This window comes from Pseudomonas sp. S1(2024) (genome assembly GCF_046557535.1).
Map to the genome: position 1 here is coordinate 55,365 of NZ_JBKGFP010000061.1, position 85,972 is coordinate 141,336.

The window sequence follows — 85,972 nt, forward strand, 5'->3', positions numbered from 1 at the left end:
CCAACCCACTGGTCAACGAAGCGATTACCGTGACCTTGCTGGCCGGCATCACCGGCTCTGCCTCGGGCGGCATGAGCATCGCCCTGGCGGCCATGGGCGACACCTTCATCGCCGCCGCCAATGCCGCCAACATCCCGCTCGAAGTACTGCACCGCGTGGCCGCCATGGCCAGCGGTGGCATGGACACCCTGCCGCACAACGGTGCGGTCATCACCCTGCTGGCCGTGACCGGGCTGACCCACCGCGAGGCCTACAAGGACATTTTCGGTATTACCCTGATCAAGACCCTGGCGGTGTTCGTGGTCATCGCCACGTTCTACGCCACCGGCATCGTCTAAGGAGCTTTGCATGACCCTCAAAGGCAAGACCGCTCTCGTCACCGGTTCCACCAGCGGCATCGGCCTGGGCATTGCCCAGGTACTGGCTCGCGCAGGCGCCAACATCGTGCTCAACGGCTTCGGCGACCCTGCACCGGCGCTGGCGGAGATCGCCCGGCACGGGGTGAAGGTAGTCCATCACCCGGCCGACCTCTCGGACGTGGCCCAGATCGAAGCGCTGTTCGCCGTGGCCGCGCGCGAGTTCGGCGACGTCGACATCCTGGTCAACAACGCCGGTATCCAGCACGTGGCGCCAGTGGAACAGTTCCCGCTGGAAAGCTGGGACAAGATCATCGCCCTCAACCTGTCGGCCGTGTTCCACGCTACGCGACTGGCCCTGCCTGGCATGCGCACGCGCAATTGGGGGCGCATCATCAACATCGCTTCCGTGCACGGCCTGGTCGGCTCTACCGGCAAGGCGGCCTATGTGGCGGCCAAGCACGGCGTGGTCGGCCTGACCAAGGTGGTGGGCCTGGAAACCGCCACCAGCAACGTCACCTGCAACGCCATTTGCCCTGGCTGGGTGTTGACCCCGCTGGTGCAGAAGCAGATCGACGATCGTGCCGCCAACGGTGGCGATCCGCTGCAAGCGCAGCACGATCTGCTGGCAGAAAAACAACCATCGCTGGCCTTCGTCACCCCCGAGCACCTGGGTGAGCTGGTACTATTCCTGTGCAGCGAGGCCGGTAGCCAGGTTCGCGGTGCCGCCTGGAACGTCGATGGTGGCTGGTTGGCCCAGTGACGGGCGGCCTGGGCCTGGCGGCGGTCTTGCATTCGTTTATCTGCAAGGAGGCCCTATGCGCCCAACCCCGATGACCGCGATTCTGGCCCTGACCCTGGCTGCCGCCGCACCCGCGATGGCAGCCAGCCTGAAGGACGTCGCGCCCTACCCCGAGGCGGAAAAAGGCTTCACCCGGCAGGTCATCCACCTGCCGGCCCAGGCTGATGAGTCGGCCTATCAACTGGAAATCCTCGCTGGCAAGACCCTGAAGGTGGACTGCAATCGCCAGCGCCTGGGCGGCAGCCTGGAGGAACGTACCCTGGAAGGCTGGGGCTACAGCTACTACCGCCTGGACAAGGTCAGCGGCCCGGCCAGCACACTGATGGCCTGCCCCGATGGCAAGAAGATCGAGACCTTCGTGCCAGTGGTCGGTGAAGGCTTCATGCTGCGCTACAACAGCAAGCTGCCGGTGGTGGTGTATGTGCCCAAGGACGTCGAAGTGCGCTACCGCGTCTGGACCGCGTCGCAGGACGTGCAAAAGGCTAAAGTAGAGTAACGCGCAAGCCCCTGCTGCCAGGGGGCTTCTTCGCGGGCACGCCCGCTCCCACAGGCTATCACCAGGCTGGACATCTACGCTGTACCTGTGGGAGCGGGCGAGCCCGCGAAGGCGCCCTCGAATCCAAATGATCATCTGGAGGTTCGGCATGAACGATGTGCTCTGGCGCCCCTCCACGGCGCAGATCGAGGCCAGCCGGATGGATGCCTTCCGCCGCCGGGTCAACCTGCGTTACAACTTGCAACTCGACGACTACCACGCGCTGCACCGCTGGAGCATCGAGCAGCGCCCTGCCTTCTGGCAAACCGTTGCCGACTACTTCCACGTTCACTGGCATAACCCGCCAAGCCAGGTGCTCAGCGAAGGGCCGCAGATGCCCGATGCCCAGTGGTTCGCCAACGCCACCCTCAACTTCGCCGAACACCTGCTGCGCCGCCGTGACGACCGCCCGGCCCTGGTCGCCGTGCGCGAAGACGGCCAGCGTCAGCTGTTCACCCATGCCCAGCTGGCCGCCCAGGTGGCCGGCCTGCAAACAGCCTTGAAGGCCACCGGCATCGCCCCCGGCGACCGGGTAGCGGCGGTCATGCCCAATACCTGGCAGACACTGGTCGCCATGCTTGCCTGCACCAGCCTCGGTGCGGTGTGGTCCAGCTCCTCGCCCGAGTTTGGCGTACACGGCATCATCGACCGCTTCGGCCAGATCGAGCCCAAGCTGCTGATCGCCTGCGCCGGGTACCAGTACTCCGGCAAGGCCATCGACCAGGTGGACAAGGTCAACCAGGTGTGCGCGCAGCTGCCCGGGCTGGAACAGTTGATCGTGGTACCCCACACCCGCAGCGGAACGCGTGTCGACGAATTCCAGGCCGCCAATGTCAGCCTGTGGGACGAGTTCTATCAGCCCGGCGGCGAGCCCCGCTTCACCCCGCTGCCCTTCGATCACCCGCTTTACATCCTGTATTCCAGCGGCACCACCGGCGTGCCCAAGTGCATCGTCCACCGCGCTGGCGGCGTGTTGTTGCAGCACCTGAAGGAACATGGCCTGCACAATGACCTGAAAGCCGATGACGTACTGTTCTACTACACCACCTGCGGCTGGATGATGTGGAACTGGCTGGTCAGCGGCCTGGCGGTGGGCGCCACGCTGGTGCTGTATGACGGCTCGCCCTTCCATCCCGGCCCCGAGCGGCTGCTGGACCTGATCGACGCCGAGGATATCCAGGCCTTCGGTACCAGCGCCAAGTACCTGGCGGCACTGGAGCAGGCGGGCCTGGAGCCTGCGGCAAGCCACCGCCTGGCGCGCTTGCGCCTGCTACTGTCCACCGGCTCGCCACTGTCGCCACACAGCTACGACTACGTGTACCGCAAGATCAAGGCCGACCTGTGCCTGGCGTCGATGTCCGGCGGTACCGATATCGTCTCTTGCTTCGTGCTGGGCAACCCGACCCTTCCAGTGCGCCGTGGCGAGATCCAGTGCAAGGGCCTGGGCATGGCGGTGGAGGTGTGGAACGAGCATGGCCAGCCGGTGCTGGGCGAAAAAGGCGAGCTGGTGTGCACGCGCAACTTCCCGTCCATGCCGCTGGGGTTCTGGAAGGACACGGACGGCAGCCGCTATCACGACGCCTACTTCAGCCAGTTCCCGGGGGTGTGGGCCCAGGGCGACTACGCCGAACAGCGTGCCGACGGCGGGCTGGTGATTCATGGCCGCTCCGATGCCGTGCTCAACCCCGGTGGCGTGCGCATTGGCACGGCGGAGATCTACCGCCAGGTGGAAAAGGTCGAGCAGGTGCTGGAAAGCGTGGCCATCGGCCAGAACTGGCAAGGCGATGTGCGGGTGGTGCTGTTCGTTCGCCTGCGGGACGGCCTGCAGCTGGATGAGGCCCTGCGCCAGCACATCCGCCAGGTGATCCGCCAGTACACCACGCCCCGTCATGTACCGGCGGTGATCGCCCAGGTCAATGACATCCCGCGTACCATCAGCGGCAAGCTGGTGGAGTTGGCGATACGCAATGTGGTGCATGGCTTGCCGGTGAAGAACACCGACGCCCTGGCCAACCCCGAGGCACTGGAGCAGTTCCGGGATCGCGAGGAGTTGCAAACCTGACCCTTGTCACCGTCCCTGTAGGAGCGGCCTTGTGTCGCGATGGGGCGCGAAGCGGCCCCAGGTTTTCAGCTTCGCAGCACAGGTTGCCGGGGCCGCTTCGCGCCCCATCGCGACACAAGGCCGCTCCTACAAGGGACGCGTAATCGCCTCAGCACAAAACTATGAGGCATAATGCCCACTTTTTCCGCCCCAGAAGCACAGGTACCCCATGAAAGCCCAAGCCCGCCACATCCTGGTCAAGACCGCTGACGAAGCCGAAAAGCTCAAGCAGCGCATCGCCAATGGCGAGGCTTTCGACGTGCTCGCAAAAAAGTTCTCCACCTGCCCTTCGGGCAAGCGTGGCGGCGACCTGGGTGAAATCCGCCCCGGGCAGATGGTCGGCGCCATCGACCAGGTGATTTTCAAGAAGCCCCTGCGCGTGGTACACGGGCCGATCAAGAGCAAGTTCGGCTATCACCTGGTGCAGACGTTCTACCGCGATTAAGCGCGCCGCGCAGCCAGCAGCCCGAGACCCGCGCAGCCCAGCAATGAGGCGCTGACCCGGTTGAACAACCGGCGTGGGCCGGGCTGGTTGAACCAGCGTTGCATGTACGCCCCCAGGCCGGCGTAGATGGCGATGGCGGCCCATTCCAGCAACAGGAACAACGCACCCAACCAAAGGAACTGCTCGCTCACCGGAGTGGTACTGCCGACCGAAACGAACTGCGGCAGGAACGCGGTGAAGATCAGGATAGCCTTCGGATTACCTAACGAATGGCAAAATATATTCCACATAACCACTCCCGCATAACCACTCCGCCCCTCTCGGAAACCGGCTTACAACCGCGTCCATTGCTCTAACTGGCTTTCCCGCTATACTGTATGGACATACAGAATAGCGAGTAGTGACCATGACGGCCGACATCATTAGCTTCCCGATACAGAACAAAGAAGAAGGAATCCCGAAAGAGATGGAAGAATTTTTCGCCGACCTTCCCTTAGGTTTCCGTCCAGAGCATTGCGAGCCTTCACGCCTAGCCCTTGAGTGGAGTGTAGAAGCACTGGCATTTCGTTCGGGCGTTTCACCAGAAGCGATCCGTAGAGTTGAGCTCGGAAATGAGCTCCGGCGCGTTACAATGCAGGCACTCGCTTTTGCGCTTGAAGCGGAAGGGCTCATTTTCTTCCCAGGGCACCCTCCCCTGCGTTCTGATGACTGCCGAGGCGCTACAGCTGATCCCAGAACCAGAGGCGACTATCATTTGATTGAATAAAGGAGCGATCGAGGGTTAGGCGGGCCAACCAGATTTTAGCTGGAGCGACCCGGCTCCCTTTTTCAGCGCTACAAACTTCCACGACAGCCGAATCGCAGCGGAACGGAGCCTAATAAGCGGGATAGGGATTTGAACCCGCCCGTCGCTCTCAATAGCCCGCCATAGGCCAAAAAAGACGACTACTCTGGGGTCACCTGCTGGCCCATTTAGGCCTCAGGCGCCCTAGAATCTGCCCTAAATTTGCCCTAAAAATTGCTGGACTTGGAGCATATGCATGGATGACCAAGCCTCAACCACCGCCGACATCCTTGAGCTGCTGCATCTGAACCAGATCGCCATCAGAGCAGCTTTAGAGGAGATCTCACTATGGGTGAGCCATCGCGGCTCAGTCCACATACATGAAAACGTCATGGCTGCGTTGGCGACTCTCGATGTCCATGCTCAGGCGATCTCATCAGGGGTAGAGCGCCTGCGGAAATGAGCGATCTCTCAGCTAGCGGCGGTATCAAGCCCACCGCTGACAGAACCCAACCGGATCAGCGCCGATGATGGATTGGGGCACCACTTCTTAGAAGTCCATGAGTGCAAGGCTTACAGCTAAGCTTGGCTGCGCATGTACCAATTTTTTACCAACCATCCCTATGCCTAGCTCACTTACGGCCAGACCCGTTCGGCCAGCTCACCCACAATCGCCGGTGCAACACCGTTTTTAGTAAGAGGCCGTTTTCGCCCCATAGCGGACGGTGAAAACTACTATTCGCAAAGGCCATCGATTCATAAACAGGTTGCTTGCAGCTGGAACCCTGCAGGAACGGAGCCTAAGCCCTACCCACTCACAGCATTTAGTTGTTAAAGTGAAGCTTGCGGGGTTTTCCAGACTTTCAAATAGGCATTCCGGGCAGATCTCCACGTGCTTCGTATGCAGCCACTGTTAGGTGGACCAGTGCCCAGAATATCCCGCAGCATGGTCGCCGAATTATACTAATCAATAGGAGTTGACATGGACCTTCCCGGCGAGAAGCTTGTGATAAAACTATGGGAAACTTTAGCAGACAAAGGCATCGGCTCGCTGCTTGCACCATGGCAGGTCGGGCGCGAGGGACGGGCAAGAAACGAAATTCGTCGACATGAAATTCTGATGCTAGCACAAGCAGAAGCGGATGCTGCTGATATCCGGTCCGGCAAGAAACAACTTCGCTCAGACGGAGCTTTGCTACCAACGAACTCTGCAGATATTCGGTCTGACATGGATGAGCGCATTGAGCCAACACTCGGGTTGTCCAAAGCCGTAGAGTATGGCAGCAGAGCTTCCGCAGCAGCAGCGGCTCGCTCAGAAATAAACGCAACGAAAGCTATACTATTTGCTGAGGAGCAACTTTCAATTGACCAGGAAGTTCCGTCAGACCGTCCTGTTGATGACGATTGGCTCTTCACCTGGCGTGAGCATGCAGGCAAGGTTTCTACCGAGGATCTACAGCGGCTCTGGGGTAGCGTTTTGGCTGGTGAAGTGAAAGCTCCTGGTAGGTACTCGATTCGGACGTTGGAGTTTTTGAAAACGCTCTCAAAATCAGAAGCCGAGACGATTAGTAAACTGGCAGGCTATGTCATCAACGGTTGCATTGCTCGAAGCCAGAATGCGTACTTGGAGTCTAAGGGGATTTCCTTTGGCACGCTTCTAGAAATGCAAGACTTGGGAGTGATTTCAGGTGTTGAAGCTCTTGGGCTCGCACAAAATTACCCGTCAACTGCACCAGATAGATTCATTCGCGCCTTGGTCTGTCATAACAAGGCCCTCATTCTTGAGCATAGTGACGCTTCTAAAATCGTCGAGATCGAGGTTTACATGCTTACCGCTGTAGGCCGACAGGTACTCGGACTAGGTTCATTCGAAGCTGACACAGATTACTTGCGCCTAGTCGGAAAGAAACTCTTAAATGATGGATTCACCGTAAAGCTTGGCGATTGGCAGAACGTATCTGATACGCAGGGGCGCTTTTACAATGCGCAAGAAATTAAAGATGACGGCACTCCAGCGGGTGATTAACTTGTCACTAAATTTTGAATTTTCTGATACGAAGTGCTCGCCGTTAGGTTCAGGTTGAGTGTTCACTTAAATTTTTAAGCATCGACTGCTTCTGATTCATTTCTGCCGACTGTCTAAAGGTCGCCGAGGGTCGGAAGCGGACCCTCCTCCTGAAACCGAAGCACATCCCGATTGTGCTGGATTAGGAATAGAAAAAGGCGCCCAAACCCCAATAAATAGGGATTTTGGCGCCTTTCTTGTATCTGAGAACCTATGGCTAGGTGGGCATGATTTGACATGGAATGGCGCATAGCTTGCCCCATTTTTGCCCCACGGTTTCCATCCCTAAGGACACCGAGCTAGCCACTGATCATGATTCAGAGACGGGGGGCTGCCCAGGCTATAATTCTTGAGTTGGCAAAAGGAGTTTGTCTATGAAACGCGACCGCGCAATGGAAGAACTACGTGCCCTGGTACTGGCAAGTAGCTGATCAAAAAAGCCGCGCATATCGAATCAGACTGTCTACGGCATTCGCGAGATACTCATCGCTTATATTCAAAATATCGCCAATCGACTTACCACCAAAAATGGAAGCCACTGTCGGATTATTCGCCGCCTGCAAATATCTAGGACTAACGGTGCCGTGATTGTGTATCAAAGAATTGCGCCGCTCACGAATCTCCGCAACGAAAGCTACATCTTTGTCTAAAATAGTGAGACCACGATACTGCTCTGCTCGCGTTGTGAGCTGCCCAAGCGTGCCGCTAGAATCCTTTTGATTAGCCTGCAAGACCGTGGAAATAAATCTCTCAAAATGCGCTATCACTGCTAGGAAGTAATCCTGAGAAGCGCGTCCATTATTGAAATAATCGCCAATCTCAGCGCGCAACACCTCAAACGAAACTTGCTGCGGTGCTGGAACCTCAGAAGACGAGGGAACATTCGCAAACTCAACTTCGAGCCTCGTCCAGTATTCTGTACCCGAAAAAACACTCATTGCTGCATTGGCTGCCTTAACTCGCCAATATGAATGAAGGGTTTCCGCCAGAGCTTTCTCAAGCAAATTAAGCGCCGTTTTTACTGGCATTTATAACTCTCAAACGAACGAAACCACGCATTAGCGGATGATTAAACGAATAGAAGGTTTTTTTCGGCCCCATCACCCGCTTGGCGACGATTCCGCCCCGAACATCCAACGCAAGTTTATTCAGAGCAGCACCAACCACCTGTGGGCTTAAAGCTAGTGACGCATACCTACTAGCGACTTCTGCGATCTGGCCCACAGACCCCTCGACTCGATTATCCAGATTCGCCAGCCCCCACAACACAAAACGATAAACGTCGCTTCTTGATGACAAAATCGCGGCTTCATATGCATCGCGAAGACTTTCATCAGCATCCTGCGCGGCACTTTCTGCCCCACTTGTAACGTGCTGCTGCGTAACAGCTGTAGCGCCATCGATCATAGCTAAACGTGCGGAGGTGATTCCTAGTAACTGTACATAATACGGGTAGCGATCCGACGCAGAAACAATACTCGACACACTCTCCGCACTAAACTCCAACCCTAAAGTCTTCCCACCTTTATCCAGAATCGCCTGTATAGTCGCGTCTTGGTCAAATTTCCCGAGACCTACTGAACGAATATTACGGAAGACAGATTCGTGACCACGTAACAACTCGCTAACAGTAGCACCGACACCGACAAAAATTAGTGTGACCTGTGGTAGGTCGGTAGCGACATTTTTAGTAAACTCCCCTAGATCTGCAATAGTTGAAGCCGGAAGCCTATCGACCTCATCAAAAACCAATACTAGACGCTTCGCAGGAAGGAGAGCTTTCAGGCTGTTACCGTCAAGCTCATCAAGAGATCGCATTACACCATTGATAGAAACCTTGTTTGTCGCAGCGTCATATACAATTTTCGAAGAAGCGTCAGCCTGACATTTCAGGACGACATCCCTCGCAATTTTGGAAAAAGAAGATTCACTCTCGCAAAAAACATCGATTCGCGCATGCCCAATCGTACTTACGCGAGCCAAAGAGGTCTTGCCTGCTCCACGCTCCCCATAAATCACCACGTGCTGTCCCGGGCTGTGAAGAGCTTGTACCACTCTCGCAGCTTCCATCTCGCGACCGAAGAAACTATCCGGATCCTCGATAGGATAATGCGGACGGAATGCGAGATTTAAGAGTTCCTCACGTTGTGCGACTGTCATACCTGCCCTTTGCTATTAAGTGGTTTCATCCATGCCAAGCAGGCGCAAGCATAAATTCATCGTTTGAAAAAGTTCAACTTTTTTTTGCCCCCCCCTACAGTCAACGTACCCGCCATAGCTGATCCAGTCGCGTTGTGTACGACTGGCTCATCATTTTACGACGCATCCCCCAGTCACGGGTGTCGGGAACGCTTGCCGTACGCAATCGTGCCCCGTCCGTACTTGACATTGATCTCGTCCAACATTGACATAAGCCGATCACAAACTGCGGGCTGCGTCACCGCGAACAGATCATCGTTGAACTCGCCCGGTCGTCAATGTGGACCTGCCGGCTAACCGACAGGCGCTTAGGGATACAGTATCAGAACAGCTGCCCCAAGCCAGCCGGCTGCCAGTTCATGATCACCAGTTCGCCGGTTACCTCCGCCTTGCGCTGCCGCTGGTTTGTGTTGCTGTAGCGAATATCCAGGCATTCGAAATAGAAGCCATCGAAGGCGCGCCGGATGTCCGGGTGGTCGTTGATACTGACCATTACCTTGCCCTTGCACCGGCGCATAAACTCGGCCATGCGCTCGTATTCCTCGAAGGGGAAGTCCACGCCGTAGCCTGCCGTCTGCCAGTACGGCGGATCCATGTAGAAGAACGTGTGCGACCGATCGTAGCGCTCGGCACAGTCGAGCCAGGACAAATTCTCGACGTAGGTACCGGCAAGGCGCTGCCACGCGGCCGACAAGTTCTCCTCGATGCGTAACAAGTTGATGGCCGGCCCAGTGGTCGCGGTACCGAACGTCTGCCCAGTGACCTTGCCGCCGAACGCGTGCTGCTGCAGGTAGAAGAACCGTGCCGCTCGCTGGATGTCGGTCAAGGTTTCAGGGCGCGTCATCTTCTGCCACTCAAAGATCTGTCTGGAGCTAAGCGCCCATTTGAATTGGCGCACGAACTCCTCTAAGTGGTTCTGTACAACGCGGTAGAGGGTGACCAGGTCACCGTTGAGATCGTTCAGCACCTCCACGGGGGCGGGCTGGGGACGCATGAAGAACAACGCGGCACCGCCGGCGAAGACTTCAACGTAGCACTCATGAGGGGGAAAGAGGGGGATCAAGCGGTCGGCCAGGCGGCGTTTGCCACCCATCCAGGGAATAATTGGAGAGGTCATAGATATGCAAGTCTTTACTGTATGGATAAACAGGTGTTAGGCTCGCCGCGCTTTGTGCACAAGGCAGAGGCCACGGCTGGACTTGCAGGAAGGGTCTGCGGGTTCGGTGGGCCGGGCTGGATGTTGACGCATCCTCCCGGCTCGCCTCTTTACTACTTGTTGACTTCGCGGACGTAGGCCTGACAGGCCTTCAGTGCGATCAGTCCTCGGTCACCGTCGTCGGTGATGGCGATAATTCGTTGAGCATGCGCTGGGTCAAGTCGGGCGCGAACAGTTCCATGAACCACGCCTCCGGTGCCGGCGGCTTCTCGCACCCCACCGTCACAACCCGGGGCGGCAAAGGCTCCGGCGTCGACAAGGACTGACAGCCGCAAATCAGCAGTAGCCAGCCTGTCACGCAGACGAGCTTGAATCTGTTGTGCATCATTCATCTCCTTCCAATGTGTTTTGCCCTGCTCCTGCAGGCGATCCTCCAGGTCTTTGCGCTGACTTTTCTGTTCAGCCAACTGCTCCAGGGCTGCAGCTGCAGCTTCCTCACGCTCACGACCATGAACCCGATCTCTGTCCGCCAACTGCTGGACATAACCTGCGGCCTGCTCCGCCAGTTGCTTTCCGTAATCGCTGGCCTGCCAGACCCAGGCCCCACGCCCGCCGGCGTAGAGCCCGACCGCAGCGGCCAGAAGCGCGATACGCCAATTCATCGGCATTACTGCAGCACCTCAAGCGCACGCTTGTAGAGCGCCTGGCGATCTTTCAACCCATTCAGGCCACCATTGATACGGCGGGTGATCAGCTCGAACACCGAGTCATCGGCCCGCAGCACCTTGTCCGCGAGGCTATTGAGTCCTGCCCGCTGCCAGTACCAGCCGGCCGACAGCGACGCATAGACGGGCTGCTCAAGCAGGTCAGGGGTATTGAGCAAGCGGCTGTCACCGAACAGCGCTTCGCTGCAGGCCTCGTAGTTGTCGCGGCCAGTTATCTGAATAAGCCCACGGCCACGGTACCGCTGACCATCGCCGTCAGCCGCCGGGGTGTTGCCGAGGCGCTCCGCCAGGCGCCCGGTGTCATACTTGGCCAGGTAGGCATCGTTACCGAGCTCGCGCACATACAGCAGCTGGCCAGACTCATGGCCGACTTGTGCAAGGAACGCAGCCATACGCCGAGGGGTGATGATCGAGTACTTGCCCATGGTTGCGTTGAGGCCGGGAACAAAAACGCCGGCTTTTCGGCCGGCGTTGGGGAGGATCTGCTGCAACTGTTGAACTGAGATAGCCATTGGTCTCTCCAGTGATGGCCATATCCGGCCATAGGGGTTAGAGCTGCTCAACCTTGAGCGGCTTGTCGTCTTTCTTTTTCTTGCCCGAGGCCTTGGCCTTGCCCTTCTTCCCGCCGTTGCACTCCACGGTCGTGGTCCACCCGCTGGCCGTGAACACTTGCTCCACGCTTTCCACCAGGTACTCGCCATCGAGCCCGACCTTGAAGCCTTGGGCATTCACCGAGCACTCCGCGAACAGGTCATGCCGGCCCGCCATCTCCAGGCGCACACCGGCGGTGCTGCGGTTGAACGCGGCCAGACGTGCCTTGGCGGCCTGTCTGGCAGCGGTCTCGTTGGGGTAGATATGGCGGTCGGTGTGAACTGGGGGCAGGCCGTCCGGCGATTCTTCGTTGTCCAGCTGGACCACCTTCAAAGCGCCGGTCTTCTGATCCTGGTGCTGGGTTTTCACTGCCTTCTGCGTGCTGCGGTCGCTTAGCCGGAACTGATAGCGGGAGACGTCCGTCTTGTTGACGGTGACGACCTGCAGTGCCTTGCCCGAAATGCTCTTCCCGCCGTGCCGGGGCATAACCAGCAGTTTGCCTTGGGCAACCTTGGCGGTGCTGTCGTATTGCCGCGCCAAGCGCGTGACAAAATTGAAGTCCGACTCGTTACGCTGATCGATCCGCTCGACCTTCGTCGTGGTCGGGCAAACCACCTCCCAGCCGTTGCGCTCAGCGATCTCAGTGACGATCTCGGACAGCGGCACATTCTCCCAACTGCCGCTACGGATGGTCTTACCGCTGCCGCGCATATCGCTGGCCTTACCGCGAATGGTCAGCTCATCGGGCGGGCCGGATAACTGCACCTCGTCGACCGTGTACGCACCCATGCGTTTGAGCGGCTGGCCCTCGTAACCCAGTAAGACCTCCACCAGCCCTCCTCGCCCAGGCAGCGCGACAGCCTGGGCGCGGTCATCAATGCGCAGCTCAAACTCGTCCGACTCCATGCCTGGCTTGTCCGAGATCCGCAGTAACAACAGCCGATCATTGATCAGTGCGGTGATGTCCTTGCGGTCCGCGATGATTCGATAGGTTGGTTTCATGTGTACTCCAGAAAAAAGAAACCCCGCACGGGGCGGGGCGTCGTTATGCGTAGTGCGGAGTCAGTCGAACAGTTGCAGCAACTCAAATGCCGGCACCGACAGATCGGGCAGTTGGATCAGTAGGCCCGCGCGGTACGGCTGCGCCTCCCTGGCTAAATCCGGGTTGGCCTCGAGCACAGCCTCAACCGTGCCGTTGAGGTTGCCGTAGTGGTGCTGACAAATCACATCGAGCAGGTCCCCGTCAGACGTTCTGCAGGTCGTTGCCATAGCTCACAAACTCCAGGTTGAAACCCTGCTTGCGGGGAATGCCGCCCGCGAGCAGGTGGCTTTGTTCCTCGTCGAGGCTGACCAGGCACCAATCGCCCAGCACCTCACCATAGCCAGTGACCAGTTTTAGCGGCTGCAGGTGGCGGCCGATGCTGCGCAGCACGTTTAGCTGCTTAATGCCGCCCTTGTGGTGGGGGAAAATCGCGCCCTTGAGCGTGATCTTTTCCTCACCCAGGCCCACCGCCTGCTGCGCCACGCTTCGACGCAAGCGCTCTTGGCCAGCCCAGCGGAACGACGTTTGCCGGCGCAGCTCGTCAAAAGCAGCCGTGTCCAGGTTGAAGTAATACGGCTGCTCTTTCGGGTCATGCGGCTGGATGATCAGCAGGTGCAGGAACGGCGCGACCGCCTCGGGCTTCGGCGTAGCCTCTGGCAACAAGCCGCCGGAGGGCAGCACGTTGGACAGTGACGGGCTGATCATCCCAGCCACACGCCGGGCCTCGGCCGTGGCCTTGGCCGCCATTGTCTTGAACGTGCCGAGCCGTTCCTGCACCTGGGCGGCGCCTGTGATGGCTCGGCTATACATCGACGCCACTTGCCCCACCTGCGACTGCGCCACGTTAATGCTGCGCATGATCCGCCCCAGCTTGGCTCCGACCTCGGGCCCCACGAACGGGATGTTTTCCAGCTCCGACGCGGCGCCCGTGATGCTGCCAATGGCGCCATTGAGCGGGACCAGCATCCCGTCCATGCTCTTGCGCCCAGCCTCCCCAGCTGAAACCAACCCAGACAGGGATGATTCCAGCTGCTCCATGTAGGCCATAGGCCCTCCTTAAACGTGCGGTTGGTCGTACAGTTGGGCCGAGGACATGCGCGCCGATACTTCGCGCTGCCACGTATCGAACAGCTGCCGCAGGGGGGACTCGATTTCGCGAACGACCTGGGAAGGGTCTTTCACATCGCCCTGCACATCGATCTTGATGCTGGGGGCGAACGAAAACGATTGATCCACCTTCGGCGCCTGTGCTGGGGTAGGCGTGGCCGCCTTGACTGGCTGGGCCAGCTCCGGCATCCGTGGCGCTGCTGGCACCGACTTGGCCACGATGTCGCGCACCACTGCGCCCAAGCCGGCCTTGTCCAAAGGGCCGCCCTGCTCACCTTTCAGCAGCTCGGGCTGGCTGCGATCCACGACCTTGGTAATGGCCGGCGCGATGCCAGCCGGTACTTGCGGCACCTTCTCCAGCTCACGCATGACCATGCCAAGTGCCTGCCCAGTATCAACCGGCACAGGCGCAAGGCGAGGCGGCGCAGCGGGTGGATCCAGCGACAGAGTCGGCGAAAAGTCTTCCCCCAACCCTGCCCCGGTACCCGAAAAGCCCCCACCACCTTCGAACAAGTCCCGCTTGGCAAAGGCCGGCAGCTGGTCATAGCGCCGCTCGATTTCCTCGTCGCTGACCTCCCCCACGGGGAGGTCAGCTTTAGGCGCCGGATGCGCCGGGGCCTCCACCTGCCGCACGGCGTCACCCAGGCCGGGAGCGGCCGCCTTAGCTGGCTGGGCCAACTCGGGCATCCGTGGTGCCGCCGGCACCGGCCTGGCCACCAGGTCACGCATGACCATGCCAAGTGCCTGCCCAGTATCAACCGGCACAGGCGCAGGGCGAGGCGGCGCAGCGGGTGGATCCAGCGACAGGGTCGGCGAAAAGTCTTCCCCCAACCCTGCCCCGGTACCCGAAAAGCCCCCAACACCCTCGAACAAGTCGCGCTTGGCAAAGGCCGGCAGCTGGTCATAACGCCGCTCGATTTCCTCGTCGCTCATCTCTCCCACAGGGAGACCAGCTTTAGGTGCCGGACGCACCGGGGCCTCCACCTGACGCACGGCGTCACCCAAGCCGGGAGCGGCCGCCTTGGCTGGCTGGATCAGCTCGGGTACCCGAGGCGCCCCCGGCACCGGCTTGGCCGCCAGGTCGCGCACCACACCGCCCACACCAGGCGACGGGGTTGCCGACTCGGGAGTGGCTTTTGGTGGCACAGCGTCAGCGGACGGCTTGCGCTCGCGGTTGTCGATCACCACAGGAACCTGCGTCGACTTGCCGGGAACCTCGCGCACCGTCTCGCTCAGCTTCGCCGGCAGCGTTGCCGGCGCCGGTTGCGGTTGGGCTTGCGGCGGGACCAGGTTGCCCCCCAATGACTCGGGATCGCGCGGCTCATACAACACGTTAGACCCGGCCGGGGCCGAGGTGGCCATGTTGCGCACCGCATCACCTAGGGCCGGTCTCGGCGGCGTCGGCACTGCCTTGGCGGCCGTCACGCGGTTATCGACCACCACCGGCGGCATAGGGGCAGGCTTCGGCGCAGCCGGCAGAGGCGACTCCGGCTTATCCTCGGCCTCGGGCTGCTCGTCGCCAAACCAGCGCTTACCCAGCCAGCCACCTAACGATTCGCCACCTAGACCGCCCAGCACGGCACCCACTGCTCCACCCACTGCAGTACCGATTACCGGTACCACCGAACCGATAGCAGCACCTGCAGCAGCACCCGCGAGAGTACCCGCCAGGCTGCCAGCAGCGCCGCCGTAACCCTCGGCCTTTTCATCCTGGGTCTTGGCATTCAGCGCGACATCGAGCGCGGTTGCGCCGGCGTCTATGAGATTGCCGCCCGGTAGGCGCTTGGCCAGGCGCGTGACGCCACGCACCGAGCGCGCGACCTTGCCCAGTTCGTCGGCGCCGGTCAGCGCCGCCGAGGCTGCTGGAAGCGACGGCCGAGGCCTGGCCACCGGTGCTTGGGGCGCTTCTACCTTCGCTGGAAGCCGCCCCGCAGTGCCCTGCCGCGCCGCACGCCGGCGCTCCCGGCGGCGACTTCTGCGACTACCCTTCGCAGACGCTGCAGGAGCGCTTTTTGCAACGCTACCGCCAACCCCGCCAATGGCATCGGCATTGACCACGAACACCCGCTGCGGGTCGTTTCCTCCCGTTACGGATTCATTGGCCGGCGCTGCCTCGGTCGAGCGGGAAGAAAACACCTTGCCCAACACGCCCAAGCCGGTGTCGACCACCTTGTTGCCCGTCTTAGGCAGTTCGATAGGCGCACGCTCGCCACGCCCCACCCGGCCGGTCACCCCTTCCAAGCCTCGGCCGCGCGCAATGTTGAATACACCCCGCCCGATCTTGAACGCACTGGATGCAGTGTTAAGCGCAAGGATGGCCGCCACGGTGCCGACAATGCCCGTCACGACAGCCGGGAACCTGTCCGACAGCGTGGTGATACCTCGGGCAACAGCGGTCAGCCCTTGAGCCGCCAGGTCGGTGGCCGGGCGGATCGCATCGCCAATGCTGCGCATTGCGTCGTCAGCCGCCTGGACCGTCTCGGCCCACTGCTGCGCCGAGGTTTCGCGGCGCTCCGCCAGGTTCTTGTCGAGGATGCCCGAGGCCTTTCGGGAGTCGGCTTTCAGTTCCTCATACAGGCCACGGTTTTGCCCGTAAGCCGTGAGCGCGGCCTTGACCTGCATGTCGGCGAAGATATCGCCGGTGCGCAGTGTCTTCTCCAGGGCCTCCAGCGCCGCCCTGGCCTTCTCCGGGTCGGCCTCCTTGTCGATATTGGCCTTGGCCGCCTCGATCTGCTTGGCCTTCGCCGGATCGGTCGCCTCGACGTACTTCATGGCCAGGGCCATGGACGCCTCAATGACGTTCATACCCTTCTGCAGGCCGGTGTTGAGCGAGCCCTGATAATCAATGCCAGCGTCCTTGTAGGCCTTGACCACGTCGCTGGAACCGATCTTCTCCATCCAGTTCTTGAAGTTGTTCGCCGCTTCGTCCGAACTGCCGGCGGTCTTCATCTGCACTTGCAGCATGGAGCCCAGCGAAGTCACCGCATCTAAACCGGTGATCCCATTTTTCTCCATGCCGGCCAGCAGCTGCGGAAACCACTTGGCCATGTCGCTGGCCTCGAAGCTGCCCGCCTGGCCTTGATAGGCGATTGCCTCCAGCGCCTGCTGCATGACCTTCGGATCGCTGATCTTGGCGTTTTGCTCCAGCGCCTGGATCATCGACGCCGTGTCGACGCCCGAGGCGCCTTGACCAATGGCGAACTTGGCCGCGACCGGCGCATACGACAGCGCCTTGTCCAGCTCCATGCCGGCGCCGACCAGCTGGTTGACCAGGTCGGCCACGTCATTGCGCGCCATACCGGTGTCGGCGGCCGTGTCGATCACCGTCCGGGTCAGCTGCTGCTCTTGCGGCTTGTTGACGATATCGGCCTTGATCGCTATGTCACGGATGATCGCCTGATAGTTCGCGCTGATCATCGTCGGCACGGCGGCGGCGCCTGTAGCGACCACAGCCTGGCCAATGTTCGACTTCAGCGAAGACTTGCCCGCCTGCAGCTGTTGGTGACCCTTTAGCTGCAGGTCGGCGGCCTTGGCCTCGCGCCCCAGGCGCTGATACTCACGACTGAGGCGGCCAACCTCGACACCTTGCTTGCGCAAGGTATCCAGATTGCTGTCCAGCTTACGTTGGAGTTTGTCGGCAGCGGCAGCACCGCTGTCATGTGCACGCTTCCACTCATCGCGTAGCTTGATGGTTTCGCCAATGGTGCTTTTCAGCACCTTGGCCTTGTTGCCTTTGGCTTCCAGCTTCTGGATGCCGTCCTCGACCGTCTTGAATGCAGCGCCTACCGATGAGGCGACAGCACCCCCGATCACCAGCGATAACGCTAGCCTGCTTGCCATCGGTGCCCCCTATGCAAGCTCAATCCGAGAGCCACCACACCATGTCCGCGTAGGACATGGTCAGGATCTCTGCGGCGGAAAAATTCAACTCTGCCGCAAGTCGCTTGGCAGCTTGCTTCTGCGTGGCCGGATTAAAGCTCGTCGTCGCGCACCAAAAAGTTGTAACCGGTGGCCAGGCGGTTGTAGTCCTTGTAGGTGAGGCCCTCCAGATCTTTAACATGCACGTCAGCCAGAGAGGCGAACAGGTTCAGCTCGCGCTGTTCGTCGTCGCCGTCGGAGGTCTTGGTGGAGTTGCGGATATCGCGCACCGTCGGCGCGCGCAGGGTGATGGTGTCCTGCTGGACACCGTTGAGCTCGGCCGGGCTGGTCAGCGTTACGGTGACCCGGTCAGCATCAAGCTTGATGAACTTCGGCAGTGGCTTGGCCATGGTTGGGTTTCCTTGAATCGAAAAAAGGAGGTGAAAGGATTGGAAGGGGTTACAGGCCGAGGTCGCGGCGCTGGCCCGCCAGCTGGTCGACGCCGTTGATGACGCGCTTCATGCCGACCGGGTCGATCTCGTAAATCACCTCGCCGCCGACTTCCAGCTTGTAATAGGTCGCGGCAATGGCGTGCTTGAGCTCTGCCTTGTCGCCAGCCTTCCAGTCGCCCATGTCGATCTCTTTCAGAGTGCCGCGCAGGGTGACGATCACCGCCTTGGTTTCGCCCTTCTGGCCCTTGTAGGAGCCACGGAACGTGCCGTTGAAGGCGTTACCGTCGGCCAGGCCGAAGAACTTCAGCGACTCTTTGCGCACGCCGGTGGTGGTGAAGTTGGACTCCATCTTCTCCATGCCCATGTCCAGTTCGATAGCCATGTCCATGCCGCCGGCGCGGTGCTCCTCGGTTTTGAGGGTGAGCTTGGGCAGGGTCAGGCTCGGTACATCACCCTGGAAGCTGACGCCGTCCACGAACAGGTTCAGGTTGGCCAGGGTTTCGGGAATCATTGCCATGTGATGCGCTCCTTACGCGACTTGATCGAGGACTTCGGTCAGCCATTGATTGGTGACTTCAATACGGAAATTCGGGTTTTCGGCCGGCGGAACGTCGGTGAAACGGATGTTCCAGTACACCTTGCCCTGCTCCAGCTGGCTGGCCGTGTTTAGCACTGGGTCGGCGTAGACCTCGAAGTTGATGATTGCGCCCTGGGCTTTCAGGTCGCGCATGAAGGCCTGCAGGCCCTCGGTTACATCGCGGATGTAGGTCGAGGTAATGCCACGGTCGACCGCCCACTTGTGGCCGTACAGGATCGCGTCCATGACCATGTCCATGGTCCGCACGCGGGTGACAAAGGCCCATTTCGGATCGCTCGACAGCGTGCGGTTGCCCCACAGGCGGAAACCGTCGTCACGGATGATGGTCGCGATATTGGCGTTGTTGAGCAGGTTGGCCCGGCAGGTCTCGTCGCCATCCAGGTATTCAATCGCGCGAGTGGTGCCGGTGATGCCGACAAATTCCTTGTTCGACGGCGAAGCCCAGAAACCGTATTCACTGTCGGTGTAGGCAAACACACCGGCAGCCCAGGCCGAGGCCGGCGCGTCGATGGTCGCGCTGGTGCCGGTGTCCCACAGCTGCACACCGGGATCGACCATGTACAGGCGCTTGGAGCCGAACAACTTGGCGTAGGTGGTGGCCGCCTCGTCGGTGGTGCCGGGGCCGTCGATGATGCCGATGGCGCGCAGCTTGGCGGCAATCGAGTCCATGGCGGTGGCCACCGCTTGGATGGCGCTGTGCTTGGGCGCGACGATCAAGCGCGGCTGCGCGTTGAAACGGCTCTTGCCGTCGAGCAGCGCCTGCAGGCCGGTACGCTTGCCGTTGGCCTGAACGCCGCCAATGATAGCGGAAGTCTGCGCCGCAGCATCGGCCACCTTGGCCACGCCGGTGGCGACAATCACCGCCTTGGAGCGGGCATAGATGGCCTGGCAGGCCTTGGTAAGGGCCGAGGCCGCGCCGAACGCGGCGACCGCCTCGCGCTCGTTGGTGATCAGCACCAGGTCGCCAACCTTGGCCGTGGCGCCGGCGCCCTCGGTGAAGGTATCGACCAGACCAATGATCGAGGAAGACGGCAGCGAGACGTTGCGCGCGCCGCTGTCGACGTTCGTTACGGTAACGCCGTGAAAGAATCCAGCCATTTGAGACTCCAGAAAGCACTGGACCGCGTCATGCGCGGCCCAAGGGGTGGGATAAAGGAAATCAGTCAGCGCTGCAGGATCTGCAGCACCTGGACCAGCAGCGCCACGGTCAGACAGGCCACCAGGGGACAGAAGAAGTCGAGGCGACCGTCTACAGTCCAGCGCCAGATGCGCAGGCCGTCATACCAGCGCAGGTTGGCCAAGTGCACCGACTCGATGTGCGCCAGGTTGCGCTCGCCGTGGGTGTACTCGCGGCCGGCGAAAAAGAAGATGCCTGCAGCGGCGCCGGCCCAGTGGCCAGCGGGAACGCCAAGCCAGGCCAAGACGCCCCACAGGGCGCCCATGATCAACAACGCCGCCAGGACGTGCTCGAGGTGGGTTCGGCTCATGCGTGCCCTCCAGGCACAAAAAAAGCCGCATGGCGGCCTTGGGTGGTCAGTTGGTTGCGGTGGTGTCAGACGGGACCGTCGACGCCCTCGATACCGGCCTGAATGGCGACAATCGCCTGGTCGGCCATGTACTCCATGGCGGCGTGGGTAGCCGCCTTGAGCACGCCCTGCTTGCCATTGAGGCGCGCCGCTCGGATGGCGTAGAGCGCCGTTTGCCACGCCTGCGCCTTGGCCAGAATGCTCTCGGTTGCGGCTTGGGCATCCAGCTCGGCGGCGTCCATCCAGGCCTGTACGCTGGGCGGTGCCTCGCCGTTGTAGCCGGCCTGGGCAAACGCCTTGGCCTCTTCGGCGGCGGTCTGGTGCTCCAGGGCGCGCAAGGTATCGCCAGCAAGGGTACGGCGCGCCGTATCGGCCGCCAGGTCAATTTGCTCGCAGGCAGCTACCAGTGCAGCGCCGAGGGGCAAAGCAGCGAAATCCCAGCCAGCGTACTGCTGGCCGTTGAAAATGACGTTGAGATCGGTGGTTTTCATGGTGGTCCTTACAAGGTGGCGAGGTTGGTCAGCACGCGGCTGAGGGTCTTGGTATCCGTGCCGGCGGCGATGCCGTCGATATAGCGCCCACCGAAGTCAGTCGGGAAGGTCACGCTACCGCAGCCCAGGGCCACACAGGAGGCCGAGGCGCTGATTAGGAAGCCCATCCAGTCGGCGGCTTTCGTCACGGTCACGGTGTTCATCTGAACCCCCATCACTGGCGGCACCGAGTAGCTACCGAAGGTGCGGAACAGGCTGTTGGCCCGGTTGTTCAGCGGCGTGATACCAGCCGGCGACGGCAGCTCAATGGTCAGCTCGCGCACTTCAATGTTTGCGCCTTGACGCTGGAAGGCAAAGCCACCCATACGCGTGTCGGAAACGCCGGCATTGACGTTGGTGTAGTACTTGACCCGCAGCTTCTCCACGCCCGTGGCACCCTTGATGATCATCAGGCTGCACGAAATATCAACCTGGGACGCCAGGTCGTAGTCCTTGAGCAGGTACACCCCGCAAACACCCGAGTTCGGCGTGGACGCCAAGCACTTTTCAATGGTGCGGAACGGCAACGCGGCGGTGCCGGGGTTGGTGTCCAGGCCGATGACTGGGTCGACATACCAGTTGCGGGTGGTTTCGGGCACCGCAGCGATAGCCGCGTTAACCGCCGCGTCGATGGCGGCCTTTTTGGTGTTGTAGTAGTTCAGCAGCGACCGCGCTTCACTGGTTAGGGCGGCTACTTCGGATTCGAGACTCATGGATTAGGCTCCGTGTATTTGTTTAACGACAAGGGTGTGCAGCGCCAGGTTGGCCGCCGCATTGGAAATGATTGCGCTGAGCAGGCCGTCGTGATCAGCGTCTTGGCGCTGCTCGGCGGCCTTCATGCGCGTTAACAGGTTAGCGATTTGCTCGCCGGCAATACGCTGCAGCTCGGCCTCGGCATCGGCCGCGTCTTGCTGCTTCAAGCCACGCAACTGCTCGGCCAGCAGCGAAGCGGTCTGCGCCGCATGCACCTCGGCGAACATTGCGCGGTCGGCGTCTTGGCGCTTCTCGGCGGCCTTCATACGCGGGACCAGGTCGTTGACTTGCTCGCCGACAATGCGCAGCTTCTCGCCGGCCTGCTCGGCTGCATCGGCGTGCTTCAGGCTGCGCAACTGCTCGGCAATCAACGCTGCCGCCTGGGCGGCCAGCGGCTCAGCAAGGCTCAGGCTCAAGCCCGCCTCGCCGCTGACGATGGTCACGCTATTGGCCGGCAGCGCGGCCAGCGACAGGTCGTAGGCCAGCAACAGGTCGGTGTTGGCCGACTTATAGGTCAAAGCCTCGGACGAATGCGACCAGACGGCCAACAGGGTGCCATCGCTCAGCAGAAAGCCGACCTCCCGCACCCAGTACGCGGCCGCCCCATCCGCCAAGGCGGTCAGGTGCAACAGCGTGCTGCTCAGCCGCTCGCCCCCGCTGATAGGGAACTTGGCCACCTGATTGACCAGGCTTTTCTGGTCATTGCTGGGCGTATAGCCACTGGTGCCCAGGGCGATATGGGTGATCTGCGCCGCAATACCGGTGTTGTCGGCGCGCAGGATCGCCGCAAGTCCGACCTTGGTGATCACTGGTTGTAACGGTGTACTCATTGAACAGCCTCCATCGACACCCGCAGCACCGCCAGCGCCCGGGTGGCACAGGCGACCTGCAGGCCCGAATCAGCGTTGATGGGGATGCCCTGCGCCTCGGCAGACTGCCGAAACAGGCACCGCGTGTTGGCGGCGTTGGCCAGCACCAGGCCTTGCTCGGAGACCGGCATGGGCACGGGCTGGGCCTCGACCAGACGGCGCTGCAGCGCCCTGCCGCGCGTGGCATTGGCTAGCAACAGCCCGCCATCGAAGCGCGCCCCCAGGCGGAAGTCGTAGTGGCTGCGCTCGTTCTTCGCCGCATCAATCAGGGCGCGCAAGCGCTCCCCCAACTGCGGCGAAATGATCGAGCCTTCACCCTCGCGGTTCTCGTTCGCCCAGGCGGTGACCTGAAACGTGTACGGGGCCGCGTTCGGGATGTGGTGCCATTCCTTGAAATCCGCGTTGACCCGCACCGCTTTGAGCACCCGCCGGATCGCGCCGACGGTGCCCTTGGTCTTGTGCACCGGAATCGCCTCGCGGATCAGCTCGCGGCGCTGGGCGTTGGTGTTGGCCGCCTCCCAACCTTCGACCTTCCAGGCCCAGCCGAGCCACGGGAGGAAGTCGGGCGGACAGCGCGTCGAGTCGGCAATGCCCCGGATGATTTCCGGGTCAATGCCCTGCTCGCTGGCCGCCTCCAGCGAGAGCTCCAGCAGCGTGGCGTTATGCGGCAACAGGCTCACGTCGCCACCTGCGTGGTCAGGGCGATCGACGTGCAGTTGGGGTAATGCCGCTTGTCACACGCAATGCCTGCGGTTGGGTACGCCAGGTCAACCTGGCTAATGCCCGTTACGTGTAACGCTGCGTAGATGGCCGACAGCGGCAACTGCCCTTCCAGGCGCCGCGCCTCCGCAATGGCCGTATCCAGTCCTTTCCGCGCGGTCGCCTTGACCACCGCCGGGTCGGGACCCGCCTCAACATGCAGGACAGCCTGCACCTTGAAGTCGGTTGGCGCGCCCACCTGCACGCGCGGGCGGTCAGTGATCGGCCGCACACTCTCGGCCGACAACGCCGTCTGCACCGTGGCCACCAGATCCGCCGGCAGCGCGGTACTGGCCAGCCTTGGCAGGATGGCCAGCGACACGTCGCCGGGCAGCGGGTTGGCCAGGCCGGCGTCGTAGTCACAGACCACCACAAGGGCCCCATCCGGTAGCTGCGCTTTAACCGCGGCTGGCACCGGCACCCCGGAAAACCGGGGCGAATCGACCGACACGTTGACCAGTTCGGCCGAGGCGGTCAGGCCGTGGTACTCATACGCCCCACTGCTGCCGGCGACGGAAAGCGCCTCCAGCGACAGCCGCGTGCGATAGCGCAGCGCCTCGTCGTCTTCCATCACCGCCTCCACTGGCGGCACCGCGTCAGGATCAGCGGCGCGGATGGTCAGCCGCTGCACGCCGTAGTCAGCCGCGCGGTTGTCCAGGTCGGCACGCTTGGCATAAGCCAGCAAGCTGGCCTTGGCCGCCGCGTTGACCCGTGCACGCATCAGCAGCTCACGGTAGGCCATGACCTCCATCAGCTTGACGACCGGGTCGGACTCCAACAGCGCCGTCCACTGGTCATCCATGTGGCTGCGGAAGATGCCCAACACTTCCTGATACAGCGTTTCAAACTCCAGGGTTTCCACCACGTCGGGCGGCGGGAGCAAAGAAAGGTCAATCATGCGCTTACCTCCACGACGGCCGAGTTGCCCAGGTACTGGCCAGTCAGCTCCAGACCAATCTGCCCATCGAGCACGGAAACCACCTTGACGCGCTCCAGCTGCACACGCGGTTCCCATCGACCCAAGGCTCGGGCCACTTCGGCCTGTACGGCGCTTTTCCAGCCCTCGTTAACCGGCAGGTCGACAAAGCGGCGCAAGTTGCTGCCGTACTCCGGGCGCATGCGCCGACTACCCAAGGGGGTGGTCAGAATGTCCTCAATCGACTGTTTCAGGTGATCGAGGCCCGTAAGTGGCTGGCCGGTTCGCCGGTCCAGGCCAATCATGGCTAGCCGTCCAGGCGCTGCAGGTCGGCGTGGCCACCCAGGAACGCCAGCGCCTCACTGTCGTCGGCCTGGACGGTCACACGGCCGGCCAGCACCTTGAACTCGCGCAGGTCGTCAGCGGCCTGCAGGAACAACGAGCGCGAGGTGTAGGCGCTGTCGGTGAAGGTCACACCGGCCGGCGTGACAGGTACCGTCGCGGAGGCGGCCGCATCCGTTGCCGCGTCATCCGCAGCGGTTTTCTTAACTGCCATAAGGCGATTCTCCAGAAAAGACAAAGCCCGCAAGGCGCGCTGTCAGTGTTTGTGGTTGGCCGTGTTGCCGGTGGTGTCGATGATGCTGCCACCCCCAAGGATGTTGCCTGCGACCGTCAACTGACCACTGATCATGACGTTGCCCTGCAGGGTGATCATGGTTGCCTTCGCCGTGATGGTCTGGGCCTCGGCGCTGATCGCAGTCGACTTGGCGGTGATCGCGTCGTCGGTCACTACCGCCTTGCTGCTGCCGACCTCGATGTTGACCGTGCCGCTGGGCAGCTTGATGGTGTAGCTCTTGGCCGACCAGTCATAGACGATTGACCCGCCATCATCGAAACGCCACGTCTCGACATGGTCGCGGTTGTCCGGGCGCTCGCCGGCATTGCCGTACAGGCCGGGAATGAAGGTGCCTTGAGCCGGGTCGCCGCTAGGACTGATCAGCGCTCCCTGCTCCCCCAGGCTCGGTGCACGCCAGTGTCGCGCCTTGCCGGCAGCCAACGAGTGCCAGCGCACCCAGGCACTGCTCCAGCCTGTACCGTCCGACATGCGCAGCTTGCCAGCGTCTAGGTCGACCGCCACCACATAGCCCTTGATTACGACGCAAGCCAGCATCCGGTCGTGCTCGGCGCTCGCGTAACTCACTCCAGGGCCTCAGGCGATTGGTAGCGATGCTCGTTGCCTGGACCACTGTCAGGATCGAAGGCAACCACCAGCGGGCCGGGCTGTCGGGGCCACGGCCACTCCTCCTCTCCGAGATAAATCACCTGGGTCCACTCAACTACCCATACCGCGTAACTATCCAGCTCGGGGCGGCTCCAGTCCCGCTCTGCCCGCACAAACTGGGCGAACCCGATGGCCAAGCCCCAAGACTGCATTCGAAGCAACACCGCCAACTGAGCCGCCACGAATGCAGCGATGTGCAAGCAGTTGTCTTCTTCCCCCGGGACAAGCACACGTGCCTCAAAACGGGCATCAACAGCAGTTTGACCTGTGCCCGGGTCCTCTTCAGCACTTTCAAACCCTGCCAGTTCAAGCACCACCGCAGGCGGCGGTACCACCTCGATGCCGATCGGCATGGTCCCGACGTACTGCAAGCCAGGAATGGCCTGCCTGATGTGCTCTTCAATGGCCGCGTACACCCGGCCGAGCGGGATAGGATCATCATCCATTGCCGGTTCTCCGAAGGTATTTCTGCAGTTCAAAGTTCAACTCTTGCTCCATGACGACTACCAGGCGCTCATGTGCACGCTTGGTCCACTCTTCGAAATAAGGCCGGACGTCCTCCAGCGAGATCTTCGCCTTGGCCAAGGGGAAGCGGCTGTCATTCTCAGAAATCCAACCTGAGCGCCGGCCACCGTGCCCCGACACATCGCTGTCGGGGTAGTCATCAGCGTCGAAGTGCTTGCTCGCCGTGCGGATCCAGATGTCAGGCTTGCCACCGTAAACACGCTTGAAGAAAGCACCTTGGTAACGCCGGCCAGCGACTGACACACCAGTGCGGGTCTGCCTAGGGCGCCCTGCGCGGCTGGCCTCAATGGGGTTGATGCCGAACCAGAGCTTGCCCTGGCCATTGCTAGATACTGGGAACGCCTTCAGGCGTTGCCTAACCGCAGCGATGGCGATGCGCTCTTGCCGGCCAACATCGCGAGCGATATGAGTTCGCAGCCAGCGAAGCGTCTTGTTGACAGCCCGCCGCTGCGCCGCAAGAACAGCCTTGGGAACGAGTTTGGTGAACGCTTCAAAACCGTTGACGCCCTGAGGATCCAGCCGCAGCGAGATCAAACCGCTACTGGCAGACTGCTTGTGATAGCTACCAACACTCATAGCGCTTTCCTCAACACCAGCGTTACAAGACCATCACCACCGGGCTCGATGGCAGTGATGGTGTAGTTGCCGCCACCGTCCTCTGGCGGCAGATCGATCACGACGCGCTGCTTGACCTCGACGCCCCCGTTATCACCAACCCGGATGACCAAGTGCGGTTCGCGAAGTGCAGTCCTGATTTGGCCGAGCTTGGGTTGCAACCAGGGCGCCGAGAACATGCCGAGCACCTCTCGGCCTTCGATCTGTGCCGGGTCACCTAGGGCACTGAATACCGCATCGTCGATGTCCTCGATCAGATCGCGGAAAGCCATCGTCAACGCTTCAGGCGGATGATTGCGCGAGGACGAGTGACCAGGTGCAGCGGATTCGACTGCGCCTCACCGTCTACGCCCTTCTTGAAAGGCATCATTTCCAGCTGGCTGTAGTAAGGCAGCCCCTCGGTATTGACCGTATCCATGTAGTCGGCCGGCGCGAAGCGGGTGATGCACAGACCGGGAACACCCTCAGGCACCAGGCGAGCCTCGTCATCCGGCACGAAGGAAATGCCGCCCACCTTGCCGCGATAGCGTTCCCAGGTGATGCCGCCGAACTCGAATGCTTCGCGACCATCAGCACGCAGCGCAGCAGCGTATTGAGTACCTTCATAGGTTTTCTTAACGCTCTGATGCGAGATCAGCGCCCGCCAGAAGTTCTTACCGCAGAACGCTCGTGCACCGTTGCTGGTCGTCGCCCCCAGCGCCTCCTCCTGAGCATCTAGTGCGTCGACACACTTCACTCGGACATCGGTGCCTGCAGTAGCCAACTCCATCTCGATCTCGATCGGTTCGAGTCCGAAACGATCATAGATATTGAGCAGAACCGAACTGCCGTCCGCATCCAGAACGACGCCGTTCAGAGCGCCCATACGATGAAACTCATGCGTTGCGTCCAGCTGGCGACGGGCCTTCGCCAAACGCTTGTTGACGACGTCCTGCACTGCCTGCAGTTCGGTTTGCTCACCGAAAGCACGAATGCCCTGAATCTCATCCGCCTTGATGGCGAAGCGTTCGGGGAGGTGTACGGTGTTGAAGGGCAGCAGGATCCGCTTGCTGCCGTTGACCACCAGCCCCGAGGAACCACGCTCACCGGATGGCACCAATGCCAAGGTCTCGCCGTCCTTTTCTACCTGGACAGTCACCGTGGTGACGCCCTCCTCCTCGAACAACCCCAGCTCGGCCAAGCGCCCTGGCACGAAGGGTTGCTCGTTGATCGCAGCGGTCAGCGCTGGGACGGTGAATGCGTTGTCTTCAAAAATGTCAATTTCGGCCATGAGCCACTCCAAAAATGCAAAACCCCGCACAAGGCGGGGCTGAGGTGAAAAAGGGTCGCTATTAGCGAACGATGATGAACTGAGCCGCCAGGGCCTTCTCTCCGTCAGGATCCAGGCCGGTCAGCAGTGCCTCGCTCACTTCTGCCAGGCGTACGACAGCACGCCCACGGCGCACCACATCCGAGGACGCGACAGAAGCAAACAGGATGCACTTGGCCGTTTCGCTGCCGTCCTCGGCTTCAGGGCTGTACGGGGTGAACTGCCCGCTGGCAGTGAGCTGCCCGAGCACCTGGCCGGCCACTAGGGCATCGCCAGGAGCCAGCTCGATCACTTCGCGGGAGATCTTGCCTGCGCCCTCGGACAACAGGAATTCACCGGCATGGACCGGCTCTACATAGGTTTTGCTCATGTTCAGGCTCCTTGGCCGGGACGGGATTGTGTGGCCTGCCGACGGGCAGCCCAGATGCTGCTGGGATTGGGTGCTTTCGCCTGGACCTTCTCAGGCAGGTCATCAGCTGGCGGCAGGCTGTTGTCGATCTCGAACCCCTTGCCGCCACCGACCAATTTGTCGAACAAACGCGCACGAACGGCCGTTGCGTCCAGGCCGGCCTGGACGAACTCAGCGGTCATCTCGGGCAAGCGGGCTGCGACGCAGAGATCCCGTACCGACTTGGCACGGGTCAGTGCTGCCTGCACGGTGGTTTCGTCCGCGAGCTTGGTCGATGCAATCAGCGGCTCGACCAGGTTGCTGATCCCCGCCTTGCTGCAGGCTTGAGTGATCATCAAAGCCAAGGCTGCTGAGTCGCTTGCGTTCGGCGCCGGGGGCGCAGGCTCGCTCTCGGGTTCGGGATCAACCGGCTCGGTCACCCCATCCTTACTGGCCTTAAGCTGATCCAACAGCGCTTGCGGGGTGTTGCGGTAACGCGCCATAGCCGCGCCCTGCCCAAGGCAAGCCTGAACCTTGACACCATTCCCGACCTCATCAGCCAGACCCAACGCCACGGCCTCCGAGGCCGTGAGCCAGCTTTCGTCATTGACCAGACGTCTCAGCTCCGCGTCATCGATATTCGGAGCCTTGGCCTTATAGGCTGCGATCATTGCCTCGAAGGCCTGATCGAGCACGTCCGCCACCCGACGAAGATCCTCGGCATCACCACTAACCCATGTGTAAGGGTTGTGGATCATCAGCATGGCATTCGATGCCATGACCACGCGGTGAGCGCCGCAGACAGCCACGCTGCCTGCACTAGCAGCCAAGGCATCGACTCGGCCGGTGCAACGTTCACCCAAGCGGCTCAGCGCGTTGTGAATGGCAAGGCCCTCGAACAGGTCGCCGCCGTTGGTGTTGAAGGCCACTACAATCGGCGAGGTGCCATCGTCAATCGCCTTGAGGTCCTGGATGAACTGGTTGGCAGTAATGCCCCAGGCACCAATCTCGCCGTAGACATAGACCTCGATGACCTTCGAGTCGGCATCACCCTCAGCCGCTGCTGTGATCGAATACCAATGCCCATCCTCGACCTGCGGGAGGGCCTTAGCCTTGTTGAAGATGCGAAACGGCATCAACGGTTTCATGTTTTCCCCTTCTCGTCGGAATCATCCGACTCGTCATCGATTGCCGACAAGCCGTTGTATTTGAGGCTCAGGCCATGCGCCCGAGCGATGTCGGCAGCGTTCTCCTCGTCCACGATCTCAGCGTCGGTACCCGAGCGCAGACACATCTCGCTGCGCGAGGTGAACCCTGCCGCAACTTCGAGCATGCGCGCCTGCACGTCCTGCACTGGCTGGATGTAGGCCCAGCCCTGCGGCACCCACCGCGTCCGCAGGTACTGGCGGCGGTTCAGAGTGTAGTCCGCCAGGTCCAGCGCCCCGGCCAGCACCGCCATGTCCATCCAGGCCGCCCGCACCGGGCGGCAGAGCTGGTGGACGTAGACCGAGAACTGCAGCTGCTCCAGGCGGCGGCGAAACTCGTTCAGCACCACACGGATGACACGATCGTTAACGCCGCGCATATCGCCGGTCATCAGCTCGTAAGGCAGACCCGCGCCAGCGGAGGCAGCCATCAACTGCTGCCGCATAAAGTCGGGGTAGTTGTTGCCGCCGTCGGGCGGGTCGGAGAACTCGACCTGCTCGCCCGGCCCCAGCTCCTGCATCGTGCCGGGCTCCAGTGCCACCATTGGAGTGAAGGCATCACGGTCATGAACAACCGCTCCGCCGGTGATCATGTCCATTGGCGGGCCACCCAGCCCATCCGGCGCCGGTTTGCGAACAAAGCCGGCGAACAAGTTGGCCACTTCTTGCCGGAAGAGCACCGCGTCGTCGTAGTTGTCCAGGCTGCGCAGGCGCTTGAGGATGGGCGCCAGCCGGGGGACACCCCGCAGTTGGCCAGGCTCCAACGGCTCGAAGATATGCAGCATCTGATCAGCCGGGACACGCACAAGCGGGTTGTAACCGGCGTTGAGCGAAGCCTTGTCGCTGGGGTGGTTGCGGTAGCACCAGTAAGCCACCCTGCGGCCAATACCATTGAACTCGATACCAGCACGGATTGTGTTGCCGGTACGCGTCACCTCGAATTTATCGTGTGGCACGAACTCCGGCGCGAGACATTGAACCTGCAGTGGCACCGCCAGGCCATCCTCCAGCCGGCGTGGCCGCAAGCGCACGAAACATTCGCCAGACTGCTCAACGGTGCGCGCCACCAGGGCCTGCTGCCCGTAGAAGTCGGTGCGCTCGTCGGCGTCCGACTCGTCCACCCAGTCCTCCCACAGCTCCTGCATGGCTTTGCGCAGGGCCTTGTCGAGCAACCGTGGCTGCGGCGTGATGCCAGTGCCAATCAGATTGCTGACGCGTTTATCAATGACGTTGGCCGCATACGGGTCATTGCGTACCGCAGCCCGCGAACGTGACCGCAGGTTGCGAAGGGCCGGCATAATCAGGCTGTTGGGGCCAGTATCCGGGGCGTCCCAGCCAGAGGAGCGCCGACCTTCGGCGGCCCCCTCATAGCTGGCCTTGATCCGCTCGGGCACCAGAAGCCCCGAACGTGTGGAGATGTAGCGGCCGCTCATAGCCCCTTACCCCCATGGTAAAGCCGAACCACGCGGGAGCGCGGGCCAGCGGACTGGGACAGTTCGGTGCGGATCAGGTCGCGGGCCTTGATCAGTTCGTCTACCGTCCGATACTCCACGGTGCGGTCGCTGTAACGAACTACCCGTTCGCCACGCGCAATCGCACGCTCGACGGCCGCGAGGTGTGCCTGGGTATATGCCATGTCAGCGTCTCTTCAGATAGCCGCTGCTGGAGCTGCGGCGTTGCATTGGTTGAGGTGCCGGGCGAGGCGGCGGTGGAGTGGAGCGCGGAGCGGGCCGAGCTGGGGGCGATGTCGCTGAAACAGGCTCGTTGTCAGGCTCATCGTCGTTTTCCTGTTGGTGCTCAATGACCGGTGGCTTCGCAGGTGACGGCTCATCAAAAAGACTCGCCTGGGCCAGCGCCTGGCGCAGCTTGTCCCAGTCCTGCTCGCCATAGCGATGCAGCCCGAGGTAATAGGCCATGGCCAAGTTGTACACCTGGAGGTCCAGCGCTTCGTTGCGGTCGGCCTTGCCCTTGACCCACTCGATTCGTTTGTACCCTTTCACATAGCGGGCGATCTTTCGTTCCGCCACGCACTGCTGGAAGAACTCGTCGGGGAGATCCTTTGCGAAGTGCACCGCGCCGGGACCCGACTCGAAGCCGTAGCGGTTGTAGATCCAGTCCTTGGCGGTGTCGGTACCAATCATCCACAGCTCGGCGCCGTTGCGTTCGGTTTGGCCCTTCCAGGTGACATCCACCAGCGAGGGCCGCTGGGCGATTACCGGCTTACCCGGTTTGCTCGCCCCTTTGAGGGCAAAGACGTTGCGCCAGCGGCGCACTCGGCAGAACTGATACACCTCATGAGTGTGATGACCACCGGAGTCAATGCCCGTGGCCAGAATGCCCAGGGCAACACCACAAGGATGGCGATATCGAGCCTTCAGCAGCTCATCGAGCAAATCCCATGTCCGTTGGTCTGCTGGGTCACCAGGTATCACCCGGAAGTCAACAACCCAGCGTTCCATCCCGACGCCCCAGCCGATGACCATCACCTCCAGGCGATTGGCCTGGACGTCAACAGAACAGGTCAGAACCAACACGCCAACGGTAAGGGTGCCGAGCACATAGTTTTCTTGCAGCGCTCTCGCTTGCAGAACCTCGGCCTTGGTCTGCTCGACCGCGCTGTCCCAGACCTTGGCCAAGCGGGTGTTGTAAAACACCTGCATGGGCTCAAGGTCGCCTCGATCCTGGGCACGTTTGGCCTTCTCGAATTGCTTGGCCAGATCAGCCCATGAGGTCCAACCAAGCGGGGCATACAGAGCGTTGAGGTGGAAACCAACCGTTTCCCCATCACCCTTGGCGTGCGAACGCCATTCCCCCTGGGCGAGCATCTCACCCTTGTGATGCTCTTCGATCAGCACATCGCAATCGGGCGAAGAGCACTTGTAGTGGACGGTCTGGAAATCAGCCGAGTACAGCAGACGCTCCCACTCCAGCACCTGCATGTGACCGCAAGTTGGACAGGGCACATAGAAATATCGCTGGTCGCTCGTTTCGAACAGATCGGCGATGCGTGAAGCACCCTTGATGGTCGGCGAGCTGGAGAAGTAAAACTTGGCATTGCGCCCAAAGGTACTGCCCCGCGTCTCCGCAAGATCGACAGGGTCACCCTCTTCATCGACATCCACGTCCCAGCGGTCAATCTCATCACCATAGATGTATCGAGCAGCCAGCTCAGCCAAGTTGGCGGCCGAGCCTGCCGTGGTTGCATACAGCGTGCCGCCCTCGAACTCTTTGGTATCCATGGTGTTGCGGGCATCCCGTGATCGGGAGGCTGCCACTCGCTCTTTCAACTCAGGGGTCGCTGCGATGGTCTTCCCGATCCGCGCCGACACCCGCTTGGCAAGGGCCAAGCTAGGCAGCAACGTCAGGATGTTGGACGGTGCCATATGGATCAGCGCCCCAATCCAGTTGAGGGCGATCTGCGTTTTCATCAGCTGCGAAGCGACCATGGTAATGACGCGCTTGCAGGGGTGCGCTGGCGAGAGGCAGCGCATGGGTTCACGGGCATAAGGCGTCCGTGCTGTGCGGTATTTGCCGGGCTCGGCTGCGCCGGTATCACGCGGGATCCGCATGTACTCGTCAGACCATTCGTCCACCCACAATTGAGGGTCAGGCTTTAGCCCACGGCCATACGCTTTGCGGTACACCTTCGCACCGTCCGCGTATCCGGAGGGCATAGGCTCAGCTCTGTGTTATGGCTTGCTTAAGATCGGCGCCGCTCATCTTCGCCGCATCTTCGAAGACTTGGCGGAACGCGCCCGTAAGACGTTTTTCGATTTCCCAGGAATCGCTCATACCCGCCAGTTCAGCAGCGAGCTGCGGAGCAAGGCCGAACACCAGGTCCCGAAGTGTGCGGCCAGCAGCGAAGGCGGCATCCTCTACAGACTTGCGCTCGACCAAGTTGCCCTGGACCTTGTTGAACTCAGCCTCGGCAAGCTGGGCAAGGTAGTACTCGCGATGCGCCCTCGCCTTCTGGAAGTCCAGCCCCTTACCTGGCTGCTGAACCAGTGGCTGCACCGCAGGTGTGTCGCCGCCTGGTTGAAGGTGGCTGCGCACATCACGCTCGACCCGGCTTTCTTCATGCCGGGCCGTGACGGCAGCCTTGCTTGGGTCGGCGGACTCCGCCAGCAGCGCCTCGGTGGCTTCGACATCGACCTTGCCGTCGGCGGAAAGCACCAAGCGGTCCTGGCTGGCCAGTTTGGAAACGTAGGATTTCGACCACCCGCGTCGGGCAGCAAACTCCGATTTGGTCAGATGCTGCATGCTGAAATATCCAGTTCACCCAATAAACTCAAGGGGTTAACCAGTTCACCGCAGTTCACTAAGCTGGTGAACCACCCGCTAACGAAGAAGCGCGGGTTTCCTGCCCCGTACCCCAGCCATATCACCAGGGTCCCCGGCCCCGCCGGGGCTGGCGGGGCTGGCGGTCGGATCACTGACCAGGTTCGCCGCTTCGGGGCGGAACATCGCAAACGCCCAGGCGTTTGGCGACCCAGCGCTTGTACAACCCGATGGCGACATCTGCACCGGCAGTGGCCGTGAGGCAACCAATGGCGCTGGCCGACCACATGGACATGCCGGCCGAGTACAGCAGCATGATGGTCGACAGCCCGCACACGACGCAGGCGCCAGAGCGCAGCAGCACCTGGCGGAAGATGAACCAGCCGCTAACGCCCGCCATGTCGGCCCGCCACATCTCGCCTGACACCCCGCCGATCAGGGACAGGAAGATCACCAACCAGATTGGCATCTCAACTAACGCTTGCTGCTCGCTGTTCATCGAATCCCCCAAATGCAAAAACCCCGGCGCCAGGGCCGGGGTTTTCAGTGTCTGGCGGGCCGCTTTGTGCGCCCGCACGTCTCGAAGATGGGTACATTTTGCAGGTCGAGTTTCCTGGCAGCAAGCTAGTTTTAATGCCACCCGGCAATAAGGGGTAAACGCATGGGTAATGTCTGGAGAATGTCGGGAGAATACACCACACCGGCTTAACTTTACTTTGGTGCTGCCCCAAAGGTCCCAAGTGGTATGGCGATGGTGGGACATGCGCAACCCTTGAAATTCAAGGGCTGTCCCACCGTCTAACTATTTAATCCCTTTCCCCGTGTAAAGAGAGGTATTTAAAGCACGCTGCGCGCAACGCGCGCGTAATGCGTTGTACGCGCCTTACGTGCGCCCGCCTGGGTGTGTGGTGGGACAGTGGGACAACCCGCAAGCTGCGCGGGCTTGGCGTGGGCTGACCTGCAAAAAACACGGCAGGACTACAGCGGGACGGTAGGACCAGAAGTGGCGGATCATGCAGCCTTCTTCCCTTTCAGCAAACCTTGAATGGCCACATGGGCCTGATGCAGGCGCTCATAGTACGTCTTTCTACTGCACCTGCAATAAGCTATTTTCTGTTCAAGAAGGCTGTCTTGATTGCAGTAGTGTTCTTTGACAATGACATACAGCTGGGGCTCTAGGTGCTTGTTCACAATAATCTCGATATCCGCAGATTCATCAAGAAGCACACGACTTCCCCTGGTGCCTCGGATCAGATCACCACGGCAGTCCATGAGGAGCCCGAGCATGCTACCACCACCCGAACCACCACCGTGAACCTCTGGGGTATGGAGTTCTTGCGCCCAAAGCTTGAGCATCTCATCTATGTGCTTGATCAAAAGCACTCCTCCTTCGGCTGCGTGGACTGCTCCAAAGCGCTGCGCCCCCAGCCATCAGGCTTCTGATATGCCCAAGGCCGCTTACCGCTCTTTGGCAGCGCTGCCAGCCGACGACGCCGCCAACCCAGGCGGTGCATGATCGATCCCACCCGCATCTGCTCAGGCTTACCCCAGTGGCCAGGGTCCAGGTTCAGCGCCTGCCCCAATACTTCGCTTCCGGTGACCGTCTCGCCGGCCTGAGATTCCTCCAGCCATTTGAGGATCGGTCCCTCCCATTCATCCACCACGAAGCGTTCTTCCTGCTCTGCAGTGAACAGTTCTTCCTCCTCGCGAGTGACCCACCAGATATCACCGGCCTGGTAGCAGAACATGGCCTCAGCCCACAGCTGGTCTCGAACACGACGCAATGCTTCCAGATCAACCTTGACGCAAGCGACCGGCCAATAACGCCGGTTACCAGTGGCGTCCTTGAGGTATTCATCCTGGTTGGTGGTCCCCGCGAAAACACACTGGCGTGGCACGTCGCTCGTTCTTCGCCCATAGCTTTCGCGGTAGGTGTCGATTGATGCCGAGAAGAATTGCTTGGCCTTGGTGCTCTCTGCCTTGTTGAAGCTGTCCAATTCGCCCAGCTCGACGATCCACTTACCACGGATGGCTTGGAACGCGTCCTTGTCCCCCAGGGTGAACGGTGTATCCATGAACCAGTCGCCACCAAGCACGCCCAAGGCCGAGGACTTACCCGCGCCTTGCGCACCTTCGAGGATCAGCACCGCGTCCGCTTTACAGCCGGGCTTCATCACCCGTGCCACCGCCGATATCATCCAGCGCTTGCCCACCTTGGAGCTGTATTCATTCCGGGGGACACCGAAGATCTCATGCAGCCAGCGCTCCAGGCGCGGCACACGATCCCATTCGAGCTTGGCCAAGTAGGTGCATACCGGATGGAAGGCGTTGTCGTGCGCGACGACACTGACCGCTTCGACCACATGAGAGGCCTTCACGCGCAGGCCCTGCTGAGCCAACCACTTCATCACGCGCATGTCGTCGATGTCGCTCCACTCCCCCGGCACACCGCCATAAGGCGCCGCACGAAGGCGCATGATCTTGGAGCTGAAGGCGTTGTAACCGATCACCCCGCTCCAGCGCTCATCATTGGCTAGGATCAGCTCGACGTTCTGCATATGGGCGATCAGGGCACCACTCTCTGTCCTGGCCAGCATGTCCTTCCAGCCACCGGTAGCCGGTGGCTTGATCACTGCCGTGACTTGCCGGCGAACGGCCTCAAGGCCTTCAGCGCAATGCAGGTCATTGAAGTCGGTCCACTTAACCTCACGCTCAGCCGAGAAGATCGGGCCGACCACCTGGCCACCCACAACCACCGCAGCGTTGTTGGCCTTTTCCTCACCAGGGTTCCAAGGTTCGCCCGTCGGCCGCTTGGTCTTCCAGTCGTCATCGCGGCAGATGATGATGGACCGACCAGGGAAGCGTTCGCGCATGTGCTTGGCGACCGCCATCAGGTTGCCCGCATCGAAGGCGATGGCCACCGCCTGGGAAGTCGCCATGTGCAGGCTAGCGCCGGTAGCGTAGCCCTCACACACCAGCACAGGCTCACCGGGCTCAGGATGGCCACCAATCATGTGGAAAGCACCATCCTTGGCCATGCCATGCGGCCAGTAGGTCTTGTCGCGCCCCGTATCCTCTTGGACAGCCGGGAAAATCACCTGCAGGCCGACAATGGCGTCCTGAGCATTCTGCATCGGAACGAGCACTGCGCCCGACTTCGGCGCATAACGAACGCCGAAACCCACCACCTGCTTTCGATCCAGGTAGGCACTACGCCCCTTTTCGGGCATACGCTTGAACAGCGCTTCCGCCCGCTTTGCTGCACGGCGTGCAGCGTTCGCGGCGATCTCGGCAGCACGCCGCTTGGCGTCTGCCTGCCGAGCGCGCATCACTTCGCGCTCGTCCGGGGTCAGCCCTCGGCCGTCAGTTTTCACCTTCTGCGTTTCGCCCAGGCGCCAATCGCCAAAGCTGCCGAAAATCAGGGTTTGCCCCTTCTCGGCCAGATGCTCATGCAAGACATACCAACCGTTCTTTTCCTTGCCCTTGTCATCCTTGGTGCGGCAGCGGGTCAGCTTGCCAAAGATCAAAGGCATGTCAGGCTGCAGGCCATAGTCATGTAATTGATCAAGAACCTTATCCAGCATAGCGAGCCCCTTTCCTCTCGAAATATCCTTGGCACTCGATGCACCGCTGACAACCTGCTACAGCTAACCGACGTAGTTCGGGGATCGGGCCACCACAGCTGCGACAGTCTTCGAGCGATTCACAAACAGGCGCCGGCACGTGCGCAGACAAAACCAGATCGAGGTGCCATTGGGCGCGATCATTCGCCAGATCTGCGATATCAGCCACGGTGAGCCCCCCGAGTGGTCTGGTTGACGTACTCGGCACGGCGATACATGCCGAGCAGCCCCTGGATGCCTCGGAACACCTGATTCTGGATTTCAGCCAGTTCCTGATCGTCAACTTTTCCATCACCGATGCTACGGGCCCAGGTTTCGGCCAGATTGGCGACCTGCCGGAAGAACTCGGCAAGGCCCATCGTCAATGTTTCAGGAATGTCATGGGTATAGGCATCAGACAGCTCTTGCCAGATGGTGTCGCCAACAAGGGCGTGGATCGAGTCAAGAATGCGTGGGTCTTTGGTCAGCTCCAGGATCTCACTGAATTCTTGAACGTTGACGATATGAGTGGGATGGGTAGGAGACAGCTTGTGCTGGAGGGTAGTGGCATTACGGCCGGTGGTGGCGGCAATGGCGGCAGCACCGCCTGTGTAGTCCCGCACAGCGTGGTACAGCGCGAGTTCGAGCGGTAGCACTTCGCGCTTGGCGCGCTCAATGCAACTCATTGCAATTCGGCTCATGGCGTTGGTCCTTGTCGGTAGCCAGTGCCTGCGGCGTGTTGTGGTGAAACCAGCACCGCATAGCGTTGTAGGTGTGCAATAGCCGGCCCATCAAGGGCAGAAACGGCCTCAGGCCGGGGCGGCGCTCCATCGACCAGCCCCGGCGAAACAACCACCTCCCGTGGTGAAGGAGGTGTCACCCAAGCTCCCTGCCTGGGCGTTACGATCAAGGTGAGTGGACCTATGTGGTGTGCCCGACTACCTATCACGCGAACCGGCAGCATCGTGGTGCTACTGCCGGGTTTGGAAGACGATCACTCGCCTTCCCTTCTGGCACATGGCATTACGCTACTAAAGCTGCCAGTGCCAGCGACGAGCGGTGGTGTTACACTCGCCGCGTGGCTCGCTAAGAGCCATTGCCAGTGATGTCGCCCGACTATCACTGGCACCCCGCCGCCCTATCTGTGGTGGAGAAAGGCGGCACCCCAGGCACTTGTGCCTGGACCCCCGGGTTCAAGGACAGTAGTTTCGTGGTGTGCACCACATCCTTGAACGCGGCCCGGTAGCACTGTGGTGGTGCTACTGGGGGAAACCAGGCGACCTTCGGGTCGCCTTTTTTCTTTGTATGCTGCCTATGCCGCTCGCGGCTCATCCAGTTCGGGCGGAAAAACATCATCCAGCCCACATTCCGCCCCCAAGTCGTTAAGAGCCGCGGTAATGGCGCGACACTCACTCAGCCCCGGCATTCGAAGCCCAGACTCATAGTTACTCAATCGGGCTTGAGTCCATCCCAACCGAGCAACCAGGTCCCTTTGCTTGATGCCAGCGCTTTTTCTGATCTCAGCGATACGATTCATAACGAAGACTCCGGTTGACTCGCTGACAAAGATAACACGGAGCGTGGATTAATCAACACGGTTAGTGCAAAAAAAACATTTCGGTACGTGATAAAAAACAGGGATGAAGACACTCGCACAACGCATCAAGCACTTCCGCAAGGCCAAGGGCCTAAGCCAGCAACAACTGGCCCACGCCTGCGGCTGGGAATCTCAATCTCGCATAGGCAACTATGAACGAGGCATCCGAGAGCCCAATCTCGCAGACATTGAAAAGATGGCGAGCGCGCTGAAAATAACCATGGGAGAACTGCTGCCTGGCTCTAGCTCGGCCGAAGCGCCGCCCAGCGTCAACATTACATTCGCAAGACGGGCCTTGGAGGGCGCGGTGCCGGTAGTAGGCTATGCACAACTAGGGACTGACGGATACTTTGAGGCCCTAGATTTTCCAACCGGGCATGGGGATGGATACCTCAACATTCATAGCGATGACCCTGACGCCTATGGTTTGAAGGTAACCGGCGACAGCATGCACCCGAGGATCAAGAATGGGGAATACGTGCTGGTGGAGCCCAGCAAAAGCTACTACAGCGGCGACGAGGTGCTGGTCAGAACAACGCACGGCAGGACCATGATCAAGGAGTTCATATACCTGCGCGACGGCATGTATCGATTCGACAGCGTCAACGCTGACCACGCCCCAATCCATGTCGATGAGGACGAAATTGAACACATCCACCTGGTTGGCGGCATCCTAAAATCATCACGATTCATGCACAGCCCCAAAAAATAAAACAGTTCGTGTTGACATCGTGCAGCACGGTGCGTGATATTTGCCTCACTCTTCCACCACAGAGTGAGGCAATACCATGCACGCCACTGCATCACTACATGTCCATCCAGCAGCTGCAACCATCGACCTGACCTTCAAAGTCCGACGACTGGCCAAGCAACACGGCTGCGCATTCGTCACTACCAAACGCCCTGCGTCATCCCCCGCTTCAAACTGCACGCCTCCAAACGATGGAGGGCACGCGGCATGAGCTACGCACTGAGCCACAACGCCTTTGCCTGCCTGAAGGCGCAGACCAACCTGACAGGGCAATTCACCCACATCCTTCGCGACGAATCGAACGGCGCGCGCGCCAAGGCAACGCTGCAGACTGAGGTTTATCTCGACCAGGTCAACGTCGTAATCCGCATGGGCTCGACGGTGAACAGCTTGACGCTGCCAGCGAACAATCTCGCCAGTGCGCGAAAGGTTGCAGCGCACCTCGAAGCTATCGCCAACGGCAAGCTGGACACAGCCGACATGCCACATGTCGAGCCTGTACTCGCAGACGTGGCTTAGGAGGTGGACTTGGAACGCACACTTGCACAGACCGCCAAGCACTTCGGTATCAGCCGTAACGAGCTGATCCGCCGCATGCGTGAGAAAGAACTGCTGACCGAGCGCAATCTACCCCGCTACCCCACTCGCGACCGCGAATACTTGCGGATCAAAGAGGGCAGCTGGTTTCATCCCGAAGCCGGGATGCAGTACAGCGAATCGACACGCGTGAAGCAGGCCGGGATCCCCTGGCTTGCAGAACGTCTCGACCTGCAACTTCCGACACCACCGGAAGACAAGCGCTATGCGGCCTAGGCAGTACGCGGCCCAGATCCTCCAGTTCAAGACCCGTGAGGAGCGCAACGCTGCGCTCCAGGAGGTTCCTGAACAATGGCGCGACCTGGTACGCAAGCACTGCGAGATCACTTGGCACCACCCGTCACGCCACAAGCTCAGGGAGAGCCCGAAGCCTGATGAGCAATACCAACCAAATCGCGCTGCGCCTGCCGCACGCGCCTGATGCAACCACCGTTGAACTGCTGTACCGAACCTTTGGAGATGTGCTCATCCCACTCGACAAGGTGCGCGTGCAGTACTTCCGCAATCTCAACGAAGACACCTTTGCCGAACAACTGAAGGTCGGTCGGATCTGCTTGCCCATCACGACACTGGACAACAGCCAGAAAGCCCTGAAGTTCGCCCACATCCGCCATGTGGCCGCCCTGATAGATAGCAGGGCCTACCTGGCAGATGAAAAGCAGTCTCGGCAGCCAGATCAAGAAAAGCAGTAACACCCAGCAAGGGCCGCCACCACCGGCCCGCACACCACAAGGAGTAAGACCCATGACCACCCAACAGGTCATCGCGCTCATCGTCATCAGCGCGTTCATAATCGGGCTGTATGCCTACGCCTACCTTCTTGGCAGAAAAGCAGGCCGAGCCCACCACCTTCACGGCTTGCTTCTTGATCTTCCGTCGAGTGCTGCCAGTCGCCCCCCCATCATGGGAATACCACCACAAACCCTGACCCCGGAGGGAAGCGGGCACGCGACAGCACAGGACTCCGCTGGAGCCACGCCCGCTTCGCTCTGCGAAGTCCGTGTTGTCGACACGCAAAAAACAAAAAGTCTCTGCTGCGAAGCAGCAGGCATTATTCCCCCCATCAGCAGCCCCGCCGAGGCACTGATACCCCACGACAAGCTGCGCGAGGCACCGCCCGCTGATGCAACGCTAATCGCTAAAAATCGCCCGCACGCGCAGCCTGCCGTGGGGTATAAGCACCCATCCGCCACCAGCTGTATTGAGGCCGCGATAGACGCAACACTGGCCGAGCAGAACGGTACGTACGCCACCTCCGGGCAGATGGCACAGGCAATTGAGGCCGCCCTGCAGCAAGCCGGGTTCCTACCGCTTGCTGGCCAGTCCTACCAAGGCATGCCGGTGACCAGATCGGACTATGACCTGCTAATCAGTGCGGCCGAGACATTGCGCTTGGCCGAAAAGACTTGGAAAGCCCTTCCAGGCACCGAGCCAGGCTGCAAACGGGCCACGCTGCAACAGCAGGACATCCAGGCGCTTGCGATGCGCATTCACTCCCAGCTGCGCACTACTCCTACCGGCACCGCAATCACAGGAGAAGCAGCATGACCGCAGTCCAGCAGATTCGTTTGACGGGCGCGCAGCAGCATGCCCTACCCTTTTCGCGTGAGTTGTACGTAGATCTGTTCGCCGGCGCCGGCGGTGCCAGCAGCGGTGGCGCACGCGCATACCGCGACCCTGACATCGCGATCAACCACAACCCCATCGCGATCGCGGTGCACCGTGCGAACCACCGCAAGACCAGGCACTACATCTGCGACATCTACGAAGTTGATCCGCTGGAAGCTACCGGCGGTCAACCCGTGGGGATTCTGTGGGCCTCGCCGGACTGCCGCCATTTCTCCAAGGCGAAAGGCGGAGCACCACGCAGCAAAAGCGTGCGCTCACTTCCTTGGGTGGTCGTTCGCTGGGTATTTGCTACCCGTCCCCGCTTGTTCCTGATGGAGAACGTGGAAGAGTTCCAGGCCTGGGGGCCTTTGGACGATCAGGGCAAGCCAATCAAAGAGCACACCGGCCGCACCTTCCGCGCCTTCGTTTCTTGTCTCACCACAGGCTTGCCTGCAAACCATCCCGACATGGAAGAGATCATGGCGTGCATCGGTCAATGGGTACCAATGGAAGCGCTCATCCGCGGCCTTGGCTGCGACGTTCAATGGCGCGAACGACGAGCCTCTAACGCTGGGTCGCCGACCATCCGCAAGCGTCTTTTCCTGATCGGCCGCACCGATGGCCGCCCAATTGTCTGGACGAAACCCAAGCGACACGAAAACCCAAAGGCAGGGCAATTGCCATGGCGAACCGCTGCCGAGTGCATTGACTTTAATGACCTGGGCAAGAGCCTGTTCGGCCGCAAGCGTCCACTGGTGGACAACACCTGCCGCCGCGTTGCCAAGGGCTTCTGGCGTCACACCGTCATGGCCGAGCAGCCTTTCGTAATTCCAATGAACGAACAGCAGCTCGCCGCCGCAAGCCTGACCGAGTTTGCCAACGCAAGCACCCAAAGGACGTTCAGCGCGGTCGAGCCTCTGCGCACCCAGGTAGCGCAAGTGAAAGGCGGACACTTCGCGCTGGCAGCTGCCCACCTTACACACCTGACGCACCACGGCGACCGATCGGGATATCCCCTGACCGAGTCAACACGCACCATAACCGGTGCCAACCGAGGCGAGCAGGCCATGGCCACCGCTACGATGGTTACCCTGCGCAAAGGAAGCACCGGCACGAGCATGACCAAACCAGTCAACGCGCTGACCACTGGCAGCGGGCATCATGCGATCGCAGCGTGCCACTTTGAACAGGCAAACGGCGGGTTCTACACCGGCGATGGTCGAGCGGCATGCTCTCCCCTGAGCACTATCCTCGGACGCGGCACCAACCAGAGGCTGGCCAGCGCCTACCTGGTGAAGTACTACGGCACCGGCGGCCAGTGGCAAGGCATGCGCGAACCGATGCACACGCTACCCACAAAGGAACGCATGGCCCTGGTCAGCATCGTCCAAGTGCCTGCCGCAGTCCTGCCACCGGAACTGATGAATAAAGCGCGCCAGTGCGCCCGTTTCCTGCACACCTATCTGCCCGAGCACTTCCCTGAGCCGGCCGACCTGGTGCTGCTAGGCGACTACGCGCTGGTCGATTTCACCCTGCGCATGCTGAAGGCGCCAGAGTTGAAGCTCGCTCAGGGCTTCAGCCCTGACTACATCCTCGATCGCGGGCTATTCGAGAACCAGCGCACCGGCGAGCTGGAGTGGCGCGCCATCAGCAACACCAACCAGATCCGGCTGATTGGAAACAGCGTATGCCCTGACGAGGCGGAAGACCTGATCGCCGCAAACGCCAAAGATCTGATCGACCTGTACCAGCGGGAGGCCGCATGAGCACGCACCACCATGATTGGTACATGAGCGAGGCCGACGACGGCGGCCTGTATCACTGCCGGAAGTGCAGGCGCACCCATGATGGCTCAGTCCCACAAGCTCACGGCTGCCCGGTGTCAAACGCCGAGCACAATGCAGCCGCTTGGCTCGGCCAGGCCGGGCTGTACCGCACTCGACTGGAAGCCGTGAGCAACTGCGAACAGTCGGTCACGCCTGTATCCGCGAACGAGCTGTTCGAACTTGCTCATAAGCAGGTGCAAAGCACGCTCACTGCACCACCCGAGACCAGCATGACCCCGAAGTTTCTCAGCGTACCATCCGAGCTTCTGGAGCAAGCCCTCGATGCGGCAGCGGCTGTTGGCATGCAAGATGTAGCTGACGAGCTGGATCGCATCCTGACGCCAACAAATGCGCAAGCATCCAAGCTAATCGACGCACTGCCATCGGTGGCTATCGAAGGCGACCAACTGGTTATCCGCATCACTACCGAGTGCCTCTTGCATGCCGTCACTTGCTCACCTGAATGGCCGGTCGACTACAAGGGCGCTCCGATCAGCATCCAGAACGGTACGCTACTGATACAGGAAATCATCCACGAACTGCAGCGTGAGGACGAGCAAGGCACCAACCAGATGCACCGTATGCTCGACCAAGCCGCCCAGGACGCTATCAACAACGGCAGCGAGGCAGTGAGTTATGACTGAGCGCATCCGTCCAACCATGGCCTCCCACAGCCTCGACTTGCCCGCCATCTGCGATGTTTGCGGCAAAGGCCGGTCAACCCGTCGACACATGAAATGCAGCCAGATCCGCCAACGCCGGGAGGGTGATAAGTGGGAAGCCTACATGGCCAACGTGGCCGCAAAACGAGCACTGAGTAAACGGACCATAGCCCGCCGGGGAGATAGCGAATGAAAACTGCAGTGCCCAATCCCACCCTCGCCGGCGCGAAACTATCAGCGACGGTCAGCACCGGATTCACAGCCCGGAGCGAGTCAGGCGCCCCTGCTCAGATGGCGATCATTGACGAGCAAGGCAACATTCTCGCAGTCGGAAAAGATGTCGCATGGGCCGCCTGGCGTGTATGCGTCGAGGTACAGGAAAATTTCTGGGAGGGACAAGGCCACCTGGTGGTACACACTAGCCCGCCCGGCCTCCCAATAGACGACAAGAAGTCAGCTTAACCATCAGTCTGGGCGGTCGACGCCGGCCGCCCACTTTCCAGACTTCCTCTCTACCCTGAGCCATCGCCGCTGTCCTGCTTTGGAAATCAGCAAGACATCGATGTACCAAGCCCTGCGCCCCTCTGGCACTACACCACGCATATAAATCACGATGCGGTCGAAAGTATCGATCATCAATTGGCGAACCTTATCCCGCGCCTCGACCTCTTGCGCCTCGACACCAGCAGCCAGATCCAACCATACCCTCGCATCTGCTGGCCTTTGCCTGGAGGCGATGCCGGCTAATTCTCGCTCCTCCTGATGCAGCTTTGCTTTGGCCGCAGTCAGCTGCTCTTCGAGGTCGCGGGCTTTTCGCAGGAACGTAATCGGCAGCACCCCATCGCCCTCCCCCAATGCCAAAGCCTCAGTAATCCGGCCAAGCTGCGCTTCGAGATCAACTACGTGTTTACGCGAGATCATTACCCCTTGCTGCAGATCACCGCTCGGTCCAACGGGCTGCTGTAAGCGCAGCAAGTTCATCTGATCGGAGCAAAATGACATGACAGCCCGCTCGACAGGAGCAACGCTGCAGCTTCCGCCAACATCACACCCCCCTTTGTTCATGTAAGACATGCACATGATACGCCGATGCCCGTCCATCAAGGTTCCATCGGAGCGAACCTTATGCATCACATTTTGCGCAGTCATTGACGTGCCGCAGTAGCCACAGTAGGTAATACCGATTCCAGTCACGACTCCAGGAATGGCGCCCTTTCCTCGTCGACGGCTTCGTTGACCTCGCAGTAGTTGCAATTCGTCGAATTCAACATCAGTAAGTAGCCGTGGATAATAATCTTTCAGAAGAAAGTCTTCACCGTCGACGGAAATCTGCTTTGCACCTTTTAAAGCTACCAACTTGATCAAACGATAGATTTGCTGGGGAGAGATTCCGAGATAGGAGGTATCGAAGCCCCGTTCTTGCATCATCGCATGCGCTCGATCAGCACCATGTCCTTCGCGATACTTGTCTATGGCAAACAGCACAACTTCCACCCGCTCGGGAATCAGCTCCCATTGACCGTCGACGAGACGCACCCAGCGAGGATCGCTGCCATTGCGGATCAAGCCACGGTAATGGCCAGCAACCCATCCGTCACACAAGCGCTTGATCGAGGCCTTCACACGCTTGCTTTTTGTATCGCTCTCTTCGTGAGCCCGAATCATGACCAGAAGGCTATAAACCAGGTCCATTGGCTGCGCTTTCAGCCTTTCCCTGTTGTACTCACGGCCGTCACTCGCAGTAACCACGGTAATCCCTGCGTTGATGATCTGGGCCAGCTGCGCTTGCGCCTGTATGGGTTCTGCCCGGCTTAGGCGATCCAAGCCTTCGACCACCAAGACGGAGCCGGCCGGGATGCGCCCCTCGTCAACAGCCTGAAGGAAAACGCCTAAGGCACCTTGTTTAATGTGCCGCTGGTGGAATGCAGACAGGCCCTCATCCCTCAAAGAAAGCGACTCATCTAGCGTAAGCCCCCTTGCTGCAGCCCAGGACTTCGCATACTCCGCCTGCCTGTCCGCACTATTCCCAGCCGCTTGGCGCGGGTCTGAGAACCGAAGATAGCTGTAGACCAATCCCTGAGACGTTTGCATGCCCTGATTCCACTCCAACCGGGAAAGCCAGAGTATATATTACCCTTCATCGGACACGCCAAAAAACACATGAGCGCACCAACAGCCTAGCTGCCTGGGGATTGAAAATCCAAACGACATCATCAATGATGCCTGGATCAACCTTCACAAAAATAATGTGCACCCTATGAACATTTCGACACTTCTCATATTCATACCAGCCTGCTTTGCGCTCAACATGGCCCCAGGCCCAAACAATTTACTTTCAATAAATAACGCCACGCAATATGGCTTCTGGGCTTCATGCATGGCGGGCACAGGAAGACTAATAGCGTTCGCCGCCATGATAGCACTCGCCGCAGCAGGCCTCGCTGTCGTACTTGAAACTTCCGAACTAGTATTCTATGCAATAAAAATCCTTGGTGCTGCCTACCTTTTTTATCTAGCCTTCAAGCTATGGACGGCAAAGGCACAGCAGCAAGAGGCAAGTCAAACCAAAACAAAAAACATAGCAGGCTTAGCGAAACAAGAGTTTCTTATTGCAGCTGGAAATCCAAAGGCAATATTGATATTTACAGCATTCCTGCCACAGTTCATAAACCCGGCTCATGATGTTGCGTCGCAGTTTGCAGTGCTTGGCGCTCTATTTTTGATTCTGGAAATGATCGCGCTGGCAGGCTATGCATTGATCGGGCTGCACCTGCGCCGCTGGTTCAGTGAACCCAAAGGCAAACGTCTCTTCAACCGCATCTGCGCGGTGCTGCTGTCGGGCGCCGCCTCGATATTGCTGGCTACACGACGTGCTTGAGGGCGCTCAGCAAATCGGTTTGGCAAATCTATATTGTGCATCGCTAGGGTTACCAGCAGCCATCCAGAACTCCTGGCGTATCAGACGCCAAGTGCCGTGCGGCTGATCACCTGCAACCGCGGCCTCGCCCACCGGTGCCCGCCACAGTTGCCAGGCGATATAGAACAAGTAGGCCGCCCCCGCCAACTTGATGGCCAGGAACAGGTACTCGCTGGTGTGCAGCACCACTGCCAGGCCCATCGCCGCCAGGGCGATCATGCCGCTGAAGGCGACGATGCGCCCGCCACCGGCCACGCAGGCCGTACGCAGGCCGTAACGGCTGGCATTATGCAGCGACAGCAGGTTGTTCGGCCCCGGCGCCATGTTCAGGGCGAAACAGGCGGGGATGAAAAGCAGCAGGCTTGAAAGGTCCATTATCGTTTTCCTTTGGCAACAGGCGCCTATTTCGGCGCGTAGCTGGCCTGGTGGTCAAGTTACAGCCAGTGGAAAAAACTGTATGGGTGCGCGGCGCCTGATAAGCTGCCGGGCATATCGAGGACCCTGTGATGCCCCGTTCCCATGCCGCGCTGTGGCGCGACCCGGCCCTGCCGCATGTCGAAAGCCGCCGCGCCTGCCATAGCCGCGCCTGCTACAAGGCCCACAGCCACCCAACGTTTTCCATCGGTGTGGTGGATGCCGGCCACAGTCATTTCACCGGTGCCGGCAACGGCCAGCAACGCCTGACGCCTGGCACTCTGGTGCTGGTCCCGGCCCGCCGGGTACATGCCTGCAACCCCGAACCCGGGCAAGCGTGGAGCTACCAGATGCTGCATGTGGATGCCGACTGGCTGGCACAGCTGCACCTGGAGTCCGGGCTGGATGGTGCCGGGCCCGGCGAGCCGGCACGTATCTGCCAGGAGCCGGAGGTATATCGGCAGTTCTGCGAACTGAACAGTTTGCTGTTTTCCAGCGCCAGCAATGGTGAGAAGGATGCCGCGCTGATTGCCTTTCTGGGTGACCTGGATTTTGCCAGGCACGCGCCGCTGGCACCGGCACCGGCCCTGGGGGCGACCGCGTTGAGTGGGCTGATTGCGCATATCGAAGGCCAGGACCCGGCACAGTTGAGCCTGGCGGTACTCGCGCGGGAGGCCGGGCTTGGGCGCTACCAGTTGATTCGCGCATTTCGCGCGGCCACCGGGTTTACGCCGCATGCCTACCTGCTCAATGCCCGGGTCAACCGTGGGCGCGAATTGTTGGGTGAAGGGCAGGCCCTGGCGGAGGTAGCCTATCGGCTCGGGTTTGCCGACCAAAGCCATTTCCAGCGGGTGTTCAAGGCCCATGTGGGGGTAACACCGGGGCAGTATCGGGGAGACTGAAGGCCCGCGCGGTCTCTGTAGGAGCGGCCTTGTGTCGCGATGGGGCGCGAAGCGGCCCCAGGTTTTCAGCTCCGCCGCACAGATTGCCGGGGCTGCTGCGCAGCCCTTTCGCGACACAAGGCCGCTCCTACAGGGGCCTGCAATATTGTTCAATACGGCATTTGCGCTGAGGGGCAGAGTCAGGCTTTTCCGCCAGAGCAGCCACACCCCAATGCAACAGTTCCTGATCATCGCCCTTGCCCACTTCCTCGCCCTGCTCTCTCCCGGCCCGGACTTCTTCCTGGTCGCACGCACTTCGGTCAACGCCGGCTGGCGCGTCGCGAGCGGCGCCTGCCTGGGTATCGCCCTGGCCAATGGCGTGTTCATCGCCATGGCTTTCACCGGCTTGTCGGTGCTGCAAGAAGGCAGCCTGCTGTTCACCGCCCTGCAACTGGCCGGCGCCGGCTACCTGCTGTACATCGGCACCCTGTTCCTGCGCCATGCCGGGCAAACCAGCCTGGGCACAGTCGCTGGCAAGCAGACCGCCCAAGGGTGGTGGCGTGGATTGGGCATGGGGTTCCTGTCCGGCATCCTCAACCCCAAGAATGCGCTGTTCTATGCCAGCCTGGTCAGCTTGGTCGCCAACGCCAGCATTGCCTGGAAGGCAACCTGTGCCCTGTGGATGTTCAGCATCGTGCTGCTGTGGGACTTGCTGGTTGCCGTGGCCATCGGCAACCCGCTGGTGCTGCGGCGCTTCGCCCGCAGCCTGCCCTGGCTGGAACGGGCCTCCGGGGCCATGCTGGTGCTATTGGCTATGGCACTGTTGTTTCACCTGGCCTGGGGCTGACCAGTTGCAGGGTCCGCATGTCCATCAAGGTGAAATGGCCACTGGCCCAGCCGCCAGTGTCCAGGTGCCAGACGTTGCCAAGCAGCTTGGCCTCCAGCACCGGTGTGTGGCCCACCAACAAGGCACGCAGGCCCTGCACGGGCGCGGTATCGCCTACCTTCAGGCGCCGCCGCGACCATTGGCACACCTCCCGTACCTGTGGGTCGTCATCCAGTTCCAGCCAGGTCTTCAACACCGTCCAGTCGGCGTACGGGCTGTCGGCATGCAGCAGGCCTACCAGGCCGGCCGCACTTTCAACCTCTATCGCGATCGGCAGTTGCTCGAAGCGCTCGACGAAACGTAACTGCAGAGCCTTCGGCAGGTCCAGAAACCAGCCACCCCCGGCGGCGCGGTACATGTCCAGATCGAGCCGCCCGCCGCGTACGCGGGTGATTGCCAGGGCCTCGTGATTACCCTGCACGGCATGGAACCAGGGCTGCGCCAGCCAATCCAGCGCCGCCTCGCTGTCCGGGCCACGGTCGACCAGGTCCCCCACGCTGAACAGGCGGTCCACGGCCGGATCGAACCCCACCCCATCCAGGCATTGCTGCAGGCGCTGGAAGTGACCATGGATATCGCCCACGGCCAGGTCACGCCCCCGTAGGTTGGCAATCAGACGCCGAAACCGTGCCATTACAATCTTCCTCTGCTGGCGCCGCCATGCCAGGGGTAAAATGGACGCACACGCAGTCTGCCCCGGAGGTGCATCATGCGTACCGCCCTCGTGTGTGCCGTGCTCATGGCGCTGTCACTGGACAGCATGGCACAAGGTGCCCCGGCCGCGCAGGTCGAGGTACGTTTCGACCATCCGGAAAAATTCCGCGATGCCAGCCTCGACAGCCACGGGTACGAGCGTGGTGCCGACGCCTATGTGATGAAAACCCTGACCCAGTACCTTCAGAAGCTTGGCCAACGCTACCTGCAACCTGGCCAGCAACTGGTCATCGACATCCGCGACATCGACCTGGCCGGGCGTTTCGAGCCCTGGCACAGCCAGGCCTACGATGTACGCTTCATGCGCGAAATCACCTGGCCGACCATCGACCTCAGCTACACCCTCAGCCAACCGGGCAAACCCGACCAGCAGGCGCAGGAACGGGTCAGCGACAAGATGTACCTCAGCCGCCCGGGCCGGGTCACGAGCAGCAGCGACCGCCTGTATGCCGAAAAGGCCATGCTCGACGACTGGTTCCGCCAGCGTTTCGCCGTCCACCCGGCATCCTGAAAATCCCTTCACTGGTACAGGCGTTGGTGCCGGTAGTATGCTCGGCCCTTCAACCTGTACCAGGGAAGGGTTTTCCATGAAGTTGTGCGCCGTGCAACTGGCATCGCTCAAGGGCGATGTGCAAGCCAACCTCGAACGCCACCTGGCCTGCATCGAACAGGCCGCGGCCCTTGGTGCCGAACTGGTGGTATTTCCCGAGCTGTCGCTGACCGGCTATGAGCCAACCCTCGCGCGCCAGGCCGCCCTGCCAGTCAGTTCGGCACGGCTGGACCCGCTGCAGGCAGCCTGCGACCGGTTTGGTATCACTGTCGCAGCGGGCCTGCCACTGCCGACCCCTGATGGCATTCGTATCGGCATGCCAATCCTCAGCCCCGGTGTACCGCGCCAGGCCTATGCCAAGCGGCGCCTGCATGATGATGAACTGCCCTGGTTCACCCCAGGCGATCAAGCCTTGCTGCTGCAGGTGGGCGCGCACCGGGTAGCGCCTGCGATCTGCTACGAATCGATGTTCATGGCGCATGCGGCAGCCGCGCGGGAACACGGCGCCGACCTGTACCTGGTCAGTGTGGCGAAAACTGCCAACGGCATTCGCGAGGGTTACCTGCACTACTCCGAGGTGGCTCGAGAGCTGGGCATGCCAGTGTTGCTGGCCAACTGCGTGGGGCCGGCCGACACCTTCATCGGCGCTGGCGGCTCGGCGGCGTGGGACAGCCAGGGGCGCTTGCTGGCCAGCCTGGACGACCACAGCGAAGGGCTGATCGTGCTGGACACCGCCAGCGCCAGTGCCATGGCAGTGCCCCTGAACCCACACCCGGCATGATCTATCTGTTTCTGGCGTTGCTGAGCTATGCCTGTACCTACTACCTGACGGGTCTGCTCATCCAGGGGCAACTGGCCGATGTGGCCGAGGGTTTGCGCCACCGGCCCGACGCGCCGACACCTGGCGAGTACCTGCGCGCAGTCAAGCCCCATGCGCGCCGGGCCCATCGGCAGTACACCCTGATGGCCGGCTCGGCGTTGGCCGTGCTGGTCTGCCTGGTCGCCAGCTGGTTCTACTGACGCCTTACAGGTCCAGTGCCAGGCTTTGCCGGCCCTCCAGCGCCAGCAGGTACTGCTTGGCCGCCAGGCCACCGGCAAAGCCGGTGAGGCTGCCCGAAGCACCGATCACCCGATGGCACGGGGCGATGATCGAGATCGGGTTGCGGCCATTGGCGGCGCCTACCGCACGCACCGCGCTGGGGTTGCCGATCTGCCGGGCGATGTCGCTGTAGCTGCGGGTTTCACCGAACGGTATCGCCAACAGCGCGGCCCACACCTGTCGCTGGAATTCGGTGCCGACAAAATCCAGCGCCAGTTCGAAGCGCTGGCGTTTGCCGGCAAAGTACTCGCCGAGCTGGCGGGCGGTTTCCAGCAGTACCGGGCACTGGTCATCGCGGTGCAGGGCGCCAAGGCGCACGCGGTTTTCCCGCTCCTCTTCCCAGAGTACGGCTGCCAGGCACTCGCCACGGGCTACCAGGGTCAAGGTGCCGACGGGCGACTGCATGAAGGTGAATGCGCTGGACATAAGCAGGCTCCTGCCAGGTTGCGATCAACCTACTGTACGCATCCCCAGTTCTGCCTGCATCCGCTTTCTTGCTCAGGCAATCACGCAAGCGGAACATCGGCGTCGGCATATTGCCCGGACCAGAGTGCCCTCCACCGCGTCGCCTGCTTCGCGGGTGAACCCGCTCCCACAGGGGCCCCACCAGCTGAAGGAATACGCCATACCTGTAGGAGCGGGTTTACCCGCGAACACCGGCGCAGCCGGTGCCATCCACCGCGTCGCCTGCTTCGCGGGCATGCCCGCTCCCACAGGGCCCCCACCAGCTGAAGGAATGCGCCGTACCTGTAGGAGCGGGCGCGCCCGCGAACACCGGCGTAGCCGGTGCCATCCTCCGCGTCGCCTGCTTCGCGGGCATGCCCGCTCCCACAGGGACCCCACCAGCTGAAGGAATGCGCCGTACCTGTAGGAGCGGGTTTACCCGCGAACACCGGCGCAGCCGGTGCCATCCACCGCGTCGCCTGCTTCGCGGGCATGCCCGCTCCCTCAGGGCCCCCATCAGCCGGGCCCTGCCTGCATTCAGAGAAATACCTGGCGAATCCGCTTCTTGTCGATTTTGCCAACGCTGGTCTTGGGGATCTCCTCCACGCAACGCAACTGCCGCGGTATCGCCCATTTGTTCAGGTGCCCGCTGTCGACAAACGGCTGCAGATGCCCTGCCAATGCCGCCTGGTCGAATTGCATGCCGTCACAACGGACCACCAAGGCCAAGGGTTGCTCACCCCACTGCGGGTCCGGGATGCCGATCACTGCCACCGATGCGACAGCCGGGTGCTGGCTGATCAGGTTTTCCAGCGCCACCGAGCTGACCCACTCGCCTCCGGTCTTGATCACATCCTTGATCCGGTCACGAATGCGCACCACACCCGCAGGGTCGATGCAGGCCAGGTCGCCAGTATGCATCCAGCCCCCCAGCCACAACGCGGCACCCTGCTCCGGTTCGTGCAGATAGCCCTGGGTCAGCCACGGTGCACGCACCACGATTTCACCCAGGCTTTCTCCGTCGCGGGGCACATCAATGCCTTCAGCGTCGACGATGCGCAGGTCCACCAGGGCAATCGGCACGCCGGCATCGATACGCAGCGGCAACTGTTGCGCCATGGGCAGTGCCAGCAGCTCGGCGCTCAGGTGGGTGATGCTGAGCAGCGGGCAGCTTTCCGACATGCCGTAGCCACAATGCACGCTGATGCCGCGCTCGCTGGCACGCTGCGCCAGGCCCAGGGTCAGGGCGCTGCCGCCCAGCAGCATCTTCCAACCGGTCAGGTCGGCGCGGCGCCCTTCCTCGCTGTCGAGCATCATCTGCAGCACCGTGGGCACGCAATGGGAGAACGTCACGCCCTCGTCACGGTACAAGCGCACCAGGCGGTTGGGCTCGTAGCGCCCCGGGTAGACCTGCTTGATGCCCAGTGCCGTGGCCACATAGGGCACGCCCCAGGCATGCACATGGAACATCGGCGTAATGGGCATGTACACGTCGCCGCTGCGCAGCAGCGGCACCTCGCCGCAGGCAGCCAGGGTGCCCTGCTCGACCAGGGTATGCAGCACCAGTTGCCGGTGGCTGAAGTACACGCCCTTGGGGTTGCCGGTGGTACCGCTGGTGTAGAACAGCGTGGCCAGCGAGTGCTCGTCGAAATCGGCGAAGTCGAACTGTGGCTCGGCAGCCGCCAGCAGCGCTTCGTACTCACCCAGCAACGGCACATCTTGCGTTGCCGGGCCGCCTTCGCCGAGGCGAATGAAACCCTCGACCGTCGGCAAGTCATCGCGCAGTTGCGCCATCAACGGCAGGAAGTCGTCATGCACCAGTACCAGGCGGTCCTCGGCATGGTTCATGGTGTAGCGCACCTGCTCGGTGGACAGCCGTACGTTTACCGTGTGCAGCACCGCACCCAGCATCGGTACGGCGAAGAAGCATTCAAGGGCCCGATGGCTGTCCCAGTCGAGCAAGGCCACGGTGTCGCCAGGCTTGACCCCGGCGGCGGTCAGCACATTGGCCAGCCGCTGGATGCGTTCGAGCAGCGTGGTGTAGGTGTAGCGCAGCTTGTCGGCGTATACGATTTCCTGGTTGGGCTGGTAGCGCACGCCCGACAGTAGCAGGCGCTTGATCAGCAGCGGATAGGCGTAGGCCTGCTCTGCCGCAGGCATGATGCGAGTGGTGATCATGTCGGCGGCCTTCACAGTTGCCCGGCCTCGAGCAGGTACAGGCTGTCGCTACCGGCCCTTACACTGGCGGTCAGCGAATGAATGCGTGGCAGCAGGCGGGCAAAGTAGAAACGCGCGGTGCCCAGCTTGCTCAGGTGGAACGGCTCGGGAGCCGCGTGACACTGGCAAACCACGGCCATGCGTGCCCACAGGTAGGCGTAGAAGGTGTAGCCAAACACCTGCAGGTACTCCACCGCCGCGGCGCCCAGCTCACGCGGGTTGCCCTGTGCCCGATCGAGCAACCAGGCGGTCAGCTCGTCGAGGTTGCGCACGGCAGCCAGCAGCGGCGCGCCGAGTTCCGCGCACGCCGCGGGCAGCGTCTCGACAAAGGCAGTAATTTCGTCGGACACGCATCGATAGGCCTGGCCGCCATCGGCAAACAGTTTACGCCCCACCAGGTCGAGGGCCTGGATGCCATTGGTGCCTTCGTAGATCTGGGTGATGCGGCAGTCGCGGATCAACTGCTCCTGGCCCCATTCGCGGATATAGCCATGACCGCCCAGCACCTGCTGACCGTGCACGGTGGTTTCCAGTCCCATGTCGGTGAGGAAGGCCTTGGCCACTGGCGTGAGCAATGCCACCTTGGCCTCGGCCTGGGCGCGTGCGACCGGGGCCTCGCTGTATTTGGCCAGGTCCAGCTGCAGTGCCACATAGGTAGAGAAGGCCCGCCCGCCTTCGTTCAGCGCTTTCATGGTCAGCAGCATGCGCCGCACATCCGGGTGGACGACGATCGGGTCAGCGGCTTGCCCCGGCGCTTCGGCACCCGTCGGCGCACGGCCCTGCTGGCGATCACGGGCATAGGCAATGGCGCCCTGGTAGGAGCGTTCGCCCAGGGCCAGGCCCTGGATTCCTACACCAAGGCGCTCGTAGTTCATCATGGTGAACATCGCGTTGAGGCCCTTGTTCGGTTCGCCGACCAGATAGCCGATTGCACCGTCGAAGTTCATCACGCAGGTGGCCGAGGCCTTGATGCCCATCTTGTGCTCGATCGACCCGCAACTCACCGCATTGGCCTCGCCCAGCACGCCGTCGGCGTCAACCAGCACCTTGGGCACCAGGAACAGCGAGATGCCCTTGGGCCCGGCGGGCGCATCCGGCAGCCGCGCCAGCACCAGGTGGATGATGTTCTCGGTCAGGTCCTGCTCACCGCCAGTGATGAAGATCTTGGTCCCGCTGATGCGGTAGCGGCCATCGGCAACCGGCTCGGCGCGGGTGCGAATCAGGCCCAGGTCGGTGCCAGCGTGCGGCTCGGTCAGGCACATCGAACCGGTCCAGCGCCCTTGGTACATGGGCGGCAGGTACAGCGCCTTCAACGGTTCGCTGGCATGGTTGAGCAGCGCCAGGCAGGCCCCGGCGGTCAGCATCGGGTACAGGCCGAACGACAGGTTGGCGGCATTGAGCATTTCTTCGAGCTGGGCACCGATCACTTTCGGCATGCCCATGCCCCCATATTCCGGGGCACCGGCCACACCCACCCAGCCATCCGCGGCAAATGCCCGGTAGGCATCTGCGAAGCCATCGGGGGTGTGTACCTGGCCCGCCTCCCAGCGGCAACCCTGCTCGTCGCCACTGCGGTTGAGCGGCGCCACCACCTCGGCAATCAGCCGGCCGGCCTGTTCGAGCACGGCCCGGGCTGTGTCGCCATCGACCTGCTCGGCCAGCGCGGGCGTTTGCGCCCACCAGGCCGGGATGTCGAACACTTCGTTGAACAGAAAATCCATGTCGCGCAGTGGCGGAAGGTAATCAGACATGAGGCGAACACTCGGTTTCTTGGGTTTGCGGAAGCGACGTGGCCGGGGCCTCGGCAGGCGCCGGGGCGGCCTGGCCACGCAGGAGGAAATGCGACAACGCGGGGATCAACACCAGCGCACCGAGCATGTTCCACAGGAACATGAAGGTCAGCAGCAGGCCCATGTCGGCCTGGAACTTGATCGGCGACCAGGCCCAGCCGACCACACCGGCCGCCAGGGTAATGCCGACCAGCCCGACCACCCGGCCGGTGAAGGCCACGGCTTTCTGGTAGGCCTGGGCCAGGCTCAACCCGGCGCGCTGGTAGTGCAGTTGCACGCTGAGCAGGTACAGCGCGTAGTCCACGCCAATACCTACGCCCAGGGCGATCACCGGCAAGGTGGCGACCTTGACGCCAATGCCCATGGCTACCATCAGCGCTTCGCACAGCACCGAGGTGAGCATCAGCGGCAGGATCGCCACCAGCGTCGCGCGCCAGCTACGGAATGTGAACAGGCAGAACAGCGTGACCGCCAGGTACACCAGCAACAGCATGCGGTGGTTGGCCTCGCGGACCACCACGTTGGTGGCAGCCTCGATGCCGGCGCTGCCGGCGGCCAGCAGGAACTGCTGTTCGGCGCTGCTGTTGGCCTGGGCAAAACGCTCGGCCACGGCGGCCACCTGGGCCAGGGTATCGGCACGGTGGTCCTTGAGGTAGGCGATTACCGGCATCAGCGAGCAGTCGTTGTTGAACAACTCGGGGGCGTTGACCGAGGCCTGCTGGGCGGCGTAGTTGAGCACGTCCTGGTTGCGCTGCAGGCTGTTCAGGCGCGGGTTGCCTTCATAGGTGCCGGCGGTGATCTGGCGCACGGCATTGGCCAGCGACACGGTGGTCTGCACACCCGGCAATTGCTGTAGCTCCCAGGCCAGGCGGTCGGCAAGCACCAGCGTCTGGTATTGCAGGCAGCCTTCTGGCGCGGTCTTGACCATGACCGCGAAGGTGTCGCTGGACAGCGCATAGTGCTGGGTGATGTAGGCGTTGTCGAGGTTGTAGCGGGAGTCGGCGCGCAGTTCGGGGGCACCGCTGTCGAGGTCGCCGATTTTCAGTTGCAGGCTGCCCCAGATGCCAAGGGCGCCCAGGGCCAGCGCCACCAGCACTGCGACGCTGGCCCATTTGCGTTCGGTAAAGCGGTCGAGCAGGTCCCACAGCCGGCCGAAACCTCGGTGCTGGGCTGCGCGGGCGTCGATATGCAGGGCCCGCTCGGCAGCCTTGCGGCCAACACCAACATAAGACAGCGCCACCGGCATCAGCAGCAGCGAGGTGAAGATAAGCACCGCCACGCCGATGCTGGCGGTGATCGCCAGGTCCTGGATCACCGGGATGTCGATCAGCATCAGCACGGCAAAGCCCACCGCATCGGCCAGCAATGCAGTCACCCCGGCCACGAACAGGCGGCGGAAGGTATAGCGCGCTGCCACCTGACGGTGGGTGCCACGGCCGATGTCCTGAAGGATGCCGTTCATCTTCTGCGCCGCGTGGGATACGCCGATGGCAAAGATCAGGAATGGCACCAGGATCGAATACGGATCGATGGCGTAGCCCAGCCAGGCGACGATGCCCAGCTGCCACACCACCGCAGTCAGCGAACACAGCACCACCAGCAGGGTGCTGCGCACGCAACGGGTGTAGCAGTAGATGATCAGCAGGCTGGTCAGCACCGCCAGGGCGAAGAACGCCATCACCTGGATCAGCCCGTCGATCAGGTCGCCCATCAGCTTGGCGAAGCCGATCACATGGATGCGGTACTGGCCGCTGGCCTGGTACTGGCTGCGCAGTTGTTCGAGCTTCTGCGAGAAGGCGTGGTAGTCGAGGCCTTTGCCGGTAGCCGAATCCTGGTCGAGCAGCGGCACGACCAGCATGCTCGATTTGAAGTCGCGCGCCACCAGGCTGCCGACAATGTTGGCGCGCTCGATGTTCTGCCGCAGCTGCTCGATGTCACCCGCAGCGCCCTGGTAGCCGTCGGGCATCACCGGGCCACCCTGGAAGCCCTCCTCGGTCACCTCGGTCCAGCGCACTGCCGGGCTCCACAGCGATTTCACCCAGGCCCGGTCCACGCCCTGGCTGAGGAACAGCTCGTCGTTGATGTGGCGCAGGGTCTGCAGGTAGCCCGGGTCGAAGATGTCGCCCTGGGTGTTCTCCACCACCACCCGCACCGCGTTGCCCAGGCCACGCAGTGATGGGCGGTTTTCCAGGTAGTTCTGGATGTAGGGGTGGCTCTGCGGCAGCATCTTGTCGAAACTGGGGCGCAGCTCCAGGCGGGTCAGCGCCATGTAGCCCAGCACCAGGGTCGCCAATAGCATGCACAGCAGGAACGGCAGGCGATGGTTGAACACCAGGCGCTCCAGGCAATTGCCCGAGCGTGGGTCGAAATCGTCGAGGTTGCGGATTACCGGCAGGGTGTCTTGGCGGGTAGCGGCCATCAGGGTCTTCTCTTGTTATGGGTGCAGCGTGGGGTTACCGGGCTGGTTGCGCACGCCCCGCTCGCCGACCAGTACCAGGCCGTTGCCGGTATCGGTGGCGAGCGCGGTCACCGGGCCACGGGCGCTTTGCGGCACCGGGCTGAAGCTGGCGCCATCATCCCGGCTGAGCAGCAGGTCGCCAGCCTGGCTGGCCAGCCACAGCTGGCCGTCACGGTCGACACCGGCGGCGGTGAGGCTGGTGTTCACACCCGTGCTGACCGGTTGCCACTGCCGGCCGCCATCGGTGCTGCGGTAGGCATGCCCACGCAGGCCGTAGACCAGCAGTACGCCAGGCTTGCCGACAGCACCGAACAGTGTGCCGGCGTAGGGTGTCTCGACACGGCTGAAGCGCTCACCGTCCTGCTTCAGCAGCAGGCCTTGCTCGCCGGTGATGTACAGCTCGTCACCCACCGCGGCCAGGCTGGTCAGGTGCAGGCCTTGCGGGTTGTCGCTGTGGTCGAGCCAGGGCTGCCAGTGCTCGCCGCCATCAACGGTGCGCAACAGCAGGTTGAACACGCCGACCGCATAGCCATTGCGGGCATCGCTGAACCACACGTCGAGCAAGGCATTGTCGCTACCCGTGCCGGGCAGTTGTTCGGCCAGTGCCCGGCCATCCAGCTGCTTCTGCCAGTGCACGCCGCCATCGCGGCTGTGCAGCACCACGCCATCGTGGCCAACCGCCCAGCCCAGTTCGGGCGTGGCGAAGCTCACGGCATTCAGGTCGGCGCTGACCGGCACCTGGGCCTGCTGCCAGTGCGCGCCGTGATCGTCGGAGTACAGGATGTGCCCTCGCGGGCCCACCGCGACCAGGCGCTGGCCGGCCAGGGTGACATCGCGCAAGGCGCTGCTGGCGACCAGGGCGCTGGGCCTGGCGGGCAGGTCCAGCACATCGGTGAAGTGCGCAGCCTGGGCCGCGCCCTGCAGCGCGGCCAAAGCCAGAACTACCACGCTGCATCGTTTGAAGACAGACATTGCCACCTCTGCTCCGTGCGTTCAGCGAATGCCGTTGCCGGCCAGCGACTCGGGCGACCACTGGGTTTTCGACAGTGGGTCGATATAGCGGATGCCGCCGTAGGCACCGACCACGCCATTGAGGTTATAGGTGCCGCCGATCAGGTCGTAGATCATGAACGGCGTGGCGTCCGGGGTCTGCTTGTCATAGCTCTGGGTGAGGAAGGCGAACGAGCCGCGGTACAGCTGGCCACGGGCGTCGTACTGGTCCGAGGCCAGGGCGATCCAGCTGTCTTCGTCGAGGTAGAAGCGGCGCTTGTGATAGATATGGCGCGCACCGTCCTTGAGCTTGCCTTCCACCACCCACACCCGGTGCTTCTCCCAACGCACGAACTGTGGCGCCAGGTGATTGGGGGTGATCACCTGCTTGACGTCGGTGTTGTAGGTCAGCTGGTAGGTGTTGTACGGCACGTACATTTCCTGCTTGCCGACCAGGGTCCAGTCGTAGCGGTCCAGCGCACCGTTGAAGACGAACACGTCATCGTAGGTACCCGAACCCGAAGTGCCCGGGTTGGGCGTGTCGTAGGCGAGGTTCGGTGCCAGCTTGACCCGGCGCTGGCCCGGCAGGTACTGCCAGGCGCTGCGTGGCTGCACCAGCGGGTTGGCGGCATCACGCAGCATCATCGCTTCGCCGGCACGGCGTGCGGGCCCGGTGTACACCAGTTTCATCTGGTAGTAGGTGTCCTTGGCACCGATCGGCTTGGTCATGTCCTCGTAGATCGGGTAGCTGATATTGGCCTGGCCGGTGGTCGACAGCGATGGCTTGCCGGCAGCGTCGACGTTCCAAGAGTCGTACTTGGCAGTCATGCTCACGCCCTGATAGCGCAGCAGGAAGTTCCACATGGCCTCGGCGCCGTTCTGCGGAATGGGGAACGGGATACCCGGCAGCACGTTGTCCACCGCCGTACCGCCCTCCTTGCTGTTGGCGGCAGTGGCGTTCTTGCGGGTGTTGTCCAGTACCGCTTGCGGCAGCGCCACGCTACGGTGGGTCGGGTATACATCGACGCGGTAGCTGGGGTAGCGCTTGAGCAGTTCCAGGGTGGTGGCAGTCAGCTGGCCCTTGTACTGCTCGGCGTTCTTGCCATCGATGACCAGCAGCGGCTTGTCGCTGGCGAACGGGTCGGGGCGCATGCTGGCGCCGCTCTGGTAGCTGGCTGGCGGCGTCAGCAGGCCGCCCTGGTAGGCCGGGATGGAGCCATCGGCATTGCCGGCCTTTTCCGCGCCGATGGCGGTCAGGCTGGTGCCCAGGCGCGCGGCCTGGTCAGTGGAAACGGCGGCCTGGGCAGCATTCAGGGCGGCCAGCGACAGGCACGAGGCCAGCAGGGTACGTACGAAATTCATGATGGTTGTCTTCCTGTGTAGGCTGTAGGAAACATGACTCAGAAGGTCGTCTTGACGGTCAGGTAAAGGGCGCCACGGTCCTCGGTGGTGGCACCACCGCCGGAGAAGGAGGCGTAGCCGCCGCCGTAGCAGGTGTAATCCTGTTCGCCGTCCAGGGCGTTGGGGGTGCTGCCGTCGGTCTGGCCGTCCTTGCAGGCCTTGGTCTCACCGAAACTGTCGACGTACTTGAGGTCGACGAAGTACTGGTTGTAGATCGCGGCGCTCACGCCCACCGCATAGTTGCCGGTGTTCTCGGCGCCACCACCCTGCACCGGCGACACGCCGTCGAGGCCGACGTTGACCGACAGCGGCATGCTCAGGTCCATGCCCGGCAGCACCTGGTACCAGGTGGGGGTGAAGTTGACCGCGATGCCCCAGTTGTCGCGGGTGGCCTTGTCGATGCCGCGGTAGCTGCTCTTGCCCTTGTACAAGGCCTCGTTGTGGCTATCGAGCTTGAGCAGGTTGCTGTAGAACAGCTCGCCAAGCAGGGTTGCCGAATCGAACAGCGGCGTATCGCCAATGGTCATCAGGCCGTTCAAGGTCCAGTGCAGGGTGTCGCCGGTGGCGCTCAGGCCGTCGCCATCCTTGGGTACGTCGTAGATCACCCCGCTGCTGGGCAGGCGTGCCGGAAGCAGGCCGAAGCCGCCGCCTAGGCCACCCTGCCCGGGGGCGCTGACGATTGCCGGGATGCTCGCCAGCGGCATGTTGTGGCGAATGTTGAGGTCACTGCCGACACTGATGCCGCCCACATCCTTGGACAGGCTCAGGCCATAGATGTCGATGTCGTCGGAATAGGCGAACTGGTAGGTAGTGCTTTGCAGCGAGTTGTACAGGTTGCCGACTGCACCTTGGCGGCTGCCCGGCGGGTTGCCGAACGGGCCGTTGGCGACGGTCATGCCGCGCGCGTCGAGCCAGGCCTGCGGGAGGATCTCGGAGGTCTTGCGGTAGTAGAAACCGAGAGTGCCGCCCAGCCACTCCGGCGACCACTTGGCCATGATGCCCCAGTCGCCGCTCTTGCCCGGTTTGAGGTCGTGGCCACGGCGGATGGTGGTCAGCGCGCCGCGCACCGGGATCAGCCCCGGGGTGCCGGTGTGGCCGAGCAGGAAGCTTTGGGCGCCCTCGCCTACCACATCCGAGCCGCCATAGTAGGTACCGGCTTCGGGCAGGCGGGCGGCGTCCCAGTCGAAGAAGTACTGGGCGCCCAGGGTCAGTTCGGAGTTGACCAGGAACGAGGTCGACAGCTGGTTGCGCGGCACGAACAGCTCCTTGGCCTCGGTGCCCGGCGAGGCGGCCAGCTTGGCCAGGTCGAGGCCAGACTGGCCGTAGCTCAACGAGTGCACCGGGTTGAGCAGGGTTTCACCCCAGAACAGGTTGTGCTGGCCCAACTTGGCGCTGACCTGCGAGGCCTCGCCGACTTCACGGCTGAAGAACACGAAGGCATCCAGCACTTCACCGGACGGGCCGCTGTAGTAACGCTGGGCGTAGTTGCTCAGGTGCGGGCTGCCCAGCGGCACACCAGTGCCAGGCAGGCCATTGAGGCTGGGGTTGATGCCGGACTGGTCACCGTTGCCGTTGACGAACGGGTTGCTGTTGGAGCCGGTGTTGTCATAGGCCTTGTCGTACCAGCTGGCGGTGCTGACGCGGAAGCCGGTGTTGCCTTGGTAGACCACATCCAGTTCGGTCAGCAGGTCGACCCGGTTGGTGATGTTGGTGCCGGCCTTGCGGAAGTTGTAGTCACCGTCGTTGCTGTTGGGCGTGCCCAGCATGCGCTTGTCGGCGCTTTCGGTGCGTACGCCGTAGTTGTACTTGACGGTGTTGTCGAAGCGCACGGCCCAGTTTTCATTACCGGTATCGACTTCGAACGCCTGGGCGGCGGGCAGCGTGAGCAGGCCGATGGCGCAGGCAAGCAGGCAGCGCTGTGGTTTCACAGCACGGTAAATGCGGTGTTCTGGCATTACGATGGCTCCACGTATTGTTATTGTTTTTTTCGCCGCCCGTCTTTTGCGAGCGTGGCTGGGGCGTCCATGCGCTATTGCAGGTTGGGCTGGTCCAGTCGCTGGATGAAGGCCTCGGCCTGCGGCCAGGGGCCGAAGCCGGAGGCCGGGTTGAGGTGGCCGACGGCCCCCAGTGCGACCAGTTCGCTACCCCAGCCATGGGCCAGGGCGCTGGCTGCGGCAAAGCTGGCCAGGTGGTCGTTGCTGCTGGCCGCGACAATGCTGGGGAACGGCAGCGGCGCCTGGGGCAATGGCGACCAGCCGTGCTCGGCCAGGCTGGCCGGGCTTGGGTAGTGGGCCGGCCATGGCGCGGTCAGGTCGGGCGGCGCCGCCAGCAATGCACCCTTGATCGGCCGCCGGTAGCGCGCCGCCCAGTGGGCGACCATCAGCACGCCAGCGCTGTGCGCCACCAGAATCACGTCACCCTCGATCTGGTCCAGCTCGCGCTGGATCGCCTCGACCCGGGCTGTGCAGCTCAGGCCGTCGACCTGCAGCGGCGGTACGCTGCGCACCTTGGCCAGGCGGCCTGCGAGCAGGGTCTGCCAGTGTTCGGCGACATGGTCGCGCAGGCCGGGGACGATCAGCACGGTGGCAGTGGTTTGCAGTTTTTCCACGGTGAACCTCGTGTGCGGTGTAGCTCTTGAGGTTCACAGTAAACAGCCCACCCACCGGGTGCTTCACATTGGGCGTCAGGGGCTTTTCATTTGATGACAATGGCCAAGACAGGGCTTTGCTTTTCAATTCATGACACGCAGGCTATAAAACACAAAACGCATGTCGGCATACCCAACAACAAGAAACCGCATGGAAAACAACCAAAGATGCCTGCCCTAGTCCGTGCCGCCAGCTTGACCAATTACCTTGAGGTGTCCCGCCACCTGGGCCTCAATCCCCATGCGCTGTTGGCACAGGTTGGCCTCAGCGCCGCGTTGCTCGAAGACCCCAATCGGCGTATTCCGGTTGCCAGCGTCATCGCTTTGCTGGAAGCCTCCGCCAGCGCCACCCGCTGCGAAAGCTTCGGCCTGCGCATGGCCGAGTTGCGGCAACTGTCGGACTTCGGCGAAATAAGCCTGTTGCTCAGCCACCAACGCACCCTGCGTGATGCACTGCAGGTGATCGTGCAGTACCGTCACTTGCTCAATGACGCCCTGGCCATTCATATCGAGGAAGCCGGCAAGACCGTGGTCATCCGTGAGGAGGTGATCAACGAACGCGCGCCCTGCAGCCGCCAGGCCACCGAGCTGGCCATCGGCGTGATGATGCGCCTGTGCGCGGCGCTGCTAGGTGCGCATTGGCACCCGATCAGCGCCAACTTCACCCACGCGCCTCCCGCCGACCTGGCCACCCACCGGCGCATTTTCGGCTGCACGCTGGTGTTCGGCAGCGAGTTCAACGGTATTGTCTGCCCGGCCGCCGACCTCGACAGCGCCAGCCCGCAGGCCAACGAGGCCATGGCGCGCCTGGCGCAGCGCTATCTGGACAGCCTGCCGGCGGGCGGCACGCCGTCCCTGGAGCTGGAGTTGCGCAAGACCATCTACCTGCTGCTGCCCATGGGCCGCGCCACCATCGAACAGGTGGCACAGACCCAGGGCATGAACGTGCGCACCCTGCAGCGGCGCCTGGAAGAAAGCGGGTTGACCTTCAAGGACCTGATCAACAGCGTGCGCCGTGACCTGGTGATGCGCTACCTGGAAAACCCCGGCTATTCGCTGGGGCGTATCGCCGACATGCTGGGTTATTCGATGCCCAGTTCGTTCACCCGCTGGTTTATCGCCCAGTTCGGCATGCCGCCGGCCAGTTGGCGGGCACAGCGGGCTGACCCATTGGGGCTGCCATGCAGCCCATCGCCGGCAAGCCAGCTCCCACCTCGACCGTATTGACCTCAAGCCATGCGCTATCCCTGTGGGAGCTGGCTTGCCGGCGATGAGGCCAGAACAGGTATGTCACAAACCCTCGACCCAGCGCGAGCCCTGTGGGAGCGGGCATGCCCGCGAAGCAGGCGCCGCGGAGTGTTGTCACCTACGGTCACTTTCTAGAGGCCCCAGTGCATCAACGCCAGCACCAAAAGCACAAGAAACACGCTCTCCCCCACCATCAGCGCAATGGGTTTCACCCCGACCGAGGCCAGCGCCTTGAGTTGGGTTTTCATGCCCAGGGCACTGATCGCCACCACCAGGCAGCCGCGCGACAGGTCGTTGATACCGCCTTGCACCGCGGCGGGTACCCAGCCTGTGCTGTTGACGCACGCCAGCAGCAGGAAGCCGACCGCGAACCATGGCAACAAGGGCGGCCGCTGCCCGCCTGCTTCGAGGCCCTGGCGCCGGGTGATCATGGCCGCGCAGACAATGACCGGCAACAGCATGGCCACCCGCATCAGCTTGACCACGGTGGCGATGTCGCCGGTCTCGGTAGACATGCTGTAGCCCGCGCCCACCACCTGCGCCACGTCGTGGATGGTCGCACCGAGGAACACCCCGGCCTGGGCTGGGGACAGGTGCAGCCACTGGGCAATCATCGGGTACAGGATCATCGCCAGGGTCGACAGCGCCGACACGCCGATCACGGTAAACAGCGTTGCATGCTCCTTGCGCGGGTGCTGGGGCAAGGCAGCTGCCAGCGCCAGCGCCGCCGAGGCACCGCAAATGGCCGTGGCACCGCCGGTGAGCATGCCAAACAGCCGTGAAAAACCCAGCGCCTTGGCCACCACCACCGAAACCAGGATGGTCACCACCACCAGGGTCACGACCAGGGCCACGGGCTTCCAGCCCAGGCTGGCGATCTGGTCCAGGGTGATGCGCATGCCAAGTAACGCCACGCCCAGGCGCAGTACCGTGCGGGCGGTAAATTCGATACCGGCTTTGCAGGGGCCATCGACCGCGAGAAAGTTCAGCGCCATCCCCAGTAACAAGGCAAACAGCATGACCGGCGCCGCGTAATGCTCACTGAGGAAACTGGCGGCCGCACCGACGATAAGGCTGACCACCACCCCCGGGGCGAGGGTGCGGATACGCTGATGGGTAGCGCCAAGTGCCAGTGTATTCATTGCCCCGCTTCCTCACAGTCAAACACGATGTAAACCTGCCCGCCCTGCTGCTCGACCGGGTAGCTGGCAACCTTCAAGGCCCTGGAATTGACCAGGTAGCCGCTGGCCAGGTCAAAGCGCAGGCCATGCGCGCAGCACTGGATGACACGGCCTTCCAGCCGGCCGCCACACAACGACGCGCCCTGGTGCGGGCAGCTGTCGTCAATGGCATAGAGCGAGTCGGCAACGTTGAACAGCGCCACGCTGCGCCCTTCGCAGGCCAACAGCACACGGCCGTCACGTTCCGGCACCTGATGGGGGGCCAATGCAATGCGCCGGGTCATGCCCTCTCGACCTCTTGCAGCGCTTCGGTCATGGCCGCATACAGCACCTCGGCAGGCTGCGCACCTGCAATGAGCGGCCCTTGATTGAAACGAAAACGAGGCACTGCACTGCCGGCGCGCCCTGCCCCATCGAGGAACGGGCTGCCGTCGTCACGCAGGCAGTCGACAACCTGCACGGTTTCCAGCCCGCAACATTGGGCGATGTCGAGCAAGGTGCGGCTATCCCCCAGGTCGCGGCCCTGGTGGAAATAGGCGATGAACAGCTGTGCCAGCAAGGCTTCCAGTTGCCCTGCTTGGAGCAACTGAGCAGCACGTTGCAGCAGCCGATGGGCATTGCCGGTGTTGGGCATGCGGCGAATACGCGAGAAGTCGATGTCCTCGCCCACCACGCGGGCAGCGGCGCGCACCTGGGCCTGGCGCTCACGTACCGCTTCCTCGCTGCCCAGGCGTTGCAGATAGAAGGCATGGAACGGCACGCCACTGGCTGGCAAGCCAGGCAACAACTGCACACCTCGCCATTGCAGTTGTACCTGCACTTGCGGCTGTTCGCGCTGCAAGTGCAAGAGCGCGGCCTGCAGGTGTCGCTGGCCAATCAGGCACCAGGGGCAGACGAAATCGAAGAACACTTCGACGGACAACAGCTGTTTCACGGTTTCAACTCCCGGGGTGCGGCAGCGTCGCCTGCCGGTGCATGCAGACGCTCCATGTCGCGGTGGTAATGACGTTTGGCAAGGAAAAACACTGCCGCCGCGCCGATGCTCATCAGCGGTACCAGCTGGAAGGCGGCATGCAAGCCGATCAGGTCGGAAACGCGCCCGGTGATCAGCGGCCCGGTCGCCAGGCCCAACAGGTTGTTGGCCAGGGTCAGGGTGGCAAACGCGGTGCCGTGCACCGAGGCGTGGGTGAGGTTGGCGACCATGGCACTGGACGGGCCGTTGGTGCCGGCGGCGATCATCATGCCCAGGCAGATCAGTACCAGTTGGGCGGTGCCGGCCGGTAGTGCGAAGGCGATGGACAACAGCGCGCAACTGCCCAGGCAGTAGGCGATGGCAAGGCTGATCTTGCGGTCCGGGCGCTGCCGCCCGAGGCGGTCGCAGAGCATGGCGCAGAGGATCATGCCGATGCCGCTGCACAGCACGATGACTGCGGCAATCGCCCCGGCGCGGTCGGTGCCCATGGCGTAATAGCGGTTCAGGTAGCTTGGCATCCACACGATCACGGTGCCGCCGACGAACAGCTGCAGCCCGCTGCCGACGTATGCCGCTATGACCGAACGGCTGCTGTACAGGGTGCGCAGCGGGCGGCTGGCCTTGCCTTGCGACTGCTGCGCGCATCGAGGCGCAATACGCGCCTCCTTGACGATAATCGGGTACAGCATCGCCAGCACCAGGCCGAACAGCGCCATGCCGGCGAATGCCCAGCGCCAGCCCAGGTGCTGGGCCAGTACACCGCCCAGGGCCATGCCCAGCACCGAGCCGAACATGCCACCGGCCATGAACGCGCCGGCCAGGGTCGAGCGCATATCGCGGGGGAACACGGCGACCACCACGGCGATGCCGACACTGCCGTAGGCAGCCTCGCCCACCCCCACCAGAAACCGCGCGACGAACATTTGCGGGTAGTTTTCCGCCAGGGCGCAGCCGAGGGTGGCCAGGCTCCACAGTACTGCCATCAGCACCAGGCTGCGCACCCGGCCGAAGCGGTCGGCCAGCAGCGACAGCGGGAAGGTCAGCAGGCCGACCATCAGCGCGACGATACCGCTGAGCAGGCCGAGCTGGCTGTCGCTCAATGCCCATTCGCCCTTGAGCAGCGGGAAAACCGCATTGAGCACCTGGCGCGACATGTAGTCGGAGATCAACAGGCCAAAGGTCAGGGCGAAGACCACCCAGGCATAACGCCGAGGGACGCTGTGGGCGGTGTCGGTGCCGGAATCTTCGGCACTGGCGAGATAGGTGGCCATGTTGCCTCCTTGGGTGCGGGGCGTGAGGTTGTTCTTGTTGTTATGGACTACAGCCAACATTCATGTTGCTTTTGCGGGCCTCTTCGCGGGCTCGCCCGCTCCCACAGGGACTGCGTCGACCTTTGGGCCAATGCCGCACCTGTGGGAGCGGGCATGCCCGCGAAGAGGCCAGGCCTGCCGTACCAGCATCAGCCGCGCTGCGGCACGCCCTTCACACCCGGCTGGCGATTCGGCGCCATGCCGTTGGCCTCGAGGGTCTGCTCGATGCTGTCGTACTGCTGCCCGATGCGGTAGATGGCGCGTGCTTCCTTGCCGCTGGCAATCTCGCGGCCCAGCTCATGGGCCACACGCACGGTCTGCTGGATCTGCTGCACCGAGGTGAAGCGCTTGCCATGCTGGTCGATGATGGTGTCTTCGTTACCGCAGCGTGGGTGCAAGCCCATGGCCAGGGCCATGGTGTTGAACGGCAGCACGTTCTTCAGCAACGATTCGGCGGTCAGGGTGCAGCCGTCCGGCGCGCGGTGGATGAAGTTGAAGAAGTTGAACGGGTTGGGGCCGTCGAAACCGCCGCCGATGCCGATCCAGGTCAGGTTCAGCGGGCCCATGTAGTCACCGCGACGCACGATGCGCTCGAGCGTCTCCAGGGCATGCATGCCGGTCAGCTGGAAATGCGGCTGGATGTTGCTGGCCTGCAGGCGGCGCAGGTGCTCGCGGACCCAGGCCGGGCCGGCCGGCACGGTCATTTCGCTGTAGGCGGCATGAATCGCCGGGCTGGCCAGCGAGGTGCCTTCCAGGTACTCGGGGTACAGCAACTCCATGATGTTCATCTGCGTGGTGTTGATGGCCACGGTCACCTGGTCGGGGCGCGGCGTCAGCTCGGCGAGCATGTGCCGGGTGTCGTCCGACAGCCACTTGGCCGCCTCGCCCTCGCTTTCCGGGGCGAAGGAAATCGATCCGCCAACCTGGATGATCATGTCCGGCACCGCTTCGCGCACCCCGGCGATCAGCTCGTTGAACTTGGACAGGCGCTTGGAGCCCTTGCCGTCCAGTTCGCGCACGTGCAGGTGCAGTACGGTGGCACCTGCCTCGTAGCAGTCGACAGCCTTCTGCACCTGCTCGTCCATGGTCAGGGGAATGTCTTCAGGGAAGTCTTCGGGCATCCACTCCGGGCCATAGGGGGCCACGGTGATCACCACCTTTTCCATGTTTTCCGGGTGCAACGAATCGTCGAAGAATTGCATGCTGTAGTCCTCGCTGTTGTTATTGTGCGGTTGCCGCCAGCGACGGCGACGAACTCAGAACGTGGGGCTGCCCTTGATCCCGGCGCGCTCCATCTTGCGATGGCACGGCGGGTAGTCCATGACGGCGTAATGCTGTGTGCTGCGGTTGTCCCAGATCGCCACGCTGTTGGGCTTCCAGCGCCAGCGCACCTGGTACTCCGGCAGGTAGGCCTGGCTGATGAGGTAGCGCAGCAGGTCGCTGGCGCCAGGGTTGGCGTCCTGGCCGAAGCGCACCCGCTGCGGGGTGTGGTAGTTGCTGAAATGGGTGGTGAAGGCGTTGACGAACAGCACCTGCTCGCCGGTTTCCGGGTGGGTGCGCACCACCGGGTGCTCGGCATCGGGGAACTGCGCCTTAAGCGCCAGGCGCTTTTCCAGCGGCATGGCGGCGCCAAAGCTCGCCTCGATGCTGTGGCGGGCGCGCAGGCCTTCGATCTTGGCCTTCACATCGCCTGGCAGGTTTTCATAGGCCAGCACCATGTTCGCCCACATCGTGTCGCCGCCCACCGGCGGGCATTCGATGCAGCGCAGCACACAGCCCATCGGCGGGGCCTCGCGCCAGGTGGCGTCGGTGTGCCAGGCATTTTCATAGCGGTCGTTGGGCTGGTCCGGGCGCTTGTAGATCTGTACCAGGCCCGGATGCTCCGGGTCGCTGCCGGCCACCGGGTGGTCCTCCAGGTCGCCGAAGCGGCGGGCGAACGCTACATGTTCGGCGCGGCTGAAGTGCTGGTCGCGCAGGAACAGCACACGGTGCCGGAGCAACTGCGCGCGAAGCTGGGCGAACAGGTCGTCGTCGTGGATCGCGTCGGCCAGGTTGACCCCACTTACCTCGGCACCGATCGCGCAGGTCAGTTGTTCGATGTGCATGCTGTTGCCCTCTTCAGATGACGAAGATCGACGAGCCGGTGGTCTTGCGCGCTTCCAGGTCACGGTGGGCCTGGACGGCATCCTGCAGTGCGTAGTGCTGGTTGATCTCGATACGGATGCGCCCGCTGCCGACGTGATCGAACAGCTCACCGGCCAGGTCGGCCTTTTCCGCCGGGTCGGCGATGAAGTCGGCCAGTGCCGGGCGGGTGAGCTGCAGCGAGCCCTTGATCGCCAGCAACTGCGGGTCGAACGGCGGGATGGTGCCTGACGCCGTGCCGACGCAAACCATCAGGCCGCGGCGCTTGAGCGAATCGAGCGAGCCCATGAAGGTGTTCTTGCCAACGCTGTCGAACACCACGTTCACCCCCACCCCGTCGGTCAGCTCACGCACGCGCGTGGCAACGTCCTCGACGCTGTAGTTGATGACGTGGTTGCAGCCATGGGCGCGAGCCACTTCGGCCTTGGCCTCGGTGGACACCGTGCCGATCACGTTAAGCCCCAGCAGCTGCGCCCACTGCGCGACGATCAGGCCGACCCCGCCAGCAGCGGCATGCAGCAGCACGCTGTCGCCGGGTTTGAAGTCATGCAGCCGACGCAGCAGATAGGCCGAGGTCAGGCCGCGCATGGTCATGGCGGCGGCGGTTTCGAAGGCGATGGTATCCGGCAGCTTGATCAGCGCGGCAGCAGGGATCAGGCGCTCGGTGCAATAGGCGCCCAGGGTGTTGAGGAAGCCGGTGTAGGTGACCCGGTCACCGACTGCCACCTGGTTCACACCCTCGCCCAGCGCCTCGACCACCCCGGCCGCTTCCACGCCGATGCCGTTGGGCAGCGGGATCGGGTAGGTGCCGTTGCGGAAATAGGTATCGGCGTAGTTCAGGCCCACAGCCACCTGGCGCAAGCGCACCTGCCCCGGGCCGGGCTCGCCGACCTCGGCGTCCTCGTAGCGCAGCACCTCGGGGCCACCGGTCTGATGGAAACGTACGACTTTGGACATGCTTGTCTCTCCAATCATCGATCTGGACGCATGGCGTCAGTTCTGGGTAATTGGACTGTATGCCCTTGGTGTGCGGGGTGCTTCGCATCGGACGACAGCGGGTTTTCATTTGATGACAGGACGGGCGTCGACCTGCCGTTCAACAAAACGAGGTTTTATTCATGAGTATCCTTGATGGTTATCCATGGCCAGACTAATACTTAAGTCTCTGCCTGGGGAGGCACGAAAAATGCAACCAAGATTCGTTATCGTTCCCGCTGTGCCGATCGAAAAGGAGTCGTTCCGCGTGGGTAGCCGCTATTACGCCGCTACCGTTTGTGGGGGGTTCGACATTTACGACAACCAAGCGAAGGAGCGGCTCAAGCCCAGCTATCCAAGCAGGTCGGATGCGCAGGTGCGGTGCGAGCAGATGAACAAGCGCGGTGATGCAGGCTGACTGCGCAAGCAATAGCCTTGCTCGATCCCTGTGGGAGCGGCCTTGTGTCGCGAAAGGGGTGCGTAGCGCCCCCGAGATTTCAGCGTCAACACTCAAATTGCCGGGGCCGCTTTGCGGCCCTTTCGCGACACAAGGCCGCTCCTACAGGGGGTTACGTGTTCGTGGCCTCGCCCTGCTGCCAACCGGCAATCAGGCGCTGGGCATTCTCCTCGCAATCCATCCCCTGCGGCTTGTCTTCCATGCCTGCAATAACCGCCAGCAACTGCGCGCGGTTGTGCGCCAGCCGCTGCTGCATCGCTTCGATCTCCGCCACCTTGCGCTTGAGGCTGCCCAGCAATAGATCATGCCCACCCGCCGCAGCCCCGGAGGCATCGGTGAGTTTGCGCATTTCTTCCAGGCTGAACCCGGCCTGCTGGCCGCAGGTGATGATCTCCAGCGCCCGCACCACCTGCTCTGGGTAATCCCGATAACCATTTCCCAGGCGCCGCGCAGTAATCAGTCCGCTGGCTTCGTAAAAGCGGATACGCGATGCACTAAGCCCCGTGCGTCGCGCCAGTTCACCAATTTTCATTGCGGCAGCATTCCCCTCTTGACCTTAAAGCTGACTTTAACCTTAGCCTTCTCCCGAACCTAGCCCACGCGCGCAAAAACCGATGCGTGGCAACCCTTTGCGGAGATCGCCATGACGCCGTTCCAGCCCCTGCACCTGCCCAATGGCAGTGTCATCCCCAACCGCATCGCCAAGGCGGCGATGGAGGAAAACCTGGCCAACCCGGACCAGACCCCTTCCGACCAGCTGCTGCGCCTTTACCAGGCTTGGGCCGAGGGCGGTGCCGGGCTGTTGCTGACCGGTAACGTGATGGTCGACCCTGGCGCCATGACCGGCCCGGGTGGCGTGATGCTCGATGCCAGCCAGCCACTGCAACGTTTTCGCGACTGGGCGCGCATCGGCCGCGCCCACGGCGCGCAGTTCTGGATGCAGATCAACCACCCGGGCCGGCAGATGCAGGCCAACCTCGGCCAGCCCACCGTGGCGCCTTCGGCCATTGCTCTGGACATGGGCGGTTTGTCCAAGCTGTTCCCCTTGCCCAAGGCACTGGACGAAGCCGAGATCGGCGCGTTGATCCAGCGCTTCGCCCGCACTGCGGCGCTGGCTGAAGAAGCTGGTTTCAGTGGCGTACAGATCCACGCTGCCCACGGTTACCTGCTCAGCCAGTTTCTTTCGCCACTGAGCAACCAGCGCCAGGATCGCTGGGGTGGCAGCCTGGAAAATCGCGCGCGGTTGCTGCTGGAGGTGGTCAAGGCCGTGCGCGAAGTGGTTTCGCCCGGTTTCGCCGTGGCAGTGAAACTGAATTCGGCGGATTTCCAGCGCGGCGGTTTCGAACCGGCGGATGCGCGCCAGGTAGTGCTGTGGCTGAATGAATTGCCGGTGGACCTGGTGGAGCTGTCGGGCGGCAGCTATGAGGCACCGGCGATGCAGGGTGATGCCCGCGATGGGCGCACCCTGGCTCGCGAGGCCTACTTCCTGGAGTTTGCCCGGGAAATCGCCGCCATCGCGAAGATGCCGGTGATGGTCACCGGCGGTATCCGGCGGTTGCCGGTAGTCGAGCAGGTGCTGGCCAGCGGTGTGGCCATGGCGGGGATTGCCACGGCGTTGGCAGTCGAGCCTGCCCTGCCCCGGCGCTGGCAGAACGGCGAGCCGACGGCAACCGCCGAACTGCAGCCCATTCGCTGGAAGCGCAAGGCCTTTGCCGCGCTGGCCTACATGGCCCTGGTGAAATTGCAGATGCGCCGCCTGGCGGCCGGCAGCCGGCCCAAGGCGCATGCGTCGCCCTTGCGCGCCTTGTTGCTGGAGCAAGGCTGCACGCTACTGCGGGTGCGGCAGTACAGGCGTATGATGAAAAGCCGAGCGGATTGATGGTGTGATCGCAGAGCCAGGGGTCGCACATTCGCGCTGGGAGCACCTGCCTTCATCGGCGTCCTCTACCGGAGCACTGCCATGAACAAACCCTTTCAAGCGCTGATCCTTGCACTGGCAGCGCTTTCTGCTTGCTCGTCCAACTCCGCGCTGTACCACGACCAGCCGCTGGTGGCGAAAGTCACCAACGGCATGAGCAGAGACCAAGTCATGCAGGTAGGCGGCAAGCCCGATGCCGAGACCGAACGCACCGTGGTGCCCGGCACCTGTTTCGACTACATGCTGACCAAGGCCGACAACCGGCAGCCCTACAGCGTAAGTTTCGACGGCACAGGCAAAGTGGACAATACCGCGTTCATGACCTGCGCCGAGTGGAGCAATGCTCAGCGCAGGGCCCGCCTGCCCAGCATGGGCGGCTCTAGCGGATCGGGTTACTGAGTCAGTCCAGGCATTCCCTGGCTGCCTGGCGCAATTTGTCGCCAGACAGGAAGCTGCCCTTGTAGAAAGTCGCACGGCTGCCCTCGTGGGAATCGACTACGTCCAGCACATCATCGGATGCCACGGGGCTGGGTGCCGTCAGCCGATAGCCGTGGGCGATCGATTTCTGCGTGGCTTGAGGCGCCAGTGCTTGCCATTTGGGTAGCACGCAAGCGGCGTATTGCTGGGGCGATTTTTGAGTCAGTTTGCTGGCAGTGGGTTTGCCTGGGGTTGCGCAGCCGGCAACACTGGTGACCAGCACGGCGAAGAGAAAGATACGAAACATAGACATTTGCGATTAGCCATCAAGGATACGCTGCATTCTATCGGGGGTTGTAATGGCTTACCAATCAACCAAAGTCTCGCACAGGCCGCAACTGATATTTCTGCCAGTGGCCTGGGTGAGTGAAGGCTGGGAAAGTGCATCTGCCAATAGCCTTCGGAGCACTAACCATGCAAAAGAACACCAACAGAATGCAATTCTTCTATCAGAATGGAAAACTGATCTCTCTGAAGGTTGGTGAACAAGGTCGCAGTATTTTCCGTACTACAGATGTGCCACTCGCCGAACTGCAAACTGAAGGCACCCACTCCAGCGGCTTGCTGGCGACGGACGATAAGGGTTCAGTACTGAACGTGCAGGAAAACTCCTGATTTTGGAGGAACGGGCGCTATCGAGAACACTGGCGTAGCCGGTATCAGCCACCGCGTCGCCTGCTTCGCGGGTGAACCCGCTCCCACAGGGACCCCATCAGCCGAAAGAATGCGCCATACCTGTGGGAGCGGGCGCGCCCGCGAACACCGGCGTAGCCGGTGCCAGCCACCGCGTCGCCTGCTTCGCGGGCATGCCCGCTCCCACAAGGACCCCACCTGCCGAAAGCATGCGCTGTAACTGTGGGAGCGGGTTTACCCGCGAACACCGGCGCAGCCGGTGCCAACCACCGCGTCGCCTGCCGGGGGCTGCTTTGCAGCCCATCGCGACACAATGCCGCTCCTACAATTGACGGCGCTCGCTGACACCTGCGCCTGACGTCAATCCAGTGCGCCGTTCAACACCTCGTAGATGATCCCCGTAGCAACTGCCACCAGGATCAGGTCCGCACCCGCCTGCATCCATTCATAGCCATCGTAATGAGGCAACTGCCCCAGCAGCCTGCCATCCAGCTTCTTGGCGATACCCGGCGGCAGTGGTTTGCCACGGGCCAGGTTCTTCTGAATGCCCGGGGGCAGCGCCGGCCCTGCGCTCCAGTAGCTGCGGTGCCCGTCAAGAATGCCAAGCACATCGCCACGGTTTATCGACGGCCCACCATACGAGCCCCCGTGACCTTGACCATGCTGCCCCTTGTCCTTGCCGTGGCCCTGCCCTTTACCATTACCCGGGTCGGCATAAGTGAGCGCCGGCCCCACTGCCAGCGCAATCGAGGTAGCGATAACTGCCCATCGACGCTTTGCCATAGCTGTTTCCTTACACGGAAGACGTCCCAGCACTGTAGACCAAAACCCGGTTCAGGGTGGAAGTCCCCAAACCCGGGTCAGGGCTTGGCACTCCGATAGAGCATGATGGCTGCCACATCGAGAGCCAACACGGCAACGGCGTAGAGAAACATGAAGTACAGATCTTCTGGAAACATGGCCGTATCCCCAAATGAGCAGGTTTTCAGGGATGCAGCAATTCCCGTTCCAAACGCCTGGCTGAACGAGCCTGCCCATCTGCTATCGAGATGATTGCTCCATAACCACGACATCAGCCGGTAATGTTCCAGCGCGGCTTTCCCATTTTGCGACCACGATCGGCGCCAGCGCATTGCCGAGTACGTTCAGTGCCGTAACGGGCATGTCCATCAATCGATACACCCCTGCAATCAAGGCCACGCCTTCCAAAGGCAAACCTGCCGCCGTCAGGGTTGCGGTGAGAATGACAAACATGAACCCGGGCACTCCGGCAGCGCCTTTGGACGTCAATACCATGATGAATACCAGCATGACCTGGTCTGCCAAGGCCAGTTCAATATTGTAGGCCTGCGCGATAAACAGCGTACCCAGGCCCGCAAACAGCGACGCGCCATCCAGGTTGAATGAATAGCCCAACGGGATCACCAGCGAAGTGATCGTACGCGGTACACCCCGTGCTTCGGTCTTGGCCATCAATTGCGGCATGACGGTGGCAGAACTCGCGCTGCTGAACGCCAGTATCAGTTCACCCTTGAAGGCCTTGATGATCTCGAAGATATTCTCGCCAACAGCCCTGGCAACAAGGCCCAGCACGACAATTGCAAAGAACAGTACCGCAACATAAGTAATGGCTATCAGTTTTGCCAACGGCAGCAGTGAATCAATCCCGAAGGTCGACACCGTGACAGCTATCAGGGCAAAGATGCCGATCGGTGAGTAGGCCATGACCATATGAGTGACCTTGAACATGGTATCCACTACCGTCTGCAGCACTGCAACCAACGGCTGTTTCCTGGGTTCATCCAGCGTAGACAGTGCCACCCCGAACAAGATTGCGAAGAACAGTACCGATAACAGCTTAGCCTCCGCCATTGCCGCCACTACATTATCAGGAATGATGCCCAAGAGTACCTTGCCGAGCCCTGCCGAAGCATTTTGCACAGGAGGCACTGCCCCACTCGCCGGTGTAACGGCGAACCCCGCACCGGCGCCTGGCTGGAGCACGTTACCGACCAACAAGCCGAAAATGATTGCGACCCCGGTCACGGCAAAGAAATAGACAAGGCTCTTTGTTCCCACCCGCCCCAGGGCGCGCTTGCCGGAGCCGGCTATGCCTACCACCATGCAGGAAAACACCAGCGGCACGATGATCATTTTCATCAGTTTTATGAACGCATCACCCGCCGGTTGCAGCACTTGCTCGATCCACCAGCCCTTGTAATCTGGAAAATGATTCAATAGCAGGCCAACGCATATACCGACAGCCAGACCAATTGCAATTTGCGTGATTAGATTTATTTTTATTCTCACGGGATTGATCTCTGTTTTTATAAAACACTAGGAAGCAAAGATTGCACGAAAGTTCTTGAACCCCTTGATCTCGATCGGGTTACCACTGGGATCCAGGAAAAACATTGTCCTTTGTTCGCCAGGCTCACCCTCAAAACGAACAACCGGCGGGATTTCGAACTGCACGCCCAGAATTTCAAGGCGCTTAGCCAAGGCCTGCCATCGCTCCAGAGGCAATATCACTCCGATATGAGGCATCAATACAAGGTGCGGGCCGACCTTGCCAGTGCGGCTGGTTTCAAAGGGCTTGCCCACATGCAGAGATATTTGGTGACCAAAAAACTCGAAGTCTACCCAGGTCTCAGTGCTACGTCCCTCGACGCAACCAAGAACTTCTTTATAGAATTTTCTTGCCACATCCAGATCGCTGACATGATAAGCAACATGAAAGGGTGTCAACATGATGGTACTCCTCGAACGGAGCCACTATCCTCACACCGCCCGGCATCCATGTACACCAACTGACACTTGGCCTGAGCATAAGCATTACTTATGGACATTCAAAATCTGGAAAGCCTCATATCCGTTGTCGAATGCGGCTCCATTGCGGGTGCGGCAAAGAAAGCAAATGTTTCAGCCGCCGCAATAAGTTTGCGTATTCGCAATATGGAGAAACACCTGGGCTGTGCACTCTTCAATAGAGAGGCCCATGCGATCAGGCCGACAGACAAGCTGCTGGTATTGATGCCACGTATACGTTGCATTGTCGAACATGCCAGTCAGCTCAGGAATGACCTGAACACCGACACGCTGACCGGGGAACTGCGCATTGGCGCCATATCAACTGCACTCACCGGCCTTGTACCGGCAGCACTGGAGCAGTTGTCATCCTCCGCGCCCAACCTCAAGCTCACCATCACGCCCGGTGACTCCAAATTGCTCCATGACAAGCTGATCAATCAGGAACTGGATGCGGCAATTCTGGTTACGCCACCCTTCAAGACAGCAAAATCGTTGAGAATGCTCACGTTGCGCAGCGAACCGCTGTGCTTGTTGGCACCTGCCACAGCCTCCCGGGCTGAAGCGCAGGCAATGCTGGCCACCGGGCCCTATATCCGATATGCCGTCGATTCCTGGGGCGGCCTGATAACCCAGCGCTATCTGGACGATCTGGGTCTCGCGCCAAGCGTGGCTTGCGACCTGGATGCGCTCGAGGCCATCAGCCTGCTGGTGTCGCTGGGGCAAGGCGTTTCCTTGGTACCGCAATGGCCGTCATTGCTGGAGCAATCGCCAAACGCCCGGATTCTGAGCGAAGAACCAAGGTACTGCCGCGACATAGTGCTGGCCTACAGTGCCGGCCATCACCGCACGTCGGCAATCAAGCTGCTGGCATCCGTACTGATGCCCTGACGCTCCAGCTCAGTACAGACGGGCCTTGATCAGCGGGCGCAGCAAATAATTGAGCACGCTGCGCTTGCCGCTGAGGATATCCACCTCGGCAACCATGCCGGGGATGATCGGCAGCACCTCCTCGCCGCGTTTGAGCTGGCTGCCGTCAGTGCGGATCAGCACCTGGTAGTACGACTCCTTGCCATGGGGCGTGTCCTCCTCGATGGTGTCGGCACTGATCTGCTCCAGGGTGCCCTTGAGGTCGCCATAGATGCTGAAGTCGTAGGCAGTGATCTTCACCTTGGCCGGCATGCCCGGCACCAGGAAGGCCACGTCGCGCGGCTTGATCCTGGCCTCGACCAGCAGGCGGTCCTCCACCGGGATCACTTCCATGATCGCTTCGCCGGGCTGGATCACCCCGCCACGGGTGTTGATCAGCACGGTGTTCACCCGCCCACGCACCGGCGAAACGATCCCGGTACGGCGCAGTTGATCCTGGCGCTGCTGGACGATCGGCTCCAGGGCACTGAGGTCGGCCTTGCGCTGTGAGCGTTCGGTATAGGCATCCTGGAAGTAGCTACTCTTCAGCTCGGTCAGCTTACCGTTGAGGGTAGCGATGTCCTGGCTCAGCCGCAGCGCCTCCATCTGGCTCACCGCACGCTTGGCCACCAGCGGGCGGACCAGGTCGAGCTGGCTCTGGGCCAGGCTGATCTGCCTCTGGATCGCCTGGCTACCTTCGAGCAGCTTGTCCCGCCGCGACTTGAACAGCTCCCGCTCGGAACGCGCCAGCGGCCCCTGCGGGTCGATATCCGGGGAAAATTCGATGGCCGCCTTGCCCAGCACCTCGGCGTCCAGCCGGGCGATGGCCGCCCGCAGCACGCCGGCCTGGTTGGCCGACTCCTGGAAATTGGTGAGAAAGCGCGTCTCGTCGAGGCGCAACAGCGGCTGGCCAACCTCTACCAGGTCGCCCTCCTGCACCAGCAGACGGTCGAGAATGCCCCCTTCCAGGCTCTGGATCTTCTGGATGCGGCTGAACGGCACCACGCGCCCGTCACCGCGCGTCACCTCATCGAGCTCTGCCCAGGCGGCCCAGGCGACGAACAGCACGACGCTGCCGAGCAGGGTCCAGAGCAGCGGGCGATAGACCGGGTGAGTGGTCGCCAGCAAGGGGTCGGCCAGTTGCCGGCGCAACACTACTGAATTTTTTTCAGTTGCCATGGCCAGCTCCTTCGGCGACCTGCGGCGCCTGCACCTGGTTGCCCAGCACCACCTGGTTCAGCGGGCCGTCCATGATCACCTGGCCGTTGCGCAGCACCACCGCACGGTCCACCAGCGCCAGCACGCTTTTCTTGTGGGTGGTGATGATCAAGGTGCGCCGGCCAAGCCACTTCTGCAGGTAGTCGATAACCTGTTTCTCGCTGTTTTGGTCAAAGGCCGCGGTCGGCTCGTCGAGCAACAGGATCGGCGGGTCCTGTAGCAGTACCCGGGCCAACCCGACCGCCTGACGCTGGCCGCCGGAGAGGCTGGCGTTGCCCTGGATCGGCATGTCCAGGCCCAGCGGGTGGGCGCGTACGAAAGTGCCCAGCCCCACGCCATCGAGGGCGTCCAGCAATTCCTCGTCGCCCAACGCAGCGTTCGCCAGGTTGAGGTTTTCGCGCAGGCTGCCGTGGAACAGCGCCACGTCCTGTGGCAAGTAGCCGATGCCGCGCTGGCGGTCGGCCGGGTCGATCTGGCTCAGGGCGATGTCGTCCAGCAACAGCCGGCCGGATTGCGCGTCGAGCAGGCCACTGAGCAGCCGCAACAGGGTCGACTTGCCGGCACCGTTGCCGCCGAGCAGCGCCACCCGCTCGCCGGCCTGGATGCTCAGCGCCTGTACGTCGACCACCGGCGGGCTGTCGCCGTGGGCCAGGCGCAGCGCCTCGAGGCGGTAATGCCCGTGGAGCCGCTCGCGGTGCACGAAGCGCTTGCCGACGGGACGCTCCTGCTCGGCCGACATCAACTGGTCGAGGCCCTCCAGGGCCACCTTGGTGTGCTGCCAGCGGCCGAGGATGGCGGCAGCCTGGGACAAGGGTGCGATGGCCCGCGAGGCAAGGATCGAACAAGCCACCAGGGCACCGACGGTCATCGCCCCGTCGCTTATCCGGTAGACGCCGAACACCACCACCCCGACATAGCACAGCTGCTGGACGATACTGGCCGAGTAGCTGAGGGTCGAAGCCAGGGTATGGGTCTTCATCGCAGTACCGGCCAGTTCCCCGGTGAGCGTCTCCCACTGCTGGCGGCAGCGGCCTTCGGCACGCGCGGCCTTGACCGTCTCCAGGTGTTCGAAGGCTTCCAGCAGCACGCTGTTCTTCATCGCCCCCTCGCGCAGGTTCTGCCGCGACAGGTGCCCCAGCAGGCGCTGGGTCAGCAACCCCGGCAGCAGCATCAACACGCAGGCCACCAGCGGAACCCAGACCACATGGCCACCGATCACGGCGATGATCAACAGGAAGATCACCACGAACGGCAGGTCGCTGATCAGCGCGGCACTGGACGAGGTGAAGAACTCGCGGACCGACTCGAACTCACGCACCTGGGTGCTGAACGCCCCCATCGACGCCGGTTTGGCGGCGATCCGGGTGCTCAGCACACGTGAGAACAGCAGGCTCGACAATTGCAGGTCCAGGCGCTTGCCAAGTACGTTCAGCAGGTGCCCGCGAAGGATCCGCAATACCCCGTCGACGATGATTGCCAGGGCCACGCCGCTGGCGAGTATCCACAGGGTATCGAAGGCCGCGTTGGGCACCACGCGGTCGTACACCTGCATGGCGAACAGCGCCGAGGCGACGGCCAGGACGTTGGCCACCAGGGCCGCCGCCGTGACTTCCGCGTAGGAGCGCCAGAGCCGCTTGAGCGGCCCGAAGAACCAGTGTTCCGGCAGGCCGCTGGCGTAGTCGCCAACCCGCCCGTCGGGGCGGTAGCGGCACTTGGCAAACACCGCCATGCCGCTGTAAAGCGCCTCCAGCGCGGGCAGCGCCATGCACTCACGGCCGCCGTCGCTCTGCGGCACCAGCACCTCGTACTGCTCACCCTCGATGCCAACCAGCAGTAGGCTGCGGCCATCGTCGAGCAACAGCAGGGCCGGCAGCAGGTAGGCGTCCATCTGCCGCAACGGCAGCTCCGCGACCCTGGCAGTGATGTCGGCGCGACGCAGGGCGCGGGCGACCAGGCGCAGCGGCAGGCGTCCGTGCTCCAGCGCCAGGCCGTCGACCAGCTCGGCGTCGCCCAGCGGCCGGCCCAGTTGCCGGCACAGCAGCAGCAGGCCCTGGCGCAGCGGGTCGTCGTGGTTCAGGGTCACGACATTATCCGGGGATTGTTCAACTTCCATGATTCAACCGATTCTCCAGTAATGCCCCCAACAGCCCGACTTGCGCGGCCGCCCGGTACTCGATGCGCTTGCGCTCGATGTGCAGATTGATCAATTGTCGCTCGGCCTCGAAACGTTCGCGCTGCACGTTGAGCAAGTCGATCACGTCGCGCCGGCCGACCTCGAACTGCTCGCGGTACAGCTCGCCGACCTGTTCCGACTCCGTCACCTGCTGGCTCAGCGACTGTTCCCGCCAGCGCAGCGTGTCACCGTTGTCGAACAGCGTCTGCAGCTGCCGGCGGATGTCACGCTGCATCGCATCGGCCGTCCATTGCGCCGACTCCAGGCGCTGTTGCGCAGCCGTCGGCCGACGGAAGTTGGAAAGCCCCTGGAAGGTGTCCATGCGAAAGCGCAGCGACATCACCGAGTCGCTTTCCGGGCGACCACCGATCTCCCGGCGCAGCGCGGAGGCCTCCAGGTTCAATTGCGGCAGCAGCGAAGCCTTGGCCTCGCGGACTTGCGCCTCGGCGACATTGGCGTCCTCCAACGCCTTGCGCTGCAACGGCGACTCGCGGATCACCCGCGCCACGTCGCTGGCAGCCAGGTAGCGCTGCAGCGACATCGGCTCGGGCTCGACCAGTTCGGAGGGGTCCTGGCCAACCAGGATCGCGTACTGGTTGCGCGCGTCCTGCAGGTTGCCCTTCTCCAGCGACAGCTGTTCCTGGGCACGCGACAGTTCGAGGTTGGCGCGGTCCAGTTCGCTGCGGTCGGCGTAACCGTCGCTGCCGCGCGCCTGGGTCATCTCGCGGATGCCGTCCAGACGCTGGATGTGCTGGCGCACCGTCTCCACCCGGCGCTCCGAGGCAAGCACGTCGAGGTAGGTCTCGACGATATCCAGTGCAGCATCGTCGCGCGCCACCAGCACCGCCTCGGACAGCTTGCGCCGGGTTGCGCTGGCGCTGTCGACCTTGCTCGTCACCCGTCCCCAGTCATACAGCATCTGCGATACGGTGACGTCGTAGACAACCTCGCCAACGTCGAACTCCTGCGGCCCCCCAGACATAGTGACGGAGGGGTAATAGCCACCCTTGGCGATCTCCACCTCGGTGCCCGCACGATCCGCCTCAGCCATCGCCGAACGCACCTGGGGGTGAATCGCCAACCCCGCCCGCACCGCCTGGTCGAGAGGGATGGCCGGGGCGGACAACGGCAGCCCGAGGCACAGGAGCCACAGGGCTCCCGCGCTGCGGCGCCTTCCCTTGAGCACGGACAGGCCGCGCATCAGACCACGACCTGTACCGTGTTGTCCTCGATCAGCAGGGTACTGCTGCCAAAGTTGTAGACATCGTAAGTAATGCCGTTGACCTGCTGGGTGGTCCCGGTGTTCACGGCACCCACCACATTGAGGGTGTCGTTGTTCTCGCCGGTGATCTGCAGGATGTTGTTGCCATCGGTGATGGCGTCCACCTCTGCCGCAGTCAGGGTCAGCACGCTCCCCGAGTCGCCCTTGCCGAGGTCGATACGCTCGATGTTGGAGAGCGTGCCAACGCCGACGGCGTTGTAGTCGAGGTCGATGCCGTCGGCCAGGATCAGGGTGTCGAAGCCCCCGCCGCCGTCGATGCTGATGAAGTCGGTCGCAGTGATCTGGATCGCATCGTTGCCGTTGCCGGCCACTACGTGATCGCCGGTCCCCACGTTGAAGATCAGGTCGTTGCCATCACCTCCGTTGATGTGCTCCGAACTACCGCTCGCCCCGGACATGACATCGTCCCCGGCAGTACCGTTGACATCGATCTGGCCGATATTCAGCGACAGCCCGTTAGGGGTCAGGGTGATGCCGTATGCCGAGCTGTCGTTGCCGTTGGTGTCGGTGGCGACGATGTTGAACGAGATCTGCGAACCGAGGTTGAGGATATCGGTGATGTTCAGCCCCAGCTGGGTGAGGACGGTCGGGCTCAGCAGGTTAAGCGAGAAGTTACCGGCACTGTCTGCCTGGATCGGCAGTAACTCAACGTTCAGCGCCGGGGTGATGACACGGATCACCACGCTGGAGTCCGGTTCGGTAGTGCCGCTGAAACCGAACCTCGGGTTCAGCGGGTTGAGGCTGACATCGACGCCGAAGTTGCCGATGGTCACTGGCTGCTCGATGCTGCTGCCGACGCCGATGGTCGCCACATTGCTCGGGTTGCCGGCCGGGTCCTCACCGATCACGGAGACTTGAGCATTGAGCAGTTGGTCCAGGGTAAGGTCGATGTCCAGGTCGGAGAGCAGGTTCAGCGAAGCCAGCCCGCTGTTGTCGGCAGTTACCGTGGCGGTGGCAGTGACCCCGCCGACGTCCACGGTGACCGTCAGCTCGGTGCCCGGATCGGTGGAGATGGTCAGGATGCTGCCAACCAGCGACAGCACCGGTGTTGCAGGCGGAATGGTGTCGACGGTGAACGGCACCGGGTTCGACGCGATACCGCCATTGATATCGGCGGTGACGGTCGAGGCGCCCTCCGGGAACGGCCCCATGCCATCGCCAGGGGGTATGGTCACGGTGACGCTGCCGGCCAGGATGTCGCCGGCAGTGATGGTGTGCGTTACCTGCGTCTCATAACCGTTCTGCCCGGCGAACGCGACGGTGATCACCTGGCCGACCTGCAGGGTCGGACGGATCGCCACATCGACCTGAATGCCGTCGCTGATCTCGGCAGCGTTGATCCAGGTATCAGCGGCCTCCGGTACGCTGATGGTCGGCGGCGCCAGGTCTGGCGCGTTGATCGTCGCCGGGCCGCTGAGGTTGCCGGCAGCATCCACCGCGACCCCGGCGATCAGCTCGCCGGTGATCAGGGGTGGCGCGAACGGCAGGCTGAAGCTGCCGCTGCCGTCGACATTCACCGTGATCGGGTTGGCGGTATCGCCGTCGACCACGATGCGCACCTGGCTGTTCGGCTCGGCGGTACCGGTGAGCAGCGCACCGTCGGCACTGATGCTCAGCAGCGGCGCCGATGGTGCCACCGAGTCGACCGTCGTACTCGCCGGGCCACTGGTATTGCCGGCGGCGTCCTCGGCCACGGCGTTGACCACCGTGCCGTTGGCCAGCGGAGTAACCGGGGTGAAGCTCCAATCGCCACTGCCGTCGGCGGTCGTCTGGCCGATCGGGTTGCCGCCACCGTCAGTGAGGATGACGGTGGCGCCGGGCTCAGCGGTACCCGTGAGGACTGCACCATTGCTCGGCTCGATAGTCGGCGCGGCCGGGGCGACGGCGTCAACGGTGGCGCTGGTCGGCCCGCTGGTATTGCCGGCCGGGTCCTGGGCCACGGCGTTGATCACCGTGCCATTGGCCAGCGGGGTCGCAGGCGTGAAGGCCCAGTTGCCGCTGCCGTCGGCGATGGTCTGGCCGATCGGGTTGCCGCTGCCGTCGGTGAGGATCACCCTGGCGCCGGCTTCAGCGGTACCGCTGATTTCGCTGCCGTTGCTCGGGTCGACCACCGGCGCGGCCGGAGCCACCGAGTCCACCGTGGTGCTCGACGGCGCGCTGGTGTTGCCGGTCGCGTCCTGGGCCACGGCGTTGATCACCGTACCGTTGGCCAGCGGCGTGCCGGGGGTGAAGCTCCAGTTGCCGCTGCCGTCGGCGGTGATCTGGCCGATCGGATTGCCGCTGCCATCGGTCAGGGTCACGGTGGCGCCTGCTTCAGCTGTACCACTGATCACCACCCCGTTGCTCGGGTCGATGATGGGTGCGGCCGGGGCGATGGCGTCAACGGTGACGCTGGTCGGCCCGCTGGTATTGCTGGCCGCGTCCTGGGCCACGGCGTTGATCACCG

At 62.2% G+C, this 85,972-nt stretch carries 89 protein-coding genes and 4 pseudogenes (1 of these 93 running past the window's edge); 27 read left to right on the forward strand and 66 right to left on the reverse strand.

Going from position 1 to position 85,972, the window contains the following annotated elements; translation table 11 throughout:
• The 5 genes from ACLCGK_RS16730 to ACLCGK_RS16750 form a co-directional block, all read left to right on the forward strand.
• Nucleotides 1–338: the final stretch of a GntP family permease gene (locus ACLCGK_RS16730; protein ID WP_023660864.1), read on the forward strand. Its footprint begins 1,054 nt before the window's first position; only the last 338 of its 1,392 coding nucleotides appear in the window; its start codon lies beyond the left edge, outside the window; its stop codon occupies nucleotides 336–338.
• 10 nt (nucleotides 339–348) lie between these two features.
• Entirely contained in the window at nucleotides 349–1,119 is a 771-nt protein-coding gene (gene hbdH / locus ACLCGK_RS16735) for a 3-hydroxybutyrate dehydrogenase (protein ID WP_023660865.1), read from the forward strand.
• Between the two features lie 55 nt (nucleotides 1,120–1,174).
• Nucleotides 1,175–1,654 (forward strand): serine protease inhibitor ecotin, encoded by a 480-nt coding sequence (gene eco, locus ACLCGK_RS16740; RefSeq protein ID WP_410952458.1) that lies wholly within the window; start codon nucleotides 1,175–1,177, stop codon nucleotides 1,652–1,654.
• 148 nt (nucleotides 1,655–1,802) lie between these two features.
• Nucleotides 1,803–3,755, forward strand: coding sequence for an acetoacetate--CoA ligase (locus ACLCGK_RS16745; protein ID WP_410952459.1), 1,953 nt, complete (start codon nucleotides 1,803–1,805; stop codon nucleotides 3,753–3,755).
• A gap of 208 nt (nucleotides 3,756–3,963) precedes the next feature.
• Complete coding sequence (locus tag ACLCGK_RS16750) at nucleotides 3,964–4,239, forward strand: peptidylprolyl isomerase (protein WP_013972552.1); 276 nt, start codon at nucleotides 3,964–3,966, stop codon at nucleotides 4,237–4,239.
• Here the strand turns inward: ACLCGK_RS16750 and ACLCGK_RS16755 are convergent.
• Nucleotides 4,236–4,517 (reverse strand): annotated as a pseudogene (locus ACLCGK_RS16755) (LysE family transporter); the annotation flags it as partial. The gene ACLCGK_RS16750 and the pseudogene ACLCGK_RS16755 sit on opposite strands and share 4 nt — an antisense overlap.
• 188 nt (nucleotides 4,518–4,705) lie before the next feature.
• Here ACLCGK_RS16755 and ACLCGK_RS16760 point away from each other — a divergent pair.
• From ACLCGK_RS16760 to ACLCGK_RS16770, 3 genes are all read left to right on the forward strand, one after another.
• Entirely contained in the window at nucleotides 4,706–5,005 is a 300-nt protein-coding gene (locus tag ACLCGK_RS16760) for a helix-turn-helix domain-containing protein (protein ID WP_265958291.1), read from the forward strand.
• A 274-nt stretch (nucleotides 5,006–5,279) separates the two neighbouring features.
• A complete protein-coding gene (locus ACLCGK_RS16765; RefSeq protein ID WP_410952460.1) occupies nucleotides 5,280–5,486 on the forward strand; it encodes a hypothetical protein in 207 nt (68 codons plus the stop codon).
• Between the two features lie 519 nt (nucleotides 5,487–6,005).
• A complete protein-coding gene (locus ACLCGK_RS16770) occupies nucleotides 6,006–7,049 on the forward strand; it encodes a DUF2806 domain-containing protein (RefSeq protein WP_410952461.1) in 1,044 nt (347 codons plus the stop codon).
• Between the two features lie 470 nt (nucleotides 7,050–7,519).
• Here the strand turns inward: ACLCGK_RS16770 and ACLCGK_RS16775 are convergent, their stop codons facing one another.
• From ACLCGK_RS16775 to ACLCGK_RS16960, 38 genes and pseudogenes are all read right to left on the reverse strand, one after another.
• Complete coding sequence (locus tag ACLCGK_RS16775) at nucleotides 7,520–8,116, reverse strand: hypothetical protein (RefSeq protein ID WP_410952462.1); 597 nt, start codon at nucleotides 8,114–8,116, stop codon at nucleotides 7,520–7,522.
• Complete coding sequence (locus ACLCGK_RS16780; protein ID WP_410952463.1) at nucleotides 8,094–9,248, reverse strand: AAA family ATPase; 1,155 nt, start codon at nucleotides 9,246–9,248, stop codon at nucleotides 8,094–8,096. Before ACLCGK_RS16780 ends, ACLCGK_RS16775 begins: the two co-directional genes overlap by 23 nt.
• Before the next feature lie 100 nt (nucleotides 9,249–9,348).
• Nucleotides 9,349–9,562: pseudogene (locus ACLCGK_RS16785) on the reverse strand (DUF4113 domain-containing protein); the annotation flags it as partial.
• A gap of 47 nt (nucleotides 9,563–9,609) precedes the next feature.
• Nucleotides 9,610–10,404, reverse strand: coding sequence for a DNA adenine methylase (locus ACLCGK_RS16790; protein ID WP_410952464.1), 795 nt, complete (start codon nucleotides 10,402–10,404; stop codon nucleotides 9,610–9,612).
• 152 nt (nucleotides 10,405–10,556) lie between these two features.
• Entirely contained in the window at nucleotides 10,557–11,111 is a 555-nt protein-coding gene (locus ACLCGK_RS16795) for a lysis protein (RefSeq protein ID WP_410952465.1), read from the reverse strand.
• Entirely contained in the window at nucleotides 11,111–11,680 is a 570-nt protein-coding gene (locus ACLCGK_RS16800) for a glycoside hydrolase family 19 protein (protein WP_410952466.1), read from the reverse strand. Before ACLCGK_RS16800 ends, ACLCGK_RS16795 begins: the two co-directional genes overlap by 1 nt.
• 37 nt (nucleotides 11,681–11,717) lie before the next feature.
• On the reverse strand, nucleotides 11,718–12,761 hold the full coding sequence (locus tag ACLCGK_RS16805; RefSeq protein ID WP_410952467.1) for a phage late control D family protein: 1,044 nt from the start codon (nucleotides 12,759–12,761) through the stop codon (nucleotides 11,718–11,720).
• A gap of 60 nt (nucleotides 12,762–12,821) precedes the next feature.
• Nucleotides 12,822–13,028 (reverse strand): tail protein X, encoded by a 207-nt coding sequence (locus ACLCGK_RS16810; RefSeq protein WP_410952468.1) that lies wholly within the window; start codon nucleotides 13,026–13,028, stop codon nucleotides 12,822–12,824.
• Entirely contained in the window at nucleotides 13,003–13,848 is an 846-nt protein-coding gene (locus ACLCGK_RS16815) for a phage tail protein (RefSeq protein ID WP_410952469.1), read from the reverse strand. Before ACLCGK_RS16815 ends, ACLCGK_RS16810 begins: the two co-directional genes overlap by 26 nt.
• A gap of 1,401 nt (nucleotides 13,849–15,249) precedes the next feature.
• A pseudogene (locus tag ACLCGK_RS16820) lies at nucleotides 15,250–17,748 on the reverse strand (phage tail tape measure protein); the annotation flags it as partial.
• A 131-nt stretch (nucleotides 17,749–17,879) separates the two neighbouring features.
• Nucleotides 17,880–18,176, reverse strand: coding sequence for a phage tail assembly protein (locus tag ACLCGK_RS16825; RefSeq protein WP_410952470.1), 297 nt, complete (start codon nucleotides 18,174–18,176; stop codon nucleotides 17,880–17,882).
• 49 nt (nucleotides 18,177–18,225) lie between these two features.
• Entirely contained in the window at nucleotides 18,226–18,735 is a 510-nt protein-coding gene (locus ACLCGK_RS16830; RefSeq protein ID WP_410952471.1) for a phage major tail tube protein, read from the reverse strand.
• A 12-nt stretch (nucleotides 18,736–18,747) separates the two neighbouring features.
• Nucleotides 18,748–19,914, reverse strand: a complete 1,167-nt coding sequence (locus ACLCGK_RS16835; protein WP_410952472.1) for a phage tail sheath subtilisin-like domain-containing protein — start codon at nucleotides 19,912–19,914, stop codon at nucleotides 18,748–18,750.
• Nucleotides 19,915–19,979: 65 nt separating this feature from the next.
• Entirely contained in the window at nucleotides 19,980–20,303 is a 324-nt protein-coding gene (locus ACLCGK_RS16840; protein WP_410952473.1) for a hypothetical protein, read from the reverse strand.
• Nucleotides 20,304–20,368: 65 nt separating this feature from the next.
• Entirely contained in the window at nucleotides 20,369–20,833 is a 465-nt protein-coding gene (locus tag ACLCGK_RS16845) for a hypothetical protein (protein WP_410952474.1), read from the reverse strand.
• A gap of 8 nt (nucleotides 20,834–20,841) precedes the next feature.
• Nucleotides 20,842–21,585, reverse strand: coding sequence for a hypothetical protein (locus tag ACLCGK_RS16850; protein WP_410952475.1), 744 nt, complete (start codon nucleotides 21,583–21,585; stop codon nucleotides 20,842–20,844).
• A gap of 3 nt (nucleotides 21,586–21,588) precedes the next feature.
• A complete protein-coding gene (locus ACLCGK_RS16855) occupies nucleotides 21,589–22,455 on the reverse strand; it encodes a phage tail protein (protein ID WP_410952476.1) in 867 nt (288 codons plus the stop codon).
• Nucleotides 22,452–23,174 carry a phage tail protein I gene (locus ACLCGK_RS16860; protein ID WP_410952477.1) on the reverse strand — a complete coding sequence of 241 codons (723 nt, stop codon included), beginning with the start codon at nucleotides 23,172–23,174 and terminating at the stop codon, nucleotides 22,452–22,454. The genes ACLCGK_RS16855 and ACLCGK_RS16860 overlap by 4 nt, the downstream gene beginning before the upstream one ends.
• Nucleotides 23,171–24,151 carry a baseplate J/gp47 family protein gene (locus ACLCGK_RS16865; protein ID WP_410952478.1) on the reverse strand — a complete coding sequence of 327 codons (981 nt, stop codon included), beginning with the start codon at nucleotides 24,149–24,151 and terminating at the stop codon, nucleotides 23,171–23,173. Before ACLCGK_RS16865 ends, ACLCGK_RS16860 begins: the two co-directional genes overlap by 4 nt.
• Nucleotides 24,148–24,474, reverse strand: coding sequence for a GPW/gp25 family protein (locus tag ACLCGK_RS16870; protein ID WP_410952479.1), 327 nt, complete (start codon nucleotides 24,472–24,474; stop codon nucleotides 24,148–24,150). The genes ACLCGK_RS16865 and ACLCGK_RS16870 overlap by 4 nt, the downstream gene beginning before the upstream one ends.
• Before the next feature lie 2 nt (nucleotides 24,475–24,476).
• The gene (locus ACLCGK_RS16875; protein ID WP_410952480.1) at nucleotides 24,477–24,725 is read right to left on the reverse strand and encodes a hypothetical protein; all 249 of its coding nucleotides are present in this window, start codon (nucleotides 24,723–24,725) and stop codon (nucleotides 24,477–24,479) included.
• Nucleotides 24,726–24,767: 42 nt separating this feature from the next.
• The gene (locus tag ACLCGK_RS16880) at nucleotides 24,768–25,370 is read right to left on the reverse strand and encodes a phage baseplate assembly protein V (protein WP_410952481.1); all 603 of its coding nucleotides are present in this window, start codon (nucleotides 25,368–25,370) and stop codon (nucleotides 24,768–24,770) included.
• The gene (locus ACLCGK_RS16885) at nucleotides 25,367–25,897 is read right to left on the reverse strand and encodes a hypothetical protein (protein ID WP_410952482.1); all 531 of its coding nucleotides are present in this window, start codon (nucleotides 25,895–25,897) and stop codon (nucleotides 25,367–25,369) included. The genes ACLCGK_RS16880 and ACLCGK_RS16885 overlap by 4 nt, the downstream gene beginning before the upstream one ends.
• Entirely contained in the window at nucleotides 25,890–26,552 is a 663-nt protein-coding gene (locus tag ACLCGK_RS16890) for a hypothetical protein (RefSeq protein WP_410952483.1), read from the reverse strand. Before ACLCGK_RS16890 ends, ACLCGK_RS16885 begins: the two co-directional genes overlap by 8 nt.
• Nucleotides 26,549–26,863 carry a hypothetical protein gene (locus ACLCGK_RS16895; RefSeq protein ID WP_410952484.1) on the reverse strand — a complete coding sequence of 105 codons (315 nt, stop codon included), beginning with the start codon at nucleotides 26,861–26,863 and terminating at the stop codon, nucleotides 26,549–26,551. Before ACLCGK_RS16895 ends, ACLCGK_RS16890 begins: the two co-directional genes overlap by 4 nt.
• A gap of 2 nt (nucleotides 26,864–26,865) precedes the next feature.
• A complete protein-coding gene (locus tag ACLCGK_RS16900; RefSeq protein ID WP_410952485.1) occupies nucleotides 26,866–27,861 on the reverse strand; it encodes a major capsid protein in 996 nt (331 codons plus the stop codon).
• Between the two features lie 61 nt (nucleotides 27,862–27,922).
• The gene (locus tag ACLCGK_RS16905) at nucleotides 27,923–28,270 is read right to left on the reverse strand and encodes a head decoration protein (RefSeq protein WP_024087073.1); all 348 of its coding nucleotides are present in this window, start codon (nucleotides 28,268–28,270) and stop codon (nucleotides 27,923–27,925) included.
• 2 nt (nucleotides 28,271–28,272) lie between these two features.
• Nucleotides 28,273–29,436, reverse strand: a complete 1,164-nt coding sequence (locus tag ACLCGK_RS16910) for a head maturation protease, ClpP-related (RefSeq protein ID WP_410952486.1) — start codon at nucleotides 29,434–29,436, stop codon at nucleotides 28,273–28,275.
• A complete protein-coding gene (locus ACLCGK_RS16915) occupies nucleotides 29,433–30,926 on the reverse strand; it encodes a phage portal protein (RefSeq protein ID WP_410952487.1) in 1,494 nt (497 codons plus the stop codon). Before ACLCGK_RS16915 ends, ACLCGK_RS16910 begins: the two co-directional genes overlap by 4 nt.
• Nucleotides 30,923–31,129, reverse strand: a complete 207-nt coding sequence (locus tag ACLCGK_RS16920) for a phage head-tail joining protein (protein ID WP_010953942.1) — start codon at nucleotides 31,127–31,129, stop codon at nucleotides 30,923–30,925. The genes ACLCGK_RS16915 and ACLCGK_RS16920 overlap by 4 nt, the downstream gene beginning before the upstream one ends.
• Nucleotide 31,130: 1 nt before the next feature.
• The gene (locus ACLCGK_RS16925) at nucleotides 31,131–33,167 is read right to left on the reverse strand and encodes a phage terminase large subunit family protein (protein WP_410952488.1); all 2,037 of its coding nucleotides are present in this window, start codon (nucleotides 33,165–33,167) and stop codon (nucleotides 31,131–31,133) included.
• A 4-nt stretch (nucleotides 33,168–33,171) separates the two neighbouring features.
• On the reverse strand, nucleotides 33,172–33,753 hold the full coding sequence (locus ACLCGK_RS16930; protein WP_410952489.1) for a terminase small subunit: 582 nt from the start codon (nucleotides 33,751–33,753) through the stop codon (nucleotides 33,172–33,174).
• Between the two features lie 169 nt (nucleotides 33,754–33,922).
• Complete coding sequence (locus ACLCGK_RS16935) at nucleotides 33,923–34,270, reverse strand: phage holin family protein (RefSeq protein WP_410952490.1); 348 nt, start codon at nucleotides 34,268–34,270, stop codon at nucleotides 33,923–33,925.
• Nucleotides 34,271–34,782: 512 nt separating this feature from the next.
• The gene (locus tag ACLCGK_RS16940; RefSeq protein WP_410952491.1) at nucleotides 34,783–35,148 is read right to left on the reverse strand and encodes a hypothetical protein; all 366 of its coding nucleotides are present in this window, start codon (nucleotides 35,146–35,148) and stop codon (nucleotides 34,783–34,785) included.
• Nucleotides 35,145–37,355 (reverse strand): VapE domain-containing protein, encoded by a 2,211-nt coding sequence (locus tag ACLCGK_RS16945; RefSeq protein ID WP_410952492.1) that lies wholly within the window; start codon nucleotides 37,353–37,355, stop codon nucleotides 35,145–35,147. The genes ACLCGK_RS16940 and ACLCGK_RS16945 overlap by 4 nt, the downstream gene beginning before the upstream one ends.
• A complete protein-coding gene (locus tag ACLCGK_RS16950; protein WP_410952493.1) occupies nucleotides 37,345–37,602 on the reverse strand; it encodes a TraR/DksA C4-type zinc finger protein in 258 nt (85 codons plus the stop codon). The genes ACLCGK_RS16945 and ACLCGK_RS16950 overlap by 11 nt, the downstream gene beginning before the upstream one ends.
• Nucleotides 37,556–38,074, reverse strand: a complete 519-nt coding sequence (locus ACLCGK_RS16955; RefSeq protein ID WP_014756554.1) for a phage regulatory CII family protein — start codon at nucleotides 38,072–38,074, stop codon at nucleotides 37,556–37,558. Before ACLCGK_RS16955 ends, ACLCGK_RS16950 begins: the two co-directional genes overlap by 47 nt.
• Nucleotides 38,075–38,685: 611 nt before the next feature.
• Nucleotides 38,686–38,910 carry a helix-turn-helix domain-containing protein gene (locus ACLCGK_RS16960; RefSeq protein ID WP_024087062.1) on the reverse strand — a complete coding sequence of 75 codons (225 nt, stop codon included), beginning with the start codon at nucleotides 38,908–38,910 and terminating at the stop codon, nucleotides 38,686–38,688.
• 103 nt (nucleotides 38,911–39,013) lie between these two features.
• Here ACLCGK_RS16960 and ACLCGK_RS16965 point away from each other — a divergent pair, with 103 nt between their 5' ends.
• From ACLCGK_RS16965 to ACLCGK_RS16995, 7 genes are all read left to right on the forward strand, one after another.
• The gene (locus tag ACLCGK_RS16965) at nucleotides 39,014–39,682 is read left to right on the forward strand and encodes an XRE family transcriptional regulator (protein WP_410952494.1); all 669 of its coding nucleotides are present in this window, start codon (nucleotides 39,014–39,016) and stop codon (nucleotides 39,680–39,682) included.
• A 246-nt stretch (nucleotides 39,683–39,928) separates the two neighbouring features.
• Nucleotides 39,929–40,240, forward strand: a complete 312-nt coding sequence (locus tag ACLCGK_RS16970) for a hypothetical protein (protein ID WP_392526083.1) — start codon at nucleotides 39,929–39,931, stop codon at nucleotides 40,238–40,240.
• A 9-nt stretch (nucleotides 40,241–40,249) separates the two neighbouring features.
• Nucleotides 40,250–40,534, forward strand: a complete 285-nt coding sequence (locus ACLCGK_RS16975; RefSeq protein WP_410952495.1) for a phage antirepressor KilAC domain-containing protein — start codon at nucleotides 40,250–40,252, stop codon at nucleotides 40,532–40,534.
• A gap of 158 nt (nucleotides 40,535–40,692) precedes the next feature.
• The gene (locus tag ACLCGK_RS16980; RefSeq protein WP_014756547.1) at nucleotides 40,693–41,010 is read left to right on the forward strand and encodes a pyocin activator PrtN family protein; all 318 of its coding nucleotides are present in this window, start codon (nucleotides 40,693–40,695) and stop codon (nucleotides 41,008–41,010) included.
• Between the two features lie 52 nt (nucleotides 41,011–41,062).
• Nucleotides 41,063–41,866 carry a hypothetical protein gene (locus ACLCGK_RS16985; RefSeq protein WP_410952496.1) on the forward strand — a complete coding sequence of 268 codons (804 nt, stop codon included), beginning with the start codon at nucleotides 41,063–41,065 and terminating at the stop codon, nucleotides 41,864–41,866.
• A complete protein-coding gene (locus ACLCGK_RS16990; protein ID WP_410952497.1) occupies nucleotides 41,863–43,692 on the forward strand; it encodes a DNA cytosine methyltransferase in 1,830 nt (609 codons plus the stop codon). Before ACLCGK_RS16985 ends, ACLCGK_RS16990 begins: the two co-directional genes overlap by 4 nt.
• A complete protein-coding gene (locus ACLCGK_RS16995; RefSeq protein WP_410952498.1) occupies nucleotides 43,689–44,396 on the forward strand; it encodes a hypothetical protein in 708 nt (235 codons plus the stop codon). The genes ACLCGK_RS16990 and ACLCGK_RS16995 overlap by 4 nt, the downstream gene beginning before the upstream one ends.
• Nucleotides 44,397–44,879: 483 nt before the next feature.
• On the opposite strand, the gene ACLCGK_RS17000 is transcribed toward ACLCGK_RS16995, so the two are convergent.
• Nucleotides 44,880–46,505 carry a recombinase family protein gene (locus ACLCGK_RS17000; RefSeq protein WP_410952499.1) on the reverse strand — a complete coding sequence of 542 codons (1,626 nt, stop codon included), beginning with the start codon at nucleotides 46,503–46,505 and terminating at the stop codon, nucleotides 44,880–44,882.
• A gap of 166 nt (nucleotides 46,506–46,671) precedes the next feature.
• Here ACLCGK_RS17000 and ACLCGK_RS17005 point away from each other — a divergent pair, with 166 nt between their 5' ends.
• On the forward strand, nucleotides 46,672–47,292 hold the full coding sequence (locus ACLCGK_RS17005; RefSeq protein ID WP_410952500.1) for a LysE family translocator: 621 nt from the start codon (nucleotides 46,672–46,674) through the stop codon (nucleotides 47,290–47,292).
• A gap of 45 nt (nucleotides 47,293–47,337) precedes the next feature.
• Here the strand turns inward: ACLCGK_RS17005 and ACLCGK_RS17010 are convergent.
• Nucleotides 47,338–47,706: pseudogene (locus ACLCGK_RS17010) on the reverse strand (LysE family translocator); the annotation flags it as partial.
• A gap of 131 nt (nucleotides 47,707–47,837) precedes the next feature.
• Here ACLCGK_RS17010 and ACLCGK_RS17015 point away from each other — a divergent pair.
• Together ACLCGK_RS17015 and ACLCGK_RS17020 are read left to right on the forward strand one after the other, a co-directional pair.
• Nucleotides 47,838–48,647, forward strand: coding sequence for a helix-turn-helix domain-containing protein (locus tag ACLCGK_RS17015; RefSeq protein ID WP_410952501.1), 810 nt, complete (start codon nucleotides 47,838–47,840; stop codon nucleotides 48,645–48,647).
• A 211-nt stretch (nucleotides 48,648–48,858) separates the two neighbouring features.
• Complete coding sequence (locus ACLCGK_RS17020) at nucleotides 48,859–49,473, forward strand: LysE family translocator (RefSeq protein WP_410952502.1); 615 nt, start codon at nucleotides 48,859–48,861, stop codon at nucleotides 49,471–49,473.
• Here the strand turns inward: ACLCGK_RS17020 and ACLCGK_RS17025 are convergent.
• Nucleotides 49,439–50,146, reverse strand: coding sequence for a metallophosphoesterase (locus ACLCGK_RS17025; RefSeq protein WP_410952503.1), 708 nt, complete (start codon nucleotides 50,144–50,146; stop codon nucleotides 49,439–49,441). The genes ACLCGK_RS17020 and ACLCGK_RS17025 overlap by 35 nt on opposite strands.
• 75 nt (nucleotides 50,147–50,221) lie before the next feature.
• Here ACLCGK_RS17025 and ACLCGK_RS17030 point away from each other — a divergent pair, with 75 nt between their 5' ends.
• From ACLCGK_RS17030 to ACLCGK_RS17040, 3 genes are all read left to right on the forward strand, one after another.
• A complete protein-coding gene (locus ACLCGK_RS17030) occupies nucleotides 50,222–50,737 on the forward strand; it encodes a DUF3016 domain-containing protein (protein WP_015270245.1) in 516 nt (171 codons plus the stop codon).
• Nucleotides 50,738–50,813: 76 nt separating this feature from the next.
• Nucleotides 50,814–51,557 carry a carbon-nitrogen hydrolase family protein gene (locus ACLCGK_RS17035; protein ID WP_410952504.1) on the forward strand — a complete coding sequence of 248 codons (744 nt, stop codon included), beginning with the start codon at nucleotides 50,814–50,816 and terminating at the stop codon, nucleotides 51,555–51,557.
• A complete protein-coding gene (locus tag ACLCGK_RS17040) occupies nucleotides 51,554–51,796 on the forward strand; it encodes a hypothetical protein (protein ID WP_015270243.1) in 243 nt (80 codons plus the stop codon). Before ACLCGK_RS17035 ends, ACLCGK_RS17040 begins: the two co-directional genes overlap by 4 nt.
• 4 nt (nucleotides 51,797–51,800) lie before the next feature.
• Here the strand turns inward: ACLCGK_RS17040 and ACLCGK_RS17045 are convergent, their stop codons facing one another.
• The 8 genes from ACLCGK_RS17045 to ACLCGK_RS17080 all read right to left on the reverse strand — a co-directional run bounded on the left by ACLCGK_RS17045 (nucleotide 51,801) and on the right by ACLCGK_RS17080 (nucleotide 63,783).
• The gene (locus ACLCGK_RS17045) at nucleotides 51,801–52,301 is read right to left on the reverse strand and encodes a methylated-DNA--[protein]-cysteine S-methyltransferase (RefSeq protein WP_410952505.1); all 501 of its coding nucleotides are present in this window, start codon (nucleotides 52,299–52,301) and stop codon (nucleotides 51,801–51,803) included.
• Nucleotides 52,302–52,856: 555 nt separating this feature from the next.
• On the reverse strand, nucleotides 52,857–54,497 hold the full coding sequence (locus ACLCGK_RS17050) for a fatty acid--CoA ligase (RefSeq protein WP_410952506.1): 1,641 nt from the start codon (nucleotides 54,495–54,497) through the stop codon (nucleotides 52,857–52,859).
• Between the two features lie 11 nt (nucleotides 54,498–54,508).
• Nucleotides 54,509–56,287 (reverse strand): acyl-CoA dehydrogenase C-terminal domain-containing protein, encoded by a 1,779-nt coding sequence (locus ACLCGK_RS17055; protein WP_410952507.1) that lies wholly within the window; start codon nucleotides 56,285–56,287, stop codon nucleotides 54,509–54,511.
• Complete coding sequence (locus tag ACLCGK_RS17060) at nucleotides 56,280–58,745, reverse strand: efflux RND transporter permease subunit (RefSeq protein WP_100413733.1); 2,466 nt, start codon at nucleotides 58,743–58,745, stop codon at nucleotides 56,280–56,282. Before ACLCGK_RS17060 ends, ACLCGK_RS17055 begins: the two co-directional genes overlap by 8 nt.
• Nucleotides 58,746–58,760: 15 nt before the next feature.
• The gene (locus tag ACLCGK_RS17065; RefSeq protein ID WP_410952508.1) at nucleotides 58,761–59,756 is read right to left on the reverse strand and encodes a WD40/YVTN/BNR-like repeat-containing protein; all 996 of its coding nucleotides are present in this window, start codon (nucleotides 59,754–59,756) and stop codon (nucleotides 58,761–58,763) included.
• Between the two features lie 21 nt (nucleotides 59,757–59,777).
• Nucleotides 59,778–61,136 carry a DUF1329 domain-containing protein gene (locus tag ACLCGK_RS17070; RefSeq protein WP_039613492.1) on the reverse strand — a complete coding sequence of 453 codons (1,359 nt, stop codon included), beginning with the start codon at nucleotides 61,134–61,136 and terminating at the stop codon, nucleotides 59,778–59,780.
• Nucleotides 61,137–61,174: 38 nt separating this feature from the next.
• Nucleotides 61,175–63,130, reverse strand: coding sequence for a DUF1302 domain-containing protein (locus ACLCGK_RS17075; protein ID WP_015270236.1), 1,956 nt, complete (start codon nucleotides 63,128–63,130; stop codon nucleotides 61,175–61,177).
• Nucleotides 63,131–63,204: 74 nt separating this feature from the next.
• Nucleotides 63,205–63,783, reverse strand: a complete 579-nt coding sequence (locus ACLCGK_RS17080; protein WP_410952509.1) for an RBBP9/YdeN family alpha/beta hydrolase — start codon at nucleotides 63,781–63,783, stop codon at nucleotides 63,205–63,207.
• 207 nt (nucleotides 63,784–63,990) lie between these two features.
• On the opposite strand from ACLCGK_RS17080, the gene ACLCGK_RS17085 reads away from it, so the two are divergent.
• Nucleotides 63,991–65,049, forward strand: coding sequence for an AraC family transcriptional regulator (locus ACLCGK_RS17085; protein WP_024087051.1), 1,059 nt, complete (start codon nucleotides 63,991–63,993; stop codon nucleotides 65,047–65,049).
• A gap of 152 nt (nucleotides 65,050–65,201) precedes the next feature.
• On the opposite strand, the gene ACLCGK_RS17090 is transcribed toward ACLCGK_RS17085, so the two are convergent.
• The 7 genes from ACLCGK_RS17090 to ACLCGK_RS17120 all read right to left on the reverse strand — a co-directional run bounded on the left by ACLCGK_RS17090 (nucleotide 65,202) and on the right by ACLCGK_RS17120 (nucleotide 71,633).
• Nucleotides 65,202–66,212 carry a YeiH family protein gene (locus tag ACLCGK_RS17090; protein ID WP_023660908.1) on the reverse strand — a complete coding sequence of 337 codons (1,011 nt, stop codon included), beginning with the start codon at nucleotides 66,210–66,212 and terminating at the stop codon, nucleotides 65,202–65,204.
• Nucleotides 66,209–66,535: a Rieske (2Fe-2S) protein gene (locus ACLCGK_RS17095; protein WP_039613496.1), complete on the reverse strand. Its 327-nt coding sequence runs from the start codon at nucleotides 66,533–66,535 to the stop codon at nucleotides 66,209–66,211. The genes ACLCGK_RS17090 and ACLCGK_RS17095 overlap by 4 nt, the downstream gene beginning before the upstream one ends.
• Nucleotides 66,532–67,185 carry a DsbA family oxidoreductase gene (locus ACLCGK_RS17100; protein ID WP_196184321.1) on the reverse strand — a complete coding sequence of 218 codons (654 nt, stop codon included), beginning with the start codon at nucleotides 67,183–67,185 and terminating at the stop codon, nucleotides 66,532–66,534. Before ACLCGK_RS17100 ends, ACLCGK_RS17095 begins: the two co-directional genes overlap by 4 nt.
• Nucleotides 67,182–68,495: an MFS transporter gene (locus ACLCGK_RS17105; protein ID WP_024087050.1), complete on the reverse strand. Its 1,314-nt coding sequence runs from the start codon at nucleotides 68,493–68,495 to the stop codon at nucleotides 67,182–67,184. The genes ACLCGK_RS17100 and ACLCGK_RS17105 overlap by 4 nt, the downstream gene beginning before the upstream one ends.
• A gap of 188 nt (nucleotides 68,496–68,683) precedes the next feature.
• Nucleotides 68,684–69,736: a 3-keto-5-aminohexanoate cleavage protein gene (locus ACLCGK_RS17110; protein ID WP_075045141.1), complete on the reverse strand. Its 1,053-nt coding sequence runs from the start codon at nucleotides 69,734–69,736 to the stop codon at nucleotides 68,684–68,686.
• A gap of 54 nt (nucleotides 69,737–69,790) precedes the next feature.
• Nucleotides 69,791–70,639: a TauD/TfdA dioxygenase family protein gene (locus tag ACLCGK_RS17115; protein WP_013972530.1), complete on the reverse strand. Its 849-nt coding sequence runs from the start codon at nucleotides 70,637–70,639 to the stop codon at nucleotides 69,791–69,793.
• A 13-nt stretch (nucleotides 70,640–70,652) separates the two neighbouring features.
• Entirely contained in the window at nucleotides 70,653–71,633 is a 981-nt protein-coding gene (locus tag ACLCGK_RS17120; RefSeq protein ID WP_410952510.1) for a quinone oxidoreductase family protein, read from the reverse strand.
• A gap of 229 nt (nucleotides 71,634–71,862) precedes the next feature.
• Between ACLCGK_RS17120 and ACLCGK_RS17125 the strand changes: the two genes are divergently transcribed.
• Nucleotides 71,863–72,069: a hypothetical protein gene (locus tag ACLCGK_RS17125; RefSeq protein ID WP_410952511.1), complete on the forward strand. Its 207-nt coding sequence runs from the start codon at nucleotides 71,863–71,865 to the stop codon at nucleotides 72,067–72,069.
• A gap of 151 nt (nucleotides 72,070–72,220) precedes the next feature.
• Here the strand turns inward: ACLCGK_RS17125 and ACLCGK_RS17130 are convergent, their stop codons facing one another.
• Complete coding sequence (locus tag ACLCGK_RS17130; RefSeq protein WP_085591134.1) at nucleotides 72,221–72,640, reverse strand: MerR family transcriptional regulator; 420 nt, start codon at nucleotides 72,638–72,640, stop codon at nucleotides 72,221–72,223.
• Between the two features lie 111 nt (nucleotides 72,641–72,751).
• Here ACLCGK_RS17130 and ACLCGK_RS17135 point away from each other — a divergent pair, with 111 nt between their 5' ends.
• Both ACLCGK_RS17135 and osmE read left to right on the forward strand, forming a co-directional pair.
• Nucleotides 72,752–73,987 carry an NADH:flavin oxidoreductase/NADH oxidase family protein gene (locus tag ACLCGK_RS17135; RefSeq protein WP_402909529.1) on the forward strand — a complete coding sequence of 412 codons (1,236 nt, stop codon included), beginning with the start codon at nucleotides 72,752–72,754 and terminating at the stop codon, nucleotides 73,985–73,987.
• Between the two features lie 81 nt (nucleotides 73,988–74,068).
• Nucleotides 74,069–74,425, forward strand: a complete 357-nt coding sequence (osmE, locus tag ACLCGK_RS17140) for an osmotically-inducible lipoprotein OsmE (protein WP_410952512.1) — start codon at nucleotides 74,069–74,071, stop codon at nucleotides 74,423–74,425.
• 1 nt (nucleotide 74,426) lies between these two features.
• Here the strand turns inward: osmE and ACLCGK_RS17145 are convergent, their stop codons facing one another.
• Complete coding sequence (locus ACLCGK_RS17145) at nucleotides 74,427–74,756, reverse strand: hypothetical protein (protein ID WP_410952513.1); 330 nt, start codon at nucleotides 74,754–74,756, stop codon at nucleotides 74,427–74,429.
• Nucleotides 74,757–74,917: 161 nt separating this feature from the next.
• Here ACLCGK_RS17145 and ACLCGK_RS17150 point away from each other — a divergent pair, with 161 nt between their 5' ends.
• Complete coding sequence (locus ACLCGK_RS17150; protein WP_410952514.1) at nucleotides 74,918–75,118, forward strand: hypothetical protein; 201 nt, start codon at nucleotides 74,918–74,920, stop codon at nucleotides 75,116–75,118.
• 378 nt (nucleotides 75,119–75,496) lie between these two features.
• On the opposite strand, the gene ACLCGK_RS17155 is transcribed toward ACLCGK_RS17150, so the two are convergent.
• From ACLCGK_RS17155 to ACLCGK_RS17165, 3 genes are all read right to left on the reverse strand, one after another.
• Entirely contained in the window at nucleotides 75,497–75,919 is a 423-nt protein-coding gene (locus ACLCGK_RS17155; RefSeq protein ID WP_013972524.1) for an anti-virulence regulator CigR family protein, read from the reverse strand.
• A 258-nt stretch (nucleotides 75,920–76,177) separates the two neighbouring features.
• Entirely contained in the window at nucleotides 76,178–77,446 is a 1,269-nt protein-coding gene (locus tag ACLCGK_RS17160; RefSeq protein ID WP_410952515.1) for a cation:dicarboxylate symporter family transporter, read from the reverse strand.
• 27 nt (nucleotides 77,447–77,473) lie between these two features.
• Nucleotides 77,474–77,887: a VOC family protein gene (locus ACLCGK_RS17165; protein ID WP_023660900.1), complete on the reverse strand. Its 414-nt coding sequence runs from the start codon at nucleotides 77,885–77,887 to the stop codon at nucleotides 77,474–77,476.
• A 90-nt stretch (nucleotides 77,888–77,977) separates the two neighbouring features.
• On the opposite strand from ACLCGK_RS17165, the gene ACLCGK_RS17170 reads away from it, so the two are divergent.
• Complete coding sequence (locus tag ACLCGK_RS17170) at nucleotides 77,978–78,835, forward strand: LysR family transcriptional regulator (protein ID WP_410952516.1); 858 nt, start codon at nucleotides 77,978–77,980, stop codon at nucleotides 78,833–78,835.
• 9 nt (nucleotides 78,836–78,844) lie between these two features.
• Here ACLCGK_RS17170 and ACLCGK_RS17175 read toward each other — a convergent pair whose 3' ends face one another.
• The 4 genes from ACLCGK_RS17175 to ACLCGK_RS17190 all read right to left on the reverse strand — a co-directional run.
• Nucleotides 78,845–80,032 (reverse strand): HlyD family efflux transporter periplasmic adaptor subunit, encoded by a 1,188-nt coding sequence (locus tag ACLCGK_RS17175; RefSeq protein WP_410952517.1) that lies wholly within the window; start codon nucleotides 80,030–80,032, stop codon nucleotides 78,845–78,847.
• Nucleotides 80,022–82,184, reverse strand: a complete 2,163-nt coding sequence (locus ACLCGK_RS17180; protein ID WP_410952518.1) for a type I secretion system permease/ATPase — start codon at nucleotides 82,182–82,184, stop codon at nucleotides 80,022–80,024. Before ACLCGK_RS17180 ends, ACLCGK_RS17175 begins: the two co-directional genes overlap by 11 nt.
• Nucleotides 82,174–83,445 (reverse strand): TolC family protein, encoded by a 1,272-nt coding sequence (locus tag ACLCGK_RS17185; RefSeq protein WP_410952519.1) that lies wholly within the window; start codon nucleotides 83,443–83,445, stop codon nucleotides 82,174–82,176. The genes ACLCGK_RS17180 and ACLCGK_RS17185 overlap by 11 nt, the downstream gene beginning before the upstream one ends.
• Nucleotides 83,445–85,972: Ig-like domain-containing protein (locus ACLCGK_RS17190; protein WP_410952520.1), on the reverse strand; the 2,528-nt coding region annotated here is incomplete at its 5' end. The genes ACLCGK_RS17190 and ACLCGK_RS17185, both read right to left, overlap by 1 nt.

Coding starts and splice junctions, on each gene's coding strand:
- hbdH (WP_023660865.1), top strand. CDS start 349: ATGACCCTCAAAGGCAAGACCGCTCTCGTCACCGGTTCCACCAGCGGC.
- eco (WP_410952458.1), top strand. CDS start 1,175: ATGCGCCCAACCCCGATGACCGCGATTCTGGCCCTGACCCTGGCTGCC.
- ACLCGK_RS16745 (WP_410952459.1), top strand. CDS start 1,803: ATGAACGATGTGCTCTGGCGCCCCTCCACGGCGCAGATCGAGGCCAGC.
- ACLCGK_RS16750 (WP_013972552.1), top strand. CDS start 3,964: ATGAAAGCCCAAGCCCGCCACATCCTGGTCAAGACCGCTGACGAAGCC.
- ACLCGK_RS16760 (WP_265958291.1), top strand. CDS start 4,706: ATGGAAGAATTTTTCGCCGACCTTCCCTTAGGTTTCCGTCCAGAGCAT.
- ACLCGK_RS16765 (WP_410952460.1), top strand. CDS start 5,280: ATGGATGACCAAGCCTCAACCACCGCCGACATCCTTGAGCTGCTGCAT.
- ACLCGK_RS16770 (WP_410952461.1), top strand. CDS start 6,006: ATGGACCTTCCCGGCGAGAAGCTTGTGATAAAACTATGGGAAACTTTA.
- ACLCGK_RS16775 (WP_410952462.1), bottom strand. CDS start 8,116: ATGCCAGTAAAAACGGCGCTTAATTTGCTTGAGAAAGCTCTGGCGGAA.
- ACLCGK_RS16780 (WP_410952463.1), bottom strand. CDS start 9,248: ATGACAGTCGCACAACGTGAGGAACTCTTAAATCTCGCATTCCGTCCG.
- ACLCGK_RS16790 (WP_410952464.1), bottom strand. CDS start 10,404: ATGACCTCTCCAATTATTCCCTGGATGGGTGGCAAACGCCGCCTGGCC.
- ACLCGK_RS16795 (WP_410952465.1), bottom strand. CDS start 11,111: ATGCCGATGAATTGGCGTATCGCGCTTCTGGCCGCTGCGGTCGGGCTC.
- ACLCGK_RS16800 (WP_410952466.1), bottom strand. CDS start 11,680: ATGGCTATCTCAGTTCAACAGTTGCAGCAGATCCTCCCCAACGCCGGC.
- ACLCGK_RS16805 (WP_410952467.1), bottom strand. CDS start 12,761: ATGAAACCAACCTATCGAATCATCGCGGACCGCAAGGACATCACCGCA.
- ACLCGK_RS16810 (WP_410952468.1), bottom strand. CDS start 13,028: ATGGCAACGACCTGCAGAACGTCTGACGGGGACCTGCTCGATGTGATT.
- ACLCGK_RS16815 (WP_410952469.1), bottom strand. CDS start 13,848: ATGGCCTACATGGAGCAGCTGGAATCATCCCTGTCTGGGTTGGTTTCA.
- ACLCGK_RS16825 (WP_410952470.1), bottom strand. CDS start 18,176: ATGGCCAAGCCACTGCCGAAGTTCATCAAGCTTGATGCTGACCGGGTC.
- ACLCGK_RS16830 (WP_410952471.1), bottom strand. CDS start 18,735: ATGGCAATGATTCCCGAAACCCTGGCCAACCTGAACCTGTTCGTGGAC.
- ACLCGK_RS16835 (WP_410952472.1), bottom strand. CDS start 19,914: ATGGCTGGATTCTTTCACGGCGTTACCGTAACGAACGTCGACAGCGGC.
- ACLCGK_RS16840 (WP_410952473.1), bottom strand. CDS start 20,303: ATGAGCCGAACCCACCTCGAGCACGTCCTGGCGGCGTTGTTGATCATG.
- ACLCGK_RS16845 (WP_410952474.1), bottom strand. CDS start 20,833: ATGAAAACCACCGATCTCAACGTCATTTTCAACGGCCAGCAGTACGCT.
- ACLCGK_RS16850 (WP_410952475.1), bottom strand. CDS start 21,585: ATGAGTCTCGAATCCGAAGTAGCCGCCCTAACCAGTGAAGCGCGGTCG.
- ACLCGK_RS16855 (WP_410952476.1), bottom strand. CDS start 22,455: ATGAGTACACCGTTACAACCAGTGATCACCAAGGTCGGACTTGCGGCG.
- ACLCGK_RS16865 (WP_410952478.1), bottom strand. CDS start 24,151: ATGATTGACCTTTCTTTGCTCCCGCCGCCCGACGTGGTGGAAACCCTG.
- ACLCGK_RS16870 (WP_410952479.1), bottom strand. CDS start 24,474: ATGATTGGCCTGGACCGGCGAACCGGCCAGCCACTTACGGGCCTCGAT.
- ACLCGK_RS16875 (WP_410952480.1), bottom strand. CDS start 24,725: ATGGCAGTTAAGAAAACCGCTGCGGATGACGCGGCAACGGATGCGGCC.
- ACLCGK_RS16885 (WP_410952482.1), bottom strand. CDS start 25,897: ATGGATGATGATCCTATCCCGCTCGGCCGGGTGTACGCGGCCATTGAA.
- ACLCGK_RS16890 (WP_410952483.1), bottom strand. CDS start 26,552: ATGAGTGTTGGTAGCTATCACAAGCAGTCTGCCAGTAGCGGTTTGATC.
- ACLCGK_RS16895 (WP_410952484.1), bottom strand. CDS start 26,863: ATGGCTTTCCGCGATCTGATCGAGGACATCGACGATGCGGTATTCAGT.
- ACLCGK_RS16900 (WP_410952485.1), bottom strand. CDS start 27,861: ATGGCCGAAATTGACATTTTTGAAGACAACGCATTCACCGTCCCAGCG.
- ACLCGK_RS16905 (WP_024087073.1), bottom strand. CDS start 28,270: ATGAGCAAAACCTATGTAGAGCCGGTCCATGCCGGTGAATTCCTGTTG.
- ACLCGK_RS16910 (WP_410952486.1), bottom strand. CDS start 29,436: ATGAAACCGTTGATGCCGTTTCGCATCTTCAACAAGGCTAAGGCCCTC.
- ACLCGK_RS16915 (WP_410952487.1), bottom strand. CDS start 30,926: ATGAGCGGCCGCTACATCTCCACACGTTCGGGGCTTCTGGTGCCCGAG.
- ACLCGK_RS16920 (WP_010953942.1), bottom strand. CDS start 31,129: ATGGCATATACCCAGGCACACCTCGCGGCCGTCGAGCGTGCGATTGCG.
- ACLCGK_RS16925 (WP_410952488.1), bottom strand. CDS start 33,167: ATGCCCTCCGGATACGCGGACGGTGCGAAGGTGTACCGCAAAGCGTAT.
- ACLCGK_RS16930 (WP_410952489.1), bottom strand. CDS start 33,753: ATGCAGCATCTGACCAAATCGGAGTTTGCTGCCCGACGCGGGTGGTCG.
- ACLCGK_RS16935 (WP_410952490.1), bottom strand. CDS start 34,270: ATGAACAGCGAGCAGCAAGCGTTAGTTGAGATGCCAATCTGGTTGGTG.
- ACLCGK_RS16945 (WP_410952492.1), bottom strand. CDS start 37,355: ATGCTGGATAAGGTTCTTGATCAATTACATGACTATGGCCTGCAGCCT.
- ACLCGK_RS16955 (WP_014756554.1), bottom strand. CDS start 38,074: ATGAGCCGAATTGCAATGAGTTGCATTGAGCGCGCCAAGCGCGAAGTG.
- ACLCGK_RS16960 (WP_024087062.1), bottom strand. CDS start 38,910: ATGAATCGTATCGCTGAGATCAGAAAAAGCGCTGGCATCAAGCAAAGG.
- ACLCGK_RS16965 (WP_410952494.1), top strand. CDS start 39,014: ATGAAGACACTCGCACAACGCATCAAGCACTTCCGCAAGGCCAAGGGC.
- ACLCGK_RS16970 (WP_392526083.1), top strand. CDS start 39,929: ATGAGCTACGCACTGAGCCACAACGCCTTTGCCTGCCTGAAGGCGCAG.
- ACLCGK_RS16980 (WP_014756547.1), top strand. CDS start 40,693: ATGAGCAATACCAACCAAATCGCGCTGCGCCTGCCGCACGCGCCTGAT.
- ACLCGK_RS16985 (WP_410952496.1), top strand. CDS start 41,063: ATGACCACCCAACAGGTCATCGCGCTCATCGTCATCAGCGCGTTCATA.
- ACLCGK_RS16990 (WP_410952497.1), top strand. CDS start 41,863: ATGACCGCAGTCCAGCAGATTCGTTTGACGGGCGCGCAGCAGCATGCC.
- ACLCGK_RS16995 (WP_410952498.1), top strand. CDS start 43,689: ATGAGCACGCACCACCATGATTGGTACATGAGCGAGGCCGACGACGGC.
- ACLCGK_RS17000 (WP_410952499.1), bottom strand. CDS start 46,505: ATGCAAACGTCTCAGGGATTGGTCTACAGCTATCTTCGGTTCTCAGAC.
- ACLCGK_RS17005 (WP_410952500.1), top strand. CDS start 46,672: ATGAACATTTCGACACTTCTCATATTCATACCAGCCTGCTTTGCGCTC.
- ACLCGK_RS17015 (WP_410952501.1), top strand. CDS start 47,838: ATGCCCCGTTCCCATGCCGCGCTGTGGCGCGACCCGGCCCTGCCGCAT.
- ACLCGK_RS17020 (WP_410952502.1), top strand. CDS start 48,859: ATGCAACAGTTCCTGATCATCGCCCTTGCCCACTTCCTCGCCCTGCTC.
- ACLCGK_RS17025 (WP_410952503.1), bottom strand. CDS start 50,146: ATGGCACGGTTTCGGCGTCTGATTGCCAACCTACGGGGGCGTGACCTG.
- ACLCGK_RS17030 (WP_015270245.1), top strand. CDS start 50,222: ATGCGTACCGCCCTCGTGTGTGCCGTGCTCATGGCGCTGTCACTGGAC.
- ACLCGK_RS17035 (WP_410952504.1), top strand. CDS start 50,814: ATGAAGTTGTGCGCCGTGCAACTGGCATCGCTCAAGGGCGATGTGCAA.
- ACLCGK_RS17040 (WP_015270243.1), top strand. CDS start 51,554: ATGATCTATCTGTTTCTGGCGTTGCTGAGCTATGCCTGTACCTACTAC.
- ACLCGK_RS17045 (WP_410952505.1), bottom strand. CDS start 52,301: ATGTCCAGCGCATTCACCTTCATGCAGTCGCCCGTCGGCACCTTGACC.
- ACLCGK_RS17050 (WP_410952506.1), bottom strand. CDS start 54,497: ATGATCACCACTCGCATCATGCCTGCGGCAGAGCAGGCCTACGCCTAT.
- ACLCGK_RS17055 (WP_410952507.1), bottom strand. CDS start 56,287: ATGTCTGATTACCTTCCGCCACTGCGCGACATGGATTTTCTGTTCAAC.
- ACLCGK_RS17060 (WP_100413733.1), bottom strand. CDS start 58,745: ATGGCCGCTACCCGCCAAGACACCCTGCCGGTAATCCGCAACCTCGAC.
- ACLCGK_RS17065 (WP_410952508.1), bottom strand. CDS start 59,756: ATGTCTGTCTTCAAACGATGCAGCGTGGTAGTTCTGGCTTTGGCCGCG.
- ACLCGK_RS17070 (WP_039613492.1), bottom strand. CDS start 61,136: ATGAATTTCGTACGTACCCTGCTGGCCTCGTGCCTGTCGCTGGCCGCC.
- ACLCGK_RS17075 (WP_015270236.1), bottom strand. CDS start 63,130: ATGCCAGAACACCGCATTTACCGTGCTGTGAAACCACAGCGCTGCCTG.
- ACLCGK_RS17085 (WP_024087051.1), top strand. CDS start 63,991: ATGCCTGCCCTAGTCCGTGCCGCCAGCTTGACCAATTACCTTGAGGTG.
- ACLCGK_RS17090 (WP_023660908.1), bottom strand. CDS start 66,212: ATGAATACACTGGCACTTGGCGCTACCCATCAGCGTATCCGCACCCTC.
- ACLCGK_RS17095 (WP_039613496.1), bottom strand. CDS start 66,535: ATGACCCGGCGCATTGCATTGGCCCCCCATCAGGTGCCGGAACGTGAC.
- ACLCGK_RS17105 (WP_024087050.1), bottom strand. CDS start 68,495: ATGGCCACCTATCTCGCCAGTGCCGAAGATTCCGGCACCGACACCGCC.
- ACLCGK_RS17110 (WP_075045141.1), bottom strand. CDS start 69,736: ATGCAATTCTTCGACGATTCGTTGCACCCGGAAAACATGGAAAAGGTG.
- ACLCGK_RS17115 (WP_013972530.1), bottom strand. CDS start 70,639: ATGCACATCGAACAACTGACCTGCGCGATCGGTGCCGAGGTAAGTGGG.
- ACLCGK_RS17120 (WP_410952510.1), bottom strand. CDS start 71,633: ATGTCCAAAGTCGTACGTTTCCATCAGACCGGTGGCCCCGAGGTGCTG.
- ACLCGK_RS17125 (WP_410952511.1), top strand. CDS start 71,863: ATGCAACCAAGATTCGTTATCGTTCCCGCTGTGCCGATCGAAAAGGAG.
- ACLCGK_RS17130 (WP_085591134.1), bottom strand. CDS start 72,640: ATGAAAATTGGTGAACTGGCGCGACGCACGGGGCTTAGTGCATCGCGT.
- ACLCGK_RS17135 (WP_402909529.1), top strand. CDS start 72,752: ATGACGCCGTTCCAGCCCCTGCACCTGCCCAATGGCAGTGTCATCCCC.
- osmE (WP_410952512.1), top strand. CDS start 74,069: ATGAACAAACCCTTTCAAGCGCTGATCCTTGCACTGGCAGCGCTTTCT.
- ACLCGK_RS17145 (WP_410952513.1), bottom strand. CDS start 74,756: ATGTCTATGTTTCGTATCTTTCTCTTCGCCGTGCTGGTCACCAGTGTT.
- ACLCGK_RS17150 (WP_410952514.1), top strand. CDS start 74,918: ATGCAAAAGAACACCAACAGAATGCAATTCTTCTATCAGAATGGAAAA.
- ACLCGK_RS17155 (WP_013972524.1), bottom strand. CDS start 75,919: ATGGCAAAGCGTCGATGGGCAGTTATCGCTACCTCGATTGCGCTGGCA.
- ACLCGK_RS17165 (WP_023660900.1), bottom strand. CDS start 77,887: ATGTTGACACCCTTTCATGTTGCTTATCATGTCAGCGATCTGGATGTG.
- ACLCGK_RS17170 (WP_410952516.1), top strand. CDS start 77,978: ATGGACATTCAAAATCTGGAAAGCCTCATATCCGTTGTCGAATGCGGC.
- ACLCGK_RS17175 (WP_410952517.1), bottom strand. CDS start 80,032: ATGGCAACTGAAAAAAATTCAGTAGTGTTGCGCCGGCAACTGGCCGAC.
- ACLCGK_RS17180 (WP_410952518.1), bottom strand. CDS start 82,184: ATGGAAGTTGAACAATCCCCGGATAATGTCGTGACCCTGAACCACGAC.
- ACLCGK_RS17185 (WP_410952519.1), bottom strand. CDS start 83,445: ATGCGCGGCCTGTCCGTGCTCAAGGGAAGGCGCCGCAGCGCGGGAGCC.